Genomic DNA, 115,343 nt, shown 5'->3' with positions numbered 1-115,343 from the left:
TCAGCTATATTTTTATAGATAATCATATTGCGATAATACCAATACTTAGATACCCATTGAGCACCAATAGGGTTTGTACCATCACTAATTAAAGCAAGTTTCATATAAGTTTTATGGTTTTTCATTGTATATTCATCTTGATTAATTTTAATAATAAATTCTTTAATAGTATGGTTATTTAAATAATCTTGAGTTTCTAATGCGTCTTGAGCTAATTCTTTACTTAGGTCATCCCAAAGGGAACATTTATTTTCACTTACCCATTGTAAGACATTTGGAACATGAGATTCGACTTTATTCCAATTAACACAATATAATTTATTTAAACCAAGCTCTTTTGCTAGTTTAAATCCAATTTGATGCTTCTCATTAGTTGTTAGTGAAAAGGTACCCTTTAAAAAATTTGTATAGTCAGTATTAATTTTTTCATTAATTTCTGTATCTAATTCTAATGCAATTTTTGTTGGATTAAATTCTTTTAAACACATAATTAGTTCTTTAATTTCAGATTGTCTTTTTTCTGACTCAATATTTCCACTATTAAATTTGTACATGTCTCCATTATTAGGATTGTCTAAATGATGAACTCCTAATATCATTATAGATTTTTTCATAAATAACTAACCTCTTTTATATAATTTTATAATAAAAAACAAGTATTAAATTTTTTTATAATAACTACTTTATCATTTGAATCTTTAAATTTATAAGTTCTTCTAATAAATCTTTACTTATAAAAGGTACTAATTCATCAAGTGATATATAATTGTTTTCAATGCATTTTTTTGCTATCTTATCAGCTATTTCTGTGCTAATAAAAGGAAGTGTAGTTAATAAAACATCTATAGAATAATTTAACTCTATTGCTTTATCAACAAGATTATCTGCACATTCTGTACTAATAAATGGTAGTAGTTCATCTAGTAATATTTGCTCTTTTTCAATGCATTTTTTGGCTATTTTATCAGCAATAGTTTTACTAACAAATGGTATATATTCTAATAAGTCATTCATATTATCAAAGTACGAAATTTTATTTGATATTTCACTAATCTGTGTTGGTTTTAATATTGGAGTAATGGATTTAAATTCATCTACCGCTATTATATCATTTGATAAATCAGTGTTTATAATATTATTTACTAGTCTTGCAGTTGAATTATTTCCTAATATATTATCAATAGATGTATCAAAAATTTGTGCAATTTCAGGCAACTTTGAAATATCAGGCATGGTTTCACCACGTTCCCAGTTAGATACTGCTTGATAACTAATATTAAGCATATCAGCAAGTTCCATTTGAGTTAAATTTTTTTCTTTTCTCAGTAAAGAGATTTTTCTACCTACATTTTTCATGTTAAACATTTTAATTTTCTCCTCTACATTTATTATTACAGTTAAATATTAACATTATAATAAATGTGTATCTATCAAGTAATTATTGAATACTAGTAATAATCAACTCAATTACTGCTTTAGAACTTAATTAGTATAAAATTTTCTTGTAATATCATTATATATTTTTGTAAAATTGATTTCTTTTATAATTTTACCATAAAACTAAAGAGATATAAAAAATTTACAAATAGATTTCTTAATTTTAAAAGGAGCCATCTTATGATAGCTCCATGAAAGGAATTTATATGAAAAAAATTATTAGCTTATTAATTATCAATTGACTTAAGTATTGCTACATCTTTAGGTTTTAATTTTAAATTTTCTTTTATAGATTCATTATTTAAGATATTTATATAATTTTTATTATCTAATTCTAATGTTATTTCATCATTATTATGATTTAGTACAAAGGTTAAAGAGTAATTATCTTTATATCTTTGTGTAATTTCTATGCCTTCTTTATTTTCTATCCCTAATAATAAATCATTTTCTTTTGCCAATCTTAAGGCAAAGTCATTTAAAAAGCTTTGTTCAGGATTAGATCCTATATAGTAAGCTAACCCATCCCCATATTTATTATAGGTGAATACTGGCTTATCCTTATAGAAGTCAAATCCATAAACAGCAAGGGCTTCAGCACCTTCAAGATTTATAATATCGCAAACCATATTACAGGTATAATTATCTTTCATAGGATTTAGTTTATATACCAAATTAATTGAGTTATTCATATCTGGTGGAAGAGCATCTATTTCTTCAACCCAAAGTCCTAGCATATCTCTAAGTTCTGCTGGGTATCCACCAAGACTTACTAAATCATTTTCATTTACATAGCCACTAAAATAAGTAGTAATAAAGGTTCCACCATTAGAAACGAATTTTTTAATATTATCAGCAGCTCCTTCTTTTAACATATATAAAACTGGAGCTAGTACAACTGAATACTTAGATAAATCTCCAGTAGGTTCCACAAAATCCACTGAAATATTTAGATTGTGGAAGGCTTTATAGTATCTTTCTATTTGTTCTACATATTTAAGTGAAATAGAAGGGCCACTTGAGAATTCTACTGCCCACCAGTTATCCCAATCAAATATTATTGCAACCTTTGAATTATATTTTGAATCAATTATTGTATCACCTAAAGCTTTAAGTTCTTCACCAAGCTCTGAACATTCTCTAAAAGTTCTAGTGTTTTCATGTCCAGCATGAGATATTACTGCTCCATGATATTTTTCACAGGCACCAATTGATTGTCTCATTTGGAAGAACATAACTGTATCAGCACCATGAGCAACTGCCTGATAACTCCAAAGTCTCATAACTCCTGGTCTTTTTACACTATTATAAGGCTGCCAATTTTGCTGGTTTGGAGTTTGCTCCATAAGCATAAAAGGCTTTCCATTTTTTAAACTTCGCATTAGGTCATGGCGAAGAGAAGTATCACTTGGATTAGCATTTAATCCGGGGTAGTTGTCCCATGAAACCACATCCATATGTTTAGCCCATTTAAAATAATCTAAAGGCTTAAAGGTTCCCATTAAGTTAGTAGTTATCTTAATATCTGGAGTAATAGCCTTAATAGCCTTATATTCTCCTAAGTAACATTCAAGAATAGAGTCAGACATAAATCTGTTATAATCTATAGCAATTCCTTGAAAATTTGTACACTGTTTATCATAGCCATACCACATTTCGCTTAATCCTGATGGAGAAACAATCTCATCAAAGCTATATAGAGTATGTCCCCAGAAATTCATATTCCAAGCCTTATTAACTGCTTCAATAGTTTTATATTTGTTTTTAACCCATTCTTTAAATTTATTTTCACAATGCTCACAATAACAGTAGTTATCGTATTCATTTCCTATATGCCAACCTATTATATTGGGATAATCCTTATATCTTTTAGCAAATTTCGTGGCAAGGTTTACAGAAAACTCACGATATTTTTTGCTATTTGGACAAAACTTAACTCTACCACCAAACTTTCTCTTACGACCTTCAAAATCTACTGGTAATATTTCAGGATACTTTTTTGACATCCAGTTTGGTTGAACTGCTGTAGAAGTAGCCATACAAACATAAATATTATTTTCCTTTAAAGTTTCAAGAATATTATCAAGCCATTCAAAGTTATAAGTGTCTTCGTTAGGTTGTAAAAGAGCCCAACTAAATACAGGTAGGGTTACAGTATTTATATTAGCAAGTTTAAAAAACTTCATATCCTCAAGTATAGTTTCTTTTGACCATTGATCTGGATTATAATCACCACCATATAATATAAAGGGTGTTTTTTTACTAATCATAATATCCCTCCTTAATATATAGTTAAATTTTAATATGAATAATTAACTTTCAATACACAGTTAATTATATTAAATATATATTGAAAATTAGTGATTGTTTAAAAATGCGAGCATTTTTATAATGGATAATTGATAAGGCATAATGCATAATTAAGGAAAAAATCCTAAAAGATTTTTGAATAAAAGGTGCTTCGCACAAAATGAATTTAAGTTTTGCTGTGCAAAACATCATTAATTATCCATTATCCATTATGCATTATCAATTTTTAATTTTGCTTAGCAAAATTACACAGGAGTTATATAATACTAACATTTACATAATTTTGATAATGGATTAAAATTAGTATGAAAAATACTTTTGGAGAGTTAGCTATGGGTAAAATAATTAATAAAACAGTAAATAATTTAAAAATAAGAAGTAAGCTCTTAATAGTTTATTTTCTTATAGTTTCCGTAACAGTTTTAACAATTGGGATTTATTTTACTACCAGGATGAGTGACGTGGTTGTTGAAAATTCTAAAAAAGATGCAAGGGCAAATTCAAATCAAATAAAGCAAAGATTAACAGAAACCTTAAGACTTGCAACGGCAACATCAGATATGATATATCAAGATACGAAACTACATGAAATAGTTAAAACTCAATATTCAAGTTATGGAGAAAATGTAAAGGTTTATAATGAATATCCTATATTAAGTAATTATCTAAAATATTATAGTGATTTATCTAATATTAGACTTTATGTTGAAAACAATACTATTTTAGATAATTCAAATATAGTAAAGGTAAATGATGAGGTTAGAAATAGTACTTGGTATAAGAAAGCAAGGGCAGATAGAGGGGTAATAACCTGGGTTTATAAATACGATGAGATTTCAAAGGATTATAGTTTATCTCTTATTAGAGATATAACAAGTGAAGTTGATGGTCATATAGGAGTACTAGTAATAAGCCTTCAAACATCTAAGCTTCGAAAAATAATTTCAGAGCAGCCCTATCCAATAACTATATTAATAGATGGAACAGTAGTAGCATCTGGAGAGTTTGAAGAAGGTAGTAACGTTAATTATATTTATAATTCAGATGAAGTAGATTATTATAACAGTGTTAAAGAAGAAATTAGCTTAAAGGATAGATATGTTATTTCTGATAAATTTAAAATAGACAAGTCCTTTAATAATATTTTTGAAGTATTGGTAAGTGTACCAGTTTATCAAATCACTGAGACTTCTAGAGTGGTTATGCACCAAAGTATCGCTTTAATAAGTTTTGTAGTAACAATATCCTTAATAATTATAGTTTATTTTTCAAGACAATTTTCAAATAGAGTTAGTTTATTAAATAAAGAAATGGCAAAAGTAGTAGTTGGAAACTTTGAAATTAAAGAAGAGATAGCTGGAAGAGATGAAATAGCCGAGCTTTATAAAAATTTATATACAATGGTAGGTAGTATAAAGAATTTAATAAATGAAGTTTATATAAAAGAACTTGAGCAAAAAAAGCTTATAGTTAAACAAAAGGATGCAGAATTTAAGATGCTTGCAAGTCAGATAAATCCACACTTTCTATATAATACCTTAGAAACAATTAGAATGAGAGCCTTTTGTAATGGAGATAGGGAACTTGCAGATATAGTTAAGAAATTAGGAAAAATAATGAGAAGAAATTTAGAGGTTACTAATGAAATAGTTACATTAAAATCTGAGTTAGATATGATTAGAAATTATCTTGAAATTCAAGGCTTAAGATTTAAAGGAAAGGTTGAATACGATTTTAGATTAGAAGTAGATCCAGAAGATTATTTAATATTGCCATTACTATTACAACCAATAGTTGAAAATGCATTTGTTCATGGGTTAGAAAGTAGCACTAAAATGGGAAAAATAGAAGTTTCTATCTATGATGAAGTAGGATATCTAATAGTAGAAATTTCTGATAATGGGGTAGGTATAACACAAGAGAAATTAGATTATATAAATGGAAAATTAAGAGCTTATAATGATGTTAATAAAAAGAGTATAGGTATTAGTAATGTAAATGAGAGAATAAAGATGTTCTATGGGGAAGAGTATGGCTTATATATTTTAAGCACCTTAGAGGTAGGAACTAAAGTAATAATTTTACTACCAAGTAAGAAGGGAGAGAAAGCTGATGTTAAAGGTATTGATAATTGATGATGAACCTTATGTAAGAGAAGGATTAAAACATATTATAGACTGGAGTGAAAATGGATTTGAAATTTGTGGTGAAGCACAAGATGGAGATGAAGGATATAATAAGATTTTAGAATTAAATCCAGATATAGTACTTTTAGATATACAAATGCCTGGAAAATTAGGTTTAGATATATTAAAGGATATAAGAGAAAAAGGAATTAAAGGAAAGTTTATCATTATAAGTGGTTATTCAAACTTTAAATATGCACAACAGGCAATAAAGTATGGAGTTAAGGATTACTTATTAAAACCAATAGATGAAGATGAGCTTTTAGATATAGCCTTAAAATTAAAAGATGAAATAGAAGAAGAGAATAAAAGTAAAGACAATATAGAAAAAAATAAAGTGGCTTTAAGACAATATGTATTAGGGCAACTTATACTCAATAATAATATTAATGAATATGAAGAAATAAAAGAAGCTTTAAATAATTCAACCTTTCAAGTAGCTCTTATAAGTAATTCTTTAAACCAAAATAATTTTGAAAATATATTAAAGATAGAAAATTTAATATTAGAAAATATTGAGGAAAAAGAAAATATAGATATTATAAAGCTTGGTGATAGATTAGCTTTAGTTATTAGAAATATGAATGTTAACTATACATATAAAATACTAACTAAGTTAAAGGAAAGATTAGATAAAGCTTTAGGTGGTAACAACTTTATTGCATTAGGAGAAGAGGTAGATTATATAAACGATCTATATTTATCTTATAGAAATGCAAAAAAATTAACTAATAATAAATTTTTATTTAATAGATTAGAAGTAGCATCCAGCTTAAAAATTAATACTAAAAATATTGATTTAGATTTAAGTGAAAAAGAAATATTAGAAAATGCTTATACTTATGTTGAAATTGGACAAGATGACAAACTAACTGAATCCATAAATATGTTAGAAAATTTAATTAGAGCTAAATCATACAAGGAAAATGAATCGAAGATTTTAATTACTAAGAGTCTTTTAGATTTTGAGGATAAGGTTAAAAAAGATTATAATCTTTCAGCAAAAGATATAAATATTGGAGAGGATATAATAGATAAAATTTATAAAGAAGATAATTTACAAGATATAATTCAAGTATTGTTAGAGGGATTATCTAATATATCAAAAGAAATTAGTATAAATTCTAATAATTCTTCAATTAAGAGAATAGTTAAATATATTGAAACTAATTATTATAAGGATTTAAAGCTTGAAACATTAGCAGAAATATTTAATTATAATAGCGCCTATTTAGGAAAGATATTTAAAAGTTATACTGGGGAATCTTTTAATACTTATTTAGACAAGCGTAGAATAGAAGAGGGAAAGAAACTTTTAGTAGAAAAGAATTTAAAGGTATATGAGGTTTGTAAGCTTATTGGATATAAAAATATAGATTATTTCCATAGTAAATTTAAAAAATATGTAGGAGTTAGTCCATTAAACTATAAAAAGCAAAAAGAAGCAGAACAGTAGGAGATGATTTACATGAGTAATAACAATTTAAAGAGCAACAGAGTTTATTATGAGACAAAAAGATTATTATATATTTTAATGATAAATGCATATTTTTTAATATCTATTTCTCCTTTTATAATTTATTTTTTACTTTCAGGAACAGGTTTATCTATTTATATACTATCATTTTTAGGAATTATAATAGGACCAGCACTTTCAACATTATTTTCTGTATTAGGCAGACTTATTAGAGGTGAAGAAACAGAAGCACATAAAGATTTTTTGTATTTTTATAAGTTAAACTTTCTTCAAGGAATATTTGCTAGTGCTATAATAAGCATAATTTTATTAATGAGTTATTTAGACATAGAACATTTCTTTAAAATAGGAGTAAATATAATATCATATATTTTTATAGGAATTGCAGTATTTACTTTATCTATAAGTTTATATGTATTTCCCATTATAGCTAGAATAAATGCAAAAACTTTAGATGTTTTTAAAATAGCCATAGAAAAGACAATTAAAAAGTTCTATTTAACAATAACAATAATTTCGATAATAGTAATATTTTTATTTATAGTAAAATTTCTAAAAATAGCTTTAATTGGAGTTCTATTTGGACCAATGGCCCTAGCATATTTAATATTAATACTAGAAAAAAATACGCTAATAGATGTAGAAAACTACTTAAAAGAAAAGTACAATAGTGCTACGCACAATGAAGAATGAAAAATTAAAAATTAAGAATTATTGTAAAAACTCCTTCGGGAGTTTTTTTCCTTCAGTTTTTAATTGTACATATGTAAGTTCGTGATGATTTGGAGGTATGACGGAATAAGTAAATTTACATATATACAAGGTAGAATACTCTAATTTTTATATGAAAACATATACATTTTTATAGGTATGAAGAGTATATGGGAAATATTATTATATAAGTAACAGTAGAAGCAAAGGTTGAAAAAAATGGAGGGATAGATAATGCAGCTTGTTAGAAATGTTGATGTAAAAACAAAAAAAGAAAAAAAGAAAAAAGAAAGAAAAATTACTTGGAAAAATATTAAAAAACAATGGGTATTAATAGCGATGTCCTTTCCTTTTGTGCTTTGGGTAATTATTTTTAAATATTTACCGTTATTTGGCTGGACCATGGCCTTTCAAAATTACAAACCTCAACTTTCATTTTTTGAACAAGAATGGGTGGGATTCAAGCACTTTATAGATTTATTCCAAGAACCATTATTTTATGAGTCCTTGAAAAATACTTTAGGAATGAGTATATTAGGTTTAGTATTTGGAACAGGATCAGCAATATTATTTGCACTTTTTTTAAATGAGTTAAGATATACAAAATTTAAAAAGTTAGTACAAACTGTTTCATACTTACCTCACTTTATTTCTTGGGTAGTAGCAGCAACTATTGTAACAAATATGTTGGCTAATGCAGGAATAGTTAATGAATTACTAATGAAATTTAATATTATTTCACAGCCTATAAATTTCTTATCTAGTACAAGCATGTTCTGGGGAATAGTAACAGCTTCGGATGTATGGAAAGAAATGGGCTGGAATGCAATTATTTATTTAGCAGCTATGACAGCAATAGATCCTGAGCTTTATGATGCAGCTAAGGTTGATGGAGCAGGAAGATTTAGAAGGATGTTTAGTATCACATTGCCATTAATTAAAAGTACAGTATTAGTTTTATTAATTATGAGTATAGGAAACATATTAAATATTGGCTTTGAAAAGCAAATGTTACTTGGAAATCCAACAGTTGCAACTAAGTCATTAGTTATTGATAAATACGCTTTAGACTATGGTATTGGAATGTTTAGATATTCCTTTGGTACAGCAATCGGTATATTTAAGTCTGTAGTAGGAATTATATTAATATTCTTAGCCAATAATGCATCTAAGAAGTTTAATGATGGAGAAGGCAGCTTAATGAAATAATAGCAAGGCCATAGGAGGGATGAGAAATGAAGCTTAAAAAGAAAAAGGGGAAAATAGAAGTTTTTGATATAGTATTAGTTGTATTTATGATTTTTGTCTTAGTAATTACTTTATATCCATTTTTGAATGTACTAGCTATATCTCTAAATGATGCTTCAGATACAGTTAAAGGTGGAATACACATTTGGCCAAGAGAATTTACATTACAAAACTACAAAGAAATATTTTCAGGTAGCAGTAAATTACCAAGAGCCTTTGTTAACTCAGTATTAAGAACTGTAATAGGAACAGTAACCGGTGTATTAGCAACTACAATGGTAGCTTACACTTTAAGCAGAAGAGATTTCATATTCAATAAATTCGTTACTTTACTATTTATAATTACAATGTATGTAGGTGGAGGATTAATTCCAGAATACTTAGTAGTTAGAAAGTTAGGTTTAATAAATAACTTTGCAGTATATATTTTACCAGGACTTATTTCAGCATTTAATGTTATAGTTGTAAGAGCATTTATGGATGGGTTGCCAGAAGCTTTGTATGAATCAGCAGAAATAGATGGAGCTAATGATTGGGTTGTATTTAGGAAAATAGTATTCCCATTATGTTTGCCAGTAATAGCGACAGTAGCTTTATTTATAGCAGTTGGACAATGGAATAGTTGGTTTGACACATATATTTATGCAAGAACTAATGATAGCTTAACTACATTACAATACGAGCTTATGAAGATTATGGATAATGCAGCAACAACAGTAGACATTCACAATCCAACATTACAAAATGCAGCAAGATCTAATCCACAATCTATAAAAATGGCTATAACAATAGTTGCAACATTACCAATATTAATGGTTTATCCATTTGTACAAAAATACTTTGTTTCAGGAATGACATTAGGAGCAGTTAAGAGTTAGATACTAGGTATTTAAATAAATTATAATGTTAAACACAAGGTTTCTATGGATTTATATTAGAAAACTTTGTTTATATAAATTCTAAAATTATGGATTCCAAGGGGAAAATAAAATTTAGGAGGGTAAATATGAAAAGGAGAAAAGTATTAACTTTACTTTTAGCAGGTTTAATGACTACAACAGTTTTTGTTGGATGTGGTAAGAAAGGAGACGATAGCTCTAATGCTTCAGGAGAAATGGACAAGTCACCAATTACATTTACCATCTTTTCAGCAGATTTAGCTGAAGATATACCATTTACTGATGATGTTGCTAAGAAGATAACAGAATTAACAGGAGTAACTTTAAAATTTGAGCATCCAGTAGCAGGAGATACTCAAGCAGTTCCACTTATGATAGCAAGTGGAGAATATCCAGATATGATTTATGCAAAGGGAGATACTTCTAAGTTAATTGATGCAGGTGCAATTATTAAATTAGATGATTATATTGAAAAAAGTGGAGATAACTTAAAAGCTTTATATGGAGATCAATTAAATAGATTAAGATATAGTAATGAAGATCCATCAATTTATTCAGTAGGTACTTATGGAGTTACTCAAAAGGTATTTGATCCTTCAGGAACTATGCAACTTCAACACCAAGTTCTTAAGGAAATGGGATATCCAGAAATAAAAACTATATATGATTATGAAGAGGTTATTAAGGAATATTTAGAAAAGAATCCTACAACTGAAGATGGACAACAAAGAATAGGATTATCCTTAATGGCAAGTGACTGGAGATGGTTAATTACAGTAGGAAATATAGCATCTCTTGCAGCAGGTATTCCAGATGATGGACAATTTGCTGTAAACGATAAAACTGGAGAAGCAACTTATAAGTTTTTATTACCAGAAGTTAAAGAATACTTTAAGTGGTTAAATCACATGAATGATATAGGATTATTAGATCCAGAATCCTTCACTCAAAAGGAAGATACTTATAAAGCTAAGATAGCAGCAGGAAGAGTAATTGGATTATCAGATGCATATTGGGATTATCAATCTGCAGCAATTAGTTTAGTTGGAGAAGGAAAAGAAGAGCAAACTTATGCGAGATTACCAGTAGTTATTGATGATAGTACACAAAAAGACCAAACTTTAAAAGATTATGGATTTAGTGGTGGTTGGGGAATTACAATTTCATCAAGTTGTAAAGATCCAGAAAGAGCATTTGAGTTTTTAGATTGGTTAGCATCAGACGAAGCACAAGTCTTATTAAACTGGGGTGTTGAAGGAACTCACTACACAATTAATGATGAAGGAAAGAGAGAATTCTTACCTGAAATTCAAGAACAAAAAAATACAGATCCAGATTTTGCGAAGAAAACTGGAATTGGACAATATGTTTATCCATTCCCACAAAGAGGAGTTGGAGCTTTAGATGCAAATGGGGATAGTTATTCAACTACTACTATAGAAAGTATGACAGCAAACTACAATAGTGCAGAAAAAGAAACATTAGCAGCTTATGAAGCAGAAGCATGGCCAGATTTATTCCCAACAGCAGAAGAACTTGGGACTTCTAATCATGGACAAGTATGGCAATTAAATATTCCAAGTGATAGCGATATGGCTATAATTCAAAAGAAAGCTGATGATTATATTCAACAAGCAGCAACTCAAGCAATTCTAGGAAAACCAGAAGATTTTGATAAGGCTTGGGATGAAATAGTTGCAACATTAGAAAGCTATAAAATAGATGAATTAAATCAAGGAATTACAGATTTAATTAAAGACAGATTAGAATTATGGAATAACTAATTTAACTTTTCAAATAATAAAGCCCCAGGGAACCTAAAACGGGTAATCTGGGGTATTTAATTATATTTTTAATGGATAGGAAATTATAAGAACTTTACCTTTGTAATAACTATTTATAATTTCTTTCCTTCAGTTTAATTTTGTGATAGCTTGAGCTAGGGCGATGTCATAAAAATTCATAATTCCGAGGAATGAGGAATTATTACCTTGAATTTGTAGAAGTAAATATGTTGTGTTAGGGCGACTTGGAGCTTGCGACGGAGCAACTAACATAGCATATTTACTTCTTTTTTCATAATTTGATATAAATTTTTATATATCTTTGGTACTATATAATTGTAGATTATTAAAAGCTTTGAGGTACGAGGAGGAAGTTATGGAGAATAAAGGAGTAGTATTTTTTGATGTAGATGGAACATTAATAGATTGGACAAAGCAAATATATGAACCAACAAAAGCGACTAAGGATTCCATAGTAAAGCTAAGAGAAAATGGTTATTTAACAATATTAGCAACAGGAAGACCTAAAAATTGTATAGATGAAGGAATACTGGACTTAGGACTAAATGGATATATAGCTTCAAATGGAGCTTATGCAGAAATAGATAATAAGGTTTTATTTAATGAAACTTTAGATAATAAGGAACTAAAGGTATTACTTGATTTTCTAGAAGAAAATAATGTTGTTTACATGCTTGAAGGGCAAGAATATAACTATGTTTTAGATATTAATAATGAAAAAATAGCAAATCTTATAAGAGAAGTAAAGCTAAAAAAAGAAAATTTTAATGAAGATTGGGACAAGGAAACTGTTAAAGTTAGTAAGATAATTGCGGTAGCTTATGATGAAAAATCCTTTGATTTAGTTTGTGATAGATTTAAAAAAGAAGGATATGCATTTATTTCAAATATAAGCAATGGTGGACTTTTTGAAATTTATAAGGCAAAGTATACAAAGGGATATGGAGTAGATCATGTATTAAAGTTATTGGATATAAGCAAAGATAATGCCTATGCCTTTGGTGATGGTGAAAATGATATTGAAATGTTCCAGGCTGTAAAGTATGGAATTGCAATGGGTGGATATCATGAAAGATTAGAAGAATATGCATATGATTTTACAGAAGAAGTTGCCAATGAAGGAATAGAAAAGGGACTTATTAAATTAGGGCTTGTGTAGTGCTACGCACAATGAAAAATGAAGAATAAAGGATTAAATTCTTTCGGAATTTATAAATTTCATAATTCAGCTCGTCTGAATTATTTTAACAATTCTTCATTCTACATTTTTAATTATTAATTGCTGCCTTTGGTAGCCTAAAGGGGGAATAAAATGAGAGTTGCAATAATTGGTTTAGGAGCTATTGCTAAAAAAGCATATATACCAATTTTATCAGTTATAGAAGATGTAGAACTGTTGATTTCTACAAGAAATAAAGAGGTTTTACGAGAAGTTTCTAATAAATATAAAATAGATAGGGCTTATAATAAGTTAGAAAATTTGTTAAAAGAAGATATTGATGCAGCTATAATTTCAACTCATGCAGATGGACATTATGAAATAGCTAAAAAGTTATTAGAAAAAGGTGTTAACATTTATATAGATAAGCCTATAACTTATAACCTTGAAAAAAGTATGGAAATTGAAGCTCTTGCAAAAGAAAAAAATCTAATTGCTATGGTAGGCTTTAATAGAAGGTTCTGTCCAAAAGTTAGGGAACTTAAATCTAAGGGAAAAGCGGATATTATAGTAATGCAGAAAAATAGGGAGTATCCAGCAGGAGATATTAGAAGATTTGTTGTTGAAGATTTTATCCATGTTGTTGATACTTTAAGATTTTTAATGGATGAAGAAATTAAAGATATGGATATTAATTTTCTAAAAGAAGGAAATGATCTTTATAATGTAGTGGTTACATTTAAAGGTGACAAGACTACAGCTATAGGAATAATGAATAGAAGTGCAGGCATAACAGAAGAAAATATAGAATACATGGTAAAAGGCAATAAATATGTAGTTGAAGATTTAGTAGATAGTTTTGAAGTAAACAATAGAGGAAAAGTTAAGACTACTTATGGAGGATGGGAAAATACTTTATATAAAAGAGGATTTGAAGATATAATTAATTACTTTCTATCTTCAGTAAAGGAAGGAGAAGTTCCAAATCCATCAATTGAAGATTCAATAATAACACATAGAATTTGCGAAGATATAGTTAATTATATAGTTAATTATTAGTTAAAAGATATCTGGGAACTTTCATTCAGTTTTGAAGTGCAGCTATTAATTTTGCGATGACTTAGAGAGTAGCTAAGTAATAAGCAAAATTACATAGTTGCATTTTTTTATTCTTTAGGAAATTATACAAAATTTAATATTATAAATAACTATTTTTAAATTATTTATAACCAAAATTCTTACATAAAGAATATACAATAAAGTAGAAATATTCAAAAAACTTTGACAGACTGACAACTTAGTGGTATCATAAAAGTTGTTTACAGATAAAGGGAGGAATTTCATGATAGAGTTTAGAAATATTAAAAAAAGTTATAAAAATAATGTTATCTTAGATGATTTCAATTTGAAGATAGATAAAGGTAACTTAGTTGTTTTAATTGGTTCCAGTGGTTGTGGTAAAACTACATTACTAAAAATGATAAATAGATTAATTGAAGCAACTTCAGGTGATATATTAGTAAATGGTAAAAATATCAGAGATATAGATCCAATTAAATTAAGAAGAAGTATAGGTTATGTTATTCAACAAACTGGCTTATTTCCTCATATGACAGTAAAAGAAAATATAGAGATAATTCCAAAGCTTATTGGTAAAGCTCAGGAAGATATAGAAAAGAAAACAGAGGAATTATTAAATATGGTTGGATTAGATCCAGAAAAATATAGCGATAGATATCCAGTAGAATTAAGTGGGGGTCAGCAACAAAGAACCGGAGTTGCAAGAGCCTTTGCAGCAGATGCAGAAATAATTTTAATGGACGAACCCTTTAGTGCTTTAGACCCAATAACAAGAACAGAACTTCAAGAAGAGCTTTTTAATATTCAAAGGGAATATAAGAAAACAATAGTTTTCGTTACTCATGATATGGATGAAGCTCTTAATTTAGCAGATAAAATATGTATTTTAAAGGACGGAAAAATTCTTCAATATGATACTCCAGAAGATATATTAAAAAATCCTGCTGGCGAATATGTTGAAGAATTTGTTGGTAAGAATAAAATTTGGACAAAACCAGAAATGATAAAAGCAGTAGATGTTATGATTCCAAATCCAGTAACAGTGAACCCTAAGAGAAATCTTCTTCAAGCAAGTCAAATAATGAGAGAAAAGAAGGTTGATAGTTTACTTGTAATAAATAAGCAATATCAGCTTTTAGGATATATAACATTGGAAATAATAAGGAAAGCAGAAAATAAAAATGTCTTAGTAGAAGAAATGATGAATAAAGAACCTATTTGTGTTTGTGGAGATAAGAGTTTACCAGAGTTATTAGAAGTGTTTAATAATTTACAAAAAGGATATTTACCAGTTTGTGATGATACTGGAAGACTTTCAGGACTAGTTACAAGAAGTAGTTTAATTTCAGTTTTAAGTAGTCAATATATAGAGATAGGAGGTAATAATTAATGAATAACTTTATAGAACAATTAACGGCAAAGAAATCAGAAATTCTATCACTATTAATTGAACATATAGAACTTACTATAGTTGCAGTATTGATAGCAGTAGTTATTGGTGTACCTCTAGGTATTGTGATAACTAGAAATAAAAAATTAGCAGGTGGAGTAATTGGAGTAGCTAATTTAACACAAGCCATTCCAAGCTTAGCTATTTTAGGATTCTTAATTCCAATTATAGGGATAGGGTCAGCACCAGCTATAACGATGGTTGTCTTATATTCTATGTTGCCTATAATTAAAAATACTTATACAGGAATTACAAATATTAATCCAGATATGTTAGAAGCAGCAAAAGGTTTGGGAATGACAAGTGGACAAACATTAAGATTAATAAAGATTCCGCTAGCAATGCCAGTAATTATGGCAGGAATAAGAATGGCAGCAGTTACAGCAGTTGGACTTATGACTATTGCAGCCTTTGTAGGGGCAGGTGGACTTGGATACCTAGTGTTCTCGGGAATTCAGACTGTTGATAATAACTTAATTTTATTCGGAGCAATTCCAGCAGCAATTTTAGCATTATTAATTGACTTTATAACAGGAAAAATAGAAGATGCAACTATGCCAAATGGAATTAAAAAGTCTGATGGAACTATGAAGGTGAAGAGAAATAAAATGTCTAAGGCTAAAAAGAGAGTAGTTATAACTGCAACTTCATTAGCAGTAATTGTATGTTTGGGATTTGTTATAATTCCAAAAGCCTTATCTAAAAATGATAAAGCAATAGTAATAGCTTCCAAAAATTATACTGAACAATTGATTTTAGGAAATATATTATCAGAGTTTATTAAAGATAATACTGACATAGATGTAGTAGAAAAATTTAATTTAGGTGGTAGCCAAGTTACATTTAATGCTCTTAAGTCAGGAGCTGTAGATTTATATGTAGAATATTTAGGAACAGGATATGTAAGTATATTAAATATGACAGAGCCAAACTCTAATAGAGAGGAAGTATATGATATAGTTAAAGATAGATTTAAAAGTGACTATAACTTGGAAGTTTTAAATCCATTAGGTTTTAATAATACCTATGCTATGGCAGTAACACAAGAAACAGCAGAAAAATATAATTTAAAAACAGTATCAGACTTAGCAAAGGTAGCAAATGAATTAATAATTGGACCAACTATAGAATTCCCAAATAGAGAAGATGGGTTAATTGGATTAGAAAAAGAATACAATATGAAATTTAAAGACGTTAAAGCAATTGATGGTGGATTAAGATATACAGCTTTAGTAAATAATGAAACTCAAGTAATAGATGCATTTACAACAGATGGGCTTATAGATAAATTCAATCTAGTAATTTTAGAAGATGATAAGAACTTCTTTCCACCCTATGATGCAGTTACAGTTGTAAGGGAAGATACTTTAGAAAAATATCCAGAACTTAGAGAAGTTATTGGAAAGTTAGATGGAAAGTTAACAGAAGAAAAGATGAGAAAGTTAAACTATGAAGTAGATATAAATAAGAGAGATGTAAAAACAGTAGCTATAGAATTCTTAGAATCAGAAGGACTGATTAACAATTAAGAATGTAAAATGAAGAATGCATAATTATTAATTATAGTACCTTTCCTTCAATATACATTGAAATTATCGTAAATTATTGTTATAATGAATATCTGTTTTGAAAAATAATTTACTTTTAGATAGAATTTTTTTGGAGGGTTTACTATGCCAAAGAGAATTGCCATTTTGGGTGGTCCAAGATGTGGAAAAACTACATTAATACAACAACTTTATGTTGAGATGAAAATTAGAGATTTGAATGTTGGAGTAGCAACAGAGTATAGCACTGACTATTTAAGAGATAAGGGAATGATCGAAAATATAGCAGAGCAATATGGCATATATTTAGGACAACTTCACTTAGAAGACAGCTTAAATGAATTTGATTATGCAATAACTGATTATGCAACTTTTGTTCCATACATATATGGTAGATTTATGCTTGGAGATAAAAAGAGAACAACTAAAGAAATCGAAATATTAAAAGACTTATACATCTTAGCTTTAAGAGACTTACCAAAATACGATCATATATTCTTTGTACCAAGAGAGTTTGGGTATACTAAGGATGGAGTAAGATGGCAAGATGAAGAAGTGGCTAAAGCAGTGGACAACGCTATATTAAGTTTCTTAGAAGCAGAAAATGTTAGATATACTATAATAACAGGATCAACAAAAGAAAGATCAGAAAAGATTTTAGAAATGCTTAATCTTTCAGAGGAATTAGAAGAAAAAGACGTTAAATTAGATATGGCAACAAAGTAATGAAAAATTAAGAATGAAGAATTAAGGAAATAGCTCAGCCGATGGCTGAGCTATAAATATATCATAAATAAAATCTAATAAATTAGATGAATCATTTTCAGTATATATTGCTAAGTCGATATCACTTTTTGGTGAATTATCATTTCGAGCTCTAGAACCAAATAAGAGAATTTTACGAATATTTTTATACTTACTTGCTATTTCATAAATTTCTTTAACTATTTATTTATCTAAATTAAATTCAATATTAGTAAGCAAAAATCCACCTCCTATAATTATAGAAAAATAGTATATTTCTATAATATTATATACATAATTACATATTAATTAAACAAAATTCTTGTAAAAGTTTTCCGTTATATTATATATAAAATAATTTAAATATAATTATGTCGTAAAAGCTAAAATGAAAACGGTTGAAAATGCTAGTGTTATTGGTATAATTTTACTTGAAAGGTGAAATAGAATTTCAAATATTTAAGGGGATGAGAGAGAAATATGAAAAAGAAAAAGATATTATCAATCTTAAGCGCTTTAGCTGTAACAACTACATTAATATTGGGAAATATTAAATTTGTAAATGCAGATACTTTAAACTCAAAGGCTGAAGCTGAGAAAATAGTAAGTGAAATGACTCTAGATGAAAAAATAGGTCAAATGCTAATGCCTGATTTTAGACAATGGAAGCAAGAAGGGCAAAGTGCAGTTCAAGATTTTACTGAAATGAATAATGAAGTAGCAGAAATTATTGATGAGTTTGATTTAGGTGGAGTTATATTATTTGCGCAAAATGTTAAGACAACAGAACAAACAGCTAAGTTAACTTATGATATTCAACAGGTTGCAATAAATGATAAAGATGGTAATTTGCCGTTACTAACTACAATCGATCAAGAAGGTGGAATAGTTACAAGATTAGGAACGGGTACGAACTTTCCAGGAAATATGGCACTAGGTGCTACTAAAAATGAGCAAAGTGCTTATGATACAGGGGTAGTTATTGGTAAAGAGCTTAATTCTTTAGGGATTAATGTTAATTTTGCACCTTCAGTAGATGTAAACAATAATCCATTAAATCCAGTTATAGGATTAAGATCATTTTCAAGCAATGCAGATTTAGTAGCAAAACTTGGAGTTAAAATGATAGAAGGAATTCAATCTAATGGGGTAGCCTCAGCAGCTAAGCACTTCCCAGGACATGGAGATACAGCTACAGATTCACATTATGGATTACCTAAGGTTGACAAATCATTAGAAGAATTAAGAGATGTTGAATTAAAACCATTCCAAGCAGCAATTGATAATGGTGTAGATATGATAATGACAGCTCATATTCAGTTTCCGCAAATAGAAAAAGATACTTATACATCAATAAAAGATGGACAAGAAATACAAATTCCTGCAACACTATCTGATGACATATTAACAGGATTGTTAAGAAAAGATATGAATTTTGAAGGAGTTATTATAACAGATGCTCTTAATATGGCTGCTATTTCAGAAAATTTTGGAGAGGTTGAAGCAGTGAAAATGGCATTTGAAGCAGGAGTAGATATAGCATTAATGCCAACAATATTAAGAAGTAAAGATGATGTTCCAAAGCTTAGAGCAATAGTAGATGGCATTAAAGAAGCTGTTACAAATGGTGAAATATCTGAAGAGAGAATTAATGAATCTGCAGAAAGAGTAGTGAAGTTAAAAATAGATAGAGGAGTAATTGATGTTGAAAATGATACTAGAACAGCTGATGAAATAATAGAAAATGCTAAAAGTGTAGTTGGTTCACAAGAAAATAGAGATGTTGAAAGAAGAGTATCAGCAGAAGCAATTACAGTAGTAAAAAATGAAGAAAATATTCTACCATTAAATCCTAAAGAGGGGGAAAAGGTTCTTCTTATAGCTCCTTATGATAATGAATTACCAGGAATGAAATTTGGATTAAATAGATTAATTAAAGAAGGAAAGGTTAATTCAGTTGAATTAGATACTTATTGTTATAAATCAGAAGCAACAATGACAGATGAATTAAAAAGTAAAATTGATGAAGCAGATTATATTGTAGTTTTATCAGAAATGGGTAATTATACTCATCTAAGTAGTACTCATTGGATAACAGCAATTCCAAATGAAGTTACAGCTTATGCAAATGAATTAAATAAAGATTCAGTAGTTGTAAGTGTTGGCAAACCATATGATGTGGCAGCACACAAAAATGCAAAGGCAGAAGTAATAGCTTATGGATATAAGGGAATGGACCCAACAGAAGCAGATGGGGGCTTATCTCCAGTTCAAGCTTTTGGTCCTAATATTCCAGCTTCAATTGAAGTTATTTTTGGAGCAGCAGAAGCAAGAGGAACTTTACCGGTTAGTATTCCGGTTGTAGATGAAAATGGAGTGGCAAACCTAGAAGTAAATGCTTTTGAATATGGCTTTGGTATTACTAATTTAACATCATTAGGTACAACCAGTATCGATACAGTTGAAGAAGTTAAAAGTGGAGAAGAATTAGAAGTTAAAGTTACAATTGATGGAATAGAAAATCTAAAATCAGATAATTATATTGCAAAAATAAATTATAATAATAGTGATTTTAAATTTATATCAGTAAAATCTGAAGATGAAAATATTGAAGTTAAAAATGTAAATTCAGAAGGTAGCCAAATAAATGTAGAATTAGCTGATAAGGAAAGTACTACAAACACAACTTTAATAGTAACCTTAAAAGCAATATCAAATGAAGATAAAGAAGCACAAGTAATAAGGTCATTAGAAGTATTAGATAATAAAGAGAGAACATTTAATACGGAATTAGAAAATAAAACTGTAAAAATTAATAAAGTAGAAGAAACTAAACCAGGTGAAGAAAACAAACCAGAGGAAGAAGTTAAACCAGGTGGGGAAAATAAACCTGAAGATGAAAGTAAACCTGAAGCAAAGCCAGAAGATAATAAAGGAAAAGGAAATTTACCTAATACAGGAGCAGTAGTTGCACCAGTAGCAACAATTGCTATGGGTGTTGGATTAGTAGCTGTAGGATTGATTTTAAATAAAAAGAAGAACAAAAAATAAATTTATAAAAGACATTTTAAATGAGCTAACATTTCGTTAGCTCATTTTTATTTACTCCTTCATCCTTCTGAATGAAAGGGGTGTTTTTCCATGAACTTTTTTAAACATTTTAATAAAGTTTCCACTGTAGTTATACCCAACCATTTTAGATATTTCATCAATGCTTAAGTCAGTAGTAGAGAGTAGATTTTCAGCCATTGTTATTCTAATAGATGTTGTGTACTGGTTTATAGACATATGATATTTTGCTGAGAATCCAGCCTTTAATTTTTGCTCATTTAGAAATACCATTTTACTTAAGCTTTTTATAGTAGGTGGATTGCAAGCTTCTTTTGTTAATATATCATAAGCCTTTTGTATTGCGTTAGCATCAGAAGCTGTTAAAGTAACACGTCTATCTTTTCCTATTTTAATATCTCCATAGTTTAATTGGTTAGTAAAAGCATTCTCGGGTGATGAATGGACTTCATTTGAAATTAAGGCAATACATTCTAAAATTTTACTTTCTAAATATAGTGGTGTTAGGCTATCAACTTGAGATAGACTTCTTAGGTTTTGAATAATAGAAGCTATTTCAAGAGGTAGATAGCGATAAGTATAATTAACAATAAAATTATCAAAGCCTATAGTTTTAGGAAAACTAGGTTTAATTACTTCATCAAAATATTTTTTATAAATAGTTATTTCTGCTCCATGAAAGTGCTGTCCTTCTGTCCATGACTGCTTTCCTCTTAATCCTTTTTCAACAACAAAAAATGAGGAAGGACTAAAAGAAGAAACAGGATTATTTTCAATTTTAAACTTAGTTTCTCCAGTATAAACAGTTCCAAAACGCATTAACTCTTCTTTGTGATCAAAGGCAAGAGAAAAGTTAAGCGGAATAGTATAATCACCAATTCCAAAGTCATAATATCCCTCTCGGCTATATTTAATAAAATATCCAAGTTCAGGTCTATCTTCATTTTTATAAATAGTGCAGTTTTCCATTGGATATTCAGAAAAGGTTATTTTCTCTAAAACCATATTTTGAAATTCTTTAGTTGTTTTACAAACCATATTCTATACCTCGCTTTTCATTTGTTTGAATTCTCATTGGCATGTCAAATGATTTTACTAATTTTGCGATGACCTAAAGTAATAGACAAATATAAAAGATATCTATTTCTTTTTCAGTCATAAACTCCAATTCAACGAAATAAAAATTCTTAATTCCGAGGAACGAGGAACTATTACCTTTAGTTCTTTTTTCATTATTAATTATTAATTTTTAATTCACGGAGTGGTTATACTATTGTTATAATAACATATATTATAGCAAAAATTATCCTAATAGATGATAAAATTATTAAATTAGTTGCAAAGATTGTAATGAGAATGAATATCATATACAATCAAAAACAGGTAAAAGAGTAGTAAAAAAATTAGCTACATTGATGGAGGTATACAATGAAGAAAAATTTATTAAAGACATTAGTAGTTTCATGTATGACTGCTATAATGCTTGTAGGATGCGGAGTTAATGGTGGTACAAGTGAAGAGAAGTCATCAGAAGAGAAAGTAACAGTTACAGATGTAAAAGGAGATGTTGAAATACCGGCAGAACCTCAAAGAATAGTAGATTTAAGTGGTAATAGTGATATTTTATCAATTTTAGGATATAAAGTAGTAGGAACTGCAAATAGTGATGCTTATGATTATACTAAGTTCCCATCATATTTAGAAGATACATTAAGTGGAGCAGAAATATTAGGATATAGTATGCAAGATACTATGGATATAGAAGCAGTTATGAACCTAAACCCAGATTTAATAGTTATATCAACAGTTCAAGAAAAAATGTACGATCAATTAAGTGAAATAGCTCCAACAGTTATGATTCAATTAGAAGCTTTAGACTGGAAAGAAGATGTTAAAGCTTTTGCAAAGGTATTTAATAAAGAAGATGCAGCTAATAAGTGGTTAGAAGATTATGAAGCAAAGGCTAAAGAAGCTGGTGATAAGATTAAAGCAGAATATGGAAATGATACTACATATCTTTCATTCTTAGCAAGCGGTGGTCAATTCTTCGTGTTTGATGGTGCTGGATTTGGTAGCGTATTATATGAAGATATGGGACTTGCTAAACCATCAGGAATGCCAGAACAAAGCGATATAAGCCTTCCAGTTGTTACATATGAAGGATTAGCATCAATTAATACTGATTATATATTCTTAATTACAACAGATGAAGATTATGCTCAACTTCAAAGCAATGCAATTTGGAATAGCCTACCTGCTGTAAAAGAAGGAAAAGTAGTTAAGCTAACAGCATCACCATACTTTAACCAAGGATATAGCCCAATAGGAAGAGAAATATTAGTAGATGAAATAGGTGACATGTTAAATGAAACAAAGTAAGAAACATACAACAATATTTGTAATTTGTAGTTTGTTACTTTTAATAGGAGGACTGGTTCTAGCTGTAAGGCTAGGATCAGTTCATATTGGTTTTTCTGAAATTTGGGATAGCATTTTTAATTACAGCGAAACTTTAGAACTTATGTTAGTTAGAGATGTACGTATTCCAAGGGCACTTTCTGTATTACTAACAGGAGGTATATTAGGAGTAACAGGGGCAATGATTCAAGGAGTTACAAGAAATCCAATAGCAGAACCATCTATCTTAGGGGTTAGCCAAGGAGCAACTTTAGTTATAGCAATTTTTTATGCTACAGGCATTGCAATAAATACAAGAAATGTAATGATAGCATCTTTTATAGGAGCACTTATAACTGGAATTATCGTTTTAGGATTTATATCAAAAAAAGCAAATAATAATTCAATTGCAAAAATACTTTTAGCAGGAACAGCTATGAGTACATTTTTTATTTCATTAACTACAATAATAGGATTATTATCAAACCAATCTCAAATGATAGGCTTTTGGGTATCTGGAGGATTTAGAAATGCAACTTGGGCAGATTTTAGATTAGTATTTATTGTAGGAATTATAGGACTTATAATAGCAATATTATTATCACCAAAGATAAATATATTAAATCTTGGAGATGATGTTGCAATTGGACTTGGAGAAAATCCAGAAAAAATAAGATTTACAACCCTTATGATTATGATACCAATGTGCGCAGCAGCAGTAGCAGTTGGAAAAAATATAGCTTTTGTTGGACTTATTGTTCCACAAATAGTTAGAAAAATATTAGGAGAAGATTACAGAAGAAATATACCATGTTCATTTTTACTTGGTGCAGTTCTTTTAACTTATGCAGATATTGCAGCAAGGATGTTATTTGATCCTTATGAAACTCCAATTGGAGTATTTACAGCTCTTATTGGAATACCATTTTTCATATCAGTAGCTAGAAAGGAGAGGGGATAATGAAGAAAAAGAAATTTAAAATATCTTTAATAGTTTTATTAGTCTTATTAATTATCTCCTTTGCAGTTACATTATGCTGGGGTACATATAAAGTTTCAGTTTTAGATGTTATAAACACACTTCTTGGAAATGGAACTAAGCTTCAAAACACAGCAATATTAAGTATTAGATTACCAAGACTTTTAGTTGGAGCCTTTGTAGCAATTGCATTATCAACAGCAGGTGCAATTCTTCAAACTATAACTAAAAATGATTTAGCAGATACAGGAATAATAGGGATAAATGCTGGAGCAGCAGTAGCAGCAGTAATATTTATAACTTACCAAACAGGGTCTTATTATAGTGAACTTGGACAGCTTTCTATCTTTGTACTACCATTTATGGCGATAGTTGGAGCTGGAGTTTCTTCATTTATAATATATATACTATCTAGCAGAAAAGGCATAAAACCAAAAAGACTTTTATTAATAGGAATTGGATTAAATGCAGGACTTAATGCTTTTATTACCTTCTTTACTTTTAGAGGTGGGGTTGGTGATTATAACAGGGTTTTAGTTTGGACATCAGGAAGCCTTTGGGGATCAGGATGGAGCTATGCAAAAGTAATAGTACCAATAGTAGCATTTATGTTTATATTAGTTTTATTAAATCATAAAAAATTAGATGTTTTAAACCTTTCAGATGAGCTAGCAATATCATTAGGTTTAAATATAGAAAAGGAAAGAAAAAAGTTTTTAAGCTTTGCAGTAATATTAGCAGGAACAGCAACAGCCTTTGCAGGAAATATAGGATTCTTAGGACTTATATCTCCACATATTGCAAGAAAGTTAGTTGGTCCTTATCATAAACATTTTGTTGTAATATCAGCAATAATAAGTGTTATTATAGTTCTTCTTGCAGACGCAGTTTCAAGAAATTTATTTTCTCCAATTGAAATTCCAGTGGGAATAACAGTATCAATATTTGGAGTACCATATTTTATTTATTTAATGATGAAGGAGCAATAATTATGGAAGCTATTAGTGTAAAAAAATTAAGTGTTGCCTACGAAAGCAATACCATAATTGAAGATATGAACTTATCAATACCAAAGGGAAAAATAAGTATAATAATTGGAGCCAATGGGTGCGGAAAATCAACTTTACTTAAAACTATAGCTAGAATTAATAAGCCTAAAAGTGGAGATATTCTTATAAATAATAAAAATATAAAGAAAATAAAAGAAAAAGATATAGCAAGAGAAGTTGCTTTCCTTCCTCAGGGACCAGTTTGCCCAAGTGGACTTACAGTAAGAGAACTTGTTGCCTTTGGAAGATTTCCTCATCAAAAAATGATAGGTGGACTTAATAACCATGATAAAGATATTATTGATTGGGCAATAGAAGAAACAGGACTTTCTGATTTTGCAGATAGAGAAGTAGAAAATTTATCTGGAGGACAAAGACAAAGAGCTTGGATTGCTATGACCTTAGCTCAAGAAACAGATATTATAATGCTTGATGAGCCAACAACTTACTTAGATATGTCTTATCAGCTTGAAGTCTTAGAAGTTTTACAAAAACTAAATAGAGAAAAACAAATAACAGTAGTAATAGTTTTACATGAGCTTAATAATGCATGTAGATTTGCAGATAACATAATAGGGCTTAAAGAAGGAAAGATAGTATGCAAGGGGAGACCTATAGAGGTTATAAATAAAGAAAATCTAAAGGAAATTTATGGAATAGATGCTAAGCTTCAATTAAGTGAAGATGGCAGTTACCCAATTTGTATGGATTATGAGCTTTTAAGATAATATTTTAAAGGTAGGTAAAAATGAGAAATAAAAATTTTATAATAATAGTAATAGGGCAAATTATATCTTTATTTGGTAATGCTATTCAAAGATTTAGTATGTCACTATATTTATTGGAGTTTACAGGAAACACAGCAACCTTTGCAAATATACTAGCAATATCAACAATACCTTATATTATATTTGCACCAATAGCTGGTATGCTTTCAGATAATGTTAATAGAAAAAAGATAATGGTTTACTTAGATTTTTTCTGCGCATTAATAATAGGAGGATATTCCTTTGTTCTATATAGAAATATGGATAATACATATATAGTTGGACTTGTTATGTTTATATTATCAATATGTTATACATTATATGGCCCAGCAGTTACAGCTTCAATTCCACAGGTAGTTGAAGAAGATAAGTTAACAAGTGCAAATGGAATCATAAATCAAGTAGGGTCTATAGTTAATTTTGCAGGACCAATAATAGCAGGGATTTTATATGGAATATTTGGAATAAAAATTATAGTAGTAGTTAATGCAATAAGCTTTTTATTTTCAGCTATAATGGAAATGTTTTTAGATATACCAGATATAGAAGTAAAAAAATCACATAATAAGATATTTTCATTTGGGTTCGTTAAAGATTCTTTTATAGATATGAAAAATAGCTTTATCTATTTAAAGAAAGAAAAGAAAATTGTACTTGGAATTATAGCTTCATATGCTTTATGTAATGTTTTCTTAGTGCCAATACTATCAATAGTTGCCCCATATTTTATAAATATATTACTAGGACTACCATCAGAAATATATGGAATAGTAGAAGGAATATGTGTTTTAGGTATGATTTTAGGAGGACTTTGGATAACATTGAAACCAAAGATGTTTTCTATGAAAAAAGTTCACTATACATATTTTCCTATGATTGCAGGGGTTATATTAATGTCTACCCTAACTAGCATTAAAGTAAGCAATTATATATTAGCAGCTTTATTTGCTGTAGGTGGTATGGCAATTATGTTATCACTTTCATTATCAAATGTTCTAACATTAACTTTTATACAAAAGGAAGTTCCAGGAGATATGCTTGGAAGAATATCTGCTTTTTCAGTAGCAGTTGCAACAATAAGTGTTGCACCAGGACAGTTATTATTCGGACAAGTAATAGATATGGGAATACCAATAGCAATTATTTTATCTGTAACAGCAGTAATAAATCTTGGACTTATATTATTTGTTAAATGGAATGCAAGAGAAATAAATTAAAATAAATAGAAAATTAATGAAATAGCTCTAATTGGACATAATCCCATATGATTTATGTTAAATTGGAGCTATTTTTAATATTAAAAATAATGTAAACTGTAAGTTCTCAAAATAGATAGATAACTTAGCAAGATACTAATATATATTTATTGAAAACTAATATATAATTAAATTGAACCATATATGTAAAAAAATACATAAATATAATGTATTTTTATAGGTTCCACAAACAGAAGAAAAGGTATAAAGGGGAATAAACAAAAAATATGGAGGTGAAGTATCATAATTCCAAAGCTCATAGAAAGGAAAGTGATAGGTATGGTTAATATTCTTAAAAGAAGTAAGAAAAGACTTGGAGCTGCAGCAACAGCTTTAGCTGTATTTTGCACATGTATATTTCCGTCTTTAAGTGTTTTGGCAGCGCCAAAAACAATGGCACATATAAAGGCTGGAAGTGGTAATGGTAATGGACATTTTGGCAGTACAAACCCAGAGTTATTCGTATTATCAGATAAAAAAGATATTACAGATGAGTCAATTAGCTTTCAAATTAAAGTAGGAAGTGCTAAAAGTGATACAAGATTTCGTTTTGTAAACAAATATGTAGACGATACCCATTGGTCATATGTGGCATATGATGGAGCATCTGGATGGTTTATAGAATATAAGAATGGTGATAAAACAGGCTATCCAGGAATTACAGGTCTGCCAGAAATGAATCAAGATGATATTGTGAATATAAGTGCAGAGTACAATGAAAGTGGACTTAAAATAAAAGTAGATAATAAGACAAGTGGTGTGAGTGGAGAAGCAATAATTAATGCAGCTGATTTTATTAGCTTAAAAGCTCAACAAGGAAAAGTTGGATTTGGTGCTGCCACATATGGTACACAGTATACTGATATCTATTTTTCAGATGTAACAGTTGGAAGTGATAAGTACTCAGATTACAATGCTTGGACATTATATAAAGATAATCTTGCAGGTCAAGTATGGGAACCATCAGTAGTAGTTTCAGATAAAGAAGATCCAGAAGAACCATCTGAACAAGGTGAAAAGTGGTTTAAATTGACGGGTGGGGCTAATAATAGTAGTGGACATGCTTATGGAAATGCAACAGTAGCAGCACCAATTTTATTACTTGATAATGATAAGAGGATGGAAGCATCAGGGGAACTATCATTAAAATTAAAACCAAGTAGTAACTGGGGAGTTTTTTATACTTATGTAGACGATAACAACTGGTTATATGTAGGACATGATTCAAGTAGTAAGTGGTATTATCAATATAAGTTAGACGGTAAAGAAGCATACCCAACAATATCAGGTCTTCCAGAACCAGTAGAGGGTCAAGAATTGCAAATGTCTGTATCCTTAAATCGTGAGACATTATCTATAACTGTTAATGGAACTACAGTTAGAGTTACTAACCAATCTTTAATTTCCTTTTCAGATAAGACTTCTGGAAAAGGAAGATTTGGTGTAAAGACAAATGGGGCAACTTCGATTTCATTTGCAAATGTAAAATATGGTGAAACAAGCGCAATGAATGATAATTGGGTATTTGCTGCAGAGCGTCAAGGTCAAAAATTTGAAGAAGTATATACAAAACTTGTACCTGTATCAGGAAGTGTTTCAGATAAAGATGGAAATCCAATTTCTGAAGCAGTTATACGTATAGGAACAAAGTCAGTTAAAAGTGATGCAAATGGAAATTATCAGCTTGATGGCTTGGAAGTTGGAGAACATAATATGGCTGTTACAAAGGCTGGTTATAAGGCATATTCTAAAGTAGTAAATGTTGAAGAGAAAAACAATGTAGTAGATATTATATTGGAAGAAAAAGAAGAATTAGATTTAACAGAATATGATAGTATTGCATCAGATACAATGAAAGTATATATTGGAAAAACATTCCCAGTAGTTGCTAGATATCAATTACTTAAAGATGGAGTAGAAATTAAAGACCAATATATGCGTGGTAATGAAACTAAACTTAATACTGTAGCAATTAATGGTGTAACAATTGAACCAACAGTTACAGTTGAAGAAACAAAAGCAGATTATAGAATATATTCAATGCATGTTGAAAATACTGAAAATAACATAAATTTAGATATGAAAATAAAAGTAAGTGTAAAAGAAAATGATTTAACATGGGAGGTAACAGAGCTTAATAAGGCAGAAGGTTGTGCTAAGATAGCAACAATTGATGTTCCGGGGTTAAATCTTTTAACAGTAGATGCTGTAGAAGAAGGTGCTAATTTTGCAGGAGCAAAAGCATCTACAACTACAACATCAACTGGAGACGTATTTATTGATTTTGAAAATGGATTTGTTCCATCAAAAACAGATTCTTATTTATACGGATTCCTTACAAATAGCAATTTAAGCGCAGGTCTTTTCAGTAATTCAGAAGCTGAAGGAGATAAACGTGTTGTAATAAACAATGGTGCAGATACAATGAGTCTTACAAGTGCTCCATGGTACTATGAATTAGGAGATAAAAAAGGCCAAGCTGCAGCAGCAAACTACGAAGATTATCCAGTAAGTGATTTACCAATTACAAAAGTTGCTATTGCAGCAGATGAAAATGGAGATGGAGATATTGACTGGAATGATGGAGCACTAGCATTCCGTGATATTATGAATATTCCTTATGAATCAGAAGTAATTAAGGATATGGTAAATTACCGTATTGTTATGAACTTTGCAAGTATGGCATCTAATCCTTACTTAACAACAGCTGATAATATTAAAAAAGTATATCTTGCAACAGATGGACTTCCACAATCAGTTATGTTAAAAGGATATGGAAATGAAGGCCATGATTCTGCCAATTCAGAATATGCAGATATTGCAGAACGTGAAGGCGGAGTAGAAGATTTCCAAGATTTAATTAAAATTGCACATGACTATAACACAGAAATTGGTATTCACGTTAATGCACAAGAAGCATATCCAGAAGCAGCTTCATTTAATGAAGATATGTTACAAAAACCATTTTCAAATGGATGGGGATGGCTAGATCAGTCACAAGTAATTGATAAACTTTGGGATTTATCAACTCAAGCAAGATGGAAGAGATTTGTACAATTATATGATCGTATAAATGGAACAAGCTTCTACAATAGAGAATGGCCAGATGCAGTAGAAGATTCACTAGGTGAAGTAACTGCAAGTAAAGAAGAAATTAAGGCTGATGCTGAAAGCCGTGAAGATAATATGGATTTCATTTATCTTGATGTATGGTATCAAGATGCATGGGAAACAAGAAATATTGCAAAAGAAATTAATTCCCTTGGTTGGAGATTCTCAACAGAATTTAGTGCACAAGGAGAGTATGACTCCACATGGCAACACTGGTCAACAGATGCAGTTTATGGTGGTGCAACTTCAAAGGGTTATAACAGTGATATTATCCGTTTTATCAGAAATGATCAAAGAGATTCTCAAGTTTTAAATTATCCTGCATTTGGAGGAACAGCAGATAATCCATTACTTGGAGGTTACAGATTATATGGATTTGAAGGATGGGGTGGAGATAAAGACTTTAATAACTATATAGTGCAAACATTTAATCAAAACCTACCTACTAAATTCTTGCAACATTACTATGTAACAGATTGGGAAAACTATGAAGAAGGACAATCACCTGTAGGAAATCATGAAAAACAAATTACATTAAAAAATGATGCAGGAGATACAGTTGTTGTAACAAGAAATGAAGAACAAAGAAGTGACGATAATATTGAACGTACAATAACTTTAAATGGAAAAGTAGTATTAAATGATGTTACCTATTTATTACCATGGACAGATGAAGATGGAACAGAAAAATTATACCATTGGAATTTAGATGGTGGAAAAACAACATGGGAACTTCCAGAAGGATGGGAAGGCCTTGGAAATGTTGTAATGTATGAGTTATCTGACCAAGGACGTATAAATGAAGTAAGTATTCCTGTAAATAATGGCTCTATAACTTTAGAAGCTAAAGCAGCAACAGCATACGTATTATCAAAAGGTTCTGAAGTTAAAGAACTAAAAAATGATTTTGGAGAATATGATTATGTAGTAGACCCAGGCTTTAATGGGTATGCAGCAGGAGAAAAATTATCTCAAGATGAATGGTCAGGAGATATCAATGATGAATCAGTTGTAATAGAAAAGGCAAATACAGGAGATCAAAGACTAGCATTTAATAGTCCTTCTGAAGATGTATCTGTAAGTACAACTATTTCAGGATTAAAGAAAAATACAAATTATGTAGCAGAAGTATATGTAGAAAATAACAGTGATGAAAAGGCAACTATAGAAGTAAATACAGGAAGTAAAACAGTTTCTAATTATACTGGACGTTCTATTTTAAACAACTATGTACAATCTGACCAAAAGAATGGAAGTAAAATGCAACGTATGCAAATTTCATTTACAGCTGAGAATGAAACAGCAGAATTAACTCTATCTAGAGCAGCTGGAGAAGGATCTACTTATATGGATGACATCCGTATTGTAGAAAAGACATTAAATAACTTCCAAGAAGATGGAACATTTAAGCAGGATTTTGAAACAGTAGTACAAGGATTATATCCATTTGTATTAAGTTCTGCACAAGGAATTTCAGATCCTGTAACACATTTATCACAATTAAATGCTCCATATACACAAGCAGGATGGAATGGAAGAGTAATTGATGATGTAATTGAAGGAAATTGGTCATTAAAGCATCACGGAGCAAATACTGGAATAATTTATCAAACACTTCCACAAAATTTCCGTTTTGAAGCAGGAAAAGTATATAATGTAGAATTTGATTATCAATCAGGACCAGATAAAGCATATGCTATGGTTATTGGAGAAGGAACAAATTATACAGCTCCTACAGAAGATCAATATCTTGAAGCAGCTCATGGAGAAACTGAAACTAAGCATGTGAAGATGCAAGTAATTGGTAGTGGAAGTGGACAAACTTGGATTGGTCTTTATGAAAATGGAAGTAAAGCAGGAAGCGGTTCTATGGGACAAACAGATTTTACTTTAGACAATCTTGTAATCACAGAAGATAAAGATGCTGTTGCAGCTACAATATCAAGTACAAATCTTTATAAGGGAGAAACTGCTACAATATATGGAAGTGGTTTAGATAAAATCAAGTGGAATTCAAGTGATGAAGAAGTAGCAGTTGTAGATAAAGATGCAAATGTTGTAAAAGCATTAAAAGCAGGAAATGCAACTATTACAGCAACACTTCCAGATGGAAAAGAAGTTGTATTTGAAATGAAGATTGTAGACGATGTTGTAATAGATATTCCAAGAGAAGAATTTAGCAGCATAAGTTCAAGTGCAAATACAGAAGAGGCAACAGGAGAAGGAGCAGGAAGTGGAATAGCTTCTGCAGCTACAGATGGAGATTCATCTACTTATTGGCATTCACAGTGGAATGGCACAGGCTTTACTGTAAGTCAAGCTAATCCAGCAATCTTAACTGTAGATCTAGGAAAAGAAATGGAAATTGGAGGATTTAAATTCCAACAAAGACCAAGTGCAAACAATGGTATTGTACAACAATTCAAATATGAAATTTTAGATTCAGAAGGAAATATTTTAGAAACATCAGATTCTATTACTGTTTCAGATTCAGAGATGCAAGGAGGAGCATGGATAACTGCTAAGTTTGACCAAGTGCTTACTGCAAAAACAATTAAAATTTATGTAGAAAAAGGTAGAGGAAATTTTGCAGCAATAGCAGAAGTTGCACCAATTATGCTACACAAGGTTGCAGATACTGTAAGCTTAGAAGATGTAACAATGAATATAGGTGAAAAGGTGACATTAACTCCAAAGCATCCAGAAAATACTGTTCTAAAAGGTATAGTATGGAGTTCTTCTGATGAAAATGTAGTAAAAGTAAATCAAAATGGTGTTCTAACAGCAGTAAACTTAGGAACTGCTAAGATTAAAATAACAAATGCAGCAGGTCTAACAGCAGAAGCTACAGTAACTGTTGAAAACAACAATTTAGATTATACAGAATTAGAAAAGGCTATTACAAACTCAGAAAAGGTTGATTTAACTAAGTATGAGGATGGATCAGAAAAAGACGCATTTGTAAAAGCATTAGAAGATGCAAAAGCATTAATAGATAATGCAGCTTCACAAGATGAAATAAATAATGCAGTTAAAACTCTTACAGAGGCACAAGCAGCATTAAAATTATTAGACATAGAAGAAGTTGACAAAAGCGAATTAGGAATTGTAATTGCAGAATACGAAAAGCTTGACTTAGATAAATATAAAGATGGAGCAGAAAAAGATGCATTTATAAGTGCATTGAAAGCAGCAAAAGATGCATATAATAATGGAGCAACACAATCAGAAATAGATAATGCTCTATTAGCATTAAAAACAGCTAAAGGTAATCTAGTAGAAGTAGAAACAGAAAAACCAGAAGCTTCTAAGGTGGATAAATCTAAGTTAGAAAAATTCTATAAAGAAAGCTTAGCATATTATAAAGAAGCAAATCATTCAAAAGAAAACTGGGGAAAATATCAAGAAGCATTAAAAACAGCAGATAAAGTTATTAACGATAAAAATGCAACACAACAAGAAGTAGATAAAGCTTTAAAAGATCTTGTTAATGTTACAAAATTATTGAATAAAGAGCTTGGAAATCCTTCAGATGCTCCAAAGTTACCTGCAACAGGTTCAAGAGTATCTAGCACAATAATATTAGTTTTAGCAATAGGAGTAGTTGCTGTTGGTGGGACTATGTTATTTAAAAAAAGAAAACATGCTTAATATAAATTAGTGAAAATAGGGTATGAATGGCATTCAAAAAGAAAGCCATATCATATCCTTTTTCATTATGTTTTTTATTTTATAATATTATATAAATTGGTATAGAAATATGTATATATAAGTAAGAAAATTGAGAATAAATTGTGGAAATAAAGATATTATATGGTTGAATAAGGTAAAAGTGTATAATATAATTATTTATGCAAAATATTATAGTTGGAGGGAAGTTATGAGAAAAATTAAATTATACTTAGCGAGATTATTAACTTTTATGATGCTAATTAGTTTAGTATCTGGTGACTTTTTTGTGAAAGAAGTAAAAGCAGCAGAAGGAGAATATGAATTTTATACTATAGAAAATAAACAACTGCTTAATTCTTTAGCATATGAAAATAAGATGATCTTAGCGTATAAAAGTATAGATAGTGAAAATAATCAAAAAATAACTGTTTCTTTAGTTGAAAATGGTAAAGAGACTATTTTATATGAGGTAGAAGATAGTTATCAAGTTGATTTAATAGAGTCAAGGTCTGACAATACTGTAGCTGTAGCTTTATTAAATTATGGTGATGATTCATCAAAAAATGAGTATAAAAAAATAAATTTAAATGAAAAGAAGATATATGACATAACAGAGGAAGAATACAATTCTTTATTGGAATATGGAGAAGAAGATTCAAAAGTATGGTCTGATGATGAAAAAGAAGAAGTTCTTCAAAAAATTAATAATAAAACAGGACTTAATTTAACAATTAAAGATAAGAAGTTAGAGGGTGTTGATGAATATTATTCTGAATATGTAAATGGAAATGAAAGAATTTATATAGATTTAAGTTATAGAAATAATGAAAAGTCTGTTATTGAATTTTATGTTAACTATACTAATGAAAATATATCAGAACATTATTCTGGATTAATATTTGGAGATTATGTATTTATAAGAACTAATGAAATAACTTTACAGCCTATATACACGGTAGATAATGGGGACTTATATATATTTACCGAAACTGATGATGAATTTAGTATGAATTTTGAAATTATAAAGGTTACTAAAGATGGTGTTGAAACACATAGGAGTATAGATGAAGGAATAGGTATCGCTGGTGCTTATATGGAAGTTAATGGAGAATACTTATATATAAGTCAGTATGTTAAAGATGGATATATACCTACATTAAATATTTATCAACCAAATGGAGATAGATATGAGCTGGTTAACAGCATTAACAATATAGGTACAGTATCAAGCTTAGATGGAAATAGTAAAATACTTTTAAGTTTAAATGATGAAAAATTAGAACTTGTAAAATTAACTGGTGCTAACACAGAAGTATTATACGATTTAAGTGATGTACTTGTTGGTGAATATGTAGAAAATTACACATATTTAAGTGGTATTGAAAATAACTATATATTTGATACATATAATGGAGAAGCACCATGTATAGTAGTAATGCAAAAAAATACTCCAAATCAACCTTTTGTACCAGAAGTTCCAGAAACTCCTGAGACTCCAGATAATAATGATAATGTAGTAATTAAACCTTCAGATGATAAGGTTGTTGCAGAAGTATCAAAGATTAATCCTAACGAAAAGAATGAAATTAATGTTAATACTGATTCTTTAGTTAAGAAGGTAGATATAACAATAAAAGATGTTGAATCATTAAAAAATGGAACAGGATCTTTAAATATTACTATAAATAATGGAGTTCAATTAAACTTACCATTATCAGTAATAGATAAGAGTCTTTTAGAAGGTGCTAAGGATGTTACAATTAGATTAGATGTAATAGAAAATTCTGAAATATTAAAAGATATAAAAGGCGTTAATAAGGTATTTGACTTTAATTTAATAGTTAGCAAAGAAGATGGCAGTACTTTTATTCATAACTTTAAGGATGGACAAGCTGAAATAATAATTAGCTTAGCTGATAAAGATCTTGAAGGACTGAATAAAGATAATATTGTAGTTTATTATTACAATGATGCTGAAAAGAATTTTGAAGCAATGGAAACTAAAGTTGATGGAAATAAAGTTACATTTATAACTTCACATTTCTCAAAATATGTTATAGCTGAAAAGTTAGATGATAGCAATGTAATTGATAAGAATGAAAACAAAACTGAGCCAGAAGATAAGAATAATACTGAAACTGGAAAAGAAACTTTACCTAATACAGGTGCAGTAGTATCAAGTTCAGTAATATTTGCATTAGGAGTAGCTGCAGTAGTTGGTGGGAGTATGTTATTTAGAAAAAAAAGACATGCTTAATATAAATTAAGAGTATTTTAAATCCATGCATTAAGTTAAAATTAGTGCATGGATTTATTTATATAGTCCCAAAAAATACATTTTAAATTTACTAACTTTAGGGTATAATGAATAATTAGAGAATTAAAGATTTAACTAAAGTAACGTCAATTTTTATTTAAGGAGGAAAAGCCCTTGGCAGATTATATAAATGAAATAGAAAAGAGAAGAACCTTTGCTATTATATCCCACCCAGATGCAGGTAAAACTACATTAACAGAAAAGTTCCTATTATACGGAGGAGCTATAAGACTTGCAGGTTCAGTTAAGGCTAGAAAAGCTTCAGCTCATGCAGTGTCTGACTGGATGGAAATAGAAAAGCAAAGAGGTATCTCAGTTACTTCATCAGTAATGCAATTTAATTATAGAGGACATTGTATAAATATATTAGATACACCAGGTCACCAAGACTTCTCAGAAGATACATATAGAACACTTATGGCAGCAGATAGTGCAGTTATGGTGGTAGATGGAGCAAAGGGTATAGAAGATCAAACTAGAAAGCTATTCCATGTTGCATCCCTTAGAGAAATGCCTATATTTACTTTTATAAACAAGTTAGATAGAGAAGCTAAGGATCCATTTGAATTATTAGAAGAAATAGAAAATGAACTTGGAATAAAAACATATCCAATGAACTGGCCAATAGGTTCTGGTAAAGAGTTTAAAGGAGTTTACGAAAGGGACAACAATAGAATTATTGCCTTTTCAGCAGGAAACCATGGTCAAAGTGCAGTAGATTCTATTGAAGGTTCAGTAGATGATCCTAAATTTAGAGAAATTTTAGGAGAAGCTCTTCACGATAAGCTAATGGAAGACATAGAACTTCTAGATATAGCTGGAGATGAGTTAGATTTAGAAAAGGTTAGATCAGGAGAATTAACACCAGTATTCTTTGGATCAGCATTAACTAACTTTGGAGTTGAGCCATTCTTAGAGCACTTCTTAGATATGACTACAGCACCACTTCCAAGACATTCAAGCATTGGAGAGATAGATCCATTTGATAATAACTTCTCTGCCTTTGTATTTAAGATTCAAGCAAATATGAATAAGGCTCATAGAGATAGAATTGCATTTATGAGAATTTGTTCAGGAAAGTTTGAAAAAGGAGCAGATGTTTATCATATGCAAGGGGGAAAGAAAATTAAACTTTCTCAACCACAACAATTTATGGCACAAGATAGAGAAATAGTAGAAGAAGCCTATGCAGGAGATATAATTGGGGTATTCGATCCAGGTATATTCTCAATAGGAGATACTCTATGTTCAGCATCAAAGAAGTTCAAATTCGAAGGAATTCCAACCTTCGCACCAGAACACTTTGCAAGAGTTAGACCAGTAGATTCTATGAAGAGAAAACAATTCGTAAAAGGTGTTACTCAAATAGCACAAGAAGGAGCAATCCAAGTATTTAAAGAATCATTCATAGGTATGGAAGAAATCATAGTTGGAGTTGTTGGTGTACTTCAATTCGAGGTTTTAGAATACAGATTAAAAAATGAATACAACGTTGATATAAAGATGGATAGACTTCCATTTAGATATGTAAGATGGATAGAAAATAAAGATATAGATATGGAAAAACTAAACTTAACTTCAGATACTAAGAAGGTTAAGGACTTCAAAGATAGAAATATCCTTATATTCCAAAATGACTGGGGGATTAGCTGGGCATTAGACCACAATAAGGGCTTAGTACTTTCAGGAGTAGGTAAAAGCGAAGAATAATTTAAAAATAGGGAATATATATTCCCTTTTTTTGGTTTTTGCAGTAAAATGGTATTAGTTTGATTGTAATATTATATATTTAAATAACTAATAATTTGGTATGGAGGATGACTAGAATGAAGTGTGACTTTTCTTTTGAACATTATAGAAATATATTAGAATTAATAAGGGAAAATGGCTATAATAGTACTTTTTATGATGAGAATGTTGAAGGTAAACAAATTATAATAAGACATGATGTGGACTTAGATTTAGATGCAGCTTTAGAAATTTCTAAGATAGAATCAGAATTGGGGATGAAAGCAGTATATTTTATATGGATTGGCTCTCCATTTTATAATATTTTCGAAAATAGATATAAGAATATAATAAAGGAGATAATTGATGGAGGACATGAAATAGGTTTACACTATGATGAAACTTCACATAAATGTAATTCAAAAGAGGAGTTAATAGCATATATAGATAAAGAGAGTAAAATACTAAAAACTTATTTTGATATAGATATAAAGACAGTATCTTTTCATAGGCCTTCAAGTTATATTCTTGATAGTGATTTAAACTGTGGTAAATATATAAATACTTATTCTAATAAATTCTTTAAAGATTTTTTATATTTATCAGATAGTAGAGGGCAGTGGAGAAATGGCTGTATTTGTAGTAAATTAAATAAAGATAGCGCTGAAAAAATTCAGTTTCTAACACATCCTATTTGGTGGAAGAATAGAACTCTTACTAACCAAGAAAGATTAAAAGAATTTTTACAGTATAAACTTAATAAAATGAGTGATGATATATCTAATAATATTACTATTTATGATAAGAAAAATATTGTATTAGAGGAGACTGATTATGAAAATTAAATCTTGTGAAATATTACAGGAGTTAAATTATGAAGATGTATATATAAATTACGAATTTGAGATACAAGGAGTATCAACATTAAGTTACATAAAGAAAAATACAATAGTATTTATTAATAAATATAATGATGAACTAATAGATAAAATAAATACTTTTAATGATTTATTTATTTTATTAAAAGAAGAGTATAAAGATAAAATTAACTATAATAATAATGTATATGTATTTGTTAAGAATCCTAGATATGAGTATGCAAAGCTTATTGATTATATAATTTCTAAAGAAGAGAATGATTATAAATTAAGAGAATCAAATGGATCATATATAGCATATAATTCACAGATTGATCCTTCTGTAAAAATAGAACCAGGAGTTTTTATAGGACCAAATGTTACTATAGGAAAAGGAACAAAGATTTTATCTGGTGCCAAAATAAAGGGAAATGTTAAAATAGGTGAGAATTGTATCATTAGAGAAAACTGTGTTATAGGTGGATATGGATTTGGTTTTGATAAGGACTATGAGGGAAAAAATTTTAGAATACCTCATTTAGGTGGGGTAATAATTGGAAATAATGTTGAGGTTGGTGCAATTACTACAGTATGTTCTGGTACTATTAATCCAACAATTTTAGAAGATTATGTCAAGGTAGATGATCATGTCCATGTAGCACATAATGTTGTAATAGGAGAAAATTCAATTATAACAGCTTGTGCAGAAATAAGTGGTAGTTGTATAATAGGAAAAAATGTATGGCTAGCACCTAATACTTCAATTATAAATGGAATAAAAATTGGTGATAATGTAACTATTGGAATGGGGGCAGTTGTAACTAAGTCTGTTTCTGATAATGAGGTTATGGTTGGAGCTCCAGCTGAGCCTTTAGAAGAAGCAAAGAAATTTAAAAAGATTAAAGAAAAAATGATAAGATAATAAACATAAAAGGAGGTGATTATAAGAAATTTTAGTCATCTCTTTATTATTGTTAAAAAAACAAAAAATAAGTTATAATTAAATATGATTTTAGTTTTAAAGGCATTAGAATAAGAAAGTGGAGGATTTCAATTGAAAATCTTAAATAAAAAACAAATAGGAGAAGTAATTAGATTTGGAATAGTAGGTGTATTAGCAACACTTATTCAATATTTAGTTTATGTAATTAGCTATAATTTTATTGGAACTAATATAGCTTTTACCTTAGGATACATAATAAGCTTAATATTCAATTTTATATTATCAAATTACTTTACATTTAAAACTAACCCAAATAAAGAAAAGGGAGTAAAATTCTTATTTGCTCATGGATTTAATTATGGGTTACAAATGATATTGTTAAATTTATTTAATTTTATTGGTATTCATAAGGCATTATCACCATTTTTAGTTTATAGTATTAGTATTCCAATAAATTTTTTATTAGTAAGAAAGGCTTTATCTAAATAAAGAAAAATAGGAGGTGTGATATTTTTGAAGAAATATCTTAAAGATATTATAATTGCAATAATAATAGGCATTAGTCTAAGTTATATAATTTATTCAATTCAAGGCGGAATTTTATATGGAGATTTATATAATCAAGGAATAGATTTCTTAGAGTATTACAGAGATAATATAAGTATTTTTGGAATTGGATACAATTACAATTGGAATATAGCTTTAGGAGATAATATGTATGCTTTAGCAATATATTATTTAATGAGTCCATTCAACATAATATTAATATTTTTAAGATCATTGAAGATGGAATTAGCTCTTCCAATTTTTATAACAATTAAGTTCATATTTTTAATTTATTTTGCATCTCTTTATTTTAAAAAGGTTACATCAAATAAATTTAAATGGTATGGAGCAATTTTTTATGCTGCTAGTTACTACATTTTAAACTACGGAGCTATACAAATAATGTGGTTAGATACTTTTATTTTTTTACCACTAGTTCTATTAGGAATAGAAAAAATTATAAATAAAGAAGATAGTAAGCTATATATAATTAGTTTATTTTTATTTATTTCAACTGATTATTATCTAGCGGCTCTATTAGTACCACATATAGCTATTTATTCACTAATTAGATATATTGTATTAAGAAATGACTGTAAGGAAATATTTTTATTTATTTGGACAATGATAAAAAAATCAATAATAGGAGTATTATTATCAAGTTTTGTTTTATTACCAGCAGCAATAATTATGTTATCTTCAGCTAAAGAAACAGGAGTAACTAATAATTTTGGCATTAATCTATATAATATATTTTCAATTCTAACTCAAAATTATATTGGGGCAACAGATCAAAGTAGTAATACATACGTTACGTTAATAGGAATTCCAGTATTAATTTCATTTTTAATTTTTAGTAAAAATAAAAAATATAAATTATACTTTATTCATATTGGAATAATAATGCTGGCTCTTTTTATAGAAAGGTTCAATTACATATTAAATTTCACTTACAAACCAGTTGGAGGAGATTTTAGATATAATTTATTTTTAAATATATATGGAGCAATATATATATTCTTATTTATAAAAGAAAAAGGCAAAAACAATAATATAGTAGTTTCTTTTAATATAATTTCTATATTAAGTTTATTATTTATATTCTTTAATAAGGATTTAAGCGTTGGATTAAAGATAATAAACCTAATATTCGTAGTAATTTATTTAAGTGCTTTATTATTAATAAAAAGAAAATTTAAGTTTTTATCTATTTTATTAAGTTTATTTTTATTATTAGAAGTAGCTCAGCAGTATTCAATTGTGGTGAAAAGTAATAAAAAGATTTCAAATGAAACAAGAGAACAATACTCAAATGTCTTAAAATATATAGAGGATAAATATGGCGAAGACAATAGGATTGAAATAAGAGGAACAGAAATGTCTAGAAATATTTATCTTGCAAATGAAGCAGAGGGGGTTTCTGCATATCATTCCCTTGTTAATGGAAATTACAAGAATATTAGTAAGGCTTTTAGTAATACCATAAAAAACGACGTAAGAGTAGAATTCAAGGGAAGAAATATAATTTCTCAATATATTGGAACAAGCTACTATGTTTCATCCTATAATTATTGTCCATATTATAACTCAAAATTAATAGATAAAGCTTATAATTTCTATATATTTGAAGTTAAAAATAAGCCATTTAAATTCTTTGATAGTGATTCAATTATTAAAGGAAAATTTCCAGCATCTATGATAGAAAAAGATATACTTTTATATAGTAATTTATTAATAGAAGAGGATGGAGAAGAAATTCAATTAGATGAAAGTTTAAGCAACAATTATGCTATTTATCCAATTGAACAATCAGATACTTTTATACAGGAAAATGGAGAATATTATGTAATAAGTAAAAAACAATATAAAATTGATTATATTCCATTCATAGTAAATGGAAGTAATATAGGAGAAGATTCAAGCTTCACTAATATTAATATTGATAATTTAGATTACAATGAACTTTATATTGGAAAATTAAATTATGGGGATGTTTTAACTATAGATGAAAAATATATAGGGGCAGTAGAGTTATTTTGTATTAAAGAAAATTATATAGAAGAGTCTATAAAAAATATGAACTACGTAGATGTAGATAATCTTATAAAAGATAAAAAAGGTTTAAAATCTACTTTCAATACTAAAAGTGAGGGATATATAGTTCTTCCTGTAATAGAAGATAAGTATTGGAATATAAAGGTTGATGGAGAAGAAGTTAAACCAACCATAGTAAATGGAGGACTTATAGCTATATATGTTGAAGCGGGAGAACATAATTTAGAAATGAATTATAATTTTTATTATAAAGGAATAGGAGTTTTAATTTCTCTCTCGACATTAATCTTAATAATTTTATACAAAATATATTTAAAGAAATACTTAAATATAAAAAAAGAGGTGGAAAATTGAAGAAGGTTAGTATAATAGTTCCTTGTTACAATGAAGGGAAAATGATTGAATTATTTTATACTGAAGCAACTAAGATAACAAATAAAATAGAAAATTATGAATTTGAATATATTCTTGTTAATGATGGAAGTAAAGATAATACACTTCAAACTATTAGAGAACTCTCAAGAAAAAATAATGATATCAAGTATTATTCATTTTCAAGAAATTTTGGAAAGGAAGCGGCAATACTTGCTGGGCTTAGAAATTCAGAAGGAGATTATGCGGTATTAATGGATGCAGATCTTCAACATCCACCAAGACTTATAGTAGATATGTTAGAAAAAATTGAAGAAGGGTATGATTCAGTAGCAACGAAAAGAGTTGATAGACATGGAGAATCTAAATTTAGAAGTTTATTTTCAAAACTATTCTTTAAATTTTTAAATAAGATTTCAGATATACCAATAATTGAAGGTGCAACTGATTTTAGAATGATGTCAAGACAAATGATAAATTCAGTTTTAGAATTAAGTGAATACCATAGATTTAGTAAAGGAATATTCGAGTGGGTAGGTTATGATACATATTGGTTAGAATATATAAGTGAAGATAGAGTTCTTGGAGAAACTAAATGGTCTTATTTAGGTTTATTTAAATATGCAATAGAAGGAATAGTATCATTTTCAACTACTCCTTTAAGAATATCATCAATTATAGGTGGAGTGATATCAGTATTAAGCTTTCTATATTTTGTATTAACATTTTTACAGACTATAATATATGGAAAAGACCTTCCGGGATATGCATCTACAATTTGTTTAATAACATTTCTTGGAGGAATTCAGTTAGTTGCCATAGGAATAATAGGAGAGTATTTAGCTAGGACATATATTCAGGTAAAAGGAAGACCAAATTATATAATTAAAGAAACAAATAAACAAAATGAAGACTAATAAAAATAATAGTATAATAATTGAAAATTAATGAAAAAACTCCCTTTGGGGAGTTTTTATTTTTCTATAATTTGGAACAAATTACATCCATAATTATGCATTATCCATTATGCATTACCCATTGAGAACAAAGTGCTCAATAGCCCTTGCCACTCCATCATTATTATTAGTATCAGTTATATAATCAGCAGCATTCTTTAGTAAGTCTAATCCATTACCCATGGCAACTCCAACTCCTGCAAAATTAATCATAGATAAGTCGTTTTCTGAATCACCTATACACATAACTTCTTCTGGTGATAAATTTAAGCTTTTAGCTAAATGGGCTACAGCATTTCCTTTTGAGGAAGAGCCAATCATAACTTCAAAGTTATCATTTCCAGAGCTAACTATATGAAGCTTATCTCCAAAGATACTCTTCAATTCTTTTTTTGCAGCCCAAAGATGATCTTTGTTTTCTTTTTCTTCTATTACTATTCCCTTTAATATGTTCCCTTCAAAGGCTTCAAGAGCATTAACAAAGTTATCACTATTTATTATAAATTTTACTTGTTTTTCTTCTGGTAAAACCTTATTCATAACATAATAAGCATGAGTTTCAGGAACTGGATATTCTCTAATTAAAGTATCCCAACTATTAAAATTTACAGAAAGACCATATTTTTTTACTATATTATAAATCTTAATAGCTACATCCTTAGGCATAGGATTTTCTAAAAGAGCTTTATCTTCATAATTAGTCTTTATATAAGCTCCATTTGAAGCTATAACAGCAGTATCTACACCTATAATATCAGAATAATATCTTGCAGAACAAAATAATCTACCAGTAGCTATTGCAATATTTACACCAAGTTCTTTTGCTTTTTTTAGAGCCTCTTTATTTCTTTCACTTACTTCATGTTTACTATTTAATAATGTTCCGTCCATATCTATACATATTAACTTTATATTCTTTTTCAAACATATCCCTCCCAAAGAAAAATTATCACTATAACTAGTATAATCTTAAAAGTTGAAAAATACAAAGTATAACTGAAAGTAAAACTCAATTAATAGTATGGAATATGTCAAAAATTGCGATAGAAAATAATGGTATAAAGAACATGTGTTTGGTATAATAAAAATATATTAAAGGTATTTAATATAAATATTATAAATGGGAGGGTAGGTAGGGAATGTCCCTACTAAAGAATTTATGGAAGAATTAATAAAAAAAGCAAAACAAGGTGATAAGAACGCCTTGGAAGAAATACTAAATAAATTTCAACCTTTAATCAATAAAACAGTTATAAGTTTTTATATTTATGGTTACGACTTTGAGGACATTAGGCAATTAGCAACTTTAGGAGTAATAAATGCAGTTAATAAATTCGATATAACCTTAATTGACTCATTTCCAAGCTATGTAAAGGAAGCTGTAAGAAATTCTATTTATAAAGAAATAGAAAAAGCCACTAAACATTACTATAAAGATAAAGAATCAAAAGAAATTGCAAACTTTATAGATATTAAAGATATTATAGATAAGGAGGTAGATATACAAGAAGATTATATTAAAAAAGATAATAAGAAAAGATTAGAAAAGGCAATAAGCTTACTAAAAGAAGAAGATAGAAGCATGCTTAAGGCAATATATATAGAAAATAAAACCTTAAGATCTTACTCCGAAGATAAAAATATAGAATACCATAAAGCAAGATATATGAAAGACAAGGTTATTAAAACACTAAAAGAAACTTTACTTAACAACTAAATTGTAGTACTAAACTTTAAATTACAAATTAATCTATCAAAAAAACAGTAGTTTATTTTGTGTAAAACAAACTACTGTTTCTAAATTTTAAAACTCCGAAAGGAGTTTTTTCTTTAATAATGCATTATCAATTATGCATTATCAATTAGAAAAGCTTCCTAAGCTTTTCCAAGGCTCTTTTCTTTAAACAGGAGCAATAATAATAATCTTTATTTATAGATCTTGCATACTTACTTAAGTTAGCCATATCATTATCAATATATAAAAACTTAATAATTTCTTTTTCTTCATTATCAAGTTTATTTAAGGCAAATAAAATCGCATCATAAAAAGCAGAAGTAATGGCTGTATCTTCAACATCTATGTTTTCATCAATTAAGCTATCTACAATTTCTACATCAGTAGTATCTTTACAATATACATTTAGGCTTATCTCATCATTATACTTAGCTTCTGATCTTATAATATTTATAAAACCGTTTTTTATACTCCAAAGTACATAAGAACTAAAGCTATCAATTCCTCTAGATAGATCAAAAAGTCTTATAGCATTAAGAATGCTAATAGCTCCAATTTGAACTATATCTTCAAAGGTTCTATTTTTTAAAAATATCCTTTTACTTTCTTTAACGATTAATGGATAATACATATTTATAATTTCTTCTTTTGCAGAGTTATCATTATCTTTAGCTCTTCTAATTAAATTTTCCATGAACCCACCTCCTAAATTTCTTTTCATAAAGTAAATACCGTCAAAAAGTAGAAATTGAGAAAAAAAATAAAAAATTATTAAATAAATTCATAGACAAAAAAACGTAAAAAATTTAAAAGTTTTAAATCTGAATTTAATTTCAATATAAATGAAATTAAAGATGTAATTCTAATGATAGATAAATATTAAATAATAGCTAATATATTCAATAATGTTAATTGTTTGGTAAAGTTAATTCAATAGAGTGAGGTTTTTGGTGAAAAATGTAAAATGAAATTTCTTGTTTATTGTAAAAATAATCCTATAATAGTCATTGGTATAATTATTTAAATGGGGGATGAGGGAATTGTTTATGAATTTAATTTTGAGAGATTTGGTAATGAAAAATGAATTTAACATAATAAGTTTATTGAAAAAAATTGAAGAAGCAACTAATTTAGGAATTACTAGATTGGTTATTGCACCAGCTTATTTTGACGAAGAATCTAAAAGTTCTATTAGTGAAGTTAAAAATATAGTTGATGATTTAAATAAATATTTATACGAAAATAAAATAGACTTAAAGTTATACTCTGCTAGTTTATTAAGAGATAACTTTGATAACATTAAGGATTTTTTAGATGGGAAATTAGGAACTATTAATGAAAGTAATTATATTTTATTAAAGGTTGAAGAAAGTAATTCATTAAATGAATTATTAGAAATTATATATGAGCTTACTTTAAGGGAGTATGTGCCTATAATAGTAGCACCTGAAAAAATACCACAAATAAGAGATAATTATAAAAATATAAACAAGCTATTAGATGAAAAGTGTTTATTTCAATTAGATATAAATAGTTTTAATGGCGCAGATGGGAAAAAAGTTTTAAAAACAGCTAAGATCTTGAAGAAAAAGGATATATATAGTTTTATTGGTTATGAAGAGGTAACAAAGAAAGAAAATATAATTAAAGATATAGAAAATATAAGTAAGAAGTCTTTATATATTTTAAATAGAAGTGATGAGTTAAATAAAAGTACAAAATCTAAAAAAGAAAAAGTAAAACAATTTAGTTAAAAATTTGTAAGAAACTTATGTACTTTGAGAACAATAGTGAATTAAATTCAAAAAATACAAAAAAAATAAACATTTTTACGGAGATTTATAAAAATAATTATAAATTACAGATAAAAAAGTGGAAAACATCGGAATATGTAGAAAATTTTTAAAATAAAATGATATATATTGTGATATAATTTAAAAGGCAAAAGGAAAGTGTTAAATAAATATGTAATTATTGGTAAAATCAATAAAAATATGTCATAGTAATTATTAAAATACTATTTTTAATATATATTGTTTACATTTGAAATTAATGACGAAATTTATGTAGGAGGAAAAATATTGGAAGAACAAGTAATAAGATTAGAGGAGCTATTTGAAGCATTAAAGAAAAGATGGCTAATGATAGTATCAATTACATTAATAGCAACTATAATTTCAGCAGCATTTAGTTTTTTTATTATTAAGCCTAAGTATGAAGCAAGTACTAAGGTTTTTATAGGAAAAGATGAAAGTGAAAATCAGAGCTATAGTCAAAGCGATGTGCTTATGTATCAACAGCTTATGAAAACTTATTCTGAAACTATTAAATCTAGAGACTTAATTTCTAGAGCTTTAAAAGGTACTAGCCTTAAATTAGATGCAGAAGATGTACTTAATAATTTAACTGTAGCTACAGTTACAGATACACAAATATTACAAATTAAATATACAAGTACTAGTCCAAAAGAAGCAAAGGCTGTTATTGAAAAAGTATCTGATGAATTTATAGAAACTTCAAAAAAGTTAGTACCAAATGGAAATATTCAAATTATAGAGGCTGTAGAATTACCAGAGAATCCTATTAGTCCAAATAAGAAAATGAATATTGCAATTGCATTTTTATTAGGATTAATGGTAGGCATTGGATTAGCTTTCTTATTAGAATTCTTAGATAATACTTTTAAAAATAAGGATCAATTAGAGAGAGAATTAGATATTCCTGTAATTGGATCAATACCTACAATAAAGGAATCATAGGAGGAAATTATGTTTATAGTTGAAAAAGAACCTAAATCAATAGCTGCAGAAAGCTATAGAACTTTAAGATCCAATATACAATATTCATCCTTTGATAAGGAATATAAGGTAATAGTAGTAACTAGTTCAGAGCAGGGAGAGGGAAAAACAACAACAGCTGGGAACTTAGCCTTATGTATGGCTCAAGGTGATAAGAAAGTTATATTAATAGATTGTGATTTAAGAAAACCAAGTTTACATAAAGAGTTTAGAATATCAAACTTAGTTGGATTATCAGATGTAATAGTAGGAAAGGCTGATTTAACTAAGGCTGCCCATAAGTATAATAAAAATTTAGTAGTATTACCTTCAGGTAAAATACCACCTAATCCATCAGAAATGCTTTCATCAAAAACTATGGGAAAATTATTAGAAACACTTAAAGAAAGCTTTGATTATATAATATTAGATACTCCACCAGTACAAGCTGTTACAGATTCACAAATTCTTTCTACTAAAGCTGATGGCACTATATTAGTAGTTAGATCAGAAAAGACCAAGAAAGATTCAGTTGAAAATGCATTAAATCTTTTAAAGAAGGTTAATGCAAATATAATTGGAACAGTTTTAAATGGAGTAGAAGCAAGTAGAAATAAATACTACTATTACTATGAAGAAAATAGTTTAACAAGCTAAATAACTTCAATTGATAATGTATAAATCCATTATCAATTATAAAAGAGGTGGATTGATGGTTGATTTGCATTCTCATTTAATTTGGAATATTGATGATGGTTCTAAATCAAGAGAAATGACAGTAAATATGTTAAGGCAAGCGGTAGAGGGGGGGACTAGTAAGCTAGTACTTACACCTCACTATTTCACAGGGTACTATGAGGTGCCTATAAATGAAGTAAGAGAAAAGGCAAAAGCAGTAAGTCTTTTAGCTAAGGACAATGGAGTCCATATTGAAATTTATTGTGGTCAAGAGGTTTATTTTAACGAAAAAATGTTAGAATATTTTGAAAATAAACTTATAGGAACTATTAATGAATCTAGATATATGCTAATTGAGTTTAATATGAGAGACTTTTCAATTAAAGAAGTAATTGACGTTTTATATGAGATACAGCTTAAGGGTATTGTGCCTGTTATTGCACATCCAGAAAGATATCATATATTTATAAAAAAACCTTCTTTGATAAATAAATTTATTAAAGAGGGTTTTCTTTTTCAGCTAAATATGGGAAGTATTACAGGAGACTTTGGGAAAGACGTTAAAAAAACAGCAGAAATTTTCTTGAAAAATAAAATTTACAGCTTTTTTGGTTCAGATGCTCATAGGGATGAAAAGAGAAATCCAAACATGAGGGTAGGGATAGAAGCTTTAAAAACTATGGATAATAACTACTTTAATTATTTAAAGGCATCAGGGGAAGAGCTTATAAACAATGAGGAAATTAAATTTATAGGAAATTTAATAAAAGAGAAAAAGGGGCTATTAGGTATGTTTAGTAAGTTTCAATAACTAATTTAAAGGGGGTAATATTATGGAAAGACTTCAAGTAGATGAAAAAGTTGACTTTGAGGTCGTAACTAAAGATGAAGGTATTATATATAAATTTTTAAAAAGGTTACTAGATTTAATTTGCTCGTTATTAGGGCTAATAGTTTTAAGTCCAGTACTACTAATTGTGGCTATTTTAATAAAGCTAGAATCTAAGGGACCAGTAGTATTTTCACAAAAAAGAGTAGGCCTAAATGGAGATGAATTTAAGATGTTTAAATTTAGATCTATGGTGGTAAATGCAGAAAAATTAAAAGTAAAGTTAGCAAAACAAAATGAAATGTCTGGTCCAATGTTTAAAATGAAGGATGATCCTAGGGTTACTAAAGTAGGTAGGTTTATAAGAAAAACCAGTATAGATGAACTTCCACAATTAATAAATGTATTAAAGGGAGATATGAGTTTAGTAGGTCCAAGACCAAGTCTTCCAAAGGAAGTAGAAAAATTTGAGCCTTGGATGCTAGATAGGCTAAGGGTAAAGCCGGGACTTACATGTTACTGGCAGGTTTCAGGAAGAAATAATATAGATTTTGAAGATTGGATGAAGCTAGATTTACAGTATGTAGAAGATAGAAGCTTCTTATTAGATTTAAAACTTATATTTAAAACATTCTTTGTATTATTGGGTGATAAAAATGCATGTTAGATAGGGGGAATGAGAATGTTATGTGCTTTAATTATGGCTGGAGGTAAAGGGACACGTTTTTGGCCATTATCAACTGAAGAAAAACCTAAGCAATTTTTAAATTTAATAGGCAGTGAAACTATGATACAAATGACAGTTAATAGAATAAAACCAATTATTCCATTAGAAAGAATATTTATATGCACTGGAGAAATGTATGTGGACTTAGTTAAAAAGCAGCTTCCAGAACTACCAAATAGAAATATTATTGTTGAACCAGAAGGAAGAAATACAACTCCATGTATTGCCTTATCTGCTCTTGTAATTAATAGGTATTATAAAGATTTAACAATGGTAGTATTACCATCAGATCATTTAATTAATGATGAAGAAGAGTTTAGGAGAATAATTTTAGAGTCTGATAATTTTATAGAAAATAATAATAATGCAATTATAACTTTAGGAATGGAGCCAACTAGAGCAGAAACAGGTTATGGGTATATTAAGTGCAGTGAAGAAAGAAATAAATCGATTAAAAGCGAAGTTGTTAAAGTAGAAAAGTTTGTTGAAAAGCCAAATAAAGAATTAGCTAAGGAATATGTTTTAAGTGGCAATTACTTATGGAATGGTGGAATGTTTATTTGGACAGTAGATAATATTTTAACTGAAATAAGTAAATATTCGCCTAGTACTTTTGAATCTCTTCATAATATTCAAGATGTAGAGGAAGAAAAATTACAATCTTTAATAAATAGAGAATATATAAATACTGAAGCCATTTCAATAGATTATTCAGTTTTAGAAAAGTCTAAAGAAATATATGTAATTCCAAGTAATTTTGGTTGGGATGATATTGGAAGCTGGGAAGCAATTGAAAGATATACTGAAAAAGATGAGCTTGGAAATGTAGTTATAGGACATGTTACAAGTCTTAAGGGAAATAACAATTTATTAGTTTCTTCAAATCACAGAGTGATAGTGGAAGGACTAAGTGATATATATGTAATTGAAAATGATGGGAAAATAATAATTGGACAAAAGTCTAATGTAATTAATGTTAAAGAATTAAAAAATATAATTTAAAAGGGTATAAAATGGAGGATTTAATAATGAAAAAAGTTGCTTTAATTACGGGAATAACAGGTCAAGATGGATCATATTTAGCGGAGTTATTATTAGAAAAGGGATATGAGGTACATGGAATAATTAGAAGACATTCAAGTATTAGTACTTCAAGAATAGATCACTTATTTGAAAATACTGAAATAGGAAATAAGAATTTATTTCTACACTATGGAGATTTAACAGATTCATCTAATTTAAATAGATTAATAGAAAAAATAAAACCTACAGAAATATATAATTTAGCAGCACAATCTCATGTTGCTGTATCTTTTGAAGTACCAGAATATACTGCAGAAGCAACAGGAGTTGGTACATTAAGACTTTTAGATGCAATAAGAGAAACAGGGATTAAATGTAAATTCTATCAAGCTTCTACATCAGAATTATTTGGTGGACTTCCTGATACTGCACCACAAAGTGAAAAAACTCCATTTTATCCTAAGAGTCCATATGGGGTTGCAAAACTTTATTCCTATTGGATAACAGTAAACTATAGAGAAAGTTATGATTTATTTGCATGTAATGGAATTTTATTTAATCATGAATCACCAAGAAGAGGGGAAACCTTCGTTACTAGAAAAATAACTAGAGCAGTTGCGTCAATAATGGCAGGAAAGCAAGAAAAATTATCTCTAGGAAATATGGATGCAAAGAGAGATTGGGGATTCGCAGGAGATTATGTATATGGAATGTGGCTAATCCTTCAACAAGATAAACCTCAAGACTATGTACTTGCAACTAATGAAACTCATACTGTAAGAAAATTTGTTGAACTTGCTTTTGAAGAAGTTGGAATAGAAATAGAATGGAAGGATACTGGAGTAGATGAAAAAGGATATGATAAAGCTACTGGTAGATTATTAGTAGATGTAAATCCTAGATACTTTAGACCAGCAGAAGTTGAACTTCTATGGGGAGATTCAAGAAAAGCTGAAAAAGAATTAGGTTGGGAAAGAAAAGTAAGCTTTAAAGGGTTAGTTTCAATGATGGTAGATGAAGATATGAAGGAAATAGCAGGAGCTGGATCTAAAGAATTTATATCTCAAGAAGAAGTAGCAGCTACAAAATAATAAGAAGGTGAAAGTATGGAAAATAACGGTAAAATTTATGTTGCTGGACATAGAGGTCTTGTAGGTTCGGCTATAGTTAGAGAATTACAAAAAAAAGGATATACAAATATTATAGGAAAAACTCATAATGAATTAGATCTTATGGATTCAATGGCAGTTGAGAACTTCTTTAAAGAAGAAAAGCCAGAGTATGTGTTTTTAGCGGCTGCAAAGGTTGGAGGGATATATGCAAATTCAACTTATCCTGCAGATTTTATATACCAAAACTTACAAATACAAAATAATGTTATAGGAAATGCACATAAGTACGGAGTTAAGAAGCTTATGTTTTTAGGAAGCTCTTGTATCTATCCTAAAATGTGCCCACAGCCAATAAAGGAAGAGTATTTACTTTCAGGATATTTAGAAGAAACTAATGAAGCCTATGCCTTAGCAAAAATATCAGGGCTTAAAATGTGTGAGTTTTTTAATAAGCAATATGGAACAAACTATATAAGTGTAATGCCAACAAATCTTTATGGACCATATGATAATTTTCATCCAGAAAATTCTCATGTAATGCCAGCACTTATAAGAAGATTCCATGAAGCAAAAGTAAATAATGCTAAAGAAGTTGTAGTATGGGGAAGTGGTACACCACTAAGAGAATTCTTATACTCAGAAGATATGGCAGATGCATGTATTTACTTAATGGAAAACTATGAAGGAAATGACTTCTTTAATATAGGAACAGGAAAAGAAATAACTATAAAAGGCTTAGCAGAACTAATAAAAGAAGTTGTAGGCTATGAAGGAGAAATAGTTTGGGATAGCACAAAACCAGATGGAACTCCAAGAAAACTTCTAGATGTAAGCAGATTAGAAAAAGTAGGTTGGAAATATAAGATGGAATTAAAGGATGGAATAAAAGAAGCATATAAATGGTTTATGGAAAATGTAGAAATATAAAGTAAGGGGAATAAAATGGAGAAAAAAAAGCGCCTGTTAGTTTATGCGCATTACTATTATCCAGATGTAGCTTCAACTGGGCAAATATTAAAAGAGTTATGTGAAGGAATAAAGAAAGACTTTGATATAACTGTAATTTGTGTAGTGCCAAGTTATACTGGAAAAATAGAGAACAAGTATAAAGAGAAAAAGTACTATTATGAAGAGATTAATGGAATAAAAGTAATAAGGGTTAGAGTACCAGAGTTTAGTAAATCTAATAAAAAAAGTAGAATATTAAACTTATTAGCTTACTTCTTTAGAGCAATATTGGCTACATTTAAAAGTGGTAAGCAAGATTATGTTTTTTCAATTTCTCAACCTCCAATTTTAGGAGGGTTATTAGGAGTAATAGGAAAATACATAAAACACGCAAAGTTTATATACAATATCCAAGATTTTAATCCAGAGCAAACAATGGCAGTCGGATATTCTAAAAATAAATTACTACTTAATTTGGTAATGTGGTTAGATAAATTATCTTGTAGATTATCAAGTAAAGTAATTGTTGTTGGAAGAGACATGCAAGAAACATTAAAAACTAGATTTAAAAATAAGAAGGTTCCAACTAATACATTTATTAATAATTGGATAGACGAAAAAGAAATATATCCATTACCGAAAGATAATAAAAAAGTATTAGAATTTAAGATGAAATACGGATTAGGAAATAAAACTGTAATAATGTATTCAGGTAATATTGGGCTTTATTATGATTTAGAAAATATTATTAAGGTAATAGGAAGATTTAAAGAAAGAGAAGATGTTGTATTTGCTTTTATTGGAGAAGGAACTGTAAAACAAAAACTTGTAAATTATGTAAAAGAAAATAACTTAACAAATGTTAAGTTTATTCCATATCAGCTTAAAGAAGATTTGATTTACTCCTTAAATGCAGGAGATATCCATTGGGTAGTTAATGCAAAGGGGATAAAGGGAGTTTCTGTACCAAGTAAGCTTTATGGAGTTATGGCTGCAGGAAAAACTGTACTTGGTGTTTTAGAAGAAGGCTCAGAAGCAAGACTAATAATTGAAGAATGTGGATGTGGAATTTGTATCGAACCAAGCCAATATGAGAATATTTATGAAAAATTAAATCAATTAGTTAATAATATTGATAGTTATAAGAAACTTGGAATTAACGGGAATAAATATATTGATAAGTTTATAAGGAAGAATGTTGCTATTGAGAAATATAGTAGAGAAATTCTTTGTGAAGATAAACTTATAATAGAAACAAATAATGATGAAAGAGTAAGTATTTAGGTGAGAGCAATGTTAAAAAGTAATTACTTTAAAATATTTATGAAATTTAATAAGGTTAAATTTGGTAAGAATTTAAACTTATTTGGTGTTCCAGTAATATTTAAGAAAAAAGGATCAGAACTTAATATAGGTGAAAACTGTACTATTAAAAGTAATTTTCTTTCTAATTTGGTAGGTTTAAATCATAGAACTATAATTGTTACTAGAACAGAAGAAGCAAAAATTAATATAGGGAATAATGTAGGGATTTCTGGAGCAACTATCTATGCAAGAAAAGGAATAACAATTGGGGATAATACTTTAATTGGAGGAAACGTGAAAATATTAGACAATGATTTTCACCCTTTAGAAGTGGAAGCTAGAAACAGAGATGATAAGGAAATGATAAAAAGTAAAGAAGTAAAAATAGGAAAAAATTGTTTTATTGGATGCAATTCATTAATTCTTAAGGGAAGTAAAATTGGTGATGGTTCTGTAGTTGGAGCAGGTAGTGTTGTCGCAGGAATATTTTCTAGTAATTGTGTAATTGTAGGTAATCCGGCTAAAATTATTAAGAAATTATAGGTGATTTAATTATGAAAAAGAAAATTGCTATTATAGGACAATTTCCACCTCCAATACATGGTTTATCTAAGGCTTTAGATACGTTATATAATTCATATTTAAATGAAGAGTTTGATTTCACTAAAATAGATATTACTAATAATAAAAATTTTTTTAATAATTTAATTAAAATTTTATTTAGTAAACTAGATTTATATTATTTAACTATATCTCAAAGTAAATTTGGAAATATAAGAGATTTAATAATGATTAAGTTAATACAATTAAAGAAAAGAAAAATAATAATTCATTTACATGGTGGGGGATTTAGAAATATTTTAGATAATGAATTTAGTAACTATCAAAGAAAGCGTAATTATAAAATATTATCTAAGGTTGATGCTGCTATTGTTTTAGGGGATTCTTTAAGATATATTTTTGAAGGAATAATACCTAAAGACAAGATTTATGTTGTTAAAAATTGTGTTGATGATGAAGTTATTATTAGTGATGAAGAATTTGATGGAAAAATATCAGCTTTAGAAAGCAAAAAGGAATTGAAAATACTTTATTTAAGCAATTTTATAGAGGATAAAGGTTACAAGGAAGTACTTAAATTAGCTACATTAGTTAAAGAAAAAAAAGATAATAGATTTAAATTTGTTTTTGCTGGAAAATTTTTTTATGAAGATGATAAGAAAGAGTTTTTTAAATATATAAAGGCAAATAATTTAGAAGAGATAATAGAGTATAGAGGTATAATTTACGGAGAAAAAAAAACAAATACATTAAAAGAATGTGATTACGCTATATTATTAACTAGATATAAAAATGAAGGACAACCTATTTCTATAATAGAAGCAATGGCGAATGGATTAGGAATAATAGCGACCAATCATGCAGGAATTAAAGACATATTAATTAGTGAGAAAAATATACTTATTGACAAGAATGATATAAATATAGAAAAAATATATTTACAGTTAATAAATAATTATACAAATAAAAAAAGCTTATGTGAACAGATAATTATAAATAGAATTAACACAGTAACTAACTTTTCTGAAGTTAATTATTTAAGAGATCTATATAACATATATAATATATTGTAGTATAAAAATTATAAAATTTAGCATATCAAATTGAAAAGTGTAAATGCAAAAATATATATTATTAACAATTTTAATAAATTTGGTAAGTAAATTTATTAAAATTTTTTAGATAATAGAATAAAACAAAGTTGCTTAGATTTAATATCTTAGGGAGGAATGTAATGATTAATATAGGAATAGTAGATACCATTTCATTAAAAAAGAATAAAAAGATATTTGGTCATTGGTTGAATACTGCACTTCAATATAAGAATATACTCAGTAAAGATGATTCTATAAATATTTTTGTATTAGGTGGACCTGTTTACAAAAATTACATTTATAATAATTACGTAAGATTACCATTTGATTTGGAGAAGAAAATGTTTGACAGAACGGGGATTAAAATACTATTTAATAAATTGAAAGCTGTTATTAATACTATAGCTGCAATTAAGAGTAATACGGATATTTTAATATTTCAAGATGCTAATCAAACTATACTATATACATTACTGAGATTTTTTAAAGTTAACAAAAAAATATATTTAATAAAATATTCTATAGATGAAAGAAAACAAGCTGTAAAAAGTTTCAATAAAATAAAGAATAAAATTTCAGGTGTCATAACATCATTAGATGAAGTGGGGAGGTATTATAAAGTACCATACTTGATCGTTCCTGATTATTTTCCGAGTGAGGAAATTAGTATGAATGAAAAAATATATGATTTAATAATTGTTGGGACTGTTACAGAACAAAAGGATTATGAAAATGTGATTAAAGCAGTGAATAAAACCAAATTAAATTTAAAGATTGTTGGTTATTTTAATGATGAACAACGTTTTAATAACTTAAAAAATATTGCTAATCATAATATAGTAATAGAAAATAAATATATATCAGATGATGAATATAAAAATATAATTAAATCTGGGAAATATGTTATTTTACCATATAAGAAAGAAAGTTATAATTATAAAAGTAGCGGTGTTGTTCTAGATGCTATATATAATGGTGTACCAGTTATTGTACCTGGATTAAATAGTTTTGAATTTGTAAAAAATAATAAGGTTGGATTAACATATAATAATTCATTTGATGAAATCATAGAAGATATTAGTGATATAAATTATGATGAGTTAATAAATAATGTAAAAAAATATTGCAAAATTATGGAGTTAAAAAAAGAAGAGTTGAGGAATTTTATTTATGGATAGTAGACATAAAATAAAAAATTCATCTATTTTAGAAATAATAATCTTATTTATCTTATTAGGGATTTATTTTATAGCAAAATTCCCACAAAATTATGATAAAAATATAACTCATGGCTATATGTGGCTATTAATTTCCTATTATTTAATAGGTAGTAGTTTCATATGTTTTATGTATATATTTAAGTTTGATCTATTTGATTTAATTGTTATATTTTTTGTTTTTGATTTTTTATGTTTAGTAATTGCACCTATCAGTTTTATAATTTTAGATAAAACCGATGCACATGGAGTATATATAATGGATGGTTGTGTACGAGGCACAATAATACATATAATTTCATATTTTGGAATAATGTTAGGGTGGATTACTACACGAATTAAGTGTTCAGATAAAAAGAATAAATTACAAAATAATATTAATATGAATACAAGATATGTAGTAGTCGCATTTATTCTATGGATAATATTTTTTAGTATTTCTTTAATATATCATTTTAAATCAGGAAAATCAATGCTATATGTTTTAACCTTGGGTATTGCAGGTAATGGAATAGATGATAGTGTTTTTTCAAATTCATCATTAAAATTTTTAATTAATGTTAGCTATTCATTAATACCACTCTGGCTATTAATAATGTATTTTTCAAAAAATACATTATTAAAAGTTATAACTGGATTTCTTTCATTCTGTATATATATGATTGGTGGACATAGATTTATTATAGTAGTTATGGCTATAGCTTTAATTTTATCATTTTATTTGAAAGAGGATAAAAGACCGTCTAAAAAATTAATTATTATTGCGTTAATTGGTTTTATAATTTTTTCAGTGATATTGGGGTACGTTCGTGGAGGCATTAGAAGCGGAAATGGGTTTAATTTATCTGGAATTTCCTTTGAATCGTTCTTGGAAGTTTTAGAAAGTAATTTTGACATTTATAAGACTTATTATGGTGTCGTGGCAGATATACCTAAAAACTATTTACATACATATGGGACAGCTATATTTTTAGATCCATTTATATACGTAATTCCACGAGCAATTTGGCATTCAAAGCCAGCTGTAGAGAATATGACATTGCTGGAAACTATGATAAATTGTGTTGGAAGTAATGTTATTATTGGAAATGGAATGTCTACAGTATGGTTAACTGAAATATATATTGATTTTGGATATATTGGTGCATTTACTATTCCATTTATTATTGGACAATTAATGAAAAAAATAAAAGAGGTTTGTTGTTATAGAAGGAAAAGTATTTTTTCGATATTTATATATTCAATTATATATGGAACAATAATGCAAATTGTTACTAGAGGATATACAGCAATGAATGTTTGGATGTTATTCTTCTTAATATATCCAATTCCACTTGTTTTATTATTAAGTAAAAAATTAAAAAAATAGAAAGGGAGTAAGTAAGTGAGAAAAAAAGTAATTATAGTACATCCAGAAAGGCAACACTCATATCACACAGCTATTGCAATAGAACGTATGGGGTACTTGGATAAGTACATAACAACAGTTTATAATCAAAAAGGATCTCTAACATATTTTTTTCAAAAAGTTTTTAAGGGGAAAAATCAAAAAAAAGCTTCTATGAGGAGAAATGATAATATTCCAGATGAAAAAATATTACGCATATATGAACCACTTGCATTCATCTCCCTTATGCTAGTTAGATTTCCATCACTGAAAAAGATTTATAATAAATGGAGAAGAGTTTTAAATATTTTATTCGTAAAAAAGGTCATAAAATATTTAAAATATAATGATGTAGATGCTATAATCGCATATGATTTTACTGGCGCTGATATTTTGTTTAAGTCTATTAAAGAAATAAAACCATCTATAAAATGCATTCTAGATGTTTCTATAGCCAATCGCGCTTTTATGAAGTTAAATTATGAAAAAGACATGGAGAAAACAGGATTGGCTAATTTAAAAAAAGAGCAAGAATTATTATGGAATAGAAATATTATATCCCAGGTAAAAAGGGAAGTAGAATATGCAGATTATTATTTTGCTCCGTCTCAGATAGTGAAAGAAAGTCTTTTATTTTGTAATGCACAAGAAGAAAAAATATATATAGTACCATATGGAGTTGATATTAATAAGTTTAAATATAATAAAAGAGATAAGAAAACACTTCCTTTAGAATTAATATATGTTGGAGAAATAAGCTATAGAAAGGGGTTACATCACTTATTAGATGTAGTATCAAAATATAATGTAGATGAAGTAAATATTAGTTTAGCAGGTGCAATTAATGTGAATTCAGAAATATATAATAAATATTCAAAATATAAAAATATAAAATTTTTAGGCTTTGTTACACAAGATGTTTTAACAGAATTATATAATAATAAAGATGTTTTTGTATTTGCTACATTAGGTGAAGGATATGGATTAGTTGTTTTAGAAGCTTTAAGTTGTGGATTACCTGTAATATGTTCATCATTAGCAGGAGGAAATGATGCTATTATACAAGGATATAATGGATTTGTGTTTGATGGAGGAAATGATGAGCAGTTAAAAGAATATATAGATTGGTTTTTAAATAATTTGGAGCAGCTACCTATTTTATCTTGCAATGCTAGAAAATCAGTTAAAAACTTTACATGGGATCATTATTATCAACAATATAAAGATTATTTATCTGATATACTAGATTAGTTTTAAATTCATAAATAGTATGTAATTAATATTAAAAATAAATATTATAATAAATTATTATATTAATTATTTATAATATGAAAAAACTGATTTTTCATTTAAATTATTATTAATAGAATAATAATGAGTTAAAGATGAATTATGTGGAAGTAATTTAATTAATTGGTAATGAAATGAAAAATATAAAAATTTATTTTAAGAGCTAACATATAAGTATATTATCTTAGAAGAAGATAAATAATATTGGGAGAAATAAATGGAAAAATTATATTCAATTATTAGAAAAAATAGAGTAATAATAAATAATATTATAGGGGCTTTTATTGTTAGGGGAGGCTCATTAATAGTATCACTACTTACAATGCCTGCCTATATAAATTATTTTCAGAACCAGATTGTTTTAGGATTGTGGTTTACAATTTTATCAGTTCTAAATTGGGTTCTTATGTTTGATTTAGGTTTAGGAAATGGTTTAAGAAATAAATTGCCTATTGCGATAGCTGAAAATGATAATAAGAAAATTCAAGAATATATATCATCAACATATATTTCAACAACTGTATTAGTAGTAGTTCTAAGTATAATTTCGTATTTTATATTTCCATATATTCCGTGGAATATTATATTTAACATTGATAATAGTATAATTTCTCATGAGACATTAGTATTAAGTGTTAAGATTGTATTTATAGGAATAATGATTCAGTTCTTATTAAAGTTAATAACTTCAATTTTATATGCAATTCAGAAGTCAGCAGTAGTAAATTTTTTAAGCTTAATATCTTCAATAATTATTCTTATTTCTGTTTTAAGTTTCAAAAAAACTAATTTAGAAAGTAGCTTAATAAATATGTCATGGATAAATGTTATAGCTGTAAACTTACCTCTTTTAATAGTTACAATAGTTGTTTTTAACACAACTTTAAAAAAGAGTAAACCTAGTTTAAAAAAATACAGAAATAGATATGCTTTAGAAATATTAAAAATTGGAGGAGTATTATTGTGGTTGCAAATAGTTTTTATGATAATATCTTCCACTAATGAATTTTTAATATCATTTCTTACCAATCCTAGTTCAGTAGTAGAATATCAAGCATATAATAAGCTTTTTAATGCTGTAAGCTCATTATTTACATTAGCTTTAGTACCTATATGGTCAGCTGTTACTAAGGCTAAAGCAGATAGAAATTTTAATTGGATAAAAAAGTTATCATATATTTTATTTATTATGGGTGGAATAGGATTTTTGATAGAACTTGCAATGGTACCTTTTCTTCAAACATTAATTGATGTGTGGTTAGGAAAAGCGACTATAAAAATTGAAGTATCATATGCAATTATATTTGTATTATCAAATAGTTTATTTATATTCCATAATATAAGTACAAGTATAGGGAATGGAATGTCATATTTTAAAATTCAAACTATATGGATGACATTTGCTGCCATTGTTAATATTCCATTAGCATTTTTATTTGTTAATATAACAGGAGGATGGATTGGAGTAGTTTTAGCTAATATAATTTCACTTCTGCCATTTGAAATTATACAGCCTATTTATATTAAAAAGCATATAGATACACTTATTATAGAAGAATGCAAAAATAACATTAAAAATTAGTTTTAAAGCTTTTGAGTAAGTAGGTTAGTTAATATCTATAAGCATATCTTGCTAAAGATGAAAATATATTTTATTGTATTATAAAGTTATAAGTTAATGAAATTTGTATATAATGAATATAGCAGATGATGAAATCGTTGAATATGATTTTTTTAGAAGAAAAGAATTAAGAGATGACTTTATGGAATATTAAAAAAGATATTAAAATACTGTTAATAATAGAAGTAAAGATATCCTAGTAAAGCATGAATAATTGTTTTACTAGGATATTTTTATATATAAAACTAAATTATCTTTTCAGAAAAATAATATTTTTAATGCTAGATAATAGGTGAGATTTTATGCTATCACAAATACATATAGATTTAGAAAGTTTAAAAAATCAATCAAAGTGGTATTAATACGATTGTTGCCATGAGAATAGCACAATAAAGGCTATTCTCCTAGCTCCTTCCAGCCTATAGAGATTACCCCAACTTCTAGACCTAAAACTCCTATAATTCTTTCGATTAGCATATCACTTTTTTCCATACTAAATAATTCAGCTTTAATTTTTATTTTACTACCATCATCGATTTCAGAGCTTTCAAGATTTCTTAATAGAATTTTTTCTAAATTAACCATGTGCATAAGTGAAGATCTAACTGTAAATTCTACATCTTCTAAACACTTAATAGTTATTAGGTAAATGTACTCATCTTTATCAACTTCTTTGTTTTTATTTTTAAATAACTTTTTAGAAATTGGGCGTAAAATAGCGTTAGCAAATACAATTATTAGAGCTGCAGTTAATGCAAAAATAATATTGCCAGTACTACAAAGGACTCCAACAGAGGCAGTACACCAAATAGTAGCTGCTGTATTTAGACCTCTTACGTTAAAGCCTTCTCTTAAAATAACTCCCCCACCTAGAAAACCAACTCCAGTTACAACTTGACCTGCAATACGAGCACTATCTGTACTTGATATAATACTTGCGTACATAACAAATAAACAAGCACCAAGACATACTAAAACATTGGTTCTAATTCCAGCTAGTGTTTGTCTATATTGTCTTTCAAGTCCAATAATGAATCCTATAAATACAGCGGATATTAATCTTATAAAAAAATCTACAAATGTCATATAATAGCTCCTATAAATATTATAATTTATTTTTATTTTATCAATATAATAAATTATAATACATTCTAAGAAATTTTTCTTATATTATAAATATTAGAGAGTAAAATATTATGGCGACTTTAAGCGTGCGAGGTCGCAAATAATTTTCATAATTCCGAACTTGAGAGGAATTATATCAATTAGTTTGAAAAAATATTTATAATATTATGACGACTTGGAGCGAATGCGACGGAGTAAGTAATTCACATAATTCCGACTTTGGAGGGATTATTACATTTAGTTTGAAAAAGAAAAAATATGATGTGGAAGTGACTTGGAGCTCGCGACGGAATAATGAATTTTCATAATTCCGAACTTGAGAGGAATTATATCAATTAGTTTGAAAAAAATATTTATAATATTATGACGACTTGGAGCGAATGCGACGGAGTAAATAATATTATAAATATTTTTTATTTTTTTCTCAATTTCACTTAAAACTGGGTACTTATTTAATGATAGGGTATTTAAATAAATTTTAGGAGGATTAAATATGCAATTTTCATTTTTAGGGTATTCAGTTAAAAAAATTATGGAGTTTAATTTAGATGTTAAGGATGTAACTATTCTTAGGTATTTTGATGATTTTAGAAATAGTGGAAAAATGAATTATGAAGTTATAGAAGGTGTTAAGTACTATTGGATAAGTTATCAAAATATTGAAAATGAACTTCCTTTCTTAGGTTTAGGAAAGAGAACTATTATGATGAGGATGCTTAAATTAAGGGATTTAGGAATTTTATCTCATTATACTAAAAAAGAAGGTGGGACTTTTTCCTTTTATGCTTTTGGGAAAAAGTATAAGGAGTTATTATACATTAATAAAGATAATGACGCTAAAGATAATGATAAAGATAATAATAAGGATAATAAAGGTAAAGTTAATAATGGTAACAGAGAACAAACTAATAATTATTATATTGATGAAGAAGATATTGATTCCAATGGAATTTTAGAGGGCGATTCTACTATTAATGAAGTTCTTAATAATGAAGATAGTGTTCGTGAGAATGACGAAGCTAGACATGATTTAGAAAATTTATCTGTAAATAATCATCAAAATGAAGAGGGGGTATCCCAAAATAATCATAGAGGGTATGCAGAGAAATGTTCAACAAAGACTCATCTACTAAATAACTCATCTACCATAGTAACTAATATATATAATAATATAAAAGACAATGTATCCAGTATAATAAATTATTTAAATTTAAAGGTTGGTGTTATGTATAAGCCTAGTAACACTAAAACTATAAGTCTAATAAAAACAAGACTAAGAGAAGGTTTTAGTTTTGATGACTTTAAAAAAGTTATAGATAAAAAAGTTAAGGTTTGGAAGGGTACTAGCTTTGAGCAATACTTAACTCCATTTACTCTATTTGGAGATAAGTTTGAGGTTTATCTAAATCAAAAAATAGTAAAGCAAGAAAAAGGTAAAAATAATAATCCTTATGAAAATAAAAAAGGTTATGGTACCAATAAAAATCTAAGATTTCATAACTTTAAAGGTCGAGACTACGATTATGATGATCTAGAAAAGAAACTATTAGGCTGGGATTAAATATTTAAAAACAATAATAAAATGATGTTGATAAAGATTGGAAGATTAATTTAAAATAATATTTAGTTATGATATAAAAATAACCCCAAAAGACGAATTATAAATAAATATGAAGTAAATTAGGAATTTAAATAAAGGGTTTATAGTTATTATATATGTAAAAATAATAAACTTTAGTTAGAAAAATAATATTGGAAGAGCAAGCAATAAAATTAGATTTTTAAAGATATAGAGAAGGAGTGTTGATATGGTTGATTTACATTCTCATTTAATTTGGGGAATTGATGATGGTTCTAAATCAAAGGAAATGACGATGAGTATGTTGAAGCAGGCAGTAAAGGGAGGAACTAAAAAGTTAGTGCTTACCCCTCATTATTTTCCGGGACACTATGGGGTGCCAATAAATGAAGTTAAAGAAAAAACAAAAAACTTGATGCTTTTAGCTAAAGAAGAAGGACTAGATATTGAAATCTATTTTGGACAAGAGGTTTATTTCTCAGAAAGGATTTTGGAATATTTCGATAATGGTCTTATAGGAACTATTAATGAATCAAGATACATGTTAATTGAGTTTAATATGAGAAATTTTTCTATTAAAGAAGTTACAGAAGTTCTGTATGAGCTACAACTTAAGGGAGTAGCACCAATTATTGCACATCCAGAAAGATATCACATGTTTATAAAAAATCCTGCTTTAATAAATGAGTTCATTGAAGAAGGTTTTCTTTTTCAGATGAATATGGGAAGTATTATGGGGGATTTTGGGAAAGAAGCAAAGAAGACAGCAGAAATATTCTTAAAAAATAAAATTTATAGTTTTATAGGTTCAGATGCTCATAGAGATGAAAAAAGAAATCCCGATATGAGTAAAGGAGTTGAAGCTTTAAAGAATATGGATAATAATTACTTTAATTACTTAAATGCTTCAGGGAAAGAGCTTTTAAATAATGGAGAAGTTAGATTTATAGGAAATTTAATAAAAGAAAAAAAAGGATTATTAGGTTTATTTAGTAAGTATTAATATCAACAATAAATAGGAAGATTATAAAATAATTTAAATGGAAGATTAAAGTATACAACTATAATAGCGCAAAAACACTTGAATAATTTTATAATTGAATAAAATAAAAAAACATTTATTATAAATCCTTGTTATAATTGAGTTTGCACACAACAATGACAGCAAGGAGCTATACATAAATGTTTCAGAACACAATTATATCAGATGAATTATCAATATACAAATTTTTTAAGAAATTAAATTTTGATTTATATTTAACTAAGCCATAAATACAATATTTAGAAAATATAATGAATACAATGATATCAAAAGGTTTTAATGGAAAAGTTTCCGATATAGCGGAGCTTGCTCCAGCAAGGCATAGAACTAGTATCACTAGATTTCTTTCAAATAGTTCTTGGAATGAAAAACTTTTAGAAAGAAGTTTAAAAGCATATATTATAGAACTTATTTGGGTTAAATCTAGAGAAACTAAACAACCAATATATTTTATTATTGATGACACTATTTCTGAAAAGACAAAGCCCTCGTCAAAGGCTAAAAATCCAATTGAAAAGTGTTCATTTCATAATTCTCACTTAAAAGGTAAAAATGTATATGGTCATCAAATATTAGTTTCGTTACTATCGTGTGACGGTTTAGTTCTTCCATATTCAATTGATATCTACGATAAAGAATCTATGAGTAAAATAAGATTGACTCAAAATTTAATTTCAACACTTCCTAAACCTGAAAATAAAGGATTTGTTTTATGTGATAGTTGGTATAGTTGTAAAGATATTTTTAATGCTTCTGAAAAAGCTGGATACAGTTATATTGGTGCTTTAAAAACTAACAGAGTTATTTTCCCAAAGGGTTATGAAAGATTAGGAATAAAACTTCATCAATTTGCTAAATCATTGAATATTGAAGACTTTGACTTTGTCACCGTTAAAGAAAAACAATATTATATTTACAATTACGTAGGCAATTTAAAAGATAGAAAAAATTTTTGAGTTATTAAAAATAGCCTAAGAGTCTGTTTTTTAAATTCAACTGTAAAATTATTCAAGAGAAAATGCACTATTATAGTATACAATGTAAATTTTCAAAAATTTATATTGTAATTACTTTCCTCATGTAGAAAAATGTCGTAATATGATAAATTCTTGTTATTTAAAACAATAAGTGGTTATGATATAATGCTGAATTGAAGAATATTTGAAGAGTATATATAAAATATAAGGATGTTAGTGAAAAATGTAAAATTGCTAAAGAAGATGCATAATATTGAAAAAATTGAATTTTCGATAGAAAAGTTAGAAAACTTAAGTGTTTTAAACGGAAAAAAGATGAAATATTGAAATTTATTGTGGTGAAAAGATTTATTTTTAAAATAAATTTAGAGGGACTATTAATGAATCTAGATATATGTTAATTGAGCTTAAATTGTATACTTTCCTATTAAAGACTAATGAATTTTTTTGTGAGACATATCTTGAAGGAAACAATTCTGATCATTATATATTTAGAAATATGTTTATATTTATAAAAAGTCCTTCTTGGATAAATTAATTTATTGAGGAAGGGCTTTTTATAATTTCTATAATTTAGATTTTAGGAGCATTGCATTTTCAAAATATTAAGAAAAGCAATGTTATTTATATAACTTAAAATATTTAATAGATTTAAAGGAGGAATTATATGGAGAAATCCTATGTAGTTGAAGAAAATTATATTGAAACAATAACTAAAGAGGAAAGCGCTGCTTATAAAATTTCGAAGAGATCATTAGATATTATTTGCTCACTATTAGGCTTAATAATATTAAGCCCTATACTATTAGTTGTAGCTATCTTAATAAAGCTAGAATCTGATGGCCCTATAATATTTTCTCAAAAAAGAGTGGGATTAAATGGAAAAGAATTCAAAATGTACAAGTTTAGGTCCATGGTACAAAATGCAGAAGAATTGAAAGATAAGTTAGTACAAAAAAATGAAATGTCAGGACCAATGTTTAAAATGAAAGATGATCCTAGAATTACTAGGATTGGTAAGGTTATAAGAAAGACTAGTATAGATGAAATCCCACAATTAATAAATATATTAAAAGGGGAGATGAGTTTTGTAGGACCTAGACCAAGTCTTCCGCAGGAAGTATTAAAGTTTGAACCTTGGATGATGCATAGGTTAAGTGTAAAACCAGGACTTACATGTTATTGGCAGCTTTCAGGAAGAAATAATATAGATTTTGTTGAATGGATGAAGTTAGATTTACAGTATGTAAAAGATAGAAGTTTTTTATTAGACTTAAGACTTATATTTAAAACATTTTTTGTATTATTTGGAGATGAAAATGCTTGCTAGTTAATTATCATTTATATTATAGAAAAACAAAGAAGATAATTTAATTTTATAGGGGGTTAAATGATGAAGGGAATAATATTAGCAGGTGGATCAGGTACAAGACTATATCCGGTAACAAAGGCAATGTCAAAGCAAATGGTACCTATATATGATAAGCCTATGATTTACTATCCAATGTCTGTACTTATGCTTGCAGGCATTAGAGAAATATTGATTATATCAACACCGAGAGATATTACTAATTTCAAAGAGCTTTTTAAAGATGGTTCAGAATTAGGATTAAAAATTGATTATGCTATTCAAGAACAACCAAATGGTTTAGCAGAAGCTTTTATAATTGGAGAAGAGTTTATTGGTGATGATAGTGTAGCTATGATTTTAGGAGATAATATTTTCTATGGACAAAATTTCTCTAATCATTTAAAGGAAGCAGCTTCTTTAGAAAGCGGAGCTATGGTATTTGGATATTATGTACAAGATCCAAGAGCTTTTGGTGTAGTAGAATTTGATGAAAATAATAAGGTTATTTCTTTAGAAGAAAAACCAGAAAAGCCAAAGTCAAAGTATGCAGTACCAGGATTATATTTCTATGATAATACTGTAGTTAAAAAGGCAAAAGAACTAAAACCATCAGATAGAGGAGAACTTGAAATTACAGATTTAAATAAAGTATATATGGAAGCTGGAAGTTTAAAAGTTAATCTATTAGGTAGAGGAATGGCTTGGCTTGATACAGGAACTCATAGTTCAATGTTACAAGCATCTAATTTTGTGGAAGCTGTTCAAAATACTCAAGGTACTTACATAGCGTGTTTAGAAGAAATATCTTATAGAAAAGGTTGGATAACTGCTGAAAAAGTTAAAGAATTAGCTAAACCTTTAATGAAAACTGGATATGGAAAGTATTTGGTTGATGTAGTTGAAGAATTAGAAACCAACAAAAAATAAATTAGGAGATGTAATTATGGGGAATTTTAATTTTATAGAAACAAAGATTAAAGATTTATACATAATAGAACCTAAGGTTTTTGGAGATAACAGAGGTTATTTTATGGAAAGCTATAATAAGAAAGCCTTTGAAGAAGCAGGTCTTACTATGAACTTTGTTCAAGATAATGAATCAAAATCTAAAAAAGGAGTTTTAAGAGGACTACATTTTCAAACAAAGCATACGCAAGGAAAGCTTGTAAGATGTACAGAAGGTAAAGTTTGGGATGTTGCAGTAGACTTAAGAAAAGGCTCTCCTACTTTTGGAATGTGGGAAGGGGTATATTTAAGTGCTGAAAACAAAAGACAATTCTATGTTCCAGAAGGTTTTGCTCATGGATTTTTAGTATTATCTGATGTAGCTACATTTAATTATAAATGCACAGACTTCTATGCTCCAGAATATGATTGTGGACTTTTATGGAATGATAAGGAGATAGGAGTAGAGTGGCCTTTAGATGGAATTGAAGAAATACTTTTATCAGAAAAAGATAAGAAGCAAAAAACTTTAAAAGAATTAGATTTACCTTTTGAATATAAGTAAGAATCAAAATCTTTGATTTTGTTATTCGAACTTACTCATACGACGAAGAAGTAGGAGTTTCAAAAGCTGAATCAAAATCTTTGATTTTTATATGAAAGGAGAGATACTATGAAGATATTAATAACAGGTTCTAGAGGACAATTAGGAAATGAACTTCAAAAGATAATTAAAACTGGCGAAGCTGAAATAGGTAAAGTCAGTGATAATATTAAAAATTCTGAAGTATTTCCATTAGATATTGAAGAACTAGATATTACTAAATTGGAAGATATTAGAATAGTTTTTAATGATTTAAAACCAGATGTAGTTATAAACTGTGCTGCTGCAACTAATGTAGATGGATGTGAAAGTAATCAGGACTTAGCTTTTAAAATTAATGCTATTGGACCAAGAAATTTAAGCTTAGTTTGTGAAGAAATAGGAGCGAAATTAGTTCAAGTTTCAACTGACTATGTATTTAGTGGAGTAGGAGAAACACCATTAACTGAATTTGACTTAACAGCACCATATAGTGTTTATGGTAAAACTAAGCTTAAAGGTGAAGAGTACGTTAGGGAGTTTTCTTCAAAGTATTATATTGTAAGAACAGCTTGGCTTTATGGATATGTTGGTAAGAATTTTGTCTATACTATGATGAATTTAGGAGAACAAAAGGATTCTTTAAGTGTAGTAAATGATCAACTTGGAAATCCAACAAATGCTAATGATTTAGCATATCACATATTAAAACTTATAGAAACTGATGAATATGGAGTATATCACTGTACTGGAAAGGGTGAGTGTAGTTGGTATGATTTTGCATCAGAAATAATGAAACTTTCAGGTAGAAACTGCAAAGTGAACCCATGTACTTCAGAAGAATATAAGAAGATGTATCCTAATTCAGCTAAAAGACCAGAATACTCATCATTAGATAATATGATGCTTAGATGTACTGTTGGTGATGAAATGAGAGATTGGAAAGAAGCGTTAATTAACTTTATACAGAATTTAACTAATTAGAGTTTAGATATTTAAATCTATAATTATATATAAATTATAGATTTTATATAAAGAAAGGAAAAGTGTATGAATTCAATTAATACATCAAATGAAAATTACTATATAGAGCTCGATTTGAAAGGATTATTTTTTAAAGTAAAAAGTTATTGGTATTTTATGTTAATAGGACTACTTATTGGTGCTGCACTTGGAGTTGGAAATAAAATGCTGTTTAGTGATAAATATAAAGCATCATCAATGATATATTTAAGAGGCGGAGACTCTTCTATATCACTTCAAGACTTACAAGTAGGATCAGAATTAACTAGTGATTATGAAATAATTTTAAAAAGTAGACCTAATTTAGAAAAAGTAATATCAAAATTAAATTTAAAATATACAGCACAACAATTAGGTGGAATGATTTCTATATCAAATCCAGAAAATACAAGAATTTTAAAAGTAGAAGTTACTTCAGGAGATGCGAATTTATCAAAAGATATAGTAAATGAAGTGGTTAGCGTTGGAATGGAGAGTATTAGAGAAATAGATTCACAAGAGCCATATTTAGTAGAAAAGGCAATTTCAAATAATAATAGTGTTTCAATATCTCTGAAAAAATCTGTTATGATAGGATCAATTTTAGGAGTAATTTTAACATTTTTAATAATAACAATTAAATTTATTTTTAGTGACAATATTCAATCTATAGAAGATGTAGAATATACTTTAGGTTTTCCAGTTTTAGCAGTAGTTGTTGAAAGTAAAACATTAAGCTATGAAAAGAAAAGTACTAAAAGTAAAAGAAATAAAAATTAGGGTGGTAATGTAATGGGAAAATTAATAGAAATTAATTTATCAGCACTTGGAAATGATTTTGGAACAATTGAATCATATAACACATTAAGAACAAATCTATTGTATACTGAAAATTTGAAGGTTATTACAATAACAAGTACTTTACCAGACGAAGGAAAAACAGTTTCTGCTTTTAATTTAGCAAAAAGTTTTACGGAAATTGGTAAAAAAGTGTTGTTGATTGATGGTGATTTAAGAAAAAGTTCTTTAAAAAAATATTTATCAGTAAAGGGTGTAGTACCTGGCTTAAGTGAAGCATTAACAAAACAAGCTAGCGATATAATTAATTCAACTAATATAAAAAATTTAGATGTAATTTTTTCAGGAAAGACTCCACCAAATCCATCTGAATTATTGTCAAGTAAAATTTTTGGAGCGTTTATAGATAAGCTAAAAGGCGTTTATGATTACATTATTATTGATACACCACCTGTAAACATTGCAATTGATTCAGTCATTATTGGAAGAATATCTGATGGAACAGTTATGGTTGTTAGAAATGATTTTGTAAAAAGAAGTGAAATCAAAAGAGCAAAGGTACAGTTAGAGAGAAATGATGTACGTATTATAGGGATTCTATTAAATAGAGTGAAAAAGACTCAAGTAGATTATAAGAATTATGTCTATAAATACTATTAATAAGAAAAAAAAGATTATTATAAGTATAATAATTATAATTTTAATTAGTATTATTATTTCTGGTATACAGATTCTAAATAGAAAAGAAGTTTATCAGGTATATAATGAACAAGAAACTGATTACCATGAAGTTATTTATAATAATAATAAATATATTTATAATACATCGATAATTTCTATTTTATTTATGGGGATTGATACAAAAGATAGTGAGAAGCAAGGACAAGCGGATATTGTCCAAATTTTATTATTAAATAGAGAATCCAAAACGATACAAGTTCTTTCTTTATCAAGAGATATAATGACGGATATTAAGCTTTTTGATGTTGAACATAATGAACTAGGGTGGCATAAACAACATTTAGGACTAGCATATTCCTATGGAGATTCAAAATCTTCAGGGTGTATGTTAATGGCTCAAGCCATTTCCAAAATGATGGGGGGGATTCCTATTGCTAATTATGCATCAATGGATTTAAATACATTGCCTAAAGTTCAAAATATAGTAGGGGAGTTAGAAGTTACATTACCTAATGATTCTTTATTATCAATAAATGAAGAATGGAAAGAAGGAGAAACTGTTACTTTAACTAGTGAAAATATAGAAGAATATGTAAGAAGCAGAGATATTCATACGGACTTTTCAAATAATTCTCGTATGGAAAGGCAAAAAGCATATGGTATAGCATACTTTAAAAAAATAAAAGAGATGTTAGAAAATAATTTCGATGAAACAGTTAAAGATATTTATAATGCTTGCAATGATATGACAACTAATATTAGTTTTAATGATATTAAAATTTTTTCTGAAATGATATTAGAATATAACTTTGATTATAATAATGATTATTATATGTTAAAAGGTGATAATGTTTCAGGGGAAATTCATGATGAATTTGAGTTAGATCAAGATTATTTAAAGGATCTTATAATAAAATTGTTTTATAAAAAGGAGGAATAAAATGAAAAAGGTAACTAAAACTTTATTATTTAGTATTTGTATTTTATTTTTATGTGTAGCAACAACATTTGCTTTACCAAGTATTTCTATTAATGGTGCTATAGTTGAAGATGTTTTAGTTGATGGAAAAAAAGTTGATGGTGTAACAATTAAATTTGTAGATGAAATTAGTAATGTGGATTCTTTAACAAAATCTGTTATTGAAAAGCTAAATAGTGGTATTAATATAAGCGAAGCATTAAATGGCAATGAAGTGTTGTCAAAAGACAATTTAAATTTAAATGATTTTAAAATGTTAACTAAATTACAGGATTTGGTAGCTTATGATAGTCAAGGAAAAAGCTTAACAAATGTTACAGTAACATGGGAAGTTACAAATTTGATTGAAGATTTAGGTGATATTTATGTATTGCACTATAGTACAGTTCGTAATGTATGGGAAATTATAACACCGACTAATGTAGATTTTGATAAAAAGACAATTACAGCTGAGTTTGAAGATTTATCACCTGTAGCAGTTATTTATAAATATAACAATAGTATAACAACAGGTGGAGATGTAAATAATGAAGCTACTACAAATAAATTTGACTATAAAACTTTAGGATATATAGGAACAGCAGTTGTATTATTAGTTATAATATTTGCTATATGTAATGGAAATAAGAAAGGAAATAACAGAAAATTCGATAGCTTATCTAAGTAGTAGAATTAAATATTTATGTTTTAGAAGTAATCTTATTTAGATAATATACAATATGTTAATTAATACAAGAATTTAATAGTATTAAACTTAAAAAGTAAATTATTAACAAGATATAAAAAGGAGAATATAAGGATGAAAATTTTAGTTACTGGAGGAGCTGGATTCATTGGTGGAAATTTTGTGCAATATATGGTTAATAAATATCCAGAAGATACAATTGTAAATTTAGATTTATTAACTTATGCCGGGAATTTAGAAACTTGTAAAAGCATAGAAAATAAAGAAAATTATAAGTTTATACAAGGAGATATAGCAGATAGAAAATTTATTTTTGATTTATTTGAAAAAGAAAAATTTGATATAGTTGTAAATTTCGCTGCTGAATCACATGTAGATAGAAGTATAGAATCACCTGAAAGTTTTGTTAGAACAAACGTTAATGGCACTACCACTTTATTAGATGCATGTAACACTTATGGAATTAAGAGATATCATCAAATATCAACAGATGAGGTTTATGGTGACTTACCTTTAGACAGATTAGATTTATTTTTTACAGAAGAAACTCCTATAAATCCATCAAGTCCATATAGTTCATCAAAAGCAGCTGCTGATTTATTTGTTTTAGCATATCATAGAACATATGGTTTACCAGTAACAATTAGTAGATGTTCTAATAACTATGGACCATATCATTTTCCAGAAAAATTAATTCCATTAATAATTTCAAGAGCATTAGCTGATAAGAATGTACCTATATATGGAGACGGAAAAAACGTTAGAGATTGGTTACATGTCTATGACCATTGCGAAGCAATTGACTTAATTATTAGAAAAGGTAAGGTAGGAGAGATTTACAATATAGGTGGTCATAATGAAAGAAGCAATTTAGAAGTAGTAAAAAATATTTTAGGTATATTAGGAAAATCAGAATCTTTGATAAAATACGTTGAAGATAGAAAAGGGCATGATTTGAGATATGCTATAGATCCCACAAAGATTGAATCAGAATTGGGATGGAAACCTAAATATAGCTTTGAAACAGGTATTAAGCACACAATTGAGTGGTATTTAAACAATGAAGATTGGTGGAAAAATATTATATCAGGAGAATATAAGAAATATTTAGAGAAAATGTATAAAAATATATAAAACTACTTTTGCAAAGAGAAATTTACAAAACAATGGAAATTAAAAACAAATCAGTATATTATATCTAACTTAATAAAATAATTTTCCACTTTCTCTTCTTAGAAAAATACAATGAATTAGTATTTTGAAAAAAGTTAGAATTTAAATTTGGAAATGTATTTGAGAGGGAGAATAGACATGGATATTAAAATATTAATAGCAACTCATAAAGAATATGAGATGCCTAAGAGCAATATTTATTTAGCAATTCAAGTAGGATCTCAAGGGAAAAATAGTCTAGGATATACTAGAGATAATACAAATGATAATATTTCGCAAAAAAATCCCAATTATTGTGAATTAACTGGTTTATATTGGGGATATAAGAACTTAGAAAGTGATTATTTAGGATTAGTACATTACAGAAGATATTTTAAGTCATTAAAATCAAGTAGTAAGAATAAGTTTGAGAATATTATTTCAAAAGATGAAATAGTAGATATATTAAAAGAATATGACATAATTTTACCTAAAAAACAAAAATACTACATAGAATCATTATATTCTCATTATAGTCATACTCATACTGAAAATGATTTAAAAGCTACTAGAGATGTAATTGAAAAAATATATCCTGAATATATTAAATCCTTTGATAAAGTAATGAAAAGAAAATCAGCACATATGTTTAATATGTTTATTATGAAAAAGAAATTAGCTGATGAATATTGCGATTGGTTATTTAGCATATTATTCGAATTAGAAAAAAATATAGACATAGAAAATTATGATAAATTTCACGCAAGATTATTTGGAAGAATTAGTGAATTGTTATTAGATGTATGGCTTGATTATAATGAATTGCCATACTATGAAGTACCTGTATTATTTCTAGGGAAAATACAATGGGTACGAAAAATCACGGCGTTCTTACAAGCAAAGTTTTTAGGAAAAAAATACGAAAGTAGTTTTTAGTGAGGGGTAATAAATGAAAAAGTATGATTACTTAATTGTAGGATCAGGATTATTCGGTTCTATATTTGCATATGAAGCAAATAAAATAGGCAAAAAATGTTTAGTGATAGAAAAAAGAGACCATATAGGTGGAAACATCTATACTGAAAAAATTGAAGATATTAATGTTCATAAGTATGGTGCACATATATTTCATACATCTAATAAAGAAACTTGGGAGTATATAAATAAATTCGCAGAATTTAATAGATATACTAATAGCCCAATTGCAATATATAAAGATGAAGTATATAATTTACCATTTAACATGAATACATTTAATAAGCTATGGGGAGTTAAGACTCCTATGGAAGCTAAAGAAATAATAGATTCTCAAATTGAAGAAAGTAAGACAAACTCTCCTAAAAATTTGGAGGAACAGGCAATATCCCTAGTAGGAAAAGATATATATGAAAAATTAATTAAGGGATACACTCAAAAACAATGGGGAAAAGCATGTACTGAATTACCAGCATTTATAATAAAAAGATTACCAGTAAGATTTACTTATGATAATAATTATTTTAATGATTTATATCAAGGAATTCCTATAGGTGGATATACACAAATTATAGAAAATATGTTAGAAAATATTGATGTAAAAGTTAATTATGATTTTTTTGAACATAAAGATGAGCTGATGGAAAATTGTGAAAAAATACTTTTTACTGGGATGATTGATGAGTATTATAATTATTGTTATGGTAGTTTAGAATATAGAAGTTTAAAATTTGAAGATGAGATATTAGATTTAAAAAATTATCAAGGAAATGCTGTGGTAAATTATACTGATTATGAAGTTCCATATACAAGGATTATAGAACATAAGCATTTTGAATTTGATACTCAAAGTAGCAAGACAATAATAACAAGGGAATATCCTAAAGGTTGGAATATAGGAGATGAGCCATATTATCCGATTAATGATGAGAAAAATAACTTATTATACAATAAATACAAAAAATTATCAGAAGAGGATAATAAAGTTATATTCGGTGGAAGGCTAGGGCAATATAAATATTTTGACATGAATATAGTAATTGAAGAAGCTTTAAAATGTGTCAATAAGGAGTTAAAGTCTAATGAATAAAAAAATATGTTTATTAGCATCTTCAGGAGGACATATTGAAGAATTATTACAAGTAAAAGTTTTAAGAGAAAAATATGATTATTTTTATGCTGTACCTAAAACAAAATGGACTACTAATTTAAATGGAAAAAAGTATTTTATAAGTGATATGAATAGAAGAAATTCATATACTAAGATAGTTTCTTTAATATTTATGTTTATCCAACAAATAGTTATTTTCATTAAAGAAAGACCAGATGTTATAGTAACAACTGGTGCAGCAGTAGCTATACCACTTTGTATATATGCAAAAATATTTAAGAAAAAAATAATATATATTGAAAGCATAGCTAGAGTTAATACAGTTAGTAAAACAGGAAAGTTAATATATAAATTTGCAGATTTATTTATAGTGCAATGGAAGGAACAGTTAAAATGTTATCCTAAGGCAACATATGGAGGTTGGATATATTGATTTTTGTAATAGTAGGAGGAGTCGTAGAATTCGATTTTAGTAGAATTTTAAAGATTCTAGATGAAATAGTAGGAGAAAATATAATTAATTCAAATGAGATAGTTGCACAAATTGGACATTCTAAATATGTACCTACAAATTATAAAAATTTTAGATTTGTTGATGGGGATGAATTTCAAAAATACATAGATGATTCAGATTTAATTATTACGCATGGTGGAGTAGGTACTTTAATATCAGCTATGAAAAAACATAAAAAAATAATTTCATTTCCTAGGTTAGCAAAATATAATGAACATCTTGATGACCATCAGTTAGAATTCACAACTATTTTAAAAAACGATGGGTATATAAAAATGGCAACTGACAAAATGGAATTAATTAAAGTGATAAATGAAATTAAAAATTTTGAACCTAAAGAATTTGTAAGTGATAATTCATATATGTCAAGAATTATTGTTGATTTTATTGAAAAAATTTAGAATGGAAGAATAGTATGATAAAGTTAAGTATAATAGTACCTATTTATAATGTTGAAAATTATTTGAGAAGATGTTTAGATTCATTAGTTAATCAGACGCTAAAAGAAATAGAGATTCTTTTGATTAATGATGGATCTACAGATTCATCTCAAGATATAGTAGATGAATATGTAGCTAGATATCCAAAAATCATTAAATCATTTATTAAGGAAAATGGTGGACAAGGATCGGCAAGAAATCTAGGGATTAGTATGGCAAGAGGTGAATACTTAGGTTTTGTTGATTCAGATGATTTTATAGAGCTTTCTATGTATAAAAATATGTATGATTTAGCAAAAAAAGAAGATGCAGATGTAATAACTTGTGATTATTCATACATATCAATAGCAAAAGGTAAAAAAAATATTCATTTATTTAAGGCTAGTTCACCAAAAGAACTGTTTTTTAACCCATGGGCAGCACCTTGGAATAAAATTTATAGAACATCATTAATAAAAGATAATCAAATAAGATTTCCAGAAAAACTAGTTTATGAAGATACTGCCTTTTATTTAAACATGATTCCATATGTTAAGAAGATAAATCATCTAGATGATTGCTTTGTGAATCAAGTTCAACGTGAATCTTCATCAATGAATGGACAAAATGAGAAAAAAGTTATGCAAATTATAAATGTAATGAACTATTCTCTAGAGTTTTATAAGCAACATAATTTTTATCAAAAATATAAAGAAGAACTAGAGTACTTTTATGTTAAAATTTTATTTTCTAGCTCTATATTAAGAATTTGTCAAATTCGAAATAGAAAACAGAGAAATAGGTGCTTGAATGCAATGATTGAGGAAGTAAATAGAAAGTTCCCTGAATATAAAAAGAACAAATATATTCATTCTGGTATTCGTGGATTATATTTGCGAAGCATAAATAAAGTATCGTTACCAATTTATGCAAATATATTTTATTTTATTCGATACTTTGGAAGGAGTAACTTATAATGAAGACAAGTGTAGTATTAGCAACTTATAATGGTGAAAAATTTATAGTAGAACAATTAGATTCTTTGTTAAAACAAACAAAAAAAATTGATGAAGTGTTGATTTTTGATGATTGTTCTACGGATTCTACTGTTGAAATTATTCAAAATTATATAAAGGATAAACAGTTAGAAAAAAATTGGAGATGTGTTGTTAATGAAAAAAATCAAGGGTATGCTAATAACTTTTTCTTTGGAATGAGTAAAGCTAAAAATAGTCTTATATTTTTCTGCGATCAAGATGATATATGGGAATTAGATAGAGTTGAATACATGAGTAAAATAATGGAAGGAAATTCAAAGATTAAATTACTATGTTCAGAATTTAAGCCTTTTTATACTGGTGAAGGGGTTAAAGAATTACCTCAAGATGTATTAAAAAAAATGACTTATACCAATACTTTAGAATTTCTTCCATTAAATCACAAAAATGTTTTTATTGGTGCTGAAGGTTGTACAATGGCGGTAAGAAAGTCATTTTTTGAAGAAATTAAACCATATTGGTTTAATTCATGGGCACATGATGAATTTGTATGGAAAATGGCAGTTGCAAACCAAGGATGCTATATGCTACATAGGAGCACATTAAAAAGAAGAGTTCATGGTAATAATGTGTCTATTAATAAATTACATGAAATAAACAAAAGAATTGTATTTCTAAAAAATTTAATGAATGGTCATATTAAAATGTTACAATATATGAAAGATATGAACTGTACATTAGATGATCAAAAATTAATTGAGAAAAATATACGTGCTGTTGAGCTTCGTTTACAGTTGTTAGAAAAAAATAAATATTTAAATATAATTCCATTATCACTTTTTTATAGTAAGTTTTACCATAGTAGAAAATCTATTTTGATGGAAACTTATATTGCCTGGAGGAATAAATAATGAAAATTACTTTAATATACAATTGGAGTGTAAGAGATGATGAATTATTACCTGTATATTTAAAAAATAAAGGATATGAAATAGATATTATTCAAAATACAGATGACGGTCCAAGAAGGTATAAAAAAGGTTATAAAATTATAAATTTTTTACAATGTTACCGTATGGCAAAGAAAGCCTTAGATAACTCCAAGGATGGAGATGTTATTATTTCAATGTGTAGTACACCAGGAATATTTGCATCAATTTTTCAAAAAAAGAAGCAGTCAGTAAAAATACTAGCTGTTAATTTATTATGTGATTTTTCTAAAGATAATTTTCAATCAAGATTAAGAAATTTATTTTATACAAAAGCATTTAAAAATAAAAATTTGTATTCAACATGTAATACTAAAAGAGATTTTGATACATATTATTCTAAATTTGACATTCAAGGGAAAAATCGAATTTTCAAATTACCAGATGGAATTAAAGTTTTAAAGGACATAAAGAGACAAAAGAAAAATACAGATAAGATAACAATATTTTCAGCAGGTGCTAGTGCAAGAGATTGGAAAACACTATCTGATTTAGCAAAAAAAATGGAATCAGTTCAATTTAATATTGTAGCTAGGGCATCAGATTGGTCTAGTGAATATAATTCACCTAATATTAATGTGTTTTTTAATATACCACATGAACAGTATGTAGAAAAATTAAAAAATTCAGATTATGTTTTGATTCCATTAAACAGTGATGTAACTGCAGGGGTGTTGGTTTTATTTGATGCGGTGAATTATGGAAAGATACCATTAATAACAAAAACTCCAACAACAGTTGAATATATATCGAAGGATTTTGAAGGTATCTTATTAACTGAAATGAAAAATCCTAGAGATATACAGAATAAACTTCTAAATATTATGAAAATGGATGATGAAGAAGAAAATAAAATTTTTCAAGCTTTATATTCATATTTATATGATAATTTTTCAGAAGAATCATATTCAAACAACATTATTAAAATTATTGAGAGTGAGGAGTTTGTTTCATGAAATCACTTATTTCTATAATTATTCCTGTATATAATTGTGAAAAATATCTTCATAGATGTTTAGATAGTATTCTTAAACAAAATTATAGAAATATTGAGGTGCTTTTGGTTGATGATGGATCAACTGATTCTAGCTTAAATATTTGTAAAGAGTATGAAAATAAGGATAATCGTTTCAAGGCTTTTCATAAAAAAAATGGCGGACCAAGTTCCGCAAGAAATTATGGATTAGATAGATGCAACGGAGACTATATTGTATTTGTTGATTCTGATGATTATTTAAGTAATAATTATTTGCAGAAATTATATGATGCTATGATAGAAAATAATGCGGAAGTTGTTTTTTGTGGATATGACACAGAATATAGTAATAAAGAAGTCAAAAGTGGCTATGTATTTTCAGCAGGTGAATATGACTATAAAAATAATTGCTATGATGGTATGTATATGCCGTTTGTTGTATGGTCAATGATGATAAATGCAAGTTGCATTAATAACAAAAGAAAAAAGCTTAGGTTTGAAGAAGATATTACATATTTAGAAGATTATTTATTTAACATGAACCTTTTACTTATAAGTAAAAAAAACATAGGTATTAACGATGTTTTATATCATCGAGTTGAGCATTGTGGAAGCTTAACAGATATAAAATACTCTAAACAATCTTTTGAAAAATATTTTTCATTGGTATATGCTTTCGAAAAGATGTGTACTGTAACTGAAAAATACAATGATTTACATTTAAATACTATAAAAGCATTAATATCATCGTTAGCAGATGTTCAAGTATTAATGAAAAAATTAAATATATATGATCAAAATAAGCTAAACAAGATAAATGAACTTAGAAAACATTATGTTCCAATATATTTAAAAAAAAGTAATTCAATTAAGAAAAAATTAATTGTTTTATTAAGTGCTAAATTTCCTAATATATATTGTCGAGTAAAAGGATAGATATTAAAGGAGAGGAAATTATATTATGATAGGTAGGATAAAATATTTAATTAATATTTTAAAGTTCAAAAAAGAATGGAAAAAAAGAAATACACATAATGATACCTTACCTGTAAATTTATTTGACTTAAATAGTGTACAAGTAGGAAATTATACATATGGATTATTAAATGTAATTGAACAAAATCAAGGACAAGCAATATTAAAAATAGGGAATTTTTGTTCAATAGCAGAAGATGTAAAATTTTTACTGTGTTGTGAGCATGATATATGTAAATTCACAACTTTTCCTTACCGAAGTAAGCTATTAGGAAGTGTACCTAAAGAGGCTAGAAGCAAAGGCAATATTGTCATAAAAGATGATGTATGGATAGGATATGGAGCTACAATTATGTCAGGAGTTACTATAGGGCAAGGTGCAGTGATTGCTGCTGGTTCTATAGTTACAAAAGATGTTGAACCATATTCTATTGTTGGAGGAGTTCCAGCTAAACATATTAAGTATCGTTTTGATAGAGAAATAATTAATGAATTATTAAAAATTGATTTTGGAAAACTTGATATTAGTTTTTTACAAAAAAATGATAAAGCCTTGTTTAAAGATATAACTTCAAGTAATATTGAGGAAATTGTAAAAAAATTAAGATAGTATATTAAATAAAAACTTGTAAAAGGGAGTAAAGAAATGAAAATATGTATTATTACAATTTATAATTCCATGAACTATGGAGCTTATATGCAGGCATATGCCACGTATTCCTTGTTAACTGCTGAAGGACATGATGTTTATATGTATGAAACTGAAAAGAGAGATTTACCTTTTTACATTCATGCTCTTCATTTAAGAGATTTAAAAAACTTTTTATTTAATTTTAAATTATTGAAGAAGTATGTTAAAGATTGGAAAGAATTTAAAATAGTGAGAGATTTAAATGATACATATGATTTGGTTATAATTGGAAGTGATGAATTGTGGAATGTAGACAATTATAATTTTTCTCATGAAGGGTATTATATTGGTAAGGGAATAAATTCAAAGGAAATTATTACATATGCAGTAAGTGCAAATACTTGTACCTTAGAACGTTTTTGTGAGGTTTATGGTAAAGGGAAAAATATTTTGGAAAATCTAGATGGTATTGGTGTAAGGGATAAAAATACCTTAGAAATTGCTTCTAAATGTTCCAATATAGTTCCAACAGAAGTATTAGATCCTACATTCTTACCAAATTCATATAAGGAATCATCTACATATGTGGATGACTATATACTAATATATGGATATTATTTTACAGAAGAGGAAAAAGAAAAGATAACTATTATAAAAAATATAATGAAAAAGAAAATAGTATCTGTTGGATTTAAACACGATTGGTGTGATTTAAATATACCTTGTTCACCTTTAGAATTTGTTAGTTATGTGAAAAATGCATCCTTTGTGATTACTTCTACTTTCCATGGTACTGTATTTTCTATTATGAATAATAAACAATTTGCAACATTTGCAAGAAAAAATTCAAAAATTCATGATGTTTTGAAAAAATTTAATTTAGAAAAAAGAAATATTACAAGTAATAATTGCAATTTAATAGTAAATAATTTTATAGAGTATGATAAAGTAAATAGCATTATAAAGGCGAGAAAGAAAGAATCTCTACAATTTTTAACTAAATTTATTAAATAGTATTTAATAGGAAGGTGATTAAGATTTTAAAGATAAAAATACCTAAAATTTTCTATGAAAATAAATTATATATTAATTTTCGTTATCTTTCTTATTTATTTCTATTTTCATTTTTTGTGCTTCAAACTTTTTTTATGATTAGAATAGGCTCATTGCCTTCTCTAAACTTACAAAGAATTTTGTTAGTAATTTTAATGTTTTGGATATGTACTGATAAAAATAAACTAGGAATCTTTATTCGGGAAGTAAAAAGCTCTAAATATAATTTCGTATTATTACTTTATTTAATAGTTTGTATATATACAGCTGTATTTAGACGTGATATAAATACTGTTTTTAGCGTGTTAATTGACTGTTATATGACATTCTATTTATTTTATTATTTTTTTAGAAAGATTTTTACTATTGAAGACATTTTAAGATTTATACAATTTTGTTTAACATTAGTTTGTATAATGGGAATAATAGAGTTTATTACTGGCTTTAACTTCTTTACTACCTTTAAAATAGGGATAGGAAATATAAATGATACAATTGAGTCATCCTATAGAGATGGTATTTTAAGAGTTAGAGGACCATATGGTCATTCTTTAGCATATGGATTAGTAATAAATTTATTTTTCCCATTGACATGTCTAGATTTAAAGAAAAATGAAATCAATATACTTAATAATATTTTTCTGTTAATTATTGTGAGTTTAAATATATTTTTTACTGGAGCTAGATCATCTTTAGGATTGTTTTTATTAGAAGTATTAGTGATTTCATTATTATCACCAAAAAAAGCAAATAAGAAAAATTTACTTTTTATTTTATTTACAATAGTAGCTTTTGGTGCTATTTTTATCTTTTTTAGTGATTCAGAAATAGTACTTTTTCTAAAAAAACAGTTTTATTATGTATATGATACAATATTTGGGACTAATATGGCATATGAATTTGGAGGAAATAGTTCAATAAAGGCTAGTTCAATTGCAAGAGATAGGTTGTGGAAAATATTCTCAGCATCTTCGATTAATCCATGGATGGGACAAGGGGTATCTTCTAATATATCTATTCGTATAGATAATTGGAATGTTACTTCAATAGATAATTATTATGTAAAACTATTTATTACCTTGGGGATTCCTGGTTTAGCTGCATTAGCTTTGTTCTTTATTCAATCAATTTTTAATTCTATTAAACAATATTTTCTTAAAAAAGAACCTTTGTTTTTATTGATACTTATATCAGAAGCTTGTTATTTAATAAATTTATCTGTAGTTGACGAGTTATCTACTTTAAAGTATTTCTTCTTTTTAGTTGCTCTTCAAGAATGTGCTAATAGATATATATTAAAGCAAAAATAAGATATCATTATGTTTTCAGTTAAAAATTAAAGTTTATTTAGGTATATAACTTCTTATTTTTTATAGAGTTAGAATAGAAGGGGAAATACAATGAAATCGAGATTAAATTATATTGATTGCTTACGAGGATTTGCTATTTTTTTAGTGGTACTTGGACATATGATGAGAGGAATATATAATGGAGGAATACAACCATATTATTTTAAATATATTGATGCAATAATTTATTCTTTTCATATGCCATTAATGTTTTTTATTTCAGGATATGTGAATAATTTTTCGAAAAAAACACTATCATTGAGAATAAGCATAATTAATTCAATAATACAATTATACATTCCATACATAGTTTTTTCTTATGCATTATGGTTTATAAAATACTTTATATTTTCTGGAAATACAGCAGAAGAACTAAAGACTGCACTTAAAATTCCGTATATTGGATATGATTTATATTGGTTTTTAATGGCATTAATGTCTATAAAGATTGTAAAGATTTTATGGGCAAAGGGTAAAGAAAAAATTAAGGGTATAAATTCTGATATTATAGAAACAATTTTTTGGTTTATATTTTCTTTTATTATTTTTTATTTGTTAAATAAAGATTTTCATGTCAATAGTTTTTTTATTTGGCTTTCATGGGGATTATTTTATCACTTAGGAGAACTATTTAGAAAATATAACTTATTTGAAGTAATAAAAGATAAAAATTGGTTTATTATATCTTTAATATGTATTTCTGTAGGTTTAGTTAGTTCTCATAGAATTATTTTTGATCTTAGAGTTATTTGGCTATCATATTCAAAATTTTTTATTGGAATTGGATCTTCGATTTTATTATTTTTGATATTTAAAATATGTAATGTAAATAATAGATTTCTAATTTATTTAGGAAAGTATAGTATGGTTATTTATTTATTACATTATCCTATAAATGGTATGATTAGGACATGCTTAATTAAATTAGGAATTGTAAGCTTTCCTATATTAAGTTTAATAGGAACTTTTTTAGGATTATTAATACCTTTATTATTATTTAAAACAATAAAATCAATCCATATTTTATCATGGATAGAATATTTCTTTTATCCTTTAAATTACAAAAGAAAATTTAAGTAGAATTTAATGGTAATTAATAAAAATAAAATTATAGATTTAAATGGAAGGGGGATATAGCCAAAAGCATTAATTTATGTCTAATGGTTACGATAATGTCAAAAGAAAAACAATTATTAAAAAATACGGCAATTATAACAATAGGTAAGATATGTACACAATTTATTTCATTTATTCTTTTACCTTTGTACACTGTTTTATTGACTCAAGAAGACTTTGGTGTAGTAGATTTGTTAAATACACTTGTATCATTGTTTATTCCTATTATTACATTGCAAATTGAGCAAGCTGTTTTTCGTTATTTAATAGATGTACGAAAAAGTTATGAAAAAAAAAGACAAATAATCACAACAACTTTGGTCATAGTTACCATTCAAAGTGTGTTATATATTTTATTATTTGGAATTTTTTCACCATTATACCATAATGAATTTAAATGGTTTTTATTATTTAATGTTATAATTTGTATATATTCTTCTATATTTTTACAAATTACTAGAGGGTTAGGTGAAAATACTCATTATGCAATTGGAAGCTTTATTACAGCCTCCGTAACTCTTTTCCTTAATGTTGTATTTATTGTTTTTTTCCGTTGGGGTGCATATGGAATGTTATTAGCCTCTTTATTGGGAAATGCAGTATGCTGTTTATACGAAATAATATTTGTAAGGATTAGTTCATATATAAAAATCAAATCATTTGATATGGAAAAAGGAAAGGAGTTATTAAGGTTTTCTATACCAATGATACCAAATGTAGTTTCATGGTGGATTTTTGGATCATCTGATAGATTGATAATAAGCTTCTTTCTTGGCCTAGGAGCAAATGGAATATACTCTGCTGCTAATAAGTTTTCAGGGTTGTTTACAACAATATATAATATTTTTAATATGACATGGACTGAATCTGCTTCGCTATATATTGATTCCAAGGATAGAAAAGAGTTTTATTCAAGGGTTATTAATATAGCTTATGCTTTATTTTTCAGTATATTTTTATTGTTAATTGCATCAATGCCTTTCATATTTCCTATTTTTATAAAAGGAGATTTTGGAGATTCATATTACCAAATTCCTATTTTATTATTAGCATCTATATTTAATGTTGTTGTAGGCTTAGTAAGTGTATTTTATGTAGCATTGAAAAAGACAAAAGAATTAGCTAAAACCTCTACAATCGCAGCTATTATAAATGTAATTTTAACGGCTGGACTTATAAAATGTTTGGGATTATATGCAGCTTCTATAGGTACTGCAGTAGCTTATTTTTTACTAATGATATATAGAATAAGAGATGTGAAAAAGTATGTTGAAATAAATTATAATATAAAAAATATTGTAATATCAATAATAAGTACTTGTGGAATTTTTATAACTTATTATTTAGATAACTATATAATAAATATAGTTTCTTTAATTATGTGTATATGTATTGTTTTATGGATGAATAAAGATTCTATATATTATATAAAAAAATTTATAGAAAAGAAGTTTCATATTAATACAATGTAGGAGGTTGAAATGGAAAATAATAAATACTTGCTATATGGAGATAAAACAGAGTGTAATGGATGTACTGCTTGTATACAAAGATGCCCTAAAAAATGTATTGAGATGAAAGAAGATAAAGAAGGTTTCTTGTATCCTGAAATAGATAAAAACATTTGTATAAACTGTAGAGTTTGTTATTCATCTTGCTCAAACATGGCAAAAAATAATGAGTATGAAAATAAGGTTTATGCCTGTGTAAATAAGAATGAAGGCATTGTTAATGTTAGCAGTTCAGGGGGAATGTTCACTCTGTTTGCACAGTATATTTTAAAAAAAGACGGTATAGTATATGGTGCAAGGCTTAATGAAAAGTTAGAAGTTGAACATACACGTGTAGAATCAATAGATAGATTACATGAAGTTCAAAAATCTAAGTATTCACAAAGTAATATAGATGGTATATTTAAGCAGATAGAAGTAGACTTAAAGAATGGAAAAGATGTTCTATTTACAGGTACTCCTTGCCAATGCAAAGGCTTAACGGATTTTCTTAAAAAAGATTATCCATCATTATTAGTAATAGATATTATTTGTCATGCTGTACCTTCACCAAAGGTTTTAAAAAAATATGTACAGTCATTAGAAGGTAAGTTTAAGAAAAAGATAATTGATATTAAATTTAGGGATAAAAGCAAGGGATGGCATTATTCTATTCCAACTTTTTATTTTGATGATGGAAGTACTTTTGCAGGGGTAAGTTATGCAAATGGATTTCATGGTGAATTAATTAATAGAGAAAGTTGTTATAAATGTAAATTTTCTGGTGAAAAAAGATTCACTGATATAACAATTGGTGATTTTTGGGGAATTGAAAATTTAAATTTGGATATAGGACAAGAAAATGGTGTTTCATTAATGTCTATTAATAGTGAGAAGGGAAACAACATATTTGGAATTTTAAAACAAGAGATAAACTACGTTGAAGTAGATAGAAAAATTGCATTCAATATGAATCGTAAAGCGCAAATACAACCACATATAAATAGAAAGAAGTTTTTTAAGTTAATAGATGACATAGATTCAGAATTGCTATTGGAAAAATGTATTAAGGTAAATATATTTCAGAAAATTAGAAGAAAAATAAGAAACGTGATGAAATAGTAATAATAAAAAAATTATCTAAATATAGATTTAAATATCTTTTGTTAGTTAAAATATTAAAAAAATATTTTCCTAGAAAAGAACTATAATATTTAGGAGGAATCAGTGATGAATTCAACAAAAAAATTTTAGTAATAGCCAACAATTTTGAATTTAAAATGATATTATCCTAAGTATTATCTACAATGGTACGTGGAAGATTTATAGATAAAAAATTTTTACATGGAAAAACAGATAGATGGAAGCATGAATTATCTAAAAAATATTTAAAGGAGAATTATAAGGAATTTATTTCATCATTTGAAGCTTCAAAAGTAGAACAAAATGTAAATGGAGATTCACCAATTTGGTGTTTTTGGGTACAAGGTATAATTCAGCACCACCAGTAGTTTTAACTTGTATTGAGAGTATTTAAAAGCATAATCCGAATAGAAAAGTAATACTTTTAGATATGAATAATTATCATGAATATGTTAACTTACCTAGTTATATAGTTGATAAACAAAAAATGGAAATATTTCTTTAACACATTTTAGTGATGTTTTAAGATTTACATTAGTATATGAATACGGTGGAATTTGGTTTGATGCTACGATTTATCAAAATGGAGCTTTATATGCTTGTATAAAGGATTATGAATTTTTTACATTAAGAGATTATGATGATAAGCCTTATTGGACTAGTTTTTTTGTTGTTGGTACTAAAGAAAATGTTGTTTCAAAATTTATGATGGAAATTTATCATATATATTGAAAAAAAGGAAGATACACTTATTGAATATTTACAAATAGATGATATATTGCAAATAGGATATGAGGAGAATCCAATAATTAAGAGTTGTATTGATAAAATTCCTATATTACTTCAAGATGAAGAAATTTATAAATTATACTATATATGGTTTATGAAAAAGTGGGATAAAGATGTCTTTAAAAAAATATGTAATGAAGCACCTATTCATAAATTATCATGGAAACTTTCTGCGGGAAAAAATGATTATTTAACTTTCTATGAAAAGATTTGTAGTAAATACATTAATTGATTTAAAAATAAATTTTAATTATACGAAATAGATGGGGAGGAGAAATAATATGGAAAAGAAGATAAAAAAAGCAGTAATTCCAGCAGCAGGCCTTGGAACAAGATTTTTACCAGCAACAAAGGCACAACCAAAGGAAATGCTTCCAATTATTGATAAGCCTACTTTGCAATACATAATAGAGGAATGTGTAGCATCAGGTATAGAAGAAATTCTTATAATAACAGGAAGAAATAAAAAATCCATAGAAGATCACTTTGATAGATCTATAGAATTAGAAATGGAACTTGAAAAAGAAGGAAAAAAAGAAATGCTTGAAATGGTTAGAAATATATCAGATATGGTTAACATTCATTTTATAAGACAAAAGGAACCAAGAGGATTAGGACATGCTATTCTTTGTGCAAAGACTTTCGTAGGGGATGAACCTTTTGCAGTATTACTTGGTGATGATATTGTATATAATGACCAAAAGCCATGTTTAAAGCAACTTATTGATTGTTATGGAGAGTATAATACTTCAGTTTTAGGAGTTCAAACAGTAGCACCTGAAAATGTTAATAAGTATGGAATTGTTGGTGGTATCCAGATTGAAGATAGGGTTTATAAGGTTAAGGAATTAGTTGAAAAACCATCTTTAGAAGAAGCAACATCTAATGTTGCAATTTTAGGTAGATATATAATAACTCCTAGAATATTTGAAATTCTAGAAAATACGGCTCCAGGAAAAGGAAATGAAATGCAGCTTACAGATGCACTTCTTAATCTTATTGAAGAAGAGGCAATGTATGCATATGATTTTGAAGGAAGAAGATACGATGTAGGAGATAAGTTAGGTTTCTTAGAAGCAACAGTTGAATATGCACTTAGAAGAGAAGAGCTAAGAGATGACTTTATAGGGTATTTAAAAACTATTATATTATAAAGATTAGAGAGTAAAATATTATGACGACTTGGAGCGAATGCGACGGAGTAAATAATATTATAAATATTTTTTATTTTTTTCTCAATTTTACTTAAAACTGGGTACTTATTTAATGATAGGATATTTAAATAAATTTTAGGAGGATTAAATATGCAATTTTCATTTTTAGGATATTCAGTTAAAAAGATTATGGAGCTTAATTTAGATGTTAAAGATGTAACCATTCTTAGGTATTTTGATGATTTTAGAAATAGTGGAAAAATGAATTATGAAGTGATAGAAGGTGTTAAATACTATTGGATAAGTTATCAAAATATTGAAAATGAACTTCCTTTCTTAGGTTTAGGAAAGAGAACTATTATGATGAGAATGCTTAAATTAAGGGATTTAGGAATTTTATCTCCTTTTTGATTGGAAGTATGATATAATTAAAATTTCAATAGTATTTTGTTGGAAAATAGAATATTATAGTGAAAAATAAAGAATATAAATATGTAAGGTGATTTGGTTGACTAAAAAAATATGTATTTTTATTGTAACTACTATATTAATTATAAATAATATAGTAGTTAGAAATATTTATATTGAAGAAAATAAGATAGATGAAAAAATAGGTCTATTGTTTATAGGAATTATAATAATTATTAGCGTGTTTTTCATTACATATAATATTCCTAAATTAAGAATGCTATTAAAAAGAAAAAAAATAAGTAAGCAATTAAAGAATAATAAGTATTTACTTTATTATCAACCAATATATGATCCTATAAAAGAAGTAATAGTAGGATTTGAAAGTTTATTAAGATTAAAAGATAAAAATAATAATCTTATATCACCAGAAAAGTTTATACCAGAAATTAAGAAAAATAATATGCTGGTTGATGTAACTATATGGATAATGAAAAGGGTAATATTAGATTATGAAGAAATTAGAAAGCATAATTCTATAAATAATAATTTCTATATTTCTCTTAATTTATCTATAGATGAGATCTTAAATAATAAATTTGTAGAGGAAGCCATAGAAATATTAAAAGAATCTAAGCTAGAAAATAAAAGCATTTGTTTAGAAATAGTAGAAAAAGTAGGAATAAAAAAATTACATAAAATAATGGAGAATTTATCTAAGTTAAAAAATGCGGGCTTTAAAATAGCTATAGATGATTTTGGAACTGAGTATTCTAATTTAGATGTTCTTGAAAAATTAGATGCAGATATTATTAAGGTTGATAAGAATTTTGTAGATGGGTTAGGAAAGCATTTAATAAAAGATGAGATTATTTTATTTATATTAAGAATAGCAGAAAAAGCAAAAAAATATGTTGTATTAGAGGGTGTAGAGAATAAAGATCAAGATAATATAATAAAAAACTTTAATAGTAAATATGTATTTGTACAAGGATTCTTTTATAGCAAACCAATTCCTATAGAAGATATAAATAAATTATTTTAATTCGACGTTTTTTTACAAATTTATTTACTTTATTATTATATAATTATTGTTGAAAATTCGTATAAATAAATTTATTTTATATAAAAACCAATTGTAAGGAGATATACTATGGAAAAGAAGATAAAAAAAGCAGTAATTCCAGCTGCAGGCCTGGGAACAAGATTTTTACCAGCAACAAAAGCACAACCAAAGGAAATGCTTCCAATTGTAGATAAGCCTACTTTACAATATATAATAGAGGAATGTGTAGCATCAGGTATAGAAGAAATTCTTATAATAACAGGAAGAAATAAAAAATCCATAGAAGATCATTTTGATAGATCTATAGAATTAGAAATGGAACTTGAAAAATCAGGGAAAAAAGAAATGCTTGAAATGGTTAGAAATATATCAGATATGGTTAATATCCATTTTATAAGACAAAAGGAGCCAAGAGGATTAGGACATGCTATTCTTTGTGCAAAAACTTTTATGGGTAATGAACCTTTTGCAGTATTACTTGGTGATGATATTGTTTATAATGATGAAAAACCATGTTTAAAGCAACTTATTGATTGCTATGGAGAGTATAAGACTTCAGTTTTAGGAGTTCAAAAGGTAGCACCTGAAAATGTTAATAAATATGGAATTGTTGGTGGAATTCAAATAGAAGATAGAGTTTTTAAAGTTAAGGAATTAGTAGAAAAGCCTTCTTTAGAAGAAGCACCATCAAATGTTGCAATTCTAGGTAGATATATAATAACTCCTAGAATATTTGAAATTCTAGAAAATACAGCTCCAGGAAAAGGAAATGAAATTCAACTTACAGATGCACTTCTTAAGCTTATTGAAGAAGAAGCTATATATGCATATGACTTTGAAGGAAAAAGATACGATGTAGGAGATAAGTTAGGTTTCCTAGAAGCAACAGTTGAATATGCACTTAGAAGAGAAGAATTAAAAGATGACTTTATGGAATATTTAAAAACTATTGTATTATAATTTTATAATTTCCATCCTTCAGTTTTGAAGTATTAAAATATCATAGCAAGGTGACTTGGATCTAAGCGACGGAACCTAGATATGATATTTTAATACTTTTTTATTTTATAAAAAATTAAAATAGGCTATAATAATAGTAATTAAAAGTTGGGCATTAGGTAATGAAGAAGATTCTATAGCAAAACAAATTATTATAAGTATTGTTTAGGAGGTGTGGATAATATAATGGAACAACAATATTATGAAAGATTTTTGAAAGTATTAAAGGAAACAAAGGGAATTCATAATTCTTTAAATGAAATTTTAAAATATGATTTTATATATCATTCAAATAAAATAGAAGGAAGTACATTTACGACAGAAGCGCTTCAACTTTTATTTGAAAAAAATATAGTAATGGGAACCCATACATTAGATGATGTTCAAGAAACTGTTAATTCATTCTATACTTTTGATATGGTATTAGATAGAATAGATGAAAATCTTACTTTAGAAATGATAAAAGAATGGCATGCTAGTCTGATGTATAGGACTAGATTATATGATATTGGATTAGCAGGAGTATTTAAAAAATATCAAAATAGGATACTTGGTGCTAAATTTGATACAGCAAATCCTTGGGAAGTAGAGGATAAATTAAATGAACTTATAGAAAAGTTTTATAGTTTGAAGAATGTTACGATTTATGATATAGCAAGATTTCATTTTGAATTTGAATGTATACATCCTTTTCAAGATGGTAATGGAAGAATAGGTAGATTTATATATTTGAAGCAGCTATTAGATAATAAATTAGAATTAAAATATATGAATGGTGAATCAGCAGATGAATATAAGAAGGCTTTAGAGGAATCATCTTCTGATAATATAAAACCATTAGTTCATTATATAGAAAAGCAAAAGAATTTTATTAAAGAAAATGAAAAAATGTTTTAATGTTACAAACTAAGGGGAAATCATCTTTTATCAACCTATATATAAGTTTTATATAAAGGCCTATAGTAGAATATGTAAATATTTTGCTATGGGCTATTTCTACTCTTTAGGAAATTATAAAGATAGCAGCAAATTGATCTTTAGACTTAATAATAAAATTAACAAATCAATCAGTAACATATTTACAAATTTTACCTTTTGTGTTACTATGTAAATGATTAAAGATGCGTGTTACCTTAATTGGGCATTAGCTAGCTTATTCGACATAGGGATAAGTTAGCTTTTTTTATGACTATAGAGTATAGTGATAAAAATTAAACTTTAATAGGTGGCATAGTTATAACATTGAAGGGGGGAGATAAAATTTTTATCTGTCATAGTAGGTTAATATCTATCCTACAAGATACCTGGAGCATCTCAGTTATATACTTTTAAAATTTAAAAATATTATTTAAGGGGGAAGGGTATAATGAAGAATAAGATGGATAATATTTCAAAGAGAATATTACCACTATTCATAGTCTTTACTATGTTGTTTTCTTTTGTGCCTGCACAGGCAGAAGTAAATACAGAAGTAGAGCGAGAAAATTTAGCTTTGGGGAAAAGTGCTACTGCATCAGGATATGAAGCAGGAAGTAAATTTACAGCGGATAAAGTTATTGATGGGACAGTAGATAGACCAACAGATATTAATAAGGGTGGAAGCTCAAGATGGGCATCAGCACTTAATGCAGTTAAGCCATGGATTACAATCGATTTAAATGAAGTTAAAGCTTTTGATGAAGTTGTGATTGAATGGGAAAGAAGAAATGTAAATTCATACAAAATAGAAGTATCAAGTGATAATACTACTTGGACTAATATTCATAATAGCACAACTAAAAATGAGTTTAGAGAAGTTTTAGATGTTGGTTCACAAAATGCAAGGTATGTAAGAATAACTATTGATGATTATTCTCCAACACAAGAAGGTAGTACTATTAGTTGGAATACAGTATCAATGTATGAAGTAGAAATATATAATAATGAACCAGAAGAACCAGAGGTGCCAGAAGTACCAGAGGTTATAGTACCAGAAGCTGGAGACAATGTTGCATTGAGTAAAACTGCAACCTCATCAAGTAATGAAACTAGTACATTTACAGCTGATAAAGCAGTAGATGGGTCAAAAGCAAAGGCTTCTAGATGGGCAAGTGCTGTATCATCAGATGAACAATGGATTACTGTTGATTTAGGCGCTAAGACTCAAATAGAAAATATAATTATTGAGTGGGAAAGAAAAAATGCTACAGAATATAAAGTACAAGTTTCTGAGGATAACAGTAATTGGACTGATATATATACAGCAACATCAGCACCAACTCAAAATAGACAAGAGATTAATTTAGATAAAGCTATTGCTACTAGATATGTAAGAGTTTTTATTGGTAAACATGTAGCACAAGCTGATGGTGTTAACTGGAATAATGTATCTATATATGAAATTGAAATTTATAATGGTGGAATTCCAAAGGGATTTGATGAAATTGCTAATGCAATAAAGGTTAGAGATCTTACAATTGATGACGAAGTATTACCAATGCCAGAAGTACCAGAAGGATATGAAATTTCATTTGTTGGAGCCGATTATGAAGAAGTTATCGGAGCTGATATGAAAATATATAGACCTTTAGTAGATACAACTGTTCGTGTTAACTTTGAAATAAAGCAAGGAAATAAAAAGGCTTATACTCCTGATATAGATGTATTAGTACCTGGAGCAAATGAAGTTACAGGGAATGATGTGCCAACTGTTATTCCAGAGCTTAGAGAGTGGCTTGGGGGAGCTGGTAACTTTGAGATTAGTAATAGCTCAAGAATAGTTATTTCACCTTCTTCAGAAGCAGAATTAATTCAATCTATGAAGGTTTTTGCAGAAGACTATAAAGATATAGTTGGCAGAGAAATTGAAGTAGTAGTTTCAGACTCACCAAAAACAGGGGATTTCTATTTTGAATTAAACAATAAACGTCCTGAGCTTAGAACAGAAGGATATTATATGGAGATTGGTGATTTTGTTAAAGTTGAGTCTAATGAGGCAGCAGCAGCATTTCTTTCAACAAGAACAATATTACAAATATTAAAGCAAAATGGAACAACTATTCCACAAGGAATTACAAGAGATTATCCATTATCAGATGTAAGAGGATTTATGCTAGATGTAGGAAGAAAACCTATTACATTAGATTTCTTATATGATGTTGCAAAACTTATGTCTTGGTATAAAATGAATGATTTCCAAGTTCATTTAAACGATAACTATATTTTCTTAGAAGAGTATTCTAATAATGGAGAAGATCCAATGAATGCTTATTCAGGATTCAGATTAGAATCAGATATTAAAGAAGGCGGAAATAATGGGTTAAATAAAGCTGACTTAACTAGTAAAGACACTTTTTATACTAAAGATGAATTTAGAACCTTTATAAAAGATTCAAGAGAGATTGGAGTAAATATAGTTCCAGAATTCGATACTCCAGCGCATTCTTTACCATTTACAAAAGTACGTCCTGACTTGAAAATGGGAAACGTAGGACGTCAAGCAGATCACTTAGATGTTACTAACCCTGATTCTTTAGAGTTTGTTAAAGAATTATGGGATGAATATTTAGATGGAGAAAATCCAGTATTCGATTCTGAAACTATTGTAAATGTAGGAACAGATGAATATGATGCAAAATATACAGAAGAGTTTAGAAAATATACAGATGATTTATTAGGATATATGCAAGATGAAAAAGATAGAACAGTAAGATTATGGGGAAGTTTATCAGCAAGACCAGGAAGTACACCAGTACGTTCAGAAAATGTTCAAATGAATATTTGGAATAATGGATGGGCAGATCCTTCAGATATGTTTAATGCAGGCTATGATTTAATTAATACTGAGGATGGAAAGCTATATATAGTACCAGATGCAGGATATTATTATGACTATTTAAATACAAGTTATATTTACAATAGTTATGAAGTTAGTAAATTTGGAAATGGAGATGTAATTCCAGCAGGTTCACCACAAATGCTTGGAGGAACCTTTGCAGTTTGGAATGATATGATTGACAAAAAAGCTAATGGAATAGTTGAATTAGATATTTATGATAGAGTATTACCTGCTGTTCAAGCTATATCAGAAAAGATGTGGGGATTAGCAGAAGATAAGACTTATGCAGAGTTCCAAGAAGTTGCAGCTAAGGTTTCAAATGCTCCAAATTCTAATCCAAGATATAAAGTAGAATCTAAAACAGAAAAAGTTTTAGATTACAACTTTAAAGGTGCTTCAAATGGTATAGTACCTGATAATTCTGGAAATGGATATAATTCAGTAGCTCTTAATAACGCCACTATTAAAGATGGAGTATTAAAGTTAAATGGTAATAATAGTCATTTGGAAAGTGCTATAGAAAATATAGGACCAAATTATACAGTTTCATTTAGCGTAAAACGTGATGAAAATAGTAATAACGAAGAGCAAGTTCTTTTTGAATCTGAGAAGGGATCATTTAAAGCAGTTCAAAAAGAGACTGGAAAAGTAGGATTCTCAAGAGAATTCTATGATTACTCATTTGATTATGAACTACCTAAAGGAGAATGGGTAGATATAACAATAGTTGGAAGAATGACTAAAACAGAGCTTTATGTTAATGGAGAATATGTTGATGAAATTAGCAAGAGTAGTGCAGCTGGAGATAATGGGACATTTGTATTCCCATTAGAAAAAGTAGGAAGTGAAACAAAGGCATTTAATGGTGAAGTAAAATCATTAGAAGTTTATAATGTTGCTGTAAATATTGCAGATGAGACAATAATACCACAAGAAACTATGAAAGCATCAGCAACAAGTGAGCATCCAAATGTAGGTTCAGAAGGATTAGCATCTTTCGCTATAGATGGAAATCCGGGAACTATTTGGCATACAAATTACAATACTCCTGTACAATTACCACAAAGTATAACATTAGATTTGGGAAAAGCTTATACTATTAATAAATTCTCATATCTTCCAAGAAGTAATGGAGGAAATGGTACAATAACTAAGTATGAGCTTCAAGTAAGTACAAATGGAACTGATTTTACAACAGTTTCAGATGGGTCTTGGGCACAAGATGCTACTTTAAAAGTAGTTAATTTTGATGAAGTTCCTAATGTAACACATGTAAGATTAGTTGCGAAAGCAGGAGTTGGTGGATTTGCAACAGCTGCTGAGTTAAATGTTCATAAGGTTAAGGAAGTTACTCCAGAACCAAAACCAGAAGTAGATAAAACTGCTTTAAAAATAGCTATAGATTATGCTGATGAAGTTGTAGCAGAAGGCTTACTAGAGGGTGTAGTACCAGCTGTAGTAAGAGAATTCAATGCTGCATTAGAAGAAGCTAAAGCTATTTATGCAAATGAAGATGCTACAGAAGAGGAAGTAGATGCATCTTTCAAGAGATTAGTTAATGTTATTTGGATGCTTGAATATAAGCAAGGAGATAAAGAAGCATTACAAGTTCTTGTAGATTCTGCAAAAGAGTTAGTTGAGAAGGGTTATACTGCTGATTCATGGTCTATTTTACAAGAAGCTATTGCAGCTGCAGATGCAGTACTTGCAGATGAAAATGCAATGCAAAAAGAAATAGATGAGACTTTAGATTCATTAAAAGCAGCTATAGATGGCTTAGTTAGAATTGAAGTTAAGAAGGAAGCACTTCAAAACTTAGTAAATAAATTAGAAAAGCTAGATAAGAAGGAATATACTGAAAAAACTTGGACACCATTTGAAAGTGCATTAAATATAGCTAAAGAAGTTTTAGCTGATGAATATGCTACTCAAGAAGAAGTAGATTCAGCATATAATACATTATTAAAATCTTATCTAGATTTAAGATTAATACCAGATAAATCTAAACTTGAAGATTTAATAAATAAGGCTAAAGAGATAGATTTATCAAAATATACAGAAGAAAGTGCTAATGAGGTAAAAATTCAATTAGCAAGAGCTGGTGAAGTTTTTGTTAATGAAGATGCAACTCAGAAAGAAGTAAACGAAGCAGTAGAATCACTAGATACAGCTATAAATGATTTAATTGCTAAGGGTGATGGAAATGGTGGATCTGGAAATAATGGAAGTGGAAACAATGGAAGCGGAAATGGAAGCGGAAACAATGGGTCCGGAAATAATGGAAGCGGAACAGAAAAACCAAGTGATTCAAATAAAACACCTAATAATGGTGGTAAATTACCAGGCACAGGAGTTGAAAATGGACATTGGGGAGTGCTTGCTGTTATATGTGTAATGTCAGGTTTAGGACTTATGTACAGTAAACGCAAAAAAACTATATCTTAAAGTAAATATTTAGGGAGATGAATTTTTTCATCTCTCTTATTTAATATAATATGTATAAAATACCTTAGAAGAATTAATAACAATTTTTCTAAGGTATTTTATTTTTAATTAATTAGCATTTCTGAAATACAAAGAGCAGAGGCTGCTAAAGCACCTGTATAATTAGAATATTTTTTAACTATTACATCTAGATTTTTCTCTATTGCTAATAAGCTAATATTTTGATTCAAGTATTCTTTTAATAAATCTGATAGTAGGGATTCATTAAATAATTCCCCATGAATTATAATTTTACTTGAATCAATCATCATAGATAAATTATTAATTGTAATTGATAGATAATTAATTGCAGAGTGAAGTATTTTTATAATTCCTTCGTCACCTAATCTATAAGCTTTTAATATAGTTTCTATGGTTATTTTATTTCTATCTGAAACTAATTGTTTTAAATAAGTACTTTCTGAATTATCAAAAAGTATTTGGGATTTTTTAATAATCCAAGCTTCACTTCCATAGGTTTGAAGACAACCTCGTTTCCCACATTCGCATAATTCACCATTTGGGTGAACAACTATATGACCTATTTCTCCTACAAGAGAATTATCCTTAGCATATAGCTCACCATTGTACATATAAGAGCAAAACATTCCCCTACCAACATGGAATAATATAAAATTATCATCATTACCATTAAAACTAAATAATCTTTCTGATAATGTCATACATTTAACGTTATTTTCAAAGTAGATTGGTAGATCTATTTCATCTAATAAGATTTTAATATTAAAGTTTTTCCAAAATGAATTATTACTATCAATTGATTTATTTACTTCATCAAAATGACCAGGAAGAGCTACACCGATTCCTTTTGGATTATAGTCTTCACAAGAATTTATAAAATTCTTTAATTCATTAATATAAAATTGTTCACTTAAAATTTCTTCTAAATCAGAAGTATCTAATTGAATAATTTTCTCTTTGAAAATTTTACCTATATTATCAGTTAAACAAAATGATATATATTTTGGAGATAATTCAGTACCTATATAAAAGCTATGGTTAGGAGATATGCCTAATAGTATTTTCTTTCTTCCTGATTTGCTTTCTTCAGGTATAACTTCTCCAAGTTCATGGATAAGATTTTCTTGAATCAAACTACCGGTAATTTCGCTAACTGTCGCAGGTGTAATTCCAGTTTCTTTTGAAATATCAATTCTAGAGATAGGACCCTTAGAATAGATTTTATCTAAAATTTTAAATCTTAACTTTTGTTGGTTTTTTGTAAGTTTCATATTAACCTCCTTTATATAATAATATTATACAACATTAATTATAAATTATAAACAAATATATGAATAAAGTAATATATTTTTATTGACACTCTAGAAAAAATAGGATATTATTTAATCAATAAATAATTATTTATTATCAAAAAATGATTTAAAACGTTTTTATAAGGAAATAAATTATTTTTTATAATCAATTATGGTGAGGAGAGGTAAATATGAAAAAACTAAATCAACTTCTTGAAGAAAAAATGTTGCCTATTGCAGCAAAACTAGGATCAAACAAAATTCTTATTTCAATACGTGATGGTATTACATTAAGTATGCCATTAATTATAATTGGTTCGTTATTCATGATAATAGCAAGTTTTCCAGTTAAAGCATGGACTGATTGGTTAACAGCTGTAGGAATTGATACTTACTTATGGAAGGGTGTAGATAGTAGCTTCGGGTTAATGGGTTTAATAACAAGCTTTGGAGTTGCAAATAGCTTAGCACGTCAGCATAAAGTTGATGGAGTATCAGCCGGTATTATATCATTATCTTCTTTTATTGTTGTTACACCTTTTGTAAGTGCTGAAGCAGGTTCAGGAATCACAGTTGGATATATGGGAAGTAAAGGTTTATTTGTTGCCATGATTATTGGTATTATTTCTGCTTTAATTTTTAATTGGTTTATTAAACGTGATATCCAAATTAAGTTACCAGATACAGTTCCACCAGCAGTTTCTAAAAGTTTTAGTGCTTTAATTCCAGGTGCAGCTATTATAACTTTATGGTTAGTTGTTTTTACAGTCCTTGATAAGATGAATATTGGTAATATTCATGACATAATGATGATAGTTCTAGGAGGACCTTTGGGATTACTTGGTAATAACATATTTGGAACAATTATTGCAATTCTATTAAATAGTTTATTCTGGTTCGTTGGTATCCATGGCGGAAACGTTGTAAACAGTATTCTTCAACCTATTTGGTTAATGAATGCAGATGCAAACCGTTTATTATTCCAAGCTGATAGTGCAGCTCAGTTACCAAATATTATTACACTACCATTTATAGATAATTTCGTATATATGGGCGGTGGTGGAGCCACAATTGGATTGGTAATTGTTATTGCAATTATTGCTAGACGTAAAAAGGCAAGTAAAATGACTAAAGCTATGGCACCATTAACTTTAACACCAGGGATATTTAATATTAATGAACCTACTATGTTTGGTTTACCAATAGTAATGAATGTTTCATTAATAATACCATTTATTTTAGCACCAGTAGCAAATGCGGTAATATCATACTTGGCAATGGCTTCAGGGTTAGTTGCAAGAACTACAGGTATAACAGTTTCGTGGACAATGCCACCAATTCTTAGTGGATTCCTTACAACTGGAAATCATATAAGCGGTGCTGTTTTACAAATAGTATGTATACTTGTTGATGTAGCAATTTATTGGTTCTTCTATCAAGCAGTTGAAAAGCAAAATTTAGCTTTAGAATCATTAGAAGAGAATGAAGTTAATAATAGTATAGTTGGATAAAAAAATTATATATTTAACATAAAAAAATTTTGGAGGAGTAGTTATGGGTAAGAGATTAATTAGTGCAAATGCTTCGGAGATATTACAAATGACCGCAGCAGAGTTAAAACAAAGTATTAAAGCAAGTGAAGGGAGAACTATTCTTTCGGAGAATGTAGCAACAAGAGAAACATTTATTGGTGATATTACAAATTCTGAGATTGCTAGAGCTTTTGGAGCTGATTTAATTCTTCTTAATTGTGTGGATGTTTTAAATCCAGAAATTTTTGGATTAGATGTAAAAGAAGGAACTTTCGTTGATGAGCTACATCGTTTAGTAGGACGTCCAATAGGGGTAAATTTAGAACCGGTAGATTTAGATGCAGATATGGCGGAAGATATTTTAACTATTAGCAAGGGTAGACAAGCTAATCTTGAAACAATTCAGGAAATTGAAAAGCTTGGCATGGATTTTGTATGCTTCACTGGTAATCCTGGTACAGGAGTTACTAATTCACAAATAGAAAAAACAATTCGTTTAGCAAAGGAAAAATTCTCAGGATTAATAATTGCTGGTAAGATGCATGGAGCTGGTGTAAATGAACCAGTTGTAGATATAGAAGCAGTAAAAAGTTTTATTGAGGCTGGTGCAGATATTATTTTAGTTCCTGCAGTTGGAACAGTTCCAGGTTTTGATGATTCAGAATTAAGAGAAGTAGTTAAAGTAGCACATAATAATGGGGCTCTTGTATTAACTGCAATAGGTACAAGTCAGGAAAGTTCTGATGAAGATACTATTAAACAAATTGCAATAAGAAATAAAATCTGTGGAGTAGATATTCAGCATATTGGTGATGCAGGTTATGGTGGGGTTGCACCTTTCGAGAATATTTTTGCTATGAGTAAGGCAATTCGTGGGGTTCGTCATACTGTATCGATGATTGCACGTTCAATAAATCGTTAATTACTTAATAAAAGAGAATATTATTGGAAAATGGGAGGTTAGATTAAAATTCAACTAACCTTCCGATTGCAATATAATTATAGACAGGGTTATTAAAAATAGTATGAGAAAGGGTGTATAAGAAATGAAAAAAACAATTATGTTAGTATGTGCTGCTGGAATGAGCACAAGTTTAATGGTATCTAAAATGCAAAAGTCAGCTGAAGCAAAAGGTATTGAAGCAGATATATTTGCTGTTTCAGCTGGTGAGGCAGATAGTTATTTAGCAGAGAAGAAAGTAGATGTATTACTTTTAGGACCACAAGTACGCTTTATGAAAGCGCAATTTGAGAAAAAAGTTGTACCATTAGGTATTGCGTTAGATGTAATACCAATGACAGATTACGGTATGATGAATGGAGAGAAAGTATTGAATCAAGCTCTTAAATTAATGGATAAGTAGTACGGATTTAATTATTCAAAGGAGTGTTATTATGGAAGAACAAGAGAACTTAGAAGTTATTATGGAATTAATTATGTATGGTGGAGATGCTAAAAGTAATGCTATGGAGGCTATTCAAGCTGCTAAAGCTGGAGATTTTGAATTAGCTAAGGAGAAAATTTCTGCTGCAGAAGCTTCATTGACAAAGGCTCATCATTCTCAAACAGGAATGTTAACTCAAGAAGCTCAAGGGAATCATGCAAAAGTTTCATTATTAATGGTACATGGACAAGATCACTTAATGACTTCAATGGCATTTACAGACTTAGCAAAGGAAGTTATTGATGTTTATAAAAGACTTAATGAAAAATAGGTAATATATTTTTTATAAAATATATTACCTATAATTTAACAGATTATAATAATAAAAGGGTGGAATTAATGAAAAAAAATAAAATTATAAAAATGTTAATTGTAGCAACTATAATATGTTTTGGAAGCACTACTATTCCAATAAAAGCTGATGTTAATATTGATAATAATGTAAAACATCAATATGATTTAGTAAAACTTGATAGAAATAATGGTAACGCAAGTGAAGGAAATTTAATTATAGATAGTGGTTTTGAAGATACAGATAGTGGTACTTGGAAAACAACTGGAGACGGAACCTTTAGTAATTATCCTGGTGCAGCAGCAAATGGAGAAAAATTTGGATTATTACCAGCGAATAGTGGAAATGCTAGTGTTTATCAGGTTGTAAATGTAAAGCCTAATACTGATTATATAGCAAAGGCAAAAGTTTTAGTTGCGAAAGAAGGCGCAAGTGCATTTTTAAATGTAAAAACACCAGATGTTAGTACTTTAATAGGAAATGCTGAAACAACTATAACGTGGAGTGCAGATAAAGATTGGCAATATCAAGATGTTGAATTGAAGTTTAATAGTGAAAATAATACTTCAATAGCAATTTGTGTTATGAAATGGACAGAAGATCAGAATAGTGCTACTTTTCAAGGACAAGTTTATGTAGATGAAGTATATTTAGAGGAAAGTAATTTAGATAGTAATAGCAATGATGATAATGATGATAATTATGAGATTATATGGGCAGATGATTTTAATGAGAGTGAACTAGATTTATCTTCATGGGAGTATGAGTTGGGTTCTATACGTGGTATAGAGCAACAACATTATGTAAATGATCCTGAAAATGTTTTTTTGAGAGAGAATGATGAAGGTGGAGAATTGGTTTTAAAAGCAACCGATAGACCAGAGGAATTACAATATAATAATCCTCGTAATGAGTCAAGAAAGGTTATCTATAATTCAGGAAGTGTTAGAACACATGGAAAAGAAGAGTTTTTATATGGCCGTATTGAAATGAGAGCTAAATTACCAGAGGGGCAATCAGTATTCCCTGCTTTTTGGACTTTAGGATCGGATTTTACTATTGATGGAGATATTAGTAACTCACAAGGATATGGTTGGGCTCGTTGTGGTGAAATCGATATTATGGAATTAATAGGTTCTAATGAAGGTGGAGTTGGAAATAAAACAGTATATCAAACAATACATACATCTGATGGTAATGATGGAAATGATCATAAACTAGCAGGAGTTTCTTATACTATTTCTGAAGATTTTGCTGATGATTACCATATATTTGGAATAAATTGGTCTAAAGGAAAGATGGAATGGTATGTAGATGATCAAATTGTTAAGACAGTAGACTATTCAAATGATCCAATTGCAAGTAAGTGTTTAGATAGACCTCAATACATCCAAATGAACCTAGCAATGGGTGGTGCATGGCCAGGTGAAATTCAAGAAGGACTAGCTGGAACAGAATATGCTATTGATTATGTTTATTATGCACAAAATGAGCAACAAAAATTAGATGCAGAGGAATATTATAAAGATTCACCAAAAATATTAAGTTATGATAAAGATATAACAATTTATGAGGGAGATACAGATATTTTATCCAATGTAGCAGTAAGTGATAATGCTGATATAGATTTTTCAATAACTGATGCACCTAAATTTTCTATTAAGGAAGATACAGCGACAATAGAAACAGCACTTACAAGTGTAGATTTATTATGTACAGGTAAGAAAGATTTAAATTCCTTAGCAGAATTACCAGCAGGGGAATATACTGTATATTATACAGCGTTACCAGAGGATTTAAAGCTTGATACAGCAAATGGTAATATTCCTGATGCTTATGAAAACTATAAATTTGATAGAAAGGCTGCTAATTTAACAATTAAAGAGCGTAGCTTAGAAACAGATTTATTAAATAATAATTTATCATTAGATGGTTATGTAAATGATACTTTAGAAACAATAGCATTACCAGATGGATGGTCTTGGGATGTTCCAGAGACAGTAATTACTGAAGATATGGGAGATGTAAGTGCTACATTTACTAAAAATGGTTTTGAAAAGACAGAAGAAGTAAAAATTAATACTTATGCATCTGTTACATTAGAAGATTTAAGTAAAATTATAGAAGAAGCTAATATATATTTAAATAAAACAGATATGTATACTAATGAAACATTACTAAACTTAAAAAATGTTGTTGATAATGCAAAGGCTGTATTGGACATTGAACCATCAGCAACCTATAAAGATATAACTAAGGCATACGATGATGTAGTTGAAGCTATAGAGAGTTTAGTAGAAATTGATACAGAAGACAATAACTCAGAAGGAAGTCAGGAAAACAATAACCCAGGAGGAAGTCAAGAAGACAATAACCCAGGAGGAAGTCAAGAAGACAATAACTCAGGAGAAAGTCAAGATGACCAAATAACTATACAAGGGGAAAATGATAACATAATTAATGAATTACCAAAAACAGGTGGAAGTAATCAGATTTATTTAGTATTATCTGCTGTTGTAATATTAGGTTTTGGTACTACATTAGTTTCAAAAAGAAAAAAGAGTGTTTCTAAATAATGTTTAATTAATAAATTTAATATAAGTAAATTTAGCTACCAGGGATTATTTTAATAAATTTAATCTTTGGTAGCTTTATTAATATAATTTGGTGAAAAATACTACTAGGGGCTTTTTTTATACTTCATTTCATATCATTGTTTTCGTTTACAATAACAAAATATATAGATTTATTTGGTTTCTCGTCCTATTGATGATTTTAGGTAAACGTGTAAAATGATGATTAAAGGAGGCGTTGGTTATGAAAAAATTAAAAATAACTCAAAAAATGTATGAAAGCGGTGCTCTTGCAATTGTAAGAACAAAGAGTTTTGAAAGAGCATGTGAAATTGCTGATGGATGTATAAAAGGTGGCATACCTGTAATGGAAATGAGTTTTACTCTAAATAATGCTGGTGATATCATTGAAGGATTAGTTGAAAAATATGGTGATGATTTATGTGTAGGAGCTGGTACAGTATTAGACGTTGAAACTGCTCGCTATGCAATATTAAAAGGTGCTCAATTTATTATTGCTCCAAATTATTCTGAAGAGGTTGCAAAGATGTGCAATAGATATCAAATACCTTATGCACCAGGATGTACTTCATTCACAGAAGCTGTAGAGGGATTAAGTAGTGGAGCTACTTTTATAAAAGCATTCCCAATATCTGATTTCTATGGAGCAAAATTAGCAAAGGTATTTAAGACTCCAATACCTGATATGCCAATATTAGCTAGTGGTGGTATAACATTAGATAACCTTGAAGAATGGCTAAGAAATGGTGTTGATATTTGTGGACTTGGTGGATTATTAACAAAAGGAACTTCTGAAGAAATTGCAGAAAATGCTACTAAAATAAAAAATATTATTACAGAATTCCGTAATCAAAAATAAAAATAAGTTTTATGTTAGTATATTGACCAAAAATTACATTGGTTTTTTGTTACAACCAATGAAAACGATTATAGTATAATGAATTTAATAAGATACAAGGGAGGATTTTTTATGAGTATTGAGTTAACAAGAGTAGATTTTAGATTGATTCATGGACAAGTTATTACTAGATGGGTTACTTTATTGGGTATTAATGAAATCGTTACGATTGATACAGTGTTAAGTAAAGATGATTTTATGCAAACTGTATTTAAGATGGCAGCTCCAAAGGGGGTAAAAATTAGAATTTTATCTGTAGAGGATGCGGTTAAGTCTCAACAAAATGGTGAGTTTGAAAATAATAAAGTAATGATTTTATTTAAAAGTGTTAAAGAACTAGATAATGCAATTAGATCTGGTTTAAAACTTAAAGAGGTTCAAATAGGTGGATTAGGTGGAGGTCCAGGCAGAAAAGCAGTTAATAATGCTATTACATTTGATCGTGCAGATGCTGATACTCTATTAGCTCTCGAAGATTTAGGTGTAAATATATATTTACAAACAACTCCTGATTATCCATCTGAAACATTGAAAAAAGCTGTTGAAAAGCTTTAATTAAGGGGGAAGTATAATGGTTATAAAAGCTGTATTAGTAGGATTAGTTTATTGGCTTACAATGGGAAGAGCTTTTTACTATATTTCATTTGCACTTCGTAAACCTGTAGTTCTAGGTGTAGTAATAGGTTTGATTTTTGGTGATGTTCAAGTAGGGCTTGTATATGGTGCAACAATACAATTAATGTATATGGGAGGTATTGAAGCTGGTGGTAATATACCAAGTGACCAAGCGTTAGCTGCTTGTATAGCTATACCAGCTGCTATTATTAATAATATAGATCCATCTGCTGCAGTTGCAATTGCAGTTCCATTTGGAGTTTTAGGAGTTTTAATTAACAACGTTCGTCGTACAATTAACTCATTTTATAATACTAAGGCTGATGATTTAATAGAAAAGGGAGAATATGATAAGGTATCTAAAATCTCATTTATTTTACCATGGTTAACAAATGGGGTATTATACTTCACTCCTGTATTTATAGCAACTTTATTTGGTCCTAGCGTAGTTCAAAAGTTTATAGATATTATTCCAACATGGCTTATGAATGGTTTAGCTAATGCGGGAGGAATGTTACCGGCTTTAGGATTTGCTTTAACATTAGTAGTTATGGGTAAAAAGCAATATATGCCATTCTTCGTTCTAGGATTCTTCTTACATGCTATTTTAGGATTCTCTATGTTAACAGGTGCTGTTCTAGCATTATGTTTAGCATTAATAGTTTCATTATTTAAACAAAATGAGGAAGGAGACGCGCAATATGAATAGTATTAAAGAAAAAGTAGTTGAAAAACAAAAAAGACTTGTTACTAATATTGACTTATTTAAAGTTTGGTTTAAGTGGTGTATGGCTGTCGAAGTGCCTGTAAGCTTTGATAGAATGCAAGCATTAGCGTTTAGTTATTCTGTAAATAAAGTATTAAGAAAAATATATAAAGATGATCCAGAAGAATTAAAAGAAGCAATGAAACGTCATGCATCAATGTTTAATACTAATTGCGATTGGGGAAGCCTTATACATGGAATTGTTATTTCATTAGAAGAAGAAAGAGCTTTAGGTAATGAAAATATTACTCCTGAAATTATTGAATCTTTAAAAATAGGATTAATGGGTCCTTTAGCTGGTATAGGCGATAGTGTTGACCAAGGTATTGTTGCTACTATTCCACTTGCAATATTTGTTCCAATGGCACTAAATGGATCAGTTTTTGCAGCATTTATACCAGCTATTATTTACTTAGCTTGGTCTTACGGTTTTTCATGGTTCCTTGTGAAAAAGGGATATACACTTGGTAAAAATGCAATATTAGATATATTACATTCTGGTAAAGTAAAGAAAGTTATTGATATTGCAAGTATTGTTGGGTTATTTATGATAGGTTGTTTATCATCATCTTATGTAAAATTCACAACAATTTGGACATTTGTAAACGATACTTCAGAAGTTGCATTACAAAGTATATTAGATCAAATGTTACCTAAAATGCTACCATTTGCAGTAGTTATGGGAATGTATTTGTATATTACAAAAAGAGGACCAAAATATTTACGTATAATGGCCTTCACTATGATATTTGCTATAGCATTAACATTCATAGGAATAATTTAGACTTTATTTAATGAAATAAAAAGGAGGAATTAAATTGAAGGTTTTGATTACACCAAGAGGATTTGCTAATTATGGGCTAAAAGAAGTAGAAAATATGAGGTCTAAGGGATTAGATGTATATTATAACAATACAGGTAAGGCATATACTAAAGAGGAGTTTTATAATCTAGCATCAGATGCAGATGCAATAATTGTTGGGGTAGATATTATAGATAAGGAACTTATAGATAATTGTCCTAATCTAAAGGCTGTATGTAAATTTGGAGTAGGAACTGATAATATCGATTTGAATTATGCTAAAGAAAAAGGAATATTTGTTGGTAGAACAGTAGGATCAAACTCTAATGCAGTTGCAGAACATGTCTTATCATTAATGTTTGCAGATGCTAAAAATCTTTATAATACTTTCAAAGAAGTTAAAGATCATAAATGGAATAAGCCTACTGGACAAGAACTAAGTGAAAAAAAATTAGGTATTATTGGATTTGGAATGATTGGTAAAAGAATAGCTAATTATGCAAATGGACTTTCAATGAAGGTTTCAGCTTATGATAGCTTTGAAATTTCAGATGATGATGCTAAAAAGTATAATATTGAAAAGAAATCATTAGAAGAAATTATTTGTGAAAGTGATTATATATCATTACATGTACCTCTAGTTGATTCTACTAAAAATATGATTTCTACTGAAGAATTTAAGAAAATGAAAAACACTGCATGTTTAATTAATGCTGCTAGAGGCGGAGTTGTTGATGAAGAGGCACTATATAAAGCATTAGTTAATAAGGAAATTCGTTCAGCTTACTTTGATGTTTATAGTTGTGAACCACCAACAGCTGATGACAAGCTATTGCAACTAGACAATTTTTTATTAACACCTCATACAGCAGCTAGAACTATTGAGTCTGAAAAGAGAACATGTAAAATGTCTAGTGAAATTATTATGGAAAATTTACTGTAAAATAAGGTGATAATATGAATAAAGATTTACAACAATTTATAGATAACATTAAATTTGAGTTTGAGAAAAATATAGATGAACTAGATACAGAAGCTATTGACAAGGCAGCTGAAATAATAATAGAAAGTGAAAAAAAAGGTGGTAGAGTCCATGTTACTGGAATTGGAAAACCTGGTCATGTAGCAGGATATGTTGCATCATTGTTATCTAGCACTGGAACTAGTGCATATGAACTTCATGGAACAGAAGCAGTTCATGGTTCTAGTGGTCAAGTTAAAAGTGGGGATGTTGTAATTGCTATATCTAATAGCGGTGAAACAGAAGAGTTAAAAGCAACAGTAACTACTCTTAAAGGAAATGGAGCTAAAATTATTTGTTGCACTGGTAAAGCAGGCTCATGGCTATCAAATAATTCTTTAGTAACGTTAGTTGCACATGTAGATATTGAAGGCGATATATTAAATAAACCTCCAAGGGCTTCAATATTATCTGAAATATTAATATTACAATGTTTAAGTGTGGTATTACAAAATAAAAAAGGATTAGACTTAAATCAATATGTAAAATGGCATCCAGGCGGATCTCTTGGTAAAAGCATATTAGAAAAAGTATAAAATCGACATAAAGAAAGTGGGGATATATGTGTCAAAGCTAAATATAGTAATTGCAACTCATGGTAAATTTGGAGAAGAAATAATAAAATCTGCAGAAATGATTGTTGGAAAAATGGATAACATTAAATCAGTATCATTAATACCATCAATGTCATTTGAAGATTTTACTAAAGAAGCTAATACTGTACTAAGTGATTTAAGTGGAGATACTTTAGTTTTGGTTGATTTATATGGAGGGACTCCTTGTAATGTCTTCACAGCTCTAACTAAAAAGTATAATCATAATGTTATTACTGGTTTAAATTTACCTATGTTAATAGATTTATATATTAATACTAATGATAGTAGCGATGTAAACGTTAAAGAAGTGATAGAAAATTGTATTTCTATATTAAAGACAAGCTGTGTACATACTAATACTATGCTTGATTAAATATTAATTTAATAAAAATAAATTATAATTTGATTTTGGGAGGAGAAAAATGTTTGAAGGAATTATTACCCCTATAGTTACACCATTTAATCGTGATAAAGAACAATCTATAAATTATGAGGCTACTGAACAATTAATAGAACACTTAATTAAAAAAGGTGTTAACGGTATATTTATTTTAGGAAGTAATGGGGAATTTCATGTTATAGATGAAGAAGAAAAAATTGATTTTGCTAAAAGGGTTATAGAAATTGTAAATAAACGTGTTCCAGTTTTTGTTGGAACAGGTGCTTGCTCAACAAGGGAAGCTATTAGGTTATCAAAAAAGATGGAGGAGTTAGGTGCTGATGCACTATCTGTTATCACTCCATATTTTATAAAGCCTATGGATGATGAGATTTATGATTATTTTAAGGAAATTGCACATAGTGTAAAAATCCCTATAGTTTTATATAATATTCCAAAGTCTACTGGATGTAATATTTCAAAGGAAACTCTTGAAAAGCTAGCTAAAATAGATAATATTAAAGCTATAAAAGATAGCAGTGGAAATATTGATACATTGAAGGGATATATAGAAGTAGCTAAAAATAGTGATTTAAGTGTTTTAGTTGGCTCGGATTCTAAAATATCTATTGGATATAATTTAGGAGCAAAGGGTGCTATTGCTGGGACTAGCAATGTAATTACAGATGTTTTAGTAAATTTATATAAGGCTCTTAAATCCAATGATACTGAAGTGGCTAATAAATTACAAAGTGATATTGATGTTCTTCGTGCTACACTACCATTAGGAACAGTGCCTTCTGTTATGAAGCGTGCAGTTGAATTAGCTAATATTGCACCGGTTGGTCCAGCAAGAAAACCAGTAAATGAATTAAGTTTGGAAACTGATGAAAAAATTAAAGAAATGCTAAAATATTATAAGATAATTTAATAATTGTAATATGCATAAACAAAATTAAACAGCTATAGAACTTAACTTAGTCGTTTCCATATGGAGAAAATTATGGTAAAATAAAGAGTATATGTAAATGTTTAAATAGAATTTTTTATTAGCTATATCACATAAATTGCAACTGAATTTAGCTGCAGTTTATGTGATAATATTTACTTTTAGAACTTTATTTATTAGAATTAAGAAGGGTAGAGAATATGACTTTAGTTAAAATTTTTAAAGAGTTTATTACAGTTTTTGAAGAAAATAAAAAATATACTATTGGTTTGTTAAATGAATATGGAAAAGTACTTTGTTGTAGTGATAGCAAATATGTAGATACTTATGTAAATATTAATAGTAAAGAAAATAATATTGTTATACGTAATATCTCGATAAATAATGATAATTATGGTTATTTATGGATTACAGGAGACGTTGATAATTTAAAAATGATTAGTAGTTTAGTATATGATGCATTGATTACTAGATTAACTTATCATATTAACACAAATTCTATTAAGCAAAAAGTAACACTTGATGATGAATTGGTAAAGTGTTTATTGGATGTTAATAATTTTGATTTAAATCATATATTAAATCTAGTTTCTATATTAGGAATATATGAAAAGAAAAGTAGGGCAGCTATTTATGTAATTAATGATAATGGATTTAATTCTGAAGAAGTAATTAATCTTAAATTAAGAAAAGATAGTAAGGAACTTATTTATTCTTTATTAGATGATAATAGATTACTATTATTTAAAGATATACCTGATGATTTAGATAATTTACAAATAAAAAAATATTTTCGCAAATATATTCAGAGTCTTCAAGATTGGGGATTTCAAGATTGTATATTTATAATTGGATCAATACAAAATAAATTGAAAAAGTATAATGTAAGCTATAAAAATTGTACATGGCTAGAACAAAGTACCCAATTAACTGAAAATGAACCTATGTTTTTTATGGATTATCTATTGGAATATGTTTTTTCTAAAATCCAAACAACTGATATTAGTGATATATTTGATTTCTATAAAGATCAACATAAAGAGATTGATATAGATGAGTTCGTAAAAATAAGTGATCAACTGATAGTAAATGATTATAATATTACCCAAACAGCTCAAGATTTATTTTTACACAAAAACACTTTAATTTATAAAATTAAAAAATATGAAGAAATTTTTAATATAGATATTAGGGGAAGCTTTAATGGAAAAATATTGTTAGCTTTAATATCAGCGACTTTAAAAAAATATCAGAAACAGAAACAGGTTGGTGAATAAGTATGAATACAAGGATTAAGCTTGTCCGGGTTGATAATAGATTATTACATGCAACGGTAGCCTTAAATTGGAATAAGTTTGTAAATGCTAATTATGCCATAATTGTTGATAATAATTATAATAAAGATCCTTTTTTTATCAAAGTAATGCAATTATGCCTTCCAAAACCAATGGAAGTTAAAATTTTTTCTCCTGAAGAGCTAATGGCTTTCTTAAATGAAGATAGTATTGAAAAGCGTCATTTAATGATAATATTTAAGGATTTGAAAACTGCTGAACTTGCAGTTGAATTAGGTTTTACTCATAAAGAAATACAAATTCCTTATCCAGCAAGTAGAATTGTAATAAAAAAACTATCGGATTTTTTTAACACTGAGGAAATAGAATCAATACGTTTTATACAAAAGCATTCTATTAAACTATTTTTTCAAACATCACCAATGGACAATAAAGAATATTCGATTTTCTTAAAATAAATAATTAATGCTACTACATTATGTAGTAACCTAGATCCAAATACAGATTATTTCCGGTATATTAATATAGAGAATGCCAATTAAACAAAATTTGTTTAATTATACTAGTAAAGAACAAAGGGCAGTTAGTTTTTTATCTTGGTACAAAACTGACTGCTCTAATTAAATTTTGGCGATTTTAAGTTTGAGATTATGAATGCTTTTTATATAATAGTAAAATTAACTTGCACTTATTACAATAAAGCATATTTTTAAAATCATTATCACTAATATTATCACCAGTTTTAATAACAAATCTTTTACCACATCTTGAACATATGCAAGATCTTTCACCATTTATTCGCATATAGTCACCGCTCTCTAATTAAAATTATTTGCTATCAACTTTTCTTTAATGGCTTTATATTCATTTTCATCAATAATTCCAGAGTCAAAAAGTTCTTTTATTTTTTTGAAAATCATCTTTTATCAACGTATATATAAGTTGAGGAGGTGATAAATATGGCAGCAAGTTCAGTATTAGTTGGAAATTCTTTGGGAATAAGCTATCAAACTGGAGTTAACTCTAAGGGAGAAGATGTTTTTGGAGGACAAAGCTTTAAAAACATATCAGCAACTGCAACAGATGATGAGTTAGTAGC

99 protein-coding genes and 3 pseudogenes (1 of these 102 running past the window's edge) are annotated in these 115,343 nt (G+C 27.9%); 91 read left to right on the top strand and 11 right to left on the bottom strand.

Going from position 1 to position 115,343, the window contains the following annotated elements:
• The 3 genes from ACQPUY_RS15395 to ACQPUY_RS15385 form a co-directional block, all read right to left on the bottom strand.
• On the bottom strand, positions 1 to 614 hold the 5' portion of the coding sequence (locus tag ACQPUY_RS15395; RefSeq protein WP_430842533.1) for a DUF5694 domain-containing protein. It extends 130 nt beyond the left edge of the window; 614 of the gene's 744 nt are visible here — the first part of the coding sequence; it begins with the start codon at positions 612 to 614; the stop codon falls past the left edge of the window.
• 64 nt (positions 615 to 678) lie between these two features.
• Positions 679 to 1,365, bottom strand: a complete 687-nt coding sequence (locus tag ACQPUY_RS15390; RefSeq protein WP_430842531.1) for a helix-turn-helix domain-containing protein — start codon at positions 1,363 to 1,365, stop codon at positions 679 to 681.
• A 299-nt stretch (positions 1,366 to 1,664) separates the two neighbouring features.
• The gene (locus ACQPUY_RS15385) at positions 1,665 to 3,707 is read right to left on the bottom strand and encodes a beta-galactosidase (protein WP_430842529.1); all 2,043 of its coding nucleotides are present in this window, start codon (positions 3,705 to 3,707) and stop codon (positions 1,665 to 1,667) included.
• A 372-nt stretch (positions 3,708 to 4,079) separates the two neighbouring features.
• On the opposite strand from ACQPUY_RS15385, the gene ACQPUY_RS15380 reads away from it, so the two are divergent.
• From ACQPUY_RS15380 to ACQPUY_RS15330, 11 genes are all read left to right on the top strand, one after another.
• On the top strand, positions 4,080 to 5,882 hold the full coding sequence (locus ACQPUY_RS15380; protein ID WP_430842527.1) for a cache domain-containing sensor histidine kinase: 1,803 nt from the start codon (positions 4,080 to 4,082) through the stop codon (positions 5,880 to 5,882).
• Positions 5,860 to 7,389: a response regulator transcription factor gene (locus ACQPUY_RS15375; RefSeq protein ID WP_430842525.1), complete on the top strand. Its 1,530-nt coding sequence runs from the start codon at positions 5,860 to 5,862 to the stop codon at positions 7,387 to 7,389. The genes ACQPUY_RS15380 and ACQPUY_RS15375 overlap by 23 nt, the downstream gene beginning before the upstream one ends.
• A 12-nt stretch (positions 7,390 to 7,401) precedes the next feature.
• Positions 7,402 to 8,103, top strand: a complete 702-nt coding sequence (locus ACQPUY_RS15370) for a DUF624 domain-containing protein (protein WP_430842523.1) — start codon at positions 7,402 to 7,404, stop codon at positions 8,101 to 8,103.
• A gap of 252 nt (positions 8,104 to 8,355) precedes the next feature.
• The gene (locus ACQPUY_RS15365; RefSeq protein WP_430842521.1) at positions 8,356 to 9,330 is read left to right on the top strand and encodes an ABC transporter permease; all 975 of its coding nucleotides are present in this window, start codon (positions 8,356 to 8,358) and stop codon (positions 9,328 to 9,330) included.
• 86 nt (positions 9,331 to 9,416) lie between these two features.
• A complete protein-coding gene (locus ACQPUY_RS15360) occupies positions 9,417 to 10,247 on the top strand; it encodes a carbohydrate ABC transporter permease (RefSeq protein ID WP_430842547.1) in 831 nt (276 codons plus the stop codon).
• A 128-nt stretch (positions 10,248 to 10,375) separates the two neighbouring features.
• A complete protein-coding gene (locus tag ACQPUY_RS15355; RefSeq protein ID WP_430842519.1) occupies positions 10,376 to 12,052 on the top strand; it encodes an ABC transporter substrate-binding protein in 1,677 nt (558 codons plus the stop codon).
• Positions 12,053 to 12,428: 376 nt separating this feature from the next.
• Positions 12,429 to 13,232: an HAD family hydrolase gene (locus tag ACQPUY_RS15350; RefSeq protein ID WP_430842517.1), complete on the top strand. Its 804-nt coding sequence runs from the start codon at positions 12,429 to 12,431 to the stop codon at positions 13,230 to 13,232.
• A gap of 153 nt (positions 13,233 to 13,385) precedes the next feature.
• A complete protein-coding gene (locus ACQPUY_RS15345) occupies positions 13,386 to 14,291 on the top strand; it encodes a Gfo/Idh/MocA family protein (RefSeq protein WP_430842515.1) in 906 nt (301 codons plus the stop codon).
• A 283-nt stretch (positions 14,292 to 14,574) separates the two neighbouring features.
• Positions 14,575 to 15,702 carry an ABC transporter ATP-binding protein gene (locus ACQPUY_RS15340; RefSeq protein WP_430842513.1) on the top strand — a complete coding sequence of 376 codons (1,128 nt, stop codon included), beginning with the start codon at positions 14,575 to 14,577 and terminating at the stop codon, positions 15,700 to 15,702.
• Positions 15,702 to 17,291, top strand: a complete 1,590-nt coding sequence (locus ACQPUY_RS15335) for a glycine betaine ABC transporter substrate-binding protein (RefSeq protein WP_430842511.1) — start codon at positions 15,702 to 15,704, stop codon at positions 17,289 to 17,291. Before ACQPUY_RS15340 ends, ACQPUY_RS15335 begins: the two co-directional genes overlap by 1 nt.
• Before the next feature lie 144 nt (positions 17,292 to 17,435).
• Positions 17,436 to 18,035: an AAA family ATPase gene (locus ACQPUY_RS15330; RefSeq protein WP_430842509.1), complete on the top strand. Its 600-nt coding sequence runs from the start codon at positions 17,436 to 17,438 to the stop codon at positions 18,033 to 18,035.
• Between the two features lie 21 nt (positions 18,036 to 18,056).
• On the opposite strand, the gene ACQPUY_RS15325 is transcribed toward ACQPUY_RS15330, so the two are convergent.
• Positions 18,057 to 18,245, bottom strand: a complete 189-nt coding sequence (locus ACQPUY_RS15325; RefSeq protein ID WP_430842545.1) for a nucleotidyltransferase family protein — start codon at positions 18,243 to 18,245, stop codon at positions 18,057 to 18,059.
• A 288-nt stretch (positions 18,246 to 18,533) separates the two neighbouring features.
• Between ACQPUY_RS15325 and ACQPUY_RS15320 the strand changes: the two genes are divergently transcribed.
• Positions 18,534 to 21,104: a glycoside hydrolase family 3 N-terminal domain-containing protein gene (locus ACQPUY_RS15320; RefSeq protein ID WP_430842507.1), complete on the top strand. Its 2,571-nt coding sequence runs from the start codon at positions 18,534 to 18,536 to the stop codon at positions 21,102 to 21,104.
• A 51-nt stretch (positions 21,105 to 21,155) separates the two neighbouring features.
• Here ACQPUY_RS15320 and ACQPUY_RS15315 read toward each other — a convergent pair whose 3' ends face one another.
• A complete protein-coding gene (locus tag ACQPUY_RS15315; RefSeq protein WP_430842505.1) occupies positions 21,156 to 22,160 on the bottom strand; it encodes a helix-turn-helix domain-containing protein in 1,005 nt (334 codons plus the stop codon).
• Between the two features lie 390 nt (positions 22,161 to 22,550).
• Here ACQPUY_RS15315 and ACQPUY_RS15310 point away from each other — a divergent pair, with 390 nt between their 5' ends.
• From ACQPUY_RS15310 to ACQPUY_RS15250, 13 genes are all read left to right on the top strand, one after another.
• Entirely contained in the window at positions 22,551 to 23,501 is a 951-nt protein-coding gene (locus tag ACQPUY_RS15310) for an iron-hydroxamate ABC transporter substrate-binding protein (RefSeq protein ID WP_430842503.1), read from the top strand.
• Positions 23,488 to 24,480 (top strand): FecCD family ABC transporter permease, encoded by a 993-nt coding sequence (locus ACQPUY_RS15305; RefSeq protein ID WP_430842501.1) that lies wholly within the window; start codon positions 23,488 to 23,490, stop codon positions 24,478 to 24,480. The genes ACQPUY_RS15310 and ACQPUY_RS15305 overlap by 14 nt, the downstream gene beginning before the upstream one ends.
• Positions 24,480 to 25,487: a FecCD family ABC transporter permease gene (locus ACQPUY_RS15300; RefSeq protein WP_430842499.1), complete on the top strand. Its 1,008-nt coding sequence runs from the start codon at positions 24,480 to 24,482 to the stop codon at positions 25,485 to 25,487. Before ACQPUY_RS15305 ends, ACQPUY_RS15300 begins: the two co-directional genes overlap by 1 nt.
• 2 nt (positions 25,488 to 25,489) lie before the next feature.
• Positions 25,490 to 26,275 carry an ABC transporter ATP-binding protein gene (locus tag ACQPUY_RS15295; RefSeq protein ID WP_430842497.1) on the top strand — a complete coding sequence of 262 codons (786 nt, stop codon included), beginning with the start codon at positions 25,490 to 25,492 and terminating at the stop codon, positions 26,273 to 26,275.
• 20 nt (positions 26,276 to 26,295) lie between these two features.
• Entirely contained in the window at positions 26,296 to 27,531 is a 1,236-nt protein-coding gene (locus tag ACQPUY_RS15290; RefSeq protein ID WP_430842495.1) for an MFS transporter, read from the top strand.
• Between the two features lie 318 nt (positions 27,532 to 27,849).
• The gene (locus ACQPUY_RS15285; RefSeq protein WP_430842493.1) at positions 27,850 to 34,332 is read left to right on the top strand and encodes an endo-alpha-N-acetylgalactosaminidase family protein; all 6,483 of its coding nucleotides are present in this window, start codon (positions 27,850 to 27,852) and stop codon (positions 34,330 to 34,332) included.
• Between the two features lie 229 nt (positions 34,333 to 34,561).
• Entirely contained in the window at positions 34,562 to 36,610 is a 2,049-nt protein-coding gene (locus ACQPUY_RS15280) for an LPXTG cell wall anchor domain-containing protein (protein WP_430842491.1), read from the top strand.
• A gap of 174 nt (positions 36,611 to 36,784) precedes the next feature.
• Positions 36,785 to 38,380 (top strand): peptide chain release factor 3, encoded by a 1,596-nt coding sequence (locus ACQPUY_RS15275; protein ID WP_430842489.1) that lies wholly within the window; start codon positions 36,785 to 36,787, stop codon positions 38,378 to 38,380.
• 116 nt (positions 38,381 to 38,496) lie between these two features.
• Positions 38,497 to 39,243 carry a hypothetical protein gene (locus ACQPUY_RS15270; RefSeq protein ID WP_430842487.1) on the top strand — a complete coding sequence of 249 codons (747 nt, stop codon included), beginning with the start codon at positions 38,497 to 38,499 and terminating at the stop codon, positions 39,241 to 39,243.
• Complete coding sequence (locus ACQPUY_RS15265; protein WP_430842485.1) at positions 39,233 to 40,177, top strand: DapH/DapD/GlmU-related protein; 945 nt, start codon at positions 39,233 to 39,235, stop codon at positions 40,175 to 40,177. The genes ACQPUY_RS15270 and ACQPUY_RS15265 overlap by 11 nt, the downstream gene beginning before the upstream one ends.
• A 132-nt stretch (positions 40,178 to 40,309) precedes the next feature.
• On the top strand, positions 40,310 to 40,687 hold the full coding sequence (locus ACQPUY_RS15260; RefSeq protein ID WP_430842483.1) for a GtrA family protein: 378 nt from the start codon (positions 40,310 to 40,312) through the stop codon (positions 40,685 to 40,687).
• A gap of 24 nt (positions 40,688 to 40,711) precedes the next feature.
• Positions 40,712 to 43,153 carry a YfhO family protein gene (locus tag ACQPUY_RS15255; RefSeq protein ID WP_430842481.1) on the top strand — a complete coding sequence of 814 codons (2,442 nt, stop codon included), beginning with the start codon at positions 40,712 to 40,714 and terminating at the stop codon, positions 43,151 to 43,153.
• Positions 43,150 to 44,088 carry a glycosyltransferase family 2 protein gene (locus tag ACQPUY_RS15250; protein ID WP_430842479.1) on the top strand — a complete coding sequence of 313 codons (939 nt, stop codon included), beginning with the start codon at positions 43,150 to 43,152 and terminating at the stop codon, positions 44,086 to 44,088. Before ACQPUY_RS15255 ends, ACQPUY_RS15250 begins: the two co-directional genes overlap by 4 nt.
• 114 nt (positions 44,089 to 44,202) lie before the next feature.
• Here the strand turns inward: ACQPUY_RS15250 and ACQPUY_RS15245 are convergent, their stop codons facing one another.
• Complete coding sequence (locus ACQPUY_RS15245) at positions 44,203 to 45,051, bottom strand: Cof-type HAD-IIB family hydrolase (RefSeq protein WP_430842477.1); 849 nt, start codon at positions 45,049 to 45,051, stop codon at positions 44,203 to 44,205.
• A gap of 235 nt (positions 45,052 to 45,286) precedes the next feature.
• On the opposite strand from ACQPUY_RS15245, the gene ACQPUY_RS15240 reads away from it, so the two are divergent.
• Entirely contained in the window at positions 45,287 to 45,844 is a 558-nt protein-coding gene (locus ACQPUY_RS15240) for a sigma-70 family RNA polymerase sigma factor (RefSeq protein WP_430842475.1), read from the top strand.
• Between the two features lie 145 nt (positions 45,845 to 45,989).
• Here the strand turns inward: ACQPUY_RS15240 and ACQPUY_RS15235 are convergent, their stop codons facing one another.
• A complete protein-coding gene (locus ACQPUY_RS15235; protein ID WP_430842472.1) occupies positions 45,990 to 46,556 on the bottom strand; it encodes a sigma-70 family RNA polymerase sigma factor in 567 nt (188 codons plus the stop codon).
• A gap of 352 nt (positions 46,557 to 46,908) precedes the next feature.
• On the opposite strand from ACQPUY_RS15235, the gene ACQPUY_RS15230 reads away from it, so the two are divergent.
• The 15 genes from ACQPUY_RS15230 to ACQPUY_RS15160 all read left to right on the top strand — a co-directional run bounded on the left by ACQPUY_RS15230 (position 46,909) and on the right by ACQPUY_RS15160 (position 62,392).
• Entirely contained in the window at positions 46,909 to 47,616 is a 708-nt protein-coding gene (locus tag ACQPUY_RS15230; protein WP_430842470.1) for a CpsB/CapC family capsule biosynthesis tyrosine phosphatase, read from the top strand.
• 327 nt (positions 47,617 to 47,943) lie between these two features.
• Positions 47,944 to 48,621, top strand: a complete 678-nt coding sequence (locus ACQPUY_RS15225; protein ID WP_430842468.1) for a YveK family protein — start codon at positions 47,944 to 47,946, stop codon at positions 48,619 to 48,621.
• 9 nt (positions 48,622 to 48,630) lie between these two features.
• The gene (locus ACQPUY_RS15220) at positions 48,631 to 49,296 is read left to right on the top strand and encodes a CpsD/CapB family tyrosine-protein kinase (protein ID WP_430842466.1); all 666 of its coding nucleotides are present in this window, start codon (positions 48,631 to 48,633) and stop codon (positions 49,294 to 49,296) included.
• Between the two features lie 55 nt (positions 49,297 to 49,351).
• Complete coding sequence (locus ACQPUY_RS15215; RefSeq protein WP_430842464.1) at positions 49,352 to 50,128, top strand: tyrosine-protein phosphatase; 777 nt, start codon at positions 49,352 to 49,354, stop codon at positions 50,126 to 50,128.
• 22 nt (positions 50,129 to 50,150) lie between these two features.
• Positions 50,151 to 50,813, top strand: coding sequence for a sugar transferase (locus ACQPUY_RS15210; protein WP_430842462.1), 663 nt, complete (start codon positions 50,151 to 50,153; stop codon positions 50,811 to 50,813).
• A gap of 15 nt (positions 50,814 to 50,828) precedes the next feature.
• Positions 50,829 to 51,875, top strand: a complete 1,047-nt coding sequence (locus ACQPUY_RS15205; RefSeq protein ID WP_430842460.1) for a mannose-1-phosphate guanylyltransferase — start codon at positions 50,829 to 50,831, stop codon at positions 51,873 to 51,875.
• Positions 51,876 to 51,901: 26 nt separating this feature from the next.
• Positions 51,902 to 52,987, top strand: a complete 1,086-nt coding sequence (gene gmd, locus ACQPUY_RS15200) for a GDP-mannose 4,6-dehydratase (RefSeq protein WP_430842458.1) — start codon at positions 51,902 to 51,904, stop codon at positions 52,985 to 52,987.
• 15 nt (positions 52,988 to 53,002) lie between these two features.
• The gene (fcl, locus tag ACQPUY_RS15195; protein WP_430842457.1) at positions 53,003 to 53,935 is read left to right on the top strand and encodes a GDP-L-fucose synthase; all 933 of its coding nucleotides are present in this window, start codon (positions 53,003 to 53,005) and stop codon (positions 53,933 to 53,935) included.
• Positions 53,936 to 53,950: 15 nt separating this feature from the next.
• Positions 53,951 to 55,240: a glycosyltransferase family 4 protein gene (locus ACQPUY_RS15190; protein ID WP_430842455.1), complete on the top strand. Its 1,290-nt coding sequence runs from the start codon at positions 53,951 to 53,953 to the stop codon at positions 55,238 to 55,240.
• A gap of 9 nt (positions 55,241 to 55,249) precedes the next feature.
• On the top strand, positions 55,250 to 55,804 hold the full coding sequence (locus tag ACQPUY_RS15185; RefSeq protein ID WP_430842453.1) for an acyltransferase: 555 nt from the start codon (positions 55,250 to 55,252) through the stop codon (positions 55,802 to 55,804).
• Between the two features lie 11 nt (positions 55,805 to 55,815).
• Positions 55,816 to 56,895, top strand: a complete 1,080-nt coding sequence (locus ACQPUY_RS15180; RefSeq protein WP_430842451.1) for a glycosyltransferase family 4 protein — start codon at positions 55,816 to 55,818, stop codon at positions 56,893 to 56,895.
• A gap of 161 nt (positions 56,896 to 57,056) precedes the next feature.
• Complete coding sequence (locus ACQPUY_RS15175) at positions 57,057 to 58,094, top strand: glycosyltransferase (RefSeq protein ID WP_430842449.1); 1,038 nt, start codon at positions 57,057 to 57,059, stop codon at positions 58,092 to 58,094.
• Complete coding sequence (locus tag ACQPUY_RS15170) at positions 58,087 to 59,502, top strand: O-antigen polymerase (protein WP_430842447.1); 1,416 nt, start codon at positions 58,087 to 58,089, stop codon at positions 59,500 to 59,502. Before ACQPUY_RS15175 ends, ACQPUY_RS15170 begins: the two co-directional genes overlap by 8 nt.
• Before the next feature lie 15 nt (positions 59,503 to 59,517).
• Positions 59,518 to 60,771 (top strand): glycosyltransferase family 4 protein, encoded by a 1,254-nt coding sequence (locus ACQPUY_RS15165; protein WP_430842445.1) that lies wholly within the window; start codon positions 59,518 to 59,520, stop codon positions 60,769 to 60,771.
• Between the two features lie 256 nt (positions 60,772 to 61,027).
• The gene (locus ACQPUY_RS15160) at positions 61,028 to 62,392 is read left to right on the top strand and encodes a lipopolysaccharide biosynthesis protein (protein ID WP_430842443.1); all 1,365 of its coding nucleotides are present in this window, start codon (positions 61,028 to 61,030) and stop codon (positions 62,390 to 62,392) included.
• A gap of 435 nt (positions 62,393 to 62,827) precedes the next feature.
• Here the strand turns inward: ACQPUY_RS15160 and ACQPUY_RS15155 are convergent, their stop codons facing one another.
• Positions 62,828 to 63,517, bottom strand: a complete 690-nt coding sequence (locus tag ACQPUY_RS15155; protein WP_430842441.1) for an MgtC/SapB family protein — start codon at positions 63,515 to 63,517, stop codon at positions 62,828 to 62,830.
• 532 nt (positions 63,518 to 64,049) lie between these two features.
• On the opposite strand from ACQPUY_RS15155, the gene ACQPUY_RS15150 reads away from it, so the two are divergent.
• The 34 genes and pseudogenes from ACQPUY_RS15150 (at position 64,050) to ACQPUY_RS14985 (ending at position 99,747) form a co-directional block, all read left to right on the top strand.
• Positions 64,050 to 65,117: a conserved phage C-terminal domain-containing protein gene (locus ACQPUY_RS15150; RefSeq protein ID WP_430842439.1), complete on the top strand. Its 1,068-nt coding sequence runs from the start codon at positions 64,050 to 64,052 to the stop codon at positions 65,115 to 65,117.
• Between the two features lie 247 nt (positions 65,118 to 65,364).
• Entirely contained in the window at positions 65,365 to 66,138 is a 774-nt protein-coding gene (locus ACQPUY_RS15145; RefSeq protein ID WP_430842437.1) for a tyrosine-protein phosphatase, read from the top strand.
• Positions 66,139 to 66,317: 179 nt separating this feature from the next.
• Positions 66,318 to 67,127: pseudogene (locus tag ACQPUY_RS15140) on the top strand (IS701 family transposase); the annotation flags it as partial.
• 694 nt (positions 67,128 to 67,821) lie between these two features.
• Positions 67,822 to 68,484 (top strand): sugar transferase, encoded by a 663-nt coding sequence (locus ACQPUY_RS15135; RefSeq protein ID WP_430842435.1) that lies wholly within the window; start codon positions 67,822 to 67,824, stop codon positions 68,482 to 68,484.
• A 63-nt stretch (positions 68,485 to 68,547) separates the two neighbouring features.
• Positions 68,548 to 69,432, top strand: coding sequence for a glucose-1-phosphate thymidylyltransferase RfbA (gene rfbA / locus ACQPUY_RS15130; RefSeq protein ID WP_430842433.1), 885 nt, complete (start codon positions 68,548 to 68,550; stop codon positions 69,430 to 69,432).
• Between the two features lie 16 nt (positions 69,433 to 69,448).
• Positions 69,449 to 70,015, top strand: a complete 567-nt coding sequence (gene rfbC, locus ACQPUY_RS15125) for a dTDP-4-dehydrorhamnose 3,5-epimerase (RefSeq protein WP_430842431.1) — start codon at positions 69,449 to 69,451, stop codon at positions 70,013 to 70,015.
• Positions 70,016 to 70,123: 108 nt separating this feature from the next.
• Positions 70,124 to 71,017: a dTDP-4-dehydrorhamnose reductase gene (gene rfbD, locus ACQPUY_RS15120; RefSeq protein ID WP_430842429.1), complete on the top strand. Its 894-nt coding sequence runs from the start codon at positions 70,124 to 70,126 to the stop codon at positions 71,015 to 71,017.
• Between the two features lie 66 nt (positions 71,018 to 71,083).
• On the top strand, positions 71,084 to 71,815 hold the full coding sequence (locus ACQPUY_RS15115; protein WP_430842427.1) for a YveK family protein: 732 nt from the start codon (positions 71,084 to 71,086) through the stop codon (positions 71,813 to 71,815).
• 12 nt (positions 71,816 to 71,827) lie between these two features.
• Positions 71,828 to 72,493, top strand: coding sequence for a CpsD/CapB family tyrosine-protein kinase (locus tag ACQPUY_RS15110; RefSeq protein ID WP_430842426.1), 666 nt, complete (start codon positions 71,828 to 71,830; stop codon positions 72,491 to 72,493).
• Positions 72,474 to 73,454, top strand: a complete 981-nt coding sequence (locus ACQPUY_RS15105) for an LCP family protein (protein ID WP_430842424.1) — start codon at positions 72,474 to 72,476, stop codon at positions 73,452 to 73,454. The genes ACQPUY_RS15110 and ACQPUY_RS15105 overlap by 20 nt, the downstream gene beginning before the upstream one ends.
• Position 73,455: 1 nt before the next feature.
• On the top strand, positions 73,456 to 74,160 hold the full coding sequence (locus ACQPUY_RS15100) for a hypothetical protein (RefSeq protein WP_430842422.1): 705 nt from the start codon (positions 73,456 to 73,458) through the stop codon (positions 74,158 to 74,160).
• Between the two features lie 132 nt (positions 74,161 to 74,292).
• Entirely contained in the window at positions 74,293 to 75,312 is a 1,020-nt protein-coding gene (gene rfbB, locus ACQPUY_RS15095; RefSeq protein ID WP_430842420.1) for a dTDP-glucose 4,6-dehydratase, read from the top strand.
• Between the two features lie 177 nt (positions 75,313 to 75,489).
• Positions 75,490 to 76,266: a DUF4422 domain-containing protein gene (locus ACQPUY_RS15090; RefSeq protein ID WP_430842418.1), complete on the top strand. Its 777-nt coding sequence runs from the start codon at positions 75,490 to 75,492 to the stop codon at positions 76,264 to 76,266.
• Positions 76,267 to 76,279: 13 nt separating this feature from the next.
• Positions 76,280 to 77,395: a UDP-galactopyranose mutase gene (gene glf / locus ACQPUY_RS15085; RefSeq protein WP_430842416.1), complete on the top strand. Its 1,116-nt coding sequence runs from the start codon at positions 76,280 to 76,282 to the stop codon at positions 77,393 to 77,395.
• Positions 77,388 to 77,849, top strand: a complete 462-nt coding sequence (gene pssD / locus ACQPUY_RS15080) for a PssD/Cps14F family polysaccharide biosynthesis glycosyltransferase (RefSeq protein ID WP_430842414.1) — start codon at positions 77,388 to 77,390, stop codon at positions 77,847 to 77,849. The genes glf and pssD overlap by 8 nt, the downstream gene beginning before the upstream one ends.
• A complete protein-coding gene (pssE, locus tag ACQPUY_RS15075; protein WP_430842412.1) occupies positions 77,846 to 78,331 on the top strand; it encodes a PssE/Cps14G family polysaccharide biosynthesis glycosyltransferase in 486 nt (161 codons plus the stop codon). Before pssD ends, pssE begins: the two co-directional genes overlap by 4 nt.
• Before the next feature lie 14 nt (positions 78,332 to 78,345).
• Positions 78,346 to 79,326 carry a glycosyltransferase family 2 protein gene (locus tag ACQPUY_RS15070; RefSeq protein ID WP_430842410.1) on the top strand — a complete coding sequence of 327 codons (981 nt, stop codon included), beginning with the start codon at positions 78,346 to 78,348 and terminating at the stop codon, positions 79,324 to 79,326.
• Positions 79,326 to 80,258, top strand: coding sequence for a glycosyltransferase (locus ACQPUY_RS15065; RefSeq protein WP_430842409.1), 933 nt, complete (start codon positions 79,326 to 79,328; stop codon positions 80,256 to 80,258). Before ACQPUY_RS15070 ends, ACQPUY_RS15065 begins: the two co-directional genes overlap by 1 nt.
• Positions 80,258 to 81,292: a glycosyltransferase gene (locus tag ACQPUY_RS15060; protein WP_430842407.1), complete on the top strand. Its 1,035-nt coding sequence runs from the start codon at positions 80,258 to 80,260 to the stop codon at positions 81,290 to 81,292. Before ACQPUY_RS15065 ends, ACQPUY_RS15060 begins: the two co-directional genes overlap by 1 nt.
• Positions 81,289 to 82,248 (top strand): glycosyltransferase family 2 protein, encoded by a 960-nt coding sequence (locus ACQPUY_RS15055; RefSeq protein WP_430842405.1) that lies wholly within the window; start codon positions 81,289 to 81,291, stop codon positions 82,246 to 82,248. The genes ACQPUY_RS15060 and ACQPUY_RS15055 overlap by 4 nt, the downstream gene beginning before the upstream one ends.
• Positions 82,249 to 82,585: 337 nt before the next feature.
• A pseudogene (locus ACQPUY_RS15050) lies at positions 82,586 to 82,760 on the top strand (DapH/DapD/GlmU-related protein); the annotation flags it as partial.
• Between the two features lie 173 nt (positions 82,761 to 82,933).
• Positions 82,934 to 83,932 carry a polysaccharide pyruvyl transferase family protein gene (locus ACQPUY_RS15045; RefSeq protein ID WP_430842403.1) on the top strand — a complete coding sequence of 333 codons (999 nt, stop codon included), beginning with the start codon at positions 82,934 to 82,936 and terminating at the stop codon, positions 83,930 to 83,932.
• A gap of 359 nt (positions 83,933 to 84,291) precedes the next feature.
• Complete coding sequence (locus tag ACQPUY_RS15040; RefSeq protein WP_430842401.1) at positions 84,292 to 85,281, top strand: O-antigen ligase family protein; 990 nt, start codon at positions 84,292 to 84,294, stop codon at positions 85,279 to 85,281.
• A gap of 90 nt (positions 85,282 to 85,371) precedes the next feature.
• Entirely contained in the window at positions 85,372 to 86,400 is a 1,029-nt protein-coding gene (locus ACQPUY_RS15035) for an acyltransferase family protein (RefSeq protein ID WP_430842399.1), read from the top strand.
• 80 nt (positions 86,401 to 86,480) lie between these two features.
• A complete protein-coding gene (locus tag ACQPUY_RS15030) occupies positions 86,481 to 87,908 on the top strand; it encodes a lipopolysaccharide biosynthesis protein (protein WP_430842397.1) in 1,428 nt (475 codons plus the stop codon).
• A gap of 9 nt (positions 87,909 to 87,917) precedes the next feature.
• Positions 87,918 to 89,048, top strand: coding sequence for a Coenzyme F420 hydrogenase/dehydrogenase, beta subunit C-terminal domain (locus ACQPUY_RS15025; protein ID WP_430842395.1), 1,131 nt, complete (start codon positions 87,918 to 87,920; stop codon positions 89,046 to 89,048).
• 185 nt (positions 89,049 to 89,233) lie between these two features.
• Positions 89,234 to 89,437, top strand: a complete 204-nt coding sequence (locus ACQPUY_RS15020; protein WP_430842393.1) for a capsular polysaccharide synthesis protein — start codon at positions 89,234 to 89,236, stop codon at positions 89,435 to 89,437.
• Positions 89,438 to 89,475: 38 nt separating this feature from the next.
• Positions 89,476 to 90,090, top strand: a pseudogene (locus tag ACQPUY_RS15015) (capsular polysaccharide synthesis protein); the annotation flags it as partial.
• A 49-nt stretch (positions 90,091 to 90,139) separates the two neighbouring features.
• Positions 90,140 to 91,012, top strand: a complete 873-nt coding sequence (gene galU, locus ACQPUY_RS15010) for a UTP--glucose-1-phosphate uridylyltransferase GalU (protein WP_430842391.1) — start codon at positions 90,140 to 90,142, stop codon at positions 91,010 to 91,012.
• Positions 91,013 to 91,162: 150 nt separating this feature from the next.
• Positions 91,163 to 91,423 carry a hypothetical protein gene (locus tag ACQPUY_RS15005; protein ID WP_430842389.1) on the top strand — a complete coding sequence of 87 codons (261 nt, stop codon included), beginning with the start codon at positions 91,163 to 91,165 and terminating at the stop codon, positions 91,421 to 91,423.
• Positions 91,424 to 91,520: 97 nt separating this feature from the next.
• Complete coding sequence (locus tag ACQPUY_RS15000; protein WP_430842387.1) at positions 91,521 to 92,465, top strand: EAL domain-containing protein; 945 nt, start codon at positions 91,521 to 91,523, stop codon at positions 92,463 to 92,465.
• A gap of 108 nt (positions 92,466 to 92,573) precedes the next feature.
• Positions 92,574 to 93,446 (top strand): UTP--glucose-1-phosphate uridylyltransferase GalU, encoded by an 873-nt coding sequence (gene galU / locus ACQPUY_RS14995; protein WP_430842385.1) that lies wholly within the window; start codon positions 92,574 to 92,576, stop codon positions 93,444 to 93,446.
• 225 nt (positions 93,447 to 93,671) lie between these two features.
• Positions 93,672 to 94,382: a Fic family protein gene (locus ACQPUY_RS14990; protein ID WP_430842383.1), complete on the top strand. Its 711-nt coding sequence runs from the start codon at positions 93,672 to 93,674 to the stop codon at positions 94,380 to 94,382.
• A gap of 469 nt (positions 94,383 to 94,851) precedes the next feature.
• Positions 94,852 to 99,747, top strand: coding sequence for a discoidin domain-containing protein (locus ACQPUY_RS14985; RefSeq protein ID WP_430842381.1), 4,896 nt, complete (start codon positions 94,852 to 94,854; stop codon positions 99,745 to 99,747).
• A 104-nt stretch (positions 99,748 to 99,851) separates the two neighbouring features.
• Here the strand turns inward: ACQPUY_RS14985 and ACQPUY_RS14980 are convergent, their stop codons facing one another.
• A complete protein-coding gene (locus tag ACQPUY_RS14980) occupies positions 99,852 to 101,039 on the bottom strand; it encodes an ROK family transcriptional regulator (protein ID WP_430842379.1) in 1,188 nt (395 codons plus the stop codon).
• A 212-nt stretch (positions 101,040 to 101,251) separates the two neighbouring features.
• Here ACQPUY_RS14980 and ACQPUY_RS14975 point away from each other — a divergent pair, with 212 nt between their 5' ends.
• The 15 genes from ACQPUY_RS14975 to ACQPUY_RS14905 all read left to right on the top strand — a co-directional run bounded on the left by ACQPUY_RS14975 (position 101,252) and on the right by ACQPUY_RS14905 (position 114,702).
• Entirely contained in the window at positions 101,252 to 102,571 is a 1,320-nt protein-coding gene (locus ACQPUY_RS14975) for a PTS sugar transporter subunit IIC (protein WP_430842377.1), read from the top strand.
• A gap of 43 nt (positions 102,572 to 102,614) precedes the next feature.
• Positions 102,615 to 103,514, top strand: coding sequence for a haloacid dehalogenase-like hydrolase (locus tag ACQPUY_RS14970; protein ID WP_430842375.1), 900 nt, complete (start codon positions 102,615 to 102,617; stop codon positions 103,512 to 103,514).
• 124 nt (positions 103,515 to 103,638) lie between these two features.
• Positions 103,639 to 103,956, top strand: a complete 318-nt coding sequence (locus tag ACQPUY_RS14965) for a PTS sugar transporter subunit IIB (protein WP_430842373.1) — start codon at positions 103,639 to 103,641, stop codon at positions 103,954 to 103,956.
• Positions 103,957 to 103,987: 31 nt separating this feature from the next.
• On the top strand, positions 103,988 to 104,308 hold the full coding sequence (locus ACQPUY_RS14960; protein ID WP_430842371.1) for a PTS lactose/cellobiose transporter subunit IIA: 321 nt from the start codon (positions 103,988 to 103,990) through the stop codon (positions 104,306 to 104,308).
• A 68-nt stretch (positions 104,309 to 104,376) separates the two neighbouring features.
• A complete protein-coding gene (locus ACQPUY_RS14955) occupies positions 104,377 to 106,905 on the top strand; it encodes a family 16 glycosylhydrolase (RefSeq protein ID WP_430842369.1) in 2,529 nt (842 codons plus the stop codon).
• 241 nt (positions 106,906 to 107,146) lie between these two features.
• A complete protein-coding gene (locus ACQPUY_RS14950) occupies positions 107,147 to 107,782 on the top strand; it encodes a ketohydroxyglutarate aldolase (protein ID WP_430842367.1) in 636 nt (211 codons plus the stop codon).
• A 111-nt stretch (positions 107,783 to 107,893) separates the two neighbouring features.
• A complete protein-coding gene (locus ACQPUY_RS14945; protein ID WP_430842365.1) occupies positions 107,894 to 108,376 on the top strand; it encodes a PTS system mannose/fructose/N-acetylgalactosamine-transporter subunit IIB in 483 nt (160 codons plus the stop codon).
• Between the two features lie 16 nt (positions 108,377 to 108,392).
• On the top strand, positions 108,393 to 109,145 hold the full coding sequence (locus ACQPUY_RS14940; RefSeq protein WP_430842363.1) for a PTS mannose/fructose/sorbose/N-acetylgalactosamine transporter subunit IIC: 753 nt from the start codon (positions 108,393 to 108,395) through the stop codon (positions 109,143 to 109,145).
• Entirely contained in the window at positions 109,138 to 109,986 is an 849-nt protein-coding gene (locus ACQPUY_RS14935) for a PTS system mannose/fructose/sorbose family transporter subunit IID (RefSeq protein WP_430842361.1), read from the top strand. Before ACQPUY_RS14940 ends, ACQPUY_RS14935 begins: the two co-directional genes overlap by 8 nt.
• A 34-nt stretch (positions 109,987 to 110,020) precedes the next feature.
• Entirely contained in the window at positions 110,021 to 110,947 is a 927-nt protein-coding gene (locus tag ACQPUY_RS14930) for a phosphoglycerate dehydrogenase (RefSeq protein WP_430842359.1), read from the top strand.
• Positions 110,948 to 110,961: 14 nt separating this feature from the next.
• Positions 110,962 to 111,561: an SIS domain-containing protein gene (locus ACQPUY_RS14925; RefSeq protein WP_430842357.1), complete on the top strand. Its 600-nt coding sequence runs from the start codon at positions 110,962 to 110,964 to the stop codon at positions 111,559 to 111,561.
• A 28-nt stretch (positions 111,562 to 111,589) separates the two neighbouring features.
• Positions 111,590 to 111,994, top strand: a complete 405-nt coding sequence (locus ACQPUY_RS14920) for a PTS sugar transporter subunit IIA (protein WP_430842355.1) — start codon at positions 111,590 to 111,592, stop codon at positions 111,992 to 111,994.
• Between the two features lie 49 nt (positions 111,995 to 112,043).
• Entirely contained in the window at positions 112,044 to 112,931 is an 888-nt protein-coding gene (gene dapA / locus ACQPUY_RS14915) for a 4-hydroxy-tetrahydrodipicolinate synthase (protein ID WP_430842353.1), read from the top strand.
• A gap of 218 nt (positions 112,932 to 113,149) precedes the next feature.
• Positions 113,150 to 114,226 carry a PucR family transcriptional regulator gene (locus ACQPUY_RS14910; RefSeq protein WP_430842351.1) on the top strand — a complete coding sequence of 359 codons (1,077 nt, stop codon included), beginning with the start codon at positions 113,150 to 113,152 and terminating at the stop codon, positions 114,224 to 114,226.
• A gap of 2 nt (positions 114,227 to 114,228) precedes the next feature.
• Complete coding sequence (locus ACQPUY_RS14905) at positions 114,229 to 114,702, top strand: PTS sugar transporter subunit IIB (RefSeq protein ID WP_430842349.1); 474 nt, start codon at positions 114,229 to 114,231, stop codon at positions 114,700 to 114,702.
• A 190-nt stretch (positions 114,703 to 114,892) separates the two neighbouring features.
• Here ACQPUY_RS14905 and ACQPUY_RS14900 read toward each other — a convergent pair whose 3' ends face one another.
• Together ACQPUY_RS14900 and ACQPUY_RS14895 are read right to left on the bottom strand one after the other, a co-directional pair.
• Positions 114,893 to 115,048, bottom strand: a complete 156-nt coding sequence (locus tag ACQPUY_RS14900) for a hypothetical protein (RefSeq protein WP_430842347.1) — start codon at positions 115,046 to 115,048, stop codon at positions 114,893 to 114,895.
• A 14-nt stretch (positions 115,049 to 115,062) separates the two neighbouring features.
• A complete protein-coding gene (locus ACQPUY_RS14895) occupies positions 115,063 to 115,164 on the bottom strand; it encodes an SHOCT domain-containing protein (RefSeq protein ID WP_430842345.1) in 102 nt (33 codons plus the stop codon).
• Between the two features lie 39 nt (positions 115,165 to 115,203).
• Between ACQPUY_RS14895 and ACQPUY_RS14890 the strand changes: the two genes are divergently transcribed.
• Positions 115,204 to 115,343 (top strand): DUF1659 domain-containing protein (locus tag ACQPUY_RS14890; RefSeq protein WP_430841762.1); only part of this gene is annotated, 140 nt, incomplete at its 3' end.

It is taken from the genome of Clostridium nigeriense, from assembly GCF_050585245.1.
Taxonomy (GTDB): Bacteria; Bacillota; Clostridia; order Clostridiales; family Clostridiaceae; genus Clostridium; species Clostridium nigeriense_A.
The sequence above is the reverse complement of the archived record's forward strand: the minus strand, read 5'-3'. Positions and strand labels throughout refer to the sequence as shown.

Excerpts from the sequence above, each read along its gene's own strand:
- ACQPUY_RS15280 (WP_430842491.1), top strand. The coding sequence starts at position 34,562 with ATGAGAAAAATTAAATTATACTTAGCGAGATTATTAACTTTTATGATG.
- ACQPUY_RS15045 (WP_430842403.1), top strand. The coding sequence starts at position 82,934 with ATGAAAATATGTATTATTACAATTTATAATTCCATGAACTATGGAGCT.
- ACQPUY_RS15110 (WP_430842426.1), top strand. The coding sequence starts at position 71,828 with ATGGGAAAATTAATAGAAATTAATTTATCAGCACTTGGAAATGATTTT.
- ACQPUY_RS15310 (WP_430842503.1), top strand. The coding sequence starts at position 22,551 with ATGAAGAAAAATTTATTAAAGACATTAGTAGTTTCATGTATGACTGCT.
- ACQPUY_RS15390 (WP_430842531.1), bottom strand. The coding sequence starts at position 1,365 with ATGTTTAACATGAAAAATGTAGGTAGAAAAATCTCTTTACTGAGAAAA.
- ACQPUY_RS15385 (WP_430842529.1), bottom strand. The coding sequence starts at position 3,707 with ATGATTAGTAAAAAAACACCCTTTATATTATATGGTGGTGATTATAAT.
- ACQPUY_RS15070 (WP_430842410.1), top strand. The coding sequence starts at position 78,346 with ATGATAAAGTTAAGTATAATAGTACCTATTTATAATGTTGAAAATTAT.
- ACQPUY_RS15345 (WP_430842515.1), top strand. The coding sequence starts at position 13,386 with ATGAGAGTTGCAATAATTGGTTTAGGAGCTATTGCTAAAAAAGCATAT.
- ACQPUY_RS14955 (WP_430842369.1), top strand. The coding sequence starts at position 104,377 with ATGAAAAAAAATAAAATTATAAAAATGTTAATTGTAGCAACTATAATA.
- ACQPUY_RS15150 (WP_430842439.1), top strand. The coding sequence starts at position 64,050 with ATGCAATTTTCATTTTTAGGGTATTCAGTTAAAAAAATTATGGAGTTT.
- ACQPUY_RS15040 (WP_430842401.1), top strand. The coding sequence starts at position 84,292 with ATGACATTCTATTTATTTTATTATTTTTTTAGAAAGATTTTTACTATT.
- ACQPUY_RS14965 (WP_430842373.1), top strand. The coding sequence starts at position 103,639 with ATGAAAAAAACAATTATGTTAGTATGTGCTGCTGGAATGAGCACAAGT.
- ACQPUY_RS15190 (WP_430842455.1), top strand. The coding sequence starts at position 53,951 with ATGGAGAAAAAAAAGCGCCTGTTAGTTTATGCGCATTACTATTATCCA.
- ACQPUY_RS15365 (WP_430842521.1), top strand. The coding sequence starts at position 8,356 with ATGCAGCTTGTTAGAAATGTTGATGTAAAAACAAAAAAAGAAAAAAAG.
- glf (WP_430842416.1), top strand. The coding sequence starts at position 76,280 with ATGAAAAAGTATGATTACTTAATTGTAGGATCAGGATTATTCGGTTCT.
- ACQPUY_RS14985 (WP_430842381.1), top strand. The coding sequence starts at position 94,852 with ATGAAGAATAAGATGGATAATATTTCAAAGAGAATATTACCACTATTC.
- rfbC (WP_430842431.1), top strand. The coding sequence starts at position 69,449 with ATGGGGAATTTTAATTTTATAGAAACAAAGATTAAAGATTTATACATA.
- ACQPUY_RS15185 (WP_430842453.1), top strand. The coding sequence starts at position 55,250 with ATGTTAAAAAGTAATTACTTTAAAATATTTATGAAATTTAATAAGGTT.
- ACQPUY_RS15030 (WP_430842397.1), top strand. The coding sequence starts at position 86,481 with ATGGTTACGATAATGTCAAAAGAAAAACAATTATTAAAAAATACGGCA.
- ACQPUY_RS15170 (WP_430842447.1), top strand. The coding sequence starts at position 58,087 with ATGGATAGTAGACATAAAATAAAAAATTCATCTATTTTAGAAATAATA.
- ACQPUY_RS15335 (WP_430842511.1), top strand. The coding sequence starts at position 15,702 with ATGAATAACTTTATAGAACAATTAACGGCAAAGAAATCAGAAATTCTA.
- ACQPUY_RS15290 (WP_430842495.1), top strand. The coding sequence starts at position 26,296 with ATGAGAAATAAAAATTTTATAATAATAGTAATAGGGCAAATTATATCT.
- ACQPUY_RS15235 (WP_430842472.1), bottom strand. The coding sequence starts at position 46,556 with ATGGAAAATTTAATTAGAAGAGCTAAAGATAATGATAACTCTGCAAAA.
- ACQPUY_RS15020 (WP_430842393.1), top strand. The coding sequence starts at position 89,234 with ATGGTACGTGGAAGATTTATAGATAAAAAATTTTTACATGGAAAAACA.
- ACQPUY_RS14990 (WP_430842383.1), top strand. The coding sequence starts at position 93,672 with ATGGAACAACAATATTATGAAAGATTTTTGAAAGTATTAAAGGAAACA.
- ACQPUY_RS15230 (WP_430842470.1), top strand. The coding sequence starts at position 46,909 with ATGAATTTAATTTTGAGAGATTTGGTAATGAAAAATGAATTTAACATA.
- ACQPUY_RS15160 (WP_430842443.1), top strand. The coding sequence starts at position 61,028 with ATGGAAAAATTATATTCAATTATTAGAAAAAATAGAGTAATAATAAAT.
- ACQPUY_RS15350 (WP_430842517.1), top strand. The coding sequence starts at position 12,429 with ATGGAGAATAAAGGAGTAGTATTTTTTGATGTAGATGGAACATTAATA.
- galU (WP_430842391.1), top strand. The coding sequence starts at position 90,140 with ATGGAAAAGAAGATAAAAAAAGCAGTAATTCCAGCAGCAGGCCTTGGA.
- ACQPUY_RS15220 (WP_430842466.1), top strand. The coding sequence starts at position 48,631 with ATGTTTATAGTTGAAAAAGAACCTAAATCAATAGCTGCAGAAAGCTAT.
- gmd (WP_430842458.1), top strand. The coding sequence starts at position 51,902 with ATGAAAAAAGTTGCTTTAATTACGGGAATAACAGGTCAAGATGGATCA.
- ACQPUY_RS14900 (WP_430842347.1), bottom strand. The coding sequence starts at position 115,048 with ATGCGAATAAATGGTGAAAGATCTTGCATATGTTCAAGATGTGGTAAA.
- ACQPUY_RS15285 (WP_430842493.1), top strand. The coding sequence starts at position 27,850 with ATGGTTAATATTCTTAAAAGAAGTAAGAAAAGACTTGGAGCTGCAGCA.
- rfbB (WP_430842420.1), top strand. The coding sequence starts at position 74,293 with ATGAAAATTTTAGTTACTGGAGGAGCTGGATTCATTGGTGGAAATTTT.
- ACQPUY_RS15210 (WP_430842462.1), top strand. The coding sequence starts at position 50,151 with ATGGAAAGACTTCAAGTAGATGAAAAAGTTGACTTTGAGGTCGTAACT.
- ACQPUY_RS15145 (WP_430842437.1), top strand. The coding sequence starts at position 65,365 with ATGGTTGATTTACATTCTCATTTAATTTGGGGAATTGATGATGGTTCT.
- ACQPUY_RS15320 (WP_430842507.1), top strand. The coding sequence starts at position 18,534 with ATGAAAAAGAAAAAGATATTATCAATCTTAAGCGCTTTAGCTGTAACA.
- ACQPUY_RS15215 (WP_430842464.1), top strand. The coding sequence starts at position 49,352 with ATGGTTGATTTGCATTCTCATTTAATTTGGAATATTGATGATGGTTCT.
- ACQPUY_RS15380 (WP_430842527.1), top strand. The coding sequence starts at position 4,080 with ATGGGTAAAATAATTAATAAAACAGTAAATAATTTAAAAATAAGAAGT.
- ACQPUY_RS15270 (WP_430842487.1), top strand. The coding sequence starts at position 38,497 with ATGAAGTGTGACTTTTCTTTTGAACATTATAGAAATATATTAGAATTA.
- ACQPUY_RS15175 (WP_430842449.1), top strand. The coding sequence starts at position 57,057 with ATGATTAATATAGGAATAGTAGATACCATTTCATTAAAAAAGAATAAA.
- ACQPUY_RS15330 (WP_430842509.1), top strand. The coding sequence starts at position 17,436 with ATGCCAAAGAGAATTGCCATTTTGGGTGGTCCAAGATGTGGAAAAACT.
- dapA (WP_430842353.1), top strand. The coding sequence starts at position 112,044 with ATGTTTGAAGGAATTATTACCCCTATAGTTACACCATTTAATCGTGAT.
- ACQPUY_RS15315 (WP_430842505.1), bottom strand. The coding sequence starts at position 22,160 with ATGGTTTGTAAAACAACTAAAGAATTTCAAAATATGGTTTTAGAGAAA.
- ACQPUY_RS14925 (WP_430842357.1), top strand. The coding sequence starts at position 110,962 with ATGAATAAAGATTTACAACAATTTATAGATAACATTAAATTTGAGTTT.
- ACQPUY_RS15105 (WP_430842424.1), top strand. The coding sequence starts at position 72,474 with ATGTCTATAAATACTATTAATAAGAAAAAAAAGATTATTATAAGTATA.
- ACQPUY_RS14950 (WP_430842367.1), top strand. The coding sequence starts at position 107,147 with ATGAAAAAATTAAAAATAACTCAAAAAATGTATGAAAGCGGTGCTCTT.
- ACQPUY_RS15305 (WP_430842501.1), top strand. The coding sequence starts at position 23,488 with ATGAAACAAAGTAAGAAACATACAACAATATTTGTAATTTGTAGTTTG.
- ACQPUY_RS14970 (WP_430842375.1), top strand. The coding sequence starts at position 102,615 with ATGGGTAAGAGATTAATTAGTGCAAATGCTTCGGAGATATTACAAATG.
- rfbD (WP_430842429.1), top strand. The coding sequence starts at position 70,124 with ATGAAGATATTAATAACAGGTTCTAGAGGACAATTAGGAAATGAACTT.
- ACQPUY_RS15055 (WP_430842405.1), top strand. The coding sequence starts at position 81,289 with ATGAAATCACTTATTTCTATAATTATTCCTGTATATAATTGTGAAAAA.
- ACQPUY_RS15355 (WP_430842519.1), top strand. The coding sequence starts at position 10,376 with ATGAAAAGGAGAAAAGTATTAACTTTACTTTTAGCAGGTTTAATGACT.
- ACQPUY_RS15300 (WP_430842499.1), top strand. The coding sequence starts at position 24,480 with ATGAAGAAAAAGAAATTTAAAATATCTTTAATAGTTTTATTAGTCTTA.
- ACQPUY_RS15295 (WP_430842497.1), top strand. The coding sequence starts at position 25,490 with ATGGAAGCTATTAGTGTAAAAAAATTAAGTGTTGCCTACGAAAGCAAT.
- ACQPUY_RS15265 (WP_430842485.1), top strand. The coding sequence starts at position 39,233 with ATGAAAATTAAATCTTGTGAAATATTACAGGAGTTAAATTATGAAGAT.
- ACQPUY_RS14910 (WP_430842351.1), top strand. The coding sequence starts at position 113,150 with ATGACTTTAGTTAAAATTTTTAAAGAGTTTATTACAGTTTTTGAAGAA.
- ACQPUY_RS14905 (WP_430842349.1), top strand. The coding sequence starts at position 114,229 with ATGAATACAAGGATTAAGCTTGTCCGGGTTGATAATAGATTATTACAT.
- ACQPUY_RS15240 (WP_430842475.1), top strand. The coding sequence starts at position 45,287 with ATGGAAGAATTAATAAAAAAAGCAAAACAAGGTGATAAGAACGCCTTG.
- ACQPUY_RS15375 (WP_430842525.1), top strand. The coding sequence starts at position 5,860 with ATGTTAAAGGTATTGATAATTGATGATGAACCTTATGTAAGAGAAGGA.
- pssD (WP_430842414.1), top strand. The coding sequence starts at position 77,388 with ATGAATAAAAAAATATGTTTATTAGCATCTTCAGGAGGACATATTGAA.
- ACQPUY_RS14940 (WP_430842363.1), top strand. The coding sequence starts at position 108,393 with ATGGTTATAAAAGCTGTATTAGTAGGATTAGTTTATTGGCTTACAATG.
- ACQPUY_RS15065 (WP_430842409.1), top strand. The coding sequence starts at position 79,326 with ATGAAGACAAGTGTAGTATTAGCAACTTATAATGGTGAAAAATTTATA.
- ACQPUY_RS15090 (WP_430842418.1), top strand. The coding sequence starts at position 75,490 with ATGGATATTAAAATATTAATAGCAACTCATAAAGAATATGAGATGCCT.
- ACQPUY_RS15180 (WP_430842451.1), top strand. The coding sequence starts at position 55,816 with ATGAAAAAGAAAATTGCTATTATAGGACAATTTCCACCTCCAATACAT.
- ACQPUY_RS15115 (WP_430842427.1), top strand. The coding sequence starts at position 71,084 with ATGAATTCAATTAATACATCAAATGAAAATTACTATATAGAGCTCGAT.
- ACQPUY_RS15205 (WP_430842460.1), top strand. The coding sequence starts at position 50,829 with ATGTTATGTGCTTTAATTATGGCTGGAGGTAAAGGGACACGTTTTTGG.
- ACQPUY_RS15005 (WP_430842389.1), top strand. The coding sequence starts at position 91,163 with ATGCAATTTTCATTTTTAGGATATTCAGTTAAAAAGATTATGGAGCTT.
- ACQPUY_RS14960 (WP_430842371.1), top strand. The coding sequence starts at position 103,988 with ATGGAAGAACAAGAGAACTTAGAAGTTATTATGGAATTAATTATGTAT.
- ACQPUY_RS15360 (WP_430842547.1), top strand. The coding sequence starts at position 9,417 with ATGATTTTTGTCTTAGTAATTACTTTATATCCATTTTTGAATGTACTA.
- ACQPUY_RS15155 (WP_430842441.1), bottom strand. The coding sequence starts at position 63,517 with ATGACATTTGTAGATTTTTTTATAAGATTAATATCCGCTGTATTTATA.
- ACQPUY_RS15025 (WP_430842395.1), top strand. The coding sequence starts at position 87,918 with ATGGAAAATAATAAATACTTGCTATATGGAGATAAAACAGAGTGTAAT.
- ACQPUY_RS15035 (WP_430842399.1), top strand. The coding sequence starts at position 85,372 with ATGAAATCGAGATTAAATTATATTGATTGCTTACGAGGATTTGCTATT.
- ACQPUY_RS15100 (WP_430842422.1), top strand. The coding sequence starts at position 73,456 with ATGAAAAAGGTAACTAAAACTTTATTATTTAGTATTTGTATTTTATTT.
- ACQPUY_RS14975 (WP_430842377.1), top strand. The coding sequence starts at position 101,252 with ATGAAAAAACTAAATCAACTTCTTGAAGAAAAAATGTTGCCTATTGCA.
- galU (WP_430842385.1), top strand. The coding sequence starts at position 92,574 with ATGGAAAAGAAGATAAAAAAAGCAGTAATTCCAGCTGCAGGCCTGGGA.
- ACQPUY_RS15135 (WP_430842435.1), top strand. The coding sequence starts at position 67,822 with ATGGAGAAATCCTATGTAGTTGAAGAAAATTATATTGAAACAATAACT.
- ACQPUY_RS14980 (WP_430842379.1), bottom strand. The coding sequence starts at position 101,039 with ATGAAACTTACAAAAAACCAACAAAAGTTAAGATTTAAAATTTTAGAT.
- ACQPUY_RS14935 (WP_430842361.1), top strand. The coding sequence starts at position 109,138 with ATGAATAGTATTAAAGAAAAAGTAGTTGAAAAACAAAAAAGACTTGTT.
- ACQPUY_RS15370 (WP_430842523.1), top strand. The coding sequence starts at position 7,402 with ATGAGTAATAACAATTTAAAGAGCAACAGAGTTTATTATGAGACAAAA.
- fcl (WP_430842457.1), top strand. The coding sequence starts at position 53,003 with ATGGAAAATAACGGTAAAATTTATGTTGCTGGACATAGAGGTCTTGTA.
- ACQPUY_RS15060 (WP_430842407.1), top strand. The coding sequence starts at position 80,258 with ATGAAAATTACTTTAATATACAATTGGAGTGTAAGAGATGATGAATTA.
- rfbA (WP_430842433.1), top strand. The coding sequence starts at position 68,548 with ATGAAGGGAATAATATTAGCAGGTGGATCAGGTACAAGACTATATCCG.
- ACQPUY_RS14945 (WP_430842365.1), top strand. The coding sequence starts at position 107,894 with ATGAGTATTGAGTTAACAAGAGTAGATTTTAGATTGATTCATGGACAA.
- ACQPUY_RS14895 (WP_430842345.1), bottom strand. The coding sequence starts at position 115,164 with ATGATTTTCAAAAAAATAAAAGAACTTTTTGACTCTGGAATTATTGAT.
- ACQPUY_RS15340 (WP_430842513.1), top strand. The coding sequence starts at position 14,575 with ATGATAGAGTTTAGAAATATTAAAAAAAGTTATAAAAATAATGTTATC.